This is a genomic window from Alkalibacter mobilis (assembly GCF_015594845.1).
Classification (GTDB): domain Bacteria; phylum Bacillota; class Clostridia; order Eubacteriales; family Alkalibacteraceae; genus Alkalibacter; species Alkalibacter mobilis.
Genome location: NZ_JADNRK010000004.1, coordinates 57,672 through 173,014, shown reverse-complemented (window position 1 = coordinate 173,014; position 115,343 = coordinate 57,672). Strand labels below are relative to the sequence as shown.

The 115,343-nt window shown below is 40.7% G+C and carries 124 protein-coding genes and 1 pseudogene (2 of these 125 cut by a window edge); 98 read left to right on the top strand and 27 right to left on the bottom strand.

The window, feature by feature from the left end; genetic code table 11:
* Together IWB18_RS04005 and IWB18_RS04000 are read left to right on the top strand one after the other, a co-directional pair.
* Nucleotides 1-402, top strand: partial view of a 3-methyl-2-oxobutanoate hydroxymethyltransferase gene (locus IWB18_RS04005; protein ID WP_195682309.1) — the 3' portion only. Its footprint begins 507 nt before the window's first position; only the last 402 of its 909 coding nucleotides appear in the window; its start codon lies beyond the left edge, outside the window; the stop codon is at nt 400-402.
* A 289-nt stretch (nt 403-691) separates the two neighbouring features.
* Nucleotides 692-1,165 carry an HAD family hydrolase gene (locus IWB18_RS04000; RefSeq protein ID WP_195682308.1) on the top strand — a complete coding sequence of 158 codons (474 nt, stop codon included), beginning with the start codon at nt 692-694 and terminating at the stop codon, nt 1,163-1,165.
* A gap of 66 nt (nt 1,166-1,231) precedes the next feature.
* Here IWB18_RS04000 and IWB18_RS03995 read toward each other — a convergent pair whose 3' ends face one another.
* Nucleotides 1,232-2,131, bottom strand: coding sequence for a selenium metabolism-associated LysR family transcriptional regulator (locus IWB18_RS03995; protein ID WP_195682307.1), 900 nt, complete (start codon nt 2,129-2,131; stop codon nt 1,232-1,234).
* Between the two features lie 176 nt (nt 2,132-2,307).
* Here IWB18_RS03995 and yedE point away from each other — a divergent pair, with 176 nt between their 5' ends.
* The 7 genes from yedE to IWB18_RS03960 all read left to right on the top strand — a co-directional run bounded on the left by yedE (nt 2,308) and on the right by IWB18_RS03960 (nt 8,397).
* Nucleotides 2,308-3,390, top strand: coding sequence for a YedE family putative selenium transporter (yedE, locus tag IWB18_RS03990; RefSeq protein WP_195682306.1), 1,083 nt, complete (start codon nt 2,308-2,310; stop codon nt 3,388-3,390).
* An 11-nt stretch (nt 3,391-3,401) separates the two neighbouring features.
* Complete coding sequence (locus IWB18_RS12560) at nt 3,402-3,620, top strand: sulfurtransferase TusA family protein (protein WP_195682305.1); 219 nt, start codon at nt 3,402-3,404, stop codon at nt 3,618-3,620.
* A gap of 3 nt (nt 3,621-3,623) precedes the next feature.
* Nucleotides 3,624-4,160 (top strand): DUF3343 domain-containing protein, encoded by a 537-nt coding sequence (locus tag IWB18_RS03980; protein ID WP_195682304.1) that lies wholly within the window; start codon nt 3,624-3,626, stop codon nt 4,158-4,160.
* Nucleotides 4,154-5,011 (top strand): NAD(P)H-hydrate dehydratase, encoded by an 858-nt coding sequence (locus IWB18_RS03975; protein WP_195682303.1) that lies wholly within the window; start codon nt 4,154-4,156, stop codon nt 5,009-5,011. Before IWB18_RS03980 ends, IWB18_RS03975 begins: the two co-directional genes overlap by 7 nt.
* A gap of 17 nt (nt 5,012-5,028) precedes the next feature.
* Entirely contained in the window at nt 5,029-6,063 is a 1,035-nt protein-coding gene (selD, locus tag IWB18_RS03970; RefSeq protein WP_195682302.1) for a selenide, water dikinase SelD, read from the top strand.
* Nucleotides 6,064-6,257: 194 nt separating this feature from the next.
* Nucleotides 6,258-7,811, top strand: a complete 1,554-nt coding sequence (locus IWB18_RS03965) for an ABC-F family ATP-binding cassette domain-containing protein (protein WP_195682301.1) — start codon at nt 6,258-6,260, stop codon at nt 7,809-7,811.
* Between the two features lie 286 nt (nt 7,812-8,097).
* Nucleotides 8,098-8,397, top strand: coding sequence for a hypothetical protein (locus tag IWB18_RS03960; RefSeq protein WP_195682300.1), 300 nt, complete (start codon nt 8,098-8,100; stop codon nt 8,395-8,397).
* A 128-nt stretch (nt 8,398-8,525) separates the two neighbouring features.
* Here the strand turns inward: IWB18_RS03960 and IWB18_RS03955 are convergent, their stop codons facing one another.
* Nucleotides 8,526-9,320, bottom strand: a complete 795-nt coding sequence (locus IWB18_RS03955) for a PhzF family phenazine biosynthesis protein (RefSeq protein WP_195682322.1) — start codon at nt 9,318-9,320, stop codon at nt 8,526-8,528.
* A 20-nt stretch (nt 9,321-9,340) separates the two neighbouring features.
* Entirely contained in the window at nt 9,341-9,718 is a 378-nt protein-coding gene (locus tag IWB18_RS03950; RefSeq protein WP_195682299.1) for a Rid family detoxifying hydrolase, read from the bottom strand.
* 205 nt (nt 9,719-9,923) lie between these two features.
* Here IWB18_RS03950 and IWB18_RS03945 point away from each other — a divergent pair, with 205 nt between their 5' ends.
* The 13 genes and pseudogenes from IWB18_RS03945 (at nt 9,924) to IWB18_RS03885 (ending at nt 19,649) form a co-directional block, all read left to right on the top strand.
* Nucleotides 9,924-10,277 carry a winged helix-turn-helix transcriptional regulator gene (locus tag IWB18_RS03945; protein ID WP_225877752.1) on the top strand — a complete coding sequence of 118 codons (354 nt, stop codon included), beginning with the start codon at nt 9,924-9,926 and terminating at the stop codon, nt 10,275-10,277.
* Between the two features lie 80 nt (nt 10,278-10,357).
* Nucleotides 10,358-10,714, top strand: coding sequence for a DsrE family protein (locus IWB18_RS03940; protein WP_195682297.1), 357 nt, complete (start codon nt 10,358-10,360; stop codon nt 10,712-10,714).
* Between the two features lie 72 nt (nt 10,715-10,786).
* Entirely contained in the window at nt 10,787-11,557 is a 771-nt protein-coding gene (locus IWB18_RS03935) for a transposase (protein WP_195682296.1), read from the top strand.
* 85 nt (nt 11,558-11,642) lie between these two features.
* Entirely contained in the window at nt 11,643-12,314 is a 672-nt protein-coding gene (locus tag IWB18_RS03930) for a ZIP family metal transporter (RefSeq protein WP_207740738.1), read from the top strand.
* Between the two features lie 116 nt (nt 12,315-12,430).
* The gene (locus IWB18_RS03925) at nt 12,431-13,141 is read left to right on the top strand and encodes an SDR family NAD(P)-dependent oxidoreductase (protein WP_195682294.1); all 711 of its coding nucleotides are present in this window, start codon (nt 12,431-12,433) and stop codon (nt 13,139-13,141) included.
* A gap of 18 nt (nt 13,142-13,159) precedes the next feature.
* Complete coding sequence (locus tag IWB18_RS03920; protein ID WP_195682293.1) at nt 13,160-13,489, top strand: tRNA-binding protein; 330 nt, start codon at nt 13,160-13,162, stop codon at nt 13,487-13,489.
* A 39-nt stretch (nt 13,490-13,528) separates the two neighbouring features.
* Entirely contained in the window at nt 13,529-14,653 is a 1,125-nt protein-coding gene (locus tag IWB18_RS03915) for a radical SAM protein (RefSeq protein ID WP_195682292.1), read from the top strand.
* Nucleotides 14,654-14,715: 62 nt separating this feature from the next.
* Nucleotides 14,716-15,060, top strand: a complete 345-nt coding sequence (locus tag IWB18_RS03910; RefSeq protein WP_195682291.1) for an iron chaperone — start codon at nt 14,716-14,718, stop codon at nt 15,058-15,060.
* Between the two features lie 88 nt (nt 15,061-15,148).
* Nucleotides 15,149-15,988 (top strand): prenyltransferase/squalene oxidase repeat-containing protein, encoded by an 840-nt coding sequence (locus tag IWB18_RS03905; protein WP_195682290.1) that lies wholly within the window; start codon nt 15,149-15,151, stop codon nt 15,986-15,988.
* A gap of 56 nt (nt 15,989-16,044) precedes the next feature.
* Nucleotides 16,045-17,269: pseudogene (gene dpaL / locus IWB18_RS03900) on the top strand (diaminopropionate ammonia-lyase).
* 22 nt (nt 17,270-17,291) lie between these two features.
* On the top strand, nt 17,292-18,464 hold the full coding sequence (locus IWB18_RS03895; protein ID WP_195682289.1) for a YgeY family selenium metabolism-linked hydrolase: 1,173 nt from the start codon (nt 17,292-17,294) through the stop codon (nt 18,462-18,464).
* Nucleotides 18,465-18,599: 135 nt separating this feature from the next.
* Nucleotides 18,600-19,304, top strand: coding sequence for a B3/B4 domain-containing protein (locus IWB18_RS03890; protein WP_195682288.1), 705 nt, complete (start codon nt 18,600-18,602; stop codon nt 19,302-19,304).
* Nucleotides 19,305-19,445: 141 nt separating this feature from the next.
* Nucleotides 19,446-19,649: a dodecin family protein gene (locus tag IWB18_RS03885; protein WP_195682287.1), complete on the top strand. Its 204-nt coding sequence runs from the start codon at nt 19,446-19,448 to the stop codon at nt 19,647-19,649.
* Between the two features lie 81 nt (nt 19,650-19,730).
* Here IWB18_RS03885 and IWB18_RS03880 read toward each other — a convergent pair whose 3' ends face one another.
* Both IWB18_RS03880 and IWB18_RS03875 read right to left on the bottom strand, forming a co-directional pair.
* Nucleotides 19,731-20,399, bottom strand: coding sequence for a ferritin-like domain-containing protein (locus IWB18_RS03880; RefSeq protein ID WP_195682286.1), 669 nt, complete (start codon nt 20,397-20,399; stop codon nt 19,731-19,733).
* A gap of 114 nt (nt 20,400-20,513) precedes the next feature.
* On the bottom strand, nt 20,514-21,731 hold the full coding sequence (locus IWB18_RS03875) for a 6-phosphofructokinase (RefSeq protein ID WP_195682285.1): 1,218 nt from the start codon (nt 21,729-21,731) through the stop codon (nt 20,514-20,516).
* Nucleotides 21,732-21,911: 180 nt separating this feature from the next.
* On the opposite strand from IWB18_RS03875, the gene IWB18_RS03870 reads away from it, so the two are divergent.
* The 6 genes from IWB18_RS03870 (at nt 21,912) to IWB18_RS03845 (ending at nt 29,321) form a co-directional block, all read left to right on the top strand.
* A complete protein-coding gene (locus IWB18_RS03870) occupies nt 21,912-23,297 on the top strand; it encodes an alkaline phosphatase (protein WP_225877751.1) in 1,386 nt (461 codons plus the stop codon).
* Nucleotides 23,298-23,525: 228 nt separating this feature from the next.
* Nucleotides 23,526-25,427 (top strand): acetate--CoA ligase, encoded by a 1,902-nt coding sequence (acs, locus tag IWB18_RS03865; protein WP_195682284.1) that lies wholly within the window; start codon nt 23,526-23,528, stop codon nt 25,425-25,427.
* Nucleotides 25,424-26,083: a 3'-5' exonuclease gene (locus IWB18_RS03860; protein ID WP_195682283.1), complete on the top strand. Its 660-nt coding sequence runs from the start codon at nt 25,424-25,426 to the stop codon at nt 26,081-26,083. Before acs ends, IWB18_RS03860 begins: the two co-directional genes overlap by 4 nt.
* A gap of 189 nt (nt 26,084-26,272) precedes the next feature.
* A complete protein-coding gene (locus tag IWB18_RS03855) occupies nt 26,273-26,530 on the top strand; it encodes a DUF4212 domain-containing protein (protein WP_195682282.1) in 258 nt (85 codons plus the stop codon).
* Between the two features lie 30 nt (nt 26,531-26,560).
* The gene (locus tag IWB18_RS03850) at nt 26,561-28,255 is read left to right on the top strand and encodes a sodium:solute symporter family protein (RefSeq protein ID WP_195682281.1); all 1,695 of its coding nucleotides are present in this window, start codon (nt 26,561-26,563) and stop codon (nt 28,253-28,255) included.
* Between the two features lie 97 nt (nt 28,256-28,352).
* Nucleotides 28,353-29,321, top strand: a complete 969-nt coding sequence (locus IWB18_RS03845; RefSeq protein WP_195682280.1) for a DUF294 nucleotidyltransferase-like domain-containing protein — start codon at nt 28,353-28,355, stop codon at nt 29,319-29,321.
* Here the strand turns inward: IWB18_RS03845 and IWB18_RS03840 are convergent.
* Entirely contained in the window at nt 29,318-30,058 is a 741-nt protein-coding gene (locus tag IWB18_RS03840) for a LytR/AlgR family response regulator transcription factor (protein WP_195682279.1), read from the bottom strand. The genes IWB18_RS03845 and IWB18_RS03840 overlap by 4 nt on opposite strands.
* A complete protein-coding gene (locus IWB18_RS03835) occupies nt 30,055-31,344 on the bottom strand; it encodes a sensor histidine kinase (RefSeq protein ID WP_195682278.1) in 1,290 nt (429 codons plus the stop codon). Before IWB18_RS03835 ends, IWB18_RS03840 begins: the two co-directional genes overlap by 4 nt.
* Before the next feature lie 167 nt (nt 31,345-31,511).
* Here IWB18_RS03835 and IWB18_RS03830 point away from each other — a divergent pair, with 167 nt between their 5' ends.
* Nucleotides 31,512-32,633, top strand: coding sequence for an AI-2E family transporter (locus tag IWB18_RS03830; RefSeq protein WP_195682277.1), 1,122 nt, complete (start codon nt 31,512-31,514; stop codon nt 32,631-32,633).
* 84 nt (nt 32,634-32,717) lie between these two features.
* Here the strand turns inward: IWB18_RS03830 and IWB18_RS03825 are convergent, their stop codons facing one another.
* Together IWB18_RS03825 and IWB18_RS03820 are read right to left on the bottom strand one after the other, a co-directional pair.
* Complete coding sequence (locus tag IWB18_RS03825; RefSeq protein ID WP_195682276.1) at nt 32,718-32,987, bottom strand: hypothetical protein; 270 nt, start codon at nt 32,985-32,987, stop codon at nt 32,718-32,720.
* A gap of 19 nt (nt 32,988-33,006) precedes the next feature.
* Entirely contained in the window at nt 33,007-33,330 is a 324-nt protein-coding gene (locus IWB18_RS03820) for a hypothetical protein (RefSeq protein WP_195682275.1), read from the bottom strand.
* A gap of 277 nt (nt 33,331-33,607) precedes the next feature.
* Here IWB18_RS03820 and IWB18_RS03815 point away from each other — a divergent pair, with 277 nt between their 5' ends.
* Genes IWB18_RS03815 through IWB18_RS03790 form a run of 6 tightly spaced genes read left to right on the top strand, consistent with a single transcriptional unit; the run spans nt 33,608 to nt 39,616 of the window.
* Nucleotides 33,608-34,930, top strand: coding sequence for a leucine-rich repeat domain-containing protein (locus tag IWB18_RS03815; protein ID WP_195682274.1), 1,323 nt, complete (start codon nt 33,608-33,610; stop codon nt 34,928-34,930).
* A 31-nt stretch (nt 34,931-34,961) separates the two neighbouring features.
* Entirely contained in the window at nt 34,962-36,290 is a 1,329-nt protein-coding gene (locus IWB18_RS03810; RefSeq protein ID WP_195682273.1) for a vWA domain-containing protein, read from the top strand.
* A complete protein-coding gene (locus IWB18_RS03805) occupies nt 36,287-37,801 on the top strand; it encodes an ATP-binding protein (RefSeq protein WP_195682272.1) in 1,515 nt (504 codons plus the stop codon). The genes IWB18_RS03810 and IWB18_RS03805 overlap by 4 nt, the downstream gene beginning before the upstream one ends.
* Before the next feature lie 60 nt (nt 37,802-37,861).
* Nucleotides 37,862-38,350 (top strand): GNAT family N-acetyltransferase, encoded by a 489-nt coding sequence (locus IWB18_RS03800; protein ID WP_195682271.1) that lies wholly within the window; start codon nt 37,862-37,864, stop codon nt 38,348-38,350.
* Nucleotides 38,351-38,360: 10 nt separating this feature from the next.
* The gene (locus tag IWB18_RS03795; RefSeq protein WP_195682270.1) at nt 38,361-39,149 is read left to right on the top strand and encodes a threonine/serine exporter family protein; all 789 of its coding nucleotides are present in this window, start codon (nt 38,361-38,363) and stop codon (nt 39,147-39,149) included.
* Nucleotides 39,146-39,616, top strand: coding sequence for a threonine/serine exporter family protein (locus IWB18_RS03790; protein WP_195682269.1), 471 nt, complete (start codon nt 39,146-39,148; stop codon nt 39,614-39,616). Before IWB18_RS03795 ends, IWB18_RS03790 begins: the two co-directional genes overlap by 4 nt.
* A 39-nt stretch (nt 39,617-39,655) precedes the next feature.
* Here the strand turns inward: IWB18_RS03790 and IWB18_RS03785 are convergent, their stop codons facing one another.
* On the bottom strand, nt 39,656-40,180 hold the full coding sequence (locus IWB18_RS03785) for a YeeE/YedE thiosulfate transporter family protein (protein WP_195682268.1): 525 nt from the start codon (nt 40,178-40,180) through the stop codon (nt 39,656-39,658).
* 1 nt (nt 40,181) lies between these two features.
* A complete protein-coding gene (locus tag IWB18_RS03780; RefSeq protein WP_195682267.1) occupies nt 40,182-40,700 on the bottom strand; it encodes a YeeE/YedE thiosulfate transporter family protein in 519 nt (172 codons plus the stop codon).
* A gap of 208 nt (nt 40,701-40,908) precedes the next feature.
* Between IWB18_RS03780 and IWB18_RS03775 the strand changes: the two genes are divergently transcribed.
* The gene (locus IWB18_RS03775) at nt 40,909-41,709 is read left to right on the top strand and encodes an arylamine N-acetyltransferase family protein (protein WP_195682266.1); all 801 of its coding nucleotides are present in this window, start codon (nt 40,909-40,911) and stop codon (nt 41,707-41,709) included.
* A gap of 49 nt (nt 41,710-41,758) precedes the next feature.
* On the opposite strand, the gene IWB18_RS03770 is transcribed toward IWB18_RS03775, so the two are convergent.
* The gene (locus IWB18_RS03770; RefSeq protein WP_195682265.1) at nt 41,759-42,337 is read right to left on the bottom strand and encodes a DNA-3-methyladenine glycosylase I; all 579 of its coding nucleotides are present in this window, start codon (nt 42,335-42,337) and stop codon (nt 41,759-41,761) included.
* A gap of 304 nt (nt 42,338-42,641) precedes the next feature.
* On the opposite strand from IWB18_RS03770, the gene IWB18_RS03765 reads away from it, so the two are divergent.
* From IWB18_RS03765 to IWB18_RS03720, 10 genes are all read left to right on the top strand, one after another.
* Entirely contained in the window at nt 42,642-43,418 is a 777-nt protein-coding gene (locus IWB18_RS03765; RefSeq protein WP_195682264.1) for a class I SAM-dependent methyltransferase, read from the top strand.
* A gap of 23 nt (nt 43,419-43,441) precedes the next feature.
* Complete coding sequence (gene nikB, locus IWB18_RS03760; protein WP_332310658.1) at nt 43,442-44,356, top strand: nickel ABC transporter permease; 915 nt, start codon at nt 43,442-43,444, stop codon at nt 44,354-44,356.
* Nucleotides 44,357-45,187 carry a nickel transporter permease gene (nikC, locus tag IWB18_RS03755; RefSeq protein WP_225877750.1) on the top strand — a complete coding sequence of 277 codons (831 nt, stop codon included), beginning with the start codon at nt 44,357-44,359 and terminating at the stop codon, nt 45,185-45,187. It begins immediately after the preceding gene.
* Nucleotides 45,188-45,205: 18 nt separating this feature from the next.
* A complete protein-coding gene (locus IWB18_RS03750; protein ID WP_195682262.1) occupies nt 45,206-46,750 on the top strand; it encodes an ABC transporter substrate-binding protein in 1,545 nt (514 codons plus the stop codon).
* A complete protein-coding gene (locus IWB18_RS03745; RefSeq protein ID WP_195682261.1) occupies nt 46,747-47,715 on the top strand; it encodes an ABC transporter ATP-binding protein in 969 nt (322 codons plus the stop codon). Before IWB18_RS03750 ends, IWB18_RS03745 begins: the two co-directional genes overlap by 4 nt.
* Nucleotides 47,702-48,484, top strand: a complete 783-nt coding sequence (locus IWB18_RS03740) for an ABC transporter ATP-binding protein (RefSeq protein WP_225877749.1) — start codon at nt 47,702-47,704, stop codon at nt 48,482-48,484. The genes IWB18_RS03745 and IWB18_RS03740 overlap by 14 nt, the downstream gene beginning before the upstream one ends.
* A gap of 264 nt (nt 48,485-48,748) precedes the next feature.
* Entirely contained in the window at nt 48,749-49,147 is a 399-nt protein-coding gene (locus IWB18_RS03735) for an arsenate reductase ArsC (RefSeq protein WP_195682260.1), read from the top strand.
* Nucleotides 49,148-49,290: 143 nt separating this feature from the next.
* Complete coding sequence (locus tag IWB18_RS03730; protein WP_195682259.1) at nt 49,291-51,681, top strand: ATP-binding protein; 2,391 nt, start codon at nt 49,291-49,293, stop codon at nt 51,679-51,681.
* Nucleotides 51,682-51,766: 85 nt separating this feature from the next.
* Nucleotides 51,767-54,022 carry an EAL domain-containing protein gene (locus IWB18_RS03725; RefSeq protein WP_195682258.1) on the top strand — a complete coding sequence of 752 codons (2,256 nt, stop codon included), beginning with the start codon at nt 51,767-51,769 and terminating at the stop codon, nt 54,020-54,022.
* A 133-nt stretch (nt 54,023-54,155) separates the two neighbouring features.
* The gene (locus tag IWB18_RS03720) at nt 54,156-55,628 is read left to right on the top strand and encodes an alanine/glycine:cation symporter family protein (protein ID WP_195682257.1); all 1,473 of its coding nucleotides are present in this window, start codon (nt 54,156-54,158) and stop codon (nt 55,626-55,628) included.
* A 68-nt stretch (nt 55,629-55,696) separates the two neighbouring features.
* Here IWB18_RS03720 and IWB18_RS12555 read toward each other — a convergent pair whose 3' ends face one another.
* Both IWB18_RS12555 and IWB18_RS12550 read right to left on the bottom strand, forming a co-directional pair.
* Nucleotides 55,697-56,230 carry a YeeE/YedE thiosulfate transporter family protein gene (locus tag IWB18_RS12555; protein WP_195682256.1) on the bottom strand — a complete coding sequence of 178 codons (534 nt, stop codon included), beginning with the start codon at nt 56,228-56,230 and terminating at the stop codon, nt 55,697-55,699.
* A 26-nt stretch (nt 56,231-56,256) separates the two neighbouring features.
* A complete protein-coding gene (locus IWB18_RS12550) occupies nt 56,257-56,919 on the bottom strand; it encodes a YeeE/YedE thiosulfate transporter family protein (protein WP_195682255.1) in 663 nt (220 codons plus the stop codon).
* Nucleotides 56,920-57,119: 200 nt separating this feature from the next.
* Here IWB18_RS12550 and IWB18_RS03705 point away from each other — a divergent pair, with 200 nt between their 5' ends.
* Entirely contained in the window at nt 57,120-58,016 is an 897-nt protein-coding gene (locus IWB18_RS03705; RefSeq protein WP_195682254.1) for a LysR family transcriptional regulator, read from the top strand.
* A 1-nt stretch (nt 58,017) separates the two neighbouring features.
* On the opposite strand, the gene IWB18_RS03700 is transcribed toward IWB18_RS03705, so the two are convergent.
* Nucleotides 58,018-58,230, bottom strand: a complete 213-nt coding sequence (locus tag IWB18_RS03700) for a sulfurtransferase TusA family protein (protein ID WP_195682253.1) — start codon at nt 58,228-58,230, stop codon at nt 58,018-58,020.
* A gap of 91 nt (nt 58,231-58,321) precedes the next feature.
* Here IWB18_RS03700 and rffA point away from each other — a divergent pair, with 91 nt between their 5' ends.
* From rffA to IWB18_RS03670, 6 genes are read left to right on the top strand one after another with little or no spacing between them, the layout of a single operon-like run.
* Nucleotides 58,322-59,470 carry a dTDP-4-amino-4,6-dideoxygalactose transaminase gene (gene rffA / locus IWB18_RS03695; RefSeq protein WP_195682252.1) on the top strand — a complete coding sequence of 383 codons (1,149 nt, stop codon included), beginning with the start codon at nt 58,322-58,324 and terminating at the stop codon, nt 59,468-59,470.
* Complete coding sequence (locus tag IWB18_RS03690) at nt 59,463-60,170, top strand: glycosyltransferase family 2 protein (RefSeq protein ID WP_195682251.1); 708 nt, start codon at nt 59,463-59,465, stop codon at nt 60,168-60,170. Before rffA ends, IWB18_RS03690 begins: the two co-directional genes overlap by 8 nt.
* Nucleotides 60,124-61,401, top strand: coding sequence for an ATP-grasp domain-containing protein (locus IWB18_RS03685; protein ID WP_225877748.1), 1,278 nt, complete (start codon nt 60,124-60,126; stop codon nt 61,399-61,401). The genes IWB18_RS03690 and IWB18_RS03685 overlap by 47 nt, the downstream gene beginning before the upstream one ends.
* A gap of 7 nt (nt 61,402-61,408) precedes the next feature.
* Nucleotides 61,409-62,371 (top strand): ABC transporter substrate-binding protein, encoded by a 963-nt coding sequence (locus tag IWB18_RS03680; protein ID WP_195682250.1) that lies wholly within the window; start codon nt 61,409-61,411, stop codon nt 62,369-62,371.
* Complete coding sequence (locus IWB18_RS03675) at nt 62,361-63,140, top strand: ABC transporter permease (RefSeq protein ID WP_195682249.1); 780 nt, start codon at nt 62,361-62,363, stop codon at nt 63,138-63,140. The genes IWB18_RS03680 and IWB18_RS03675 overlap by 11 nt, the downstream gene beginning before the upstream one ends.
* Nucleotides 63,137-63,847, top strand: coding sequence for an ABC transporter ATP-binding protein (locus IWB18_RS03670; protein ID WP_225877747.1), 711 nt, complete (start codon nt 63,137-63,139; stop codon nt 63,845-63,847). The genes IWB18_RS03675 and IWB18_RS03670 overlap by 4 nt, the downstream gene beginning before the upstream one ends.
* Here the strand turns inward: IWB18_RS03670 and IWB18_RS03665 are convergent.
* Nucleotides 63,834-65,375 carry an ArnT family glycosyltransferase gene (locus IWB18_RS03665; RefSeq protein ID WP_195682247.1) on the bottom strand — a complete coding sequence of 514 codons (1,542 nt, stop codon included), beginning with the start codon at nt 65,373-65,375 and terminating at the stop codon, nt 63,834-63,836. The genes IWB18_RS03670 and IWB18_RS03665 overlap by 14 nt on opposite strands.
* A gap of 229 nt (nt 65,376-65,604) precedes the next feature.
* Here IWB18_RS03665 and IWB18_RS03660 point away from each other — a divergent pair, with 229 nt between their 5' ends.
* The 11 genes from IWB18_RS03660 (at nt 65,605) to IWB18_RS03610 (ending at nt 80,184) form a co-directional block, all read left to right on the top strand.
* The gene (locus tag IWB18_RS03660; RefSeq protein WP_195682246.1) at nt 65,605-66,573 is read left to right on the top strand and encodes a rhodanese-like domain-containing protein; all 969 of its coding nucleotides are present in this window, start codon (nt 65,605-65,607) and stop codon (nt 66,571-66,573) included.
* A gap of 248 nt (nt 66,574-66,821) precedes the next feature.
* On the top strand, nt 66,822-68,078 hold the full coding sequence (locus IWB18_RS03655; protein ID WP_225877746.1) for a YeeE/YedE family protein: 1,257 nt from the start codon (nt 66,822-66,824) through the stop codon (nt 68,076-68,078).
* Between the two features lie 64 nt (nt 68,079-68,142).
* Nucleotides 68,143-69,867 carry an FAD-dependent oxidoreductase gene (locus IWB18_RS03650; protein ID WP_195682245.1) on the top strand — a complete coding sequence of 575 codons (1,725 nt, stop codon included), beginning with the start codon at nt 68,143-68,145 and terminating at the stop codon, nt 69,865-69,867.
* A gap of 126 nt (nt 69,868-69,993) precedes the next feature.
* The gene (locus IWB18_RS03645; protein WP_195682244.1) at nt 69,994-70,773 is read left to right on the top strand and encodes an ABC transporter permease; all 780 of its coding nucleotides are present in this window, start codon (nt 69,994-69,996) and stop codon (nt 70,771-70,773) included.
* A gap of 20 nt (nt 70,774-70,793) precedes the next feature.
* A complete protein-coding gene (locus IWB18_RS03640) occupies nt 70,794-71,831 on the top strand; it encodes a taurine ABC transporter substrate-binding protein (protein ID WP_195682243.1) in 1,038 nt (345 codons plus the stop codon).
* A 25-nt stretch (nt 71,832-71,856) separates the two neighbouring features.
* The gene (locus IWB18_RS03635; RefSeq protein WP_195682242.1) at nt 71,857-72,633 is read left to right on the top strand and encodes an ABC transporter ATP-binding protein; all 777 of its coding nucleotides are present in this window, start codon (nt 71,857-71,859) and stop codon (nt 72,631-72,633) included.
* A 175-nt stretch (nt 72,634-72,808) separates the two neighbouring features.
* Nucleotides 72,809-74,896 (top strand): glutamine synthetase III family protein, encoded by a 2,088-nt coding sequence (locus IWB18_RS03630; protein ID WP_195682241.1) that lies wholly within the window; start codon nt 72,809-72,811, stop codon nt 74,894-74,896.
* 125 nt (nt 74,897-75,021) lie between these two features.
* A complete protein-coding gene (locus IWB18_RS03625) occupies nt 75,022-75,723 on the top strand; it encodes an ABC transporter ATP-binding protein (protein WP_195682240.1) in 702 nt (233 codons plus the stop codon).
* Nucleotides 75,717-79,193 (top strand): FtsX-like permease family protein, encoded by a 3,477-nt coding sequence (locus tag IWB18_RS03620; protein WP_195682239.1) that lies wholly within the window; start codon nt 75,717-75,719, stop codon nt 79,191-79,193. The genes IWB18_RS03625 and IWB18_RS03620 overlap by 7 nt, the downstream gene beginning before the upstream one ends.
* A gap of 10 nt (nt 79,194-79,203) precedes the next feature.
* Nucleotides 79,204-79,776 carry a TetR/AcrR family transcriptional regulator gene (locus IWB18_RS03615; RefSeq protein WP_195682238.1) on the top strand — a complete coding sequence of 191 codons (573 nt, stop codon included), beginning with the start codon at nt 79,204-79,206 and terminating at the stop codon, nt 79,774-79,776.
* Nucleotides 79,777-79,845: 69 nt separating this feature from the next.
* Nucleotides 79,846-80,184 (top strand): glutaredoxin domain-containing protein, encoded by a 339-nt coding sequence (locus tag IWB18_RS03610; RefSeq protein ID WP_195682237.1) that lies wholly within the window; start codon nt 79,846-79,848, stop codon nt 80,182-80,184.
* Nucleotides 80,185-80,207: 23 nt separating this feature from the next.
* Here IWB18_RS03610 and IWB18_RS03605 read toward each other — a convergent pair whose 3' ends face one another.
* Nucleotides 80,208-80,669 (bottom strand): GyrI-like domain-containing protein, encoded by a 462-nt coding sequence (locus IWB18_RS03605; RefSeq protein WP_195682236.1) that lies wholly within the window; start codon nt 80,667-80,669, stop codon nt 80,208-80,210.
* Between the two features lie 97 nt (nt 80,670-80,766).
* On the opposite strand from IWB18_RS03605, the gene IWB18_RS03600 reads away from it, so the two are divergent.
* The 9 genes from IWB18_RS03600 to IWB18_RS03560 all read left to right on the top strand — a co-directional run bounded on the left by IWB18_RS03600 (nt 80,767) and on the right by IWB18_RS03560 (nt 88,305).
* Nucleotides 80,767-81,441, top strand: a complete 675-nt coding sequence (locus IWB18_RS03600; protein ID WP_195682235.1) for a DUF2238 domain-containing protein — start codon at nt 80,767-80,769, stop codon at nt 81,439-81,441.
* Complete coding sequence (locus tag IWB18_RS03595; protein WP_195682234.1) at nt 81,428-82,462, top strand: agmatine deiminase family protein; 1,035 nt, start codon at nt 81,428-81,430, stop codon at nt 82,460-82,462. The genes IWB18_RS03600 and IWB18_RS03595 overlap by 14 nt, the downstream gene beginning before the upstream one ends.
* On the top strand, nt 82,459-83,334 hold the full coding sequence (gene aguB, locus IWB18_RS03590; RefSeq protein WP_195682233.1) for an N-carbamoylputrescine amidase: 876 nt from the start codon (nt 82,459-82,461) through the stop codon (nt 83,332-83,334). Before IWB18_RS03595 ends, aguB begins: the two co-directional genes overlap by 4 nt.
* 21 nt (nt 83,335-83,355) lie before the next feature.
* The gene (locus tag IWB18_RS03585; protein WP_332310657.1) at nt 83,356-83,637 is read left to right on the top strand and encodes a DUF503 domain-containing protein; all 282 of its coding nucleotides are present in this window, start codon (nt 83,356-83,358) and stop codon (nt 83,635-83,637) included.
* A gap of 25 nt (nt 83,638-83,662) precedes the next feature.
* Nucleotides 83,663-84,121, top strand: a complete 459-nt coding sequence (locus tag IWB18_RS03580; RefSeq protein ID WP_207740736.1) for a DUF1801 domain-containing protein — start codon at nt 83,663-83,665, stop codon at nt 84,119-84,121.
* A gap of 124 nt (nt 84,122-84,245) precedes the next feature.
* Nucleotides 84,246-84,881: a cobalamin B12-binding domain-containing protein gene (locus IWB18_RS03575; RefSeq protein WP_195682231.1), complete on the top strand. Its 636-nt coding sequence runs from the start codon at nt 84,246-84,248 to the stop codon at nt 84,879-84,881.
* Nucleotides 84,882-85,031: 150 nt separating this feature from the next.
* Nucleotides 85,032-85,832, top strand: a complete 801-nt coding sequence (locus tag IWB18_RS03570) for a mechanosensitive ion channel family protein (protein WP_195682230.1) — start codon at nt 85,032-85,034, stop codon at nt 85,830-85,832.
* Between the two features lie 94 nt (nt 85,833-85,926).
* Nucleotides 85,927-87,066 carry a CdaR family transcriptional regulator gene (locus tag IWB18_RS03565; protein ID WP_195682229.1) on the top strand — a complete coding sequence of 380 codons (1,140 nt, stop codon included), beginning with the start codon at nt 85,927-85,929 and terminating at the stop codon, nt 87,064-87,066.
* Between the two features lie 81 nt (nt 87,067-87,147).
* Nucleotides 87,148-88,305 (top strand): AI-2E family transporter, encoded by a 1,158-nt coding sequence (locus tag IWB18_RS03560; protein WP_195682228.1) that lies wholly within the window; start codon nt 87,148-87,150, stop codon nt 88,303-88,305.
* Between the two features lie 17 nt (nt 88,306-88,322).
* Here IWB18_RS03560 and ablB read toward each other — a convergent pair whose 3' ends face one another.
* Nucleotides 88,323-89,147, bottom strand: coding sequence for a putative beta-lysine N-acetyltransferase (gene ablB, locus IWB18_RS03555; RefSeq protein WP_195682227.1), 825 nt, complete (start codon nt 89,145-89,147; stop codon nt 88,323-88,325).
* A 2-nt stretch (nt 89,148-89,149) separates the two neighbouring features.
* Nucleotides 89,150-90,475, bottom strand: a complete 1,326-nt coding sequence (gene kamA, locus IWB18_RS03550; protein ID WP_195682226.1) for a lysine 2,3-aminomutase — start codon at nt 90,473-90,475, stop codon at nt 89,150-89,152.
* A 735-nt stretch (nt 90,476-91,210) separates the two neighbouring features.
* Here kamA and IWB18_RS03545 point away from each other — a divergent pair.
* The 10 genes from IWB18_RS03545 (at nt 91,211) to IWB18_RS03500 (ending at nt 97,308) form a co-directional block, all read left to right on the top strand.
* Nucleotides 91,211-91,576, top strand: coding sequence for a PadR family transcriptional regulator (locus tag IWB18_RS03545; RefSeq protein WP_195682225.1), 366 nt, complete (start codon nt 91,211-91,213; stop codon nt 91,574-91,576).
* 24 nt (nt 91,577-91,600) lie between these two features.
* Complete coding sequence (locus tag IWB18_RS03540; RefSeq protein ID WP_195682315.1) at nt 91,601-92,086, top strand: permease; 486 nt, start codon at nt 91,601-91,603, stop codon at nt 92,084-92,086.
* Nucleotides 92,083-92,622: a permease gene (locus IWB18_RS03535; protein WP_195682224.1), complete on the top strand. Its 540-nt coding sequence runs from the start codon at nt 92,083-92,085 to the stop codon at nt 92,620-92,622. Before IWB18_RS03540 ends, IWB18_RS03535 begins: the two co-directional genes overlap by 4 nt.
* Before the next feature lie 227 nt (nt 92,623-92,849).
* Nucleotides 92,850-93,218: a DUF134 domain-containing protein gene (locus IWB18_RS03530; RefSeq protein ID WP_195682223.1), complete on the top strand. Its 369-nt coding sequence runs from the start codon at nt 92,850-92,852 to the stop codon at nt 93,216-93,218.
* 4 nt (nt 93,219-93,222) lie between these two features.
* Complete coding sequence (locus IWB18_RS03525; RefSeq protein WP_195682222.1) at nt 93,223-93,588, top strand: NifB/NifX family molybdenum-iron cluster-binding protein; 366 nt, start codon at nt 93,223-93,225, stop codon at nt 93,586-93,588.
* Entirely contained in the window at nt 93,578-94,459 is an 882-nt protein-coding gene (locus IWB18_RS03520) for a nucleotide-binding protein (RefSeq protein ID WP_195682221.1), read from the top strand. The genes IWB18_RS03525 and IWB18_RS03520 overlap by 11 nt, the downstream gene beginning before the upstream one ends.
* Nucleotides 94,431-95,315 (top strand): ATP-binding protein, encoded by an 885-nt coding sequence (locus tag IWB18_RS03515; protein WP_195682220.1) that lies wholly within the window; start codon nt 94,431-94,433, stop codon nt 95,313-95,315. Before IWB18_RS03520 ends, IWB18_RS03515 begins: the two co-directional genes overlap by 29 nt.
* A complete protein-coding gene (locus IWB18_RS03510; RefSeq protein ID WP_195682219.1) occupies nt 95,312-96,136 on the top strand; it encodes an MBL fold metallo-hydrolase in 825 nt (274 codons plus the stop codon). Before IWB18_RS03515 ends, IWB18_RS03510 begins: the two co-directional genes overlap by 4 nt.
* A gap of 21 nt (nt 96,137-96,157) precedes the next feature.
* Nucleotides 96,158-96,934, top strand: a complete 777-nt coding sequence (locus tag IWB18_RS03505; protein ID WP_195682218.1) for an Mrp/NBP35 family ATP-binding protein — start codon at nt 96,158-96,160, stop codon at nt 96,932-96,934.
* 20 nt (nt 96,935-96,954) lie between these two features.
* Complete coding sequence (locus IWB18_RS03500; protein WP_195682314.1) at nt 96,955-97,308, top strand: NifB/NifX family molybdenum-iron cluster-binding protein; 354 nt, start codon at nt 96,955-96,957, stop codon at nt 97,306-97,308.
* A gap of 68 nt (nt 97,309-97,376) precedes the next feature.
* On the opposite strand, the gene IWB18_RS03495 is transcribed toward IWB18_RS03500, so the two are convergent.
* Nucleotides 97,377-97,850, bottom strand: a complete 474-nt coding sequence (locus IWB18_RS03495) for a DUF2680 domain-containing protein (RefSeq protein WP_195682217.1) — start codon at nt 97,848-97,850, stop codon at nt 97,377-97,379.
* Between the two features lie 86 nt (nt 97,851-97,936).
* Here IWB18_RS03495 and IWB18_RS03490 point away from each other — a divergent pair, with 86 nt between their 5' ends.
* The 6 genes from IWB18_RS03490 (at nt 97,937) to IWB18_RS03465 (ending at nt 101,852) form a co-directional block, all read left to right on the top strand.
* Entirely contained in the window at nt 97,937-98,383 is a 447-nt protein-coding gene (locus tag IWB18_RS03490) for an MOSC domain-containing protein (protein WP_195682216.1), read from the top strand.
* Between the two features lie 85 nt (nt 98,384-98,468).
* Nucleotides 98,469-98,915, top strand: coding sequence for an Hsp20 family protein (locus tag IWB18_RS03485; protein WP_195682215.1), 447 nt, complete (start codon nt 98,469-98,471; stop codon nt 98,913-98,915).
* Between the two features lie 163 nt (nt 98,916-99,078).
* Entirely contained in the window at nt 99,079-100,197 is a 1,119-nt protein-coding gene (locus IWB18_RS03480) for a cysteine desulfurase family protein (protein WP_195682214.1), read from the top strand.
* A gap of 19 nt (nt 100,198-100,216) precedes the next feature.
* Nucleotides 100,217-101,044, top strand: coding sequence for a tRNA 2-thiocytidine biosynthesis TtcA family protein (locus IWB18_RS03475; RefSeq protein ID WP_195682213.1), 828 nt, complete (start codon nt 100,217-100,219; stop codon nt 101,042-101,044).
* A gap of 14 nt (nt 101,045-101,058) precedes the next feature.
* Nucleotides 101,059-101,487, top strand: coding sequence for an acyl-CoA thioesterase (locus IWB18_RS03470; protein WP_195682212.1), 429 nt, complete (start codon nt 101,059-101,061; stop codon nt 101,485-101,487).
* Nucleotides 101,484-101,852: a VOC family protein gene (locus tag IWB18_RS03465; RefSeq protein WP_195682211.1), complete on the top strand. Its 369-nt coding sequence runs from the start codon at nt 101,484-101,486 to the stop codon at nt 101,850-101,852. The genes IWB18_RS03470 and IWB18_RS03465 overlap by 4 nt, the downstream gene beginning before the upstream one ends.
* Nucleotides 101,853-102,085: 233 nt before the next feature.
* Here the strand turns inward: IWB18_RS03465 and truA are convergent, their stop codons facing one another.
* Nucleotides 102,086-102,826 (bottom strand): tRNA pseudouridine(38-40) synthase TruA, encoded by a 741-nt coding sequence (gene truA / locus IWB18_RS03460; RefSeq protein WP_195682210.1) that lies wholly within the window; start codon nt 102,824-102,826, stop codon nt 102,086-102,088.
* A gap of 122 nt (nt 102,827-102,948) precedes the next feature.
* On the opposite strand from truA, the gene IWB18_RS03455 reads away from it, so the two are divergent.
* On the top strand, nt 102,949-104,886 hold the full coding sequence (locus IWB18_RS03455; RefSeq protein ID WP_408626553.1) for a YgiQ family radical SAM protein: 1,938 nt from the start codon (nt 102,949-102,951) through the stop codon (nt 104,884-104,886).
* A gap of 311 nt (nt 104,887-105,197) precedes the next feature.
* On the top strand, nt 105,198-105,725 hold the full coding sequence (gene pgsA, locus IWB18_RS03450) for a CDP-diacylglycerol--glycerol-3-phosphate 3-phosphatidyltransferase (RefSeq protein WP_195682209.1): 528 nt from the start codon (nt 105,198-105,200) through the stop codon (nt 105,723-105,725).
* Nucleotides 105,726-105,778: 53 nt separating this feature from the next.
* Here pgsA and IWB18_RS03445 read toward each other — a convergent pair whose 3' ends face one another.
* From IWB18_RS03445 to IWB18_RS03435, 3 genes are read right to left on the bottom strand one after another with little or no spacing between them, the layout of a single operon-like run.
* Entirely contained in the window at nt 105,779-106,405 is a 627-nt protein-coding gene (locus IWB18_RS03445) for an amino acid ABC transporter ATP-binding protein (protein WP_195682208.1), read from the bottom strand.
* Nucleotides 106,406-106,421: 16 nt separating this feature from the next.
* Nucleotides 106,422-107,063 carry an amino acid ABC transporter permease gene (locus IWB18_RS03440; protein ID WP_195682207.1) on the bottom strand — a complete coding sequence of 214 codons (642 nt, stop codon included), beginning with the start codon at nt 107,061-107,063 and terminating at the stop codon, nt 106,422-106,424.
* A 12-nt stretch (nt 107,064-107,075) separates the two neighbouring features.
* On the bottom strand, nt 107,076-107,894 hold the full coding sequence (locus IWB18_RS03435; RefSeq protein WP_195682206.1) for a transporter substrate-binding domain-containing protein: 819 nt from the start codon (nt 107,892-107,894) through the stop codon (nt 107,076-107,078).
* Between the two features lie 148 nt (nt 107,895-108,042).
* Here IWB18_RS03435 and IWB18_RS03430 point away from each other — a divergent pair, with 148 nt between their 5' ends.
* From IWB18_RS03430 to IWB18_RS03405, 6 genes are all read left to right on the top strand, one after another.
* Nucleotides 108,043-108,876, top strand: a complete 834-nt coding sequence (locus IWB18_RS03430) for a CvfB family protein (RefSeq protein ID WP_195682205.1) — start codon at nt 108,043-108,045, stop codon at nt 108,874-108,876.
* Between the two features lie 172 nt (nt 108,877-109,048).
* Nucleotides 109,049-109,954, top strand: a complete 906-nt coding sequence (locus tag IWB18_RS03425) for an FUSC family protein (RefSeq protein ID WP_195682204.1) — start codon at nt 109,049-109,051, stop codon at nt 109,952-109,954.
* Nucleotides 109,955-110,080: 126 nt separating this feature from the next.
* Nucleotides 110,081-110,785: a Crp/Fnr family transcriptional regulator gene (locus IWB18_RS03420; protein WP_195682203.1), complete on the top strand. Its 705-nt coding sequence runs from the start codon at nt 110,081-110,083 to the stop codon at nt 110,783-110,785.
* 87 nt (nt 110,786-110,872) lie between these two features.
* Nucleotides 110,873-111,535, top strand: a complete 663-nt coding sequence (gene ric / locus IWB18_RS03415) for an iron-sulfur cluster repair di-iron protein (protein ID WP_195682202.1) — start codon at nt 110,873-110,875, stop codon at nt 111,533-111,535.
* Nucleotides 111,536-111,548: 13 nt separating this feature from the next.
* Complete coding sequence (locus IWB18_RS03410) at nt 111,549-111,776, top strand: DUF1858 domain-containing protein (protein ID WP_195682201.1); 228 nt, start codon at nt 111,549-111,551, stop codon at nt 111,774-111,776.
* Nucleotides 111,777-111,794: 18 nt separating this feature from the next.
* Nucleotides 111,795-113,012 carry a DUF438 domain-containing protein gene (locus IWB18_RS03405; RefSeq protein WP_195682200.1) on the top strand — a complete coding sequence of 406 codons (1,218 nt, stop codon included), beginning with the start codon at nt 111,795-111,797 and terminating at the stop codon, nt 113,010-113,012.
* Nucleotides 113,013-113,359: 347 nt separating this feature from the next.
* Here the strand turns inward: IWB18_RS03405 and IWB18_RS03400 are convergent, their stop codons facing one another.
* The 3 genes from IWB18_RS03400 to IWB18_RS03390 are packed head-to-tail and all read right to left on the bottom strand — an operon-like array spanning nt 113,360 to nt 114,741.
* Complete coding sequence (locus IWB18_RS03400) at nt 113,360-113,908, bottom strand: hemerythrin domain-containing protein (RefSeq protein WP_195682199.1); 549 nt, start codon at nt 113,906-113,908, stop codon at nt 113,360-113,362.
* 3 nt (nt 113,909-113,911) lie between these two features.
* A complete protein-coding gene (locus IWB18_RS03395; protein WP_195682198.1) occupies nt 113,912-114,547 on the bottom strand; it encodes a hypothetical protein in 636 nt (211 codons plus the stop codon).
* Between the two features lie 5 nt (nt 114,548-114,552).
* Complete coding sequence (locus tag IWB18_RS03390) at nt 114,553-114,741, bottom strand: DUF1858 domain-containing protein (protein ID WP_195682197.1); 189 nt, start codon at nt 114,739-114,741, stop codon at nt 114,553-114,555.
* 160 nt (nt 114,742-114,901) lie between these two features.
* On the opposite strand from IWB18_RS03390, the gene IWB18_RS03385 reads away from it, so the two are divergent.
* A protein-coding gene (locus IWB18_RS03385; RefSeq protein ID WP_195682196.1) for a hexokinase family protein crosses the window boundary here: on the top strand, nt 114,902-115,343 show its beginning. Its footprint extends 857 nt past the window's final position; only the first 442 of its 1,299 coding nucleotides appear in the window; its start codon is at nt 114,902-114,904; its stop codon lies off the right edge, out of view.

Below are 115,343 nucleotides of genomic sequence, written 5' to 3'. Positions count from 1 at the left end.
GGTGGTTACAAGCGTTTGGGAAAAACTGCTGATGATGCCATGAAGATATTTAGAATGGCTTACGAATACCAGGAGTCTGGGATGAAAGCGATGTCCATCGAGTTGACACCTATCGAAGTCAGTAATGCCATAGCTAAAAAATTACGTGTTCCAGTAATAAGCATTGCTGCTGGTGGAGCATGCGATGGAAGCGAGATGGTGGATGCGGATCTCTTTGGATTGATGGCAAACCCTGCTACCCATGCCAAAACTTATGGATTGTTTTTGAAATGGGCTTCAGATATTTATCGAGCTTGGGGCAACGATGTGCGTACAGGGGCGTACCCGGAAGACAAGCATGGTTTCCATATGGAAGAAAGCGAGATCGACAAGTTTTTGAATAAGTTGGAACAAAAATATTAATGCCTGAAATGTTGAAAAAGATCAGCTCATAAAACAAAAGGGACGGTTCTTTTTGTTTTCCCAGATTCAGAACACTGCAGAGGCGGTATATCTGTTGATAGGAAGAATGCAAAGGCCCTTGAAAATATTGTAAATGCAGCACTTTCAAGGGATTTTTATACTTTAAAAACCCAAAACAACTTGACTTGATCTAGAAGTAGCCCCGGATGGAGGAGCATATCACAAACCCGGGGTTTTTGAATCATAATTTCTAATTTGGTCTCGGTTTTGGGTAAAGGAGGATCTTCCCATGTTGAATATTTTCATACCAGGATTTGGAGAAATCAACCTGGATCATCTTGTTTTGGATTATAACGGAACAATAGCAAAAGACGGTTTTTTGATACAGAGAACAAAAAAATGTATCTTGGCGCTGTCTGAAAAATTGACTATCCACGTATTGACAGCAGATACTTTTGGAACGGTCGCCAAAGAATTGTATAGTTTGCCTGTGAAGATTGAGAAATTGGAAAAAATTGGAGGCGAAACCGATCAGAAACGACGTTTCGTAGATGAATTAGGAGCAGAAAGAACTGTAGCTATTGGCAATGGCTACAATGACGAAGGGATGCTTAAAACTGCGAAAATCGCTATCTGCATTGTGGGCGGGGAGGGATGTTCCAATAGAACTCTTCAAAATTCAGATTTAGTGGTAACAGATATTGTAGATGCTCTGGAGTTGTTCATATATCCAGAACGGCTTAAAGCCACTTTGCGACATTAGAAAAATTCCCATAGTTATTTAGTTGATCCTTGCATGCTGAAGGATAAGGTCCATTCAGCATTTAAACTAAATATGGTTATTATTCCATGTGGAAACAAATTCCTTAAAGCGCTCTTCAGTTGGAGATAGACATCTATTTTTGCAGTATACAAGGCTGAAACAGCGAGTGAGATCCAAGTCCGATATGTCATATTTTTGCAGAAGTCCCATTTTTACATGGCGGTCTACTGCCACTTCTGAAATAAAACTAAGGCCCATGTTCAATTCCACCATTTTTACAATGGTTTCCATGCTGTCGCTGATAGTTTTGTTTTTGAATATGCTCCAATCCAATCCTTTTTTCTTCAAAGCATTTTCCACAAGCAATCTGGTTCCGGAGCCTTCTTCCCGAAGTATAAAAGCTTCTCCTTTCAGCGAGTTAAAATCCAATTTCGGCTGACAAAATTTTTTTTCTGGAGAAGCTATCATCACCAATCGATCATGATAGAAGTCTATATACTCCAATAGAGAGCAATCATACTTTGCTCCTACGAAACCAATATTTATATTTCCAGACAGCACATGGTCTACCACTTCCCTGGAATCCTTGTGTCGAATTGAGAATTGAACATCGGGGTATCGTTTTGCGAATTGTTTTAGAATACGGGGCAAGAGATATTGCCCTGGTATGGTGCTGGAGTATAGATCAAGAAAACCTGCAATGCTGTTCTTATGTTCTTTTATAGCTTGTTCTGTCCGTTCACACATATTTAGGATCTCCATTGCATAGCGATAAAAAAGAATTCCTCCGGGAGTCATTTTTATGCCCTTGTTTGTTCGATTGAACAAAATGATTTCCAACTCCGCTTCCAACTTATGTATATTGGATGATACTGCCGGTTGGGACAAGCACAAAAGGTCGGCAGCTTTTGAAAAGCTTCCTTGTTGGGCTACCATCACAAAACATGATAAATATTTAAAATCCATTTTTCTCCCCTCTTCCAGCATAGTTCTTATCTGTATTAATAAAACGAATAATCGATGCTGCTGATATAACAATATTTGATTTTTATTGAATTATTTACAAGTGTATAATTGTTATCAAGTATATTCCCTTAACGATTATTATATTACAAAATAGAGGAAAAGGTGGAGATTAAATAATGAAGAATGTATTTGCAACAAGACGGGGGATAGTGGGAGTTGGTTTGGCAATTGGAATCCTCGCTTCTCTGCTTCAATTTTTGGGAAATCCGGCAAATATGGGCATCTGTGTTGCTTGTTTTGTCCGTGATATGGCAGGAGCTTTGGGGTTGCATCGAGCTTCGGTGGTACAGTATCTTCGTCCGGAGATCATCGGTTTTGTTTCAGGATCTTTTATAGCAGCTCATGCGTTCAAAGAATTCAGACCCAGACTTGGTTCAGCTCCCATCGTCCGCTTTATATTGGGCTTCTTTGCAATGATTGGTGCATTGATTTTTCTCGGATGTCCGTGGAGAGCAGTGCTTCGATTGTCTGGTGGTGATTTGAATGCTATTTTGGGAATTCTGGGATTGGCGACAGGCATTTTCATTGGGACAAGATTTCTGAAAGCTGGATACAGCCTTGGATCCAGTCATAAAACATATATTTCAGCAGGATGGATCATGCCCATAATCATGCTCGTGTTATTGGCTTTGTTGATTTTCAATCCTTTTGTGGCAGGAGAAAATGTCAGTGGGATGTTGTTTTATAGTTTGGAAGGCCCTGGGTCCATGAGTGCACCAATATATATCTCTCTGGTAGTAGGACTGATTATTGGATTTCTTGCACAACGGAGTCGGTTTTGCACAATGGGTGCCATTCGTGATCTGATCCTTTTTAAACAGAATCACTTATTTGTCGGTTTGTTAAGTCTGGGAATTGCTGCTTTTATTGCCAACTTGGCATTGGGACAGTTTAACCCAGGTTTTGCCGAACAACCAGTTGCCCACACAATGCATGTTTGGAACTTTGGAGGGATGGTATTGGCTGGGTTGGCATTCACCTTGGCGGGAGGATGCCCGGGGCGTCAACTGTTTTTATCGGGAGAAGGGGATGGTGATGCGGCGATTTTTGTGATAGGAATGTTGGTAGGCGCTGCTTTTGCCCATAATTTCGGTTTGGCCAGTTCCGGTGCAGGAGCAACGACTTCCGGGATAATTGCCCTATTCATAGGGTTGTCGGCTTGCTTGGCGATTGGTTATACTATGAAAGAAAAAATGTAGGAGGGATCTCAGTGAAAGAAATTATCGATGCTTCAGGACTTTCTTGTCCACAGCCAGTTATTCGGACATTGAACGCCATAAAAAAGACACAGGAAAATGAATTGACGATAATCGTGGATACAGAAACATCTAAAGAAAATATAAGCAGAGCAGCACAAGCCCAAGGGTGGAAAGTGGACGATGTCGTATTTGAAGATGATCAATACCGTATTCTGATAAGGAAGGAATAAGAAATGCTAAAAAAATTTCAAAAAAGAAGAGAAAATACAAAGAATAATGAATGCGGTCGGGGTATGTTAGTTTTTGAAAATACTACGCAAGTGATTCGAGCTGAAAGTCTTTTAAAAAAGCAAGGAATGGAAATCAAGGTTATGGGTCCACCGTCCTATATCCGAACAGGATGTGATCTGGTCATTGAATTTCCCCTGATTCAAGAGCTGGCTATTTTGCGTTTATTAAAAGACAGCAACACGGTACCCATGCAAACAGTTCCTGTCAGTAGCGAACTACTGGAACCGGTGGATCTTCTTCACGAAAAACGGTATGGGAAGTATTTGATGATTCGTGCAGCCAATATGAAGATCACGGTGGATACAGAAACTAGGATGATCGTCAATGTGTCTGGAGGCGGATGTCCAGATGTTCCTTATCTGGCAGGGGAACTGGTGGGAAAACGATTGGATGAGGCGCCCGAACCCAGGGATATAGGCCATACTTTGTGCGCCTATGCACTGCAGCTGGCATTGGATCGGGTAGTGACGTTATGTTAGGGATTGTTGGAACCGTACCAAAAGAAGATTTTCCTATGACTTGTGGCAGAGTAGAATCAAAAGGGGATCATTTGCTAATCAAAGGAAGACAAGTAGAAATCAATCGGGGGACACCCTCCATGATTGCTGCAGCTGTGGAGACACTGAAGTATATGAACCAATCTGCGCCTTACTGCTATCTTGTTGGGGATGTAGGAGATGGGAAAGGCTGCGAAAAATTGTATCGTCATCTGATCGATACACTCGATCAAACATCTTTTAATACGATTTCTTTCCATTATTTCCAGCCGGATGTCCATCGCTTTCGTGATATGATGAAGTCCATAGACAAAATTAAGAAGAGACCAACTTTGATTGCAGACGCAGGTTTTATGTATGTAGCAAAAATGGCAGGGTTGGCACCATCTTTTGACCTGTTTACTCCAGATGCAGGGGAACTGGCTTATCTGGCAGATGAAAAGGCGCCTCATCCATTTTATACCAGAGGATTCATCCTCCACGAAGAGAATCTGGTTCCGGACTTGATTCGAAGAGCCTATGAACACGGTAATGCAGCAGTCAATCTTCTTGTTAAAGGAGAAAAGGATCACATCGCAAACCAAAAGGGGATCCTGTCGGTGGTAGAGGAACCTTCTGAAGAAAACTTGGAACCAATTGGCGGAACTGGTGATACCTTGACGGGGATCGTTTCGGGATTGATTGCTTCTGGCATGGACCTGTTGAGCGCCTGCATTGTGGCAGCAAAAACAAACCGCATTGCTGGAGCCTATGCGAGACCGACGCCAGCATCTCAGATCCATCAAATTATCAAATACATACCCAGAGCGTTGGAAGAATTGATCGATCAGTGAAAGCGAGGAGAATTTCGATGAAAACAAGATTGACACAAATGACAAAAACATCTGGCTGAGCAGCGAAAATCTCGCCAGAGATCTTGGCACAAGTGTTGTGCCAATTAAAGAAACCACAACATGATAAACTGATGGTAGGCATCGAAACATCGGACGATGCAGCGGTATATTATATCAACGATGAAACGGCATTGATCCAAACATTGGATTTTTTCACTCCCGTTGTCGATGATCCTTATACTTTTGGACAAATAGCCGCTGCCAATTCGTTAAGTGATGTATATGCCATGGGTGGTGATCCCATATTGGCATTGAATATCGTTTGTTTCCCCGATTGCCTTGATCCGGCGATTTTATCGGAAATTCTAAGAGGCGGACAAGACAAGGTCATAGAAGCAGGAGCAGTTCTAGCGGGGGGACATAGCGTATCGGATGATGAACCTAAATATGGACTAAGTGTAGCAGGGTTGGTCCACCCTTTGAAAATCATGACAAACAGTCAGGCAAAACCCGGAGACTTGTTGATTTTGACGAAACCATTGGGCGTAGGGATTATCAACACGGCTATCAAGGGGGAAATGGCCAGCCCGTCCGCTGTGGAAAATGCGGTTTTTTCCATGACCTTGCTTAATCGCATAGGGAAAGAAGCAATGGAAGATTTGGAAGGGGTCCATAGCATTACCGACATCACCGGATTTGGTTTGATCGGTCATGCCGTCGAAATGGCGGAGGCAAGTAATGTGACCATACGTTTGAACAGTAGGGAGATTCCATACATCAGAGAAGCGGAGGAATATGCTCAATTGGGTTTAGTTCCAGCAGGAGCCTACAAAAATAGAGATTTTTTCAAGGAGAAAATATTTATGTCCGAAGGAGTGCCTATGTATCTTCAGGACATTCTCTACGACCCACAAACTTCTGGAGGTCTTTTGATCAGCATTGCACCAAAAGATGCACCAGAATTGATGAACAGGCTTGAAGATTCACCCGTTGCTTATGGTTGTATTGGGAAAGTGGAAGTTTTTCAAAACCGATTTGTAATTGCTGAGTGAACTCTAAATATACCGTCGTCGGAATGATGTTAAGTTGTTTCGATGACGGTATATTATGTTTTGGGATGATTTTTCAGAATGCAAGAGGAGATTTCTTTTAAAAGCTATTGATAATTGACTCTGGAACAGGTAAGATATACAGGCAAAATAGTGCATCAAGCATAAAGGAATGGAAATTTATCAGAGGTGAATGAATGAGTATATTAACAGTAAAAAACCTGAATCATGGCTATGGTGGAAGAGAAATTTTAAAAGATGTGTCTTTCAGACTTTTAAAGGGAGAGCACGTTGGATTGATAGGCGCAAACGGAGAAGGCAAATCTTCATTTATGAACATAATAACGGGCAAGTTGGAGCCAGACGAAGGTCAGATAGAGTGGTCAAAAAGAGTTAGAGTAGGATACTTGGATCAGAATGCAGTTCTTGAAAAAGGAATGAGCATTAGAGATACCCTAAGGGGTGCTTTTAAATATTTGTTCGATCTGGAACAGGAAATGCAAGATTTGTATATGAAGATGGGCGAGGTGTCGGAGGAAGAATTGGCTGACATGTTGGAAGATGTCGGGACCATACAGGATATATTGGATCACAACGACTTTTATATAGTGGATTCAAAAGTAGCTGAAACAGCCAGGGGATTGGGACTGGAAGAATTAGGATTGGACAGGGATGTTGATGACTTGAGCGGCGGACAGAGAACAAAAATCCTTTTGGCAAAGTTGCTTTTGGAAAAGCCTGATATTCTGCTGCTTGATGAGCCTACCAACTATTTGGATGAACAACATATCGTTTGGCTTAAAAGATACCTGCAGGAATATGAGAATGCTTTTTTGCTAATATCTCATGATATCCCTTTCTTGGACAGTGTGGTAAATCTCATATATCATGTAGAAGATAAAGAAGTAACACGTTATGTAGGGAATTATAGCGATTTTGAAAGGGTTTACGAAGCTAAGAAATTGCAACTGGAGGCAGCTTATAAAAGGCAACAGCAAGAGATAGCAGAACTGGAGGATTTTGTTGCCAGAAATAAGGCCAGGGTCGCAACTAGAAATATGGCCATGTCCAGACAGAAGAAGCTTGACAAGATGGATATCATAGAGTTGGCAAGGGAAAAACCGAAACCGGTATTTAATTTCAAAGAAGGAAGAACTGCAGGAAAGCTTCTGTTTGAAACCAGGGATTTGATCATTGGATATGAATCACCACTATCGAAACCATTGAATCTCAGGATGGAAAGAGGTCAAAGAATCGCCATAGTGGGAGCAAATGGAATCGGTAAGACTACCTTTGTTAAATCCATATTAGGGCAGATAAATCCTTACAAGGGTGAAGTCGAGTTGGGAGACACATTGCAAATCGGATACTTTGAGCAGGAGATCAAGGAGAAAAATCAAAGAACGTGTATAGAAGAGATTTGGCAAGAATTTCCCGGTTGGACGCAATTTGAAGCAAGGGCTGCACTGGCTAAATGCGGATTGACAACAAATCATATTGAATCAAAGATGATGGTTCTAAGTGGCGGGGAGCAAGCAAAAGTAAGGCTGTGCAAGATATTGAATAGAGAGACAAACATTTTATTTCTGGATGAACCTACCAATCATTTGGATGTGGACGCAAAAGAAGAATTGAAAAGGGCCTTAAAGGAGTATAAAGGCGGGATATTGCTGATATCCCACGAACCGGAATTCTACCAAGATGTAGCAACTGAGATTTGGGATCTTGAGCAACACTCAATAAAACTTTAAAGTAAACAAAAGGACCGCAAACACAAACAAAAGGGACGGTTCTTTTTGTTTGCACAGAAAAAATCACTACTCAAAAAATCATGCTTTATGGATTTGCACGTAATTTATTGCATCAAGATAATAGAGTTGAATTATTTAGAATGCCAAAAATCAGTGATAATGTGGTACACTAAATGAGAAAGCTACAATACCTTATTGGTCAACGTTACTTCGGGACAACTAAAATGTTTGTCAATATCACCACCAGTTGTATTTTGATATAAGTAGAAAATAAGGGAAGGGGTAGATGATAGTGAGAAAAGCATTGTTGTTTGGTTTGATAGCGCAAATTATAATATTGATCGTTGCTTTTGTTATGCAAAATTGGCATTTTATTGTATCTGGAAATTTCATAGTTATCGGTATTGGGATTGTGGCCGGCAAGGCCAGTCAGAATTCTAGCGGATGGGAATTTATTGGTACCGATAAGAAAGAAAAAGATGAGATATATACCTATAGGAGCAAAATGATATGGAAATGGTTTTTGTTCATTTTGCCCGGAATTTTTGTGGTTTTAGTTTACTATTTTAAAGTTGGAACGCTGTAAAACAAAATGGACATTTCCTTTTGTTTGTACAGATATGATCAACTAATAATTAATATTCTAATGTTTAATGATAAATATAGCTGCAAATACCCCCCGATTCAAACCATCGGTTGACCGGAGGGTTACTGCTATTTTTCATCAAAACAAATATCTCCAACGAGATATAGCGATGCTCGGCCGCTTAATTTTACTCTTTCTCCGCAAAACTCACAGTAAACAGTGCCACCACGCTTTGATACCTGCCTTGCAACCATTCTGTCAAGTCCATTTTTTGATCTCCAATAAGGAATTAGTGAACAATACATCGTACCACAAACAGGATCTTCATCGATATTGAGTTTTGGCCAAAAGGCTCTGGCAACAAAATCAAATTCTTCACTTTTGGCTGTAACGTATGCAGATAATCCTTCTGGAAATTGCTTTATTTTAGAAAAGTCTGGTGTTAAATTCTTCACTGTATCCTCTGAATCATATACAAATATCAAATCTCTTTCAGTTTTAAGAACTTCTATTGGAACCGCACCTAATGCATCGACCATAAGGTCGGTCAGGTGATGCTTTTCAGGTGTGATAGTGGGAAAATCCATTTCATATAAATCATCTTTTTTCGTGACGATTAGATGATGATTTGCTTTTTTAGTATCAAAGTGGAGCTCATGGGCGTTTGTTTCGACAAACCTGAACAAGACATAAGCAGTTGCCAGTGTCGCATGACCGCAGAGATCTATCTCACCACCGGGGGTAAACCATCTCAATCCGTAAGACTCTCCTTCCTTTACGGTAAAAGCTGTCTCTGAGAGATTATTCTCTATTGCTATTTTTTCCATTTTTTCTGTAGGTATCCATTTATCCATAACACATACACCGGCTGGATTTCCTTCGAAAATATTGTCCGCAAAAGCATCGACTACATAATATTTCAGCAAAGCTCTTCCTCCCTTAATTATTTATGAGCAATAGCATCGATTTCGACCAAAGCTCCTAATGGTATTTTTGCAACTTCTACACAAATGCGTGCTGGATATGGTTCCTTAAAATGATTGGCATAAATTGCATTAACCTTTTCAAAATCTTTCACATCTTTAAGGAATATAGTGGCTTTAATTACTTTATCCATTGAACTGCCAGCCGAAATGAGTATTTCTTTCAAACTGGTGAGAATCCTTTCTGTTTGTTCTGTAACATTGCCAGTAAGAGTTCCAGAGAGGGGATCAATTGCAATTATGCCAGAAACATATATGATGCCGTTGTACTCAATAGCTTGGGAATAAGGTCCTACAGCTTTTGGTGCGTTTTCCGTATGGATCTGATTTTTTTTCATTTCAAAATTCCTTTCGTATTGTAATTTGAGTTTTACTTTTATTTAGAGATATTAAATATTATACTTAATATAAATAATAATAAGTAATTATGCAAGCACGCACATTTTTGTGCCTGCTAATACTGATGAGAATGTTGCCCCAACTCTGATATCGGAAGTTCAAAATTTATCATGTCAATGATCTGTGCGAATGAAGGAGGATTTTATGACAAAAAAGAGAGAATCGGATCTGATTAATAAGAATAATTGTGTAATGGTACATGCAATGGATATAATTGGAGGAAAATGGAGATTACCAATAATATGGAAATTATATAAAAATAAAACTATGCGATATAATGAATTAAAAAGAAGTTTGAGCGGAATTACAAATATTATGCTTACCAGATCACTGCGTAATTTGGAAGAAAACGGGCTTGTACATAGAGTAGAATTCAGTCAAAATCCGCCAAAAGTAGAATATTCATTAACAGACAACTGCATCAAACTTGTGCCCGCGTTGGAAGTGATTTATGGTTGGGGACATGAAAGGCTTTCGAAAAAGGACAAGGACTTTTAACTGATTTTAAAGAATGCTTTATAAAAAATTTCAAAGCAATTGAAAAAGTTAACAGTATGATTTAAATGGAGGAATTGAAAATGAATAATGAAAATCAAACAAGAGAAAACCTTTTGGTGGTATGGTCGAGTGCTGACAAGGAAGTAGCTTTGAGCATGGTGTTCATGTATGTAAGAAATTCGAAAAAAAAAGATTGGTGGGAAAGGGTTAAGCTGATAATCTGGGGTCCAGCTGCAAAACTGCTTGCTGTAGATGAAGAGCTTCAAGGGCATATCGAAATTATGAAAGATTTTGGTGTTGAGATTTGTGCGTGTGTTACCTGTGCCAATATGTACGGAGTAGCTCCGGTACTGGAAAGCCTGGGTATAGAAGTGATTCCTATGGGAGAGCCGCTTACAGATATGTTGAAGGAAGGTTGGGCTTCATTGACTTTCTAAATCAGGCAAACAAAAGGGACGGTTCTTTTTGTTTGCTTAAGCAGTAATATAAAAACTTTATGGGGTGATGTAGTGCCAAGAAAAGCCAGAATCGAAAGCAAGACAGGTTATTACCATATCATGACTAGAGGTATCAACAAAGAGAAGATATTTAAAACAGATCGAGAAAAAGAAAAGATTCTACAATTTATCGATGCCAAAGACAAGGAATTGGAGAGCAGGATAATTGCCTATTGTATCATGGATAATCATCTCCACATGATCGTGGACACTGAAAAAGATGAACTAGTAAGTTTGATGAAGGGAATCAACATATCATACGCCATGTATTACAATCAAACACATGATCGTATAGGTCCACTGTTTCAAGGAAGATTCAGAAGTGAAAATATTTTGGATGAAAAATATTTGTTTGGAGCAATAAGATATGTACATAATAATCCCGTTAAGGCCCAAGTGGTCAAAAGGCCTGAAGATTACTTGTGGAGCAGCATGCATGAGTACATGAGTGATAACATGACCCTGATTAACAGAAATACAAAAGAGGATATCTTGAATAGATTTACATCCAATAAGGAATTTAAAATATTTCATGAGAAAAAAGACAAAAATTCTTATTTGGAGGTAATTGAAGAATCAAGGAAAGACAAAGAAAAAAATGCAAATGATTTAATTGAAAAATATTTAGATGAAAAAGCAATAGAGAATTTAGGCCAGTTGCATAATAAAGATGAATTGATTACGACTCTGCTTAAAGAGGATATAACTTATCGCAGAATTTCGGAACTGTTAGGAACAACCATTAGTAGGGTTCACAGCATCAACAAAAGGAATTTTCACTGACGTTCGGTTGGTTTTTGAAAGTGAGGTGCCAGTAATGGCAGAGCAAAACATTTTTTTATGGGTCGCTATTTTTGCATTAAGTTCAATGATAATAAATACAATTGGCATCTGGGTGGTTTACAAAAACAAAAATTGGGTCGAACAAAACAAAGAATACTTCATGTGCTTTGCGGCAGGGGTATTGATTTCTTCTCCATTGATAATAGCATTTCCGGAGGCAATTGCAAAAAATAATAATGCTGGATTTGCTGCTCTGGCAGGTTTTATATTTATGTTTTTTAGTAACAGATTTATACGCCACAAAACAAAACAAGAAGAATTAGCTTTCGGTATAACGGCGATCGAAGGGATAGGCATTCACTCTTTGATAGACGGAATCGTTTATTCAGTAACTTTTAGTGTAAGCATATTTACAGGTATTGTGTCGGGAATTGGATTGATTGTGCATGAGTTTGCAGAAGGCGCAATAACTTTTTCTGTGTTGGTAAAAGGCGGAGTTAAGGATAAAAGAGCTTTCGTTTATGCATTTTTGGTTGCAGGGTTAACAACTCCGATCGGAGCATTTATTGTTTATCCATTTGTCAGTAATTTTAGCAGTCGTATTTTAGGACTTGCATTGGGCTTTGTTGTGGGAGTGTTGATTTATATTTCGGCTTCCCATTTATTGCCCGAAGTTAAAACTAACGAGAAAGAGCACTCTTACATAGCGCTTTTGGCAGGCATTACCTTGTCATTATTTATAATGGCAAGTAAATGATCCAAAAATTTGTGCTTGCGGACAATTGTCGAGGGATCATAAATCATTAGGTCCAGAATAAAGAATTCATTGATTTTCCGCAATTATTAAATCATTGCTGAAAGGAAGTTGATCTCATGTTTAAAAACAAAGTGGCAGTAGTTACCGGAGGTGCAGGTGGGATTGGAAAAGTTATTGCTGAAGAGTTCAAGAAGAACGGAGCTACTGTTTGCATTATTGACAAGCAAACAAATAGTTACTTCACTGGAGACATAGCTAAAAAAGATGCACTCGATAAATTTGCAGATAAGGTCATAAGTGATTATGGTCACGTAGATTATGTGATAAACAATGCTCTACCGTTGATGAAAGGTCTTGATGATTGCACTTATGAAGAATTTAATTATGCACTTCAAGTTGGAGTGACCGCTCCATTTTATTTGGCCAAATTATTCCTTGAATATTTTTCTTTAAATTCATCTATAATCAACATATCATCAACGAGGGATAGAATGAGTCAACCTAATACGGAAAGTTATACTGCAGCAAAGGGGGGTATTTCATCTTTGACTCATGCCATGGCTGTTTCACTGGCAGGCAAAGTGCGGGTAAATTCCATATCTCCCGGGTGGATCGATACGGATTATCATAAGTACAGTGGTGCAGATTCTCTTCAACATCCGGTGCAAAGAGTAGGAAATCCATTGGATATAGCAAATATGGTACTATTTTTATGTTCGGAAAAAGCTGGTTTCATAACAGGCGAAAACATCTGCATAGACGGCGGCATGACAAAACAGATGATCTATTCAGGAGATCATGGGTGGAATTATGATCCCAATAAGTAGGACCCGGGGGGAAGCATTATGGCGACATTAGAAAGTTTTTTAGAATTGGATATAAGGGTTGGAGAAATCATGCAGGCAGAAGTCTTTGAAAATGCAAAGAAGCCGGCGTACAAATTATATATCGATCTGGGGGAAACAATAGGAACCAAGAAATCCAGCGCACAAATTACGAATTGTTACCGGCCGGACGAACTTGTCGGGATGCAGGTGCTTTGCATCGTGAACTTTCCGCCTAGGCAAATTGCAAATTTTCTATCGGAAGTACTGGTGCTTGGCATATACTCCAAACAAGGAGTGGTCTTGATACAGCCGGAACGGCCAGTGGAAAAAGGGGATAAGCTGGGATAAGGAAATTCAAAAAAATATTCGAAAGTAGGAGAAGCAAAAATGAAAATTTCCAAAAGAGACGCATTGACCTGGTTTGAATTTTTTTCCGTATTACCGGAAGATGAAGAATTGATGATCAGGCAACAAGAAATTGCCTATGCAACATTCGCACAAATAGAAGCGGTTGTAAATCATAGAAATGCTGTGTTGATGTCAGAAATAAGCGACTTGAGAACATTGGAAAGTAGAACGTTGTTTGTTGGTGATGAGAGAAAGTTTCCACCAGGATGCCAGTCATGTCTGCTTGGAACCGGATTGAGTGCTGTCCGTAAGACGAACAAGTGCAATATTGTGTGTAAATTTTGTTATAATTATGGGGAACTTGACGATCAGCCGCCTGTGGGAGAAGGCATGTGGGAAATTGGGGTAACTAAATTTTATGAGAAAGACATCGATTTGCTGCTTTCCATTCAGGAAAAGCCCACAGGGATATCATACGTTTACTTGGAACCATTTATGGAAATCGAAAAATATTACCCGGTTATACGGAAATTCCAAGATGCTGGAATACACCAACATCTTTATACAAATGGAACACTTGCCACACCTGAAAACTTGAAAGCCTTGGGAGCTGCCGGATTGGATGAGATCCGGTTCAATTTGGGAGCGACGAATGGTTCGAATAAAGTTATAGAAAACATTGGGATTGCAAAAGAATATATTAAAAACGTAGGAATTGAAACTCCCATGACGCCGGAATTTTATCAAATGTTTTTAGAGAAAAAACAAGAGATTTTGAAAACGGGCCTTGATTTCATCAATTGTGCTGAATTGCATTTGAATGCGAATAACATTCATAATTACGATGGTGAAAACATGTATATTTCCAGACACGGTTATATTTCGCCGATTTGGAGCAGAGAATTGACTTTGAAATTAATGAAAATTGCAGTTTTAGAAAGCTGGGATGTAGTCGTACATGATTGTTCAAACGATACAAAGTTTGCCAGAGGATTAAACTTGGGAAGCAAAAGCGGAATGCCCTTCGGGGGTAGCAATTATGCCTGTGAATTCGCCAAGATCCCATATGGAGTCTTTTTGCCGATTTTAAATGATGAGAATTTTAAATTTTTGTATGAAGAGGAATTGCCGGAAGGATACAAGCCGGGAGAAATGATGTTCTAAAACCGACAAACACCGGGGACGGTTCTTTTTGTTTGATTTAGTATTTGATAGGAGCATGTTAGATGAATGAGGTAGATGAATATATTAGTAATTTCCCGGATGAAGTGCAGAAACGGTTGACTGAAATTAGAAATGTAATACTTGAAACAGCTCCATATGCAACAGAGCGAATTTGCATGAAAATACCGACTTACGACCTTAATGGAAAATGGTTGGTTCATTTTGCGGGATTCAAGAAGCACATAGGTTTTTATCCACAACCCGAAGGCATAGCAGCCTTCAAAGAGAAGCTAATTGGTTATAAGACATCCAAAGGTACAGTTCAATTTCCTTTGAATAAGCCATTGCCGCTGGATTTAATTAAAGAAATAGTTAAATATAGAGTTGATGAACAATCGAATCTATAAAGAAGGTTGATTGTCAAGAATTTGTATTTATGCAAACAAAAAGAACCGTCCCTTTTGTTTCCTTTTGCTTCTGAGGAGGTTGAGAAATGTGAATGAATCTAGGGAATATAAACCGGATATCGATGCGATACTTGCAAAACGCTACGATAATGGGGCTGATTATTGGACAACACCGGACAAACGCCTCGGTAAAGGCGGTCCATTCTCAACTTTGTCCAGCGTTCTTTTGCTATTGGAGTTGGGAATGGATCCGGCTGATAATCTGCTTAAGAAAGTGGCCGACTTGATTTTTGGTTGTCAGCGCGAAGACGGTAGATTCAAGCTATCCCCAAGTGGGGCGATATATCCATGTCATACTATAAACGCAGCAAATGTTTTATCCAATTTAGGATATTCGACAGACTCGAGACTTGAAAAGACGTTTAAACACCTCCTTGAAATTCAATTCATTGATGGCGGATGGAGATGTAAAAAGTTTAGTTACGGCAGGGGACCAGAAACTGAATTTTCTAATCCGGGCCCCACTTTAACAGCATTGAATGCCTTCCGATTTACAGATCATATTAATAAAAATGTTGCCTTAGACAGAGCGGTTGAGTTTTTGTTGGACCACTGGGAAATACGAAAACCCATAGGTCCATGTCATTATGGGATGGGAACTTTATTTATGCAAGTAGAATATCCATTTTTGACCTACAATTTGTTTTACTATGTGTATGTATTGTCTTTTTACGATCGTGCAAAGAGAGATGAAAGATTTTTGGAAGCCTTACAAATGTTGGAGTCAAAAATGGTGGATGGTAAAATCGTTGTCGAGAGAACAAACAGCAAATTGGCAAAGTTTGATTTCTGTAAAAAAGGAGAAAAAAGCATCCTGGGAACGGAGCGTTATTTAGAGTTGAAAAGAAATTTAAACAATCAGAAATAAAAAACAAACAAAAAGAACCGTCCCCTTTGTTTCTTTTGTTTTTTGGAGGTCATGTGATGAGAGATGTAAGTGCTATCAAATCTGTAACAAATGAGTTTTCAAGATTAAATAAAGACAAGAAAACTTCGGTAGAGTTTTTGAATAAAAAAAACGATCCAAGAAGTAAGAAATTTCCACAAAAGTTTTAAGGAATATGAACCTACGCCCCTTGTGAACTTAAAAGCACTTGCAAAAAGGCTGGGTGTTGCAAATATATGGGTCAAAGATGAATCCCGCAGATTTGGACTTAATGCCTTTAAAGTGTTGGGAGGATCATACGCCATGGGAAAATACCTGGCAAAACGATTGAATACCGATATCTCTCATTTGTCTTTTGAAAAGTTGAAGTCGGATGAGATTATGAAGAAGGGTGAATTGATTTTTGTGACTGCTACAGACGGAAATCATGGAAGAGGTGTAGCTTGGGCTGCAAGACAACTGGGACAAAAATCTGTAGTTTTCATGCCCAAAGGATCTTCAGTGAGCAGATTGAACAATATTAGGAACGAAGGTGCAGAAGCAACCATAACGGATCTCAATTATGATGATACGGTTAAATTGGCGGCTAAGTACGCAGAAGATCACAATGGAGTCTTGATGCAGGATAGTGCCTGGGATGGATATGAGGAAATTCCAAGGTGGATAATGCAAGGGTACGCAACAATAATCGATGAGATCATAGAGCAGTTGAATGAGGACAAATCCCATATGCCCACTCACGTATTTTTACAGGCAGGGGTAGGTTCTTTTCCCGGCAGTATATTGGGGTATCTGGTAGATGTATTTGGGGATGACAAACCCAAGGTGACAATATTAGAGCCAAACGAAGCAGCATGTATATTTGAGTCCGTGAAAGCTGGCGACGGGCAACCTCGTTCGGTGACCGGATTTATGCCGACCATCATGGCAGGTTTGGCTTGTGGAATACCCAACACCATTTCCTGGGAAATAATTAGAGATCACGCTGATATGTGCATCTCTTGTCCGGATTTTGTAGCAGCGAGAGGAATGAGAATGCTTGCAAACCCTTTAAATGATGATGTTAAAGTGATTTCAGGTGAATCAGGAGCGGTAGGAATGGGAATCGTAAGTTTATTGCTCGAAGACGAAAAGTTAAAAGATATCAAAGAAAAACTTAGCTTGAACGAGGAGTCTAACATCTTGCTGATCAGCACCGAGGGGGATACCGACCCTGAAAGCTACCGGGAAATTTTGTGGGACGGCAAGTATCCGTCAATATAAGAATGAAAGCGGAGGGACGGAAATGACGATAAAAATCAAAGAAGTTCTAAATGATTACAAAGATGAGATAATAGAACTTGCCCGGGAATTGGTGAAAATTAAAAGTTATTCGGGAGGCGAAGAGAAGATAGTAAGGTTCATTTCAAAAAAGATGACTGAATTGGGTTACGATGAAGTGATCATCGACACAATGGGCAATGTAGTAGGAAGGATCGGATACGGAGATAAAAAAATAATGTTTGATTCGCATATTGACACAGTAGAAGTCTTGGATGAAAATGAATGGGATTTGCCACCTTTTGGCGGAGAAATAGTCAATGGCAGACTTTACGGCAGAGGCTCGGTCGATATGAAGTCCGGTGCGGCAGCTTCAATATACGCAGGTGTGATTGCAAAAAAAATGGGACTGGACACTGAGAAAAGTGTATATGTTTCCTGTACGGTATTTGAGGAAGATTGCGACGGAGAAAATCTCAAGCATCTGTTTAAAGAAGTGGATCTTAAACCGGAATTTTTTGTTACATGCGAACCGTCGGACAACAAAATCGTGACAGGGCACAAAGGCAAGGCTCAGATCTCAATAAAAACCCACGGCGTATCGGCTCATGGATCAGCACCGGAGAAGGGCAGAAATGCAATTTATGAAATGTCCGAAATAATTCAACGAGTCGAAAGGACAAATAATGACTTGATGAAAATGGACGGTCCCAAAAGAACTCTGGTGATGTCAAGAATATCATCTACAAGTGTCTCGCTTAATGCCGTACCTTCGGAATGTGAAGTGTATTTGGACAGGAGAATGATCGTTGGAGAAACCGAAGAAACGATAAAAGATGAGATGGACAGGATAGTAGAAGGTAAGGATGCATCATGGGAAATAGGCACGATCAATAGAAAAAGTTGGACAGGTAGGGATATTGAGTACCAACCCTTCCACTTGGCTTGGGAAATCGGTTTTGATACGGAACTGTTACAGGCATGTACAAAGGCTTATGAGAAGACATTTGATAAAAAGCCTGAATTCGACTATTGGGACTTTAGCACCAACGCTGTAACTCCTGTAAATATGGGGATCCCGTCAATAGGATTTGGACCTGGAGTGTACAAGTTGGCTCATTGTCGCAATGAAAACTGTGAGACGGAAAAAATTGTAGATGCCTGTGCATTTTATTCCACTTTGATTTACATGCTGTAAATTGTGATATGTGATTTAGTGCCGGATGATTGTATTTATTGCAATGAAGAAATATACCGGTTCTGAATCGAAACAGGTAATTGACGACTTGTCAAAACTAACTAGGAAATGTCTTTACATGAAGGGAGAGAAAGAATGAAGTACACAGTTGAACCCAAGATTTTTGAACTAAATCCCGAACTGCAATTTGGGATCATTATTGGAAGGGGATTGAATAACGGTGAGTCATCAGATTCTGATGCACAGCAGCTAAAAGAAGCAGAAAACAAAGTCAGAGAAACGATCAAAGCGGAAGAATTGAGAATGGTCCCCAATATCAAAGAATATCGAGAAGTCATGCAAAAGTCGGGTATAAATCCCAATAGATTTCCACCGTCCACCGAGGCCATGGTAAAAAGGATAATCAAAGGATCTTCTTTGCCCAATATCAACGCACTTGTGGATTTATGCAATGCCGTTTCCTTGGAGAAGCAGATCTCACTTGGAGGACACGATTTAAAGGACATTCATGAAGATTTGAGTGTTCGGTTCAGCAAAGGTTCCGAGATATTTCTGCCTTTTGGTTCTACGGAAGTTGAAACTGTAGAAGAAAATGAATTGATATTTACCAGCGGTGAAGCTGTACAAACCAGAAAATGGATCTGGCGCCAGAGTGAATTGGGGAAAATGACAGCTGATACCAAAGATGTATTTTTTCAATTGGTTGGATTTGATGGTGAGATCGAGTCATTGATGAGTGCAATGGATTCTGTTGAGAAACTTGTTGTTGATCGATTTGCCGGTTCATGTGAAAGATTTTTAGTTACAAAAAACCAGAATTCCATTGAATTTGAAATTTGATTCTTTATTAATAAGCAGATTTTAAGGATTTATAATTGAAATTATAGGGTAGGAATCAAGTAGCGTATAATTTTATGAACAACTGTTTAAAAAAAGCAGTTGCAATCCGGAAACCGAATCCCGGAGGGAAGGAGGTTTAGTATGTCTGTAGTTAAAGTGATCGAGTTGTTGGCAGAATCAAATGTGAGCTGGGAGGCTGCTGCAAAAGATGCGGTAAAAGAAGCTGCAAAAACTGTGAAAAACATCAAAAGCATTTATGTAAGCGGATTACAAGGCGTTGTAGAGGGAGACGAAATCGTTAAATATCGAGCTGATGTAAAAGTATCATTTGTTGTAAAAGAATAAAAAAGTTTTTCCAAAGAAAAGCAGGAAGGTTGCGATCAAATCGCGACTTTCCTGCTTTTATAAGCTGACGGACACTCAAAATCAATTTGATAATCGATCTACTTGCTTCTGAAAGGCCGCAAGATGGCTTTCAGATCCGTTTTTAAGTGCAGTGAAAACCTGCTCGATATTATCAGGCAGATCGAAAGTCAAGAATTTTTCGTACATGGCAATATTGTCTATTTCTGCCTGAACCCCCGTCTGAGCCGCCTCCAGAAGATCTTTGGGGATAACCAAATGTTCGCCGGACGTATCCTCTGGAAAATCCAAATTGTACGAATCGTATACTTCTTCCAAGAAAGAAAGATGTGTTTCTTCAGATCTCATGATGTTGGCATAAGGGTTTCTATTGCCAAACTCATTTATTATGGCATCGTATTCCCCATGAGCCAGATATTCATCCTGAACTGCATACATAAGCATGTCAGCTATCGATAAATCTGTATCGTTCAAAGCTCCCATCGCTCCATAACCTTCCAGAGACAATTCTGATTCAAGATCGCCAATAGGCTCAGGATCAGGGTCGATTTCGTGTTCAGGATAAATAATTTCCTCGTTTTGAGAGGGATCGGTTTGAGACTGATCTGCCGAGGAACCGTCAATGTCGTTGTTGCATCCTGCAAAGAAAAACATTGACACGATCAAGAATAGTGCCATTAAAACTATAACGAGACCTAGTCTGCTTCTTCCCTTTTGTGATTTTGAAATCATTTTATACACCTCACCAAAATTAAATTTATGTATGACTCTTAACTTGATGATAAACCCGGTGTGTGTCTTTCTTGTGGCAAAATTCAGATTTGAAATAATATTTTATATTTGATTTCAAGGCTGCAGCAGTTTTGGTACCTTGGGTGCCTTGATCCATGAAGGCTGTGGCAGACCTGAACCCAAGAGCGGCCGGGCGTAAGCCTTGAAGAGATCAGTGACATCGTTGCCTGAAGGGCTGATGAACTCTTGAGGCATATATTTTGTCTTGGCTGCGATATCTGCAAAATCGGCAAGCTGATAATTTACAGAATAATCACCGATTCGCTTTATGATCACTGAACCGTCAACATCGTTCCAAATGGACATTTGAACCGCCCTTTCACCGACTTCTCTAGCTTCCTGTTGGTCTACATCGGAGACACATCCGAAAAATGAACGTTGCAAGTAGCCGAAAGTATCGCTTCGAACCCGGGGGATCTTAAGTTTTTCCTTTATCTGTTCTGCCAACAAATCTCCTAAAAATCCACTTCCTGATAAATTTATATTTCCATGAGCGTCTTTTTCCACGTGTTTGTTCAAGGTCACTGCGATAGGTACTCCAGATAAATCTTTGATACCTTCTGATACGGCTATGATGCAGTATCCAAATTTATCATAAATCGACTTCACGTCTTTTAAAAAATTTTCCATGTCGAAGGTCACTTCAGGCAGATAAATAAGATGTGGGCCATCACCATGATATTTTCTGGCGATAACGGAAGAAGCCGTCAAGAAGCCGGAATTGCGTCCCATGATTACCCCTATATATACGCCATTCAAAGATCGAACATCCAGATTAATTCCCATAAATGCCTGAGCCACGAATCTGGCAGCAGAACCAAACCCGGGAGTATGATCGTTTAAAACCAGATCGTTGTCTATGGTCTTGGGAACATGCATGACTCTGAGTTCGTAGTCTGCTTTTGAAGCTTCTTCGTTGACGATCCTTGCAGTGTCGGCAGAATCGTTTCCACCTATATAATAAAAGTATCTGATGTCGTGAGCTCTCAAAACCTTAAAGATTTCTCTGCAGTAATCGCTGTCAGGCTTGACCCTTGTCGACATGAGAGCAGATGAAGGAGTTAGAGCAACACGCTCAAGATTATGAGTGGTTTCCTGGCTCAAATCAAGAAAATCTTCATTTACAATTCCCTCAACGCCTCTTAAGGCTCCATAGACCCTTTTGACTTGAGAGTATTTTCGTGCCTCAAGTACGATGCCTGTCAAGGTTTGGTTGATCACGGCAGTAGGTCCGCCGCTTTGTGCTATCAAAACTTTTCCGCTAAGTCCCATGTTTATTTCCTCCCTACTGAATAAGTTGGAGTATATATACCCAATTAATCATCAAAGAAGAGTAAAACGTGCAGGAATTTTAAATTTAACAAGGATACTACACAACCATAATAGGAGTTTAACACAGTAATGGTATATTCAAGGTGCAGTACATAAACCTGAAATTGAAAGGAGTTTACAATGAAAAGAAAGATGTTTAAAACAGTTGCTTCTGTTGCAATGGCAGGATTGATCCTGGCAGGTACGATGGTTCCCACGATGGCTGCTAGGAAAGATTCCACTCTGCTAACCGGAAAAGGCAAAGATGTCAAAAACGTAATTTTGCTCATATCCGACGGATGGGGTTCAAATCAGATTTTAGCGACTGATTATTTTACTGACGGAAAAGCAGGAACCCAAATCTACGAAAATTTTCCTGCCAAAGTAAATATGAGCACCTATTCTTTTGGAGAACCGGGAACTGAAGATGATCTTGATTCTGTTTATACTTCTTCTTTGTGGGATAATTTCAATCTATTAAAAAACAACCCTACCGATTCGGCTGCTGCCGGAACGGCGATGTCAACTGGCACTAAGACTTATGATGCAGCTATAGGTGTGGATCAGGAATTGGAAGATTTGAAACATATCGCTGAAGATTTTGAAGAATTGGACAAAGCTACGGGAGTGGTTTCTTCAGTGGAGTTTAGCCATGCGACACCCGCAAGTTTCGTAGACCACAATGCGAGCAGGAACAATTATAGTGATATCGCAAATGGAATGATCCAAAACAGCGCTACCGACGTTATAATGGGAGCTGGAAATCCAAATTTTGATGACAATGGACAACTTAGAAGTACGCCAAATTACAGGTATGTTGGAGGAGAAGAAACCTGGGAGGCCTTATTAGCTGGAACCTTGGGTAATGACGCTGACAATGACGGGGATATCGATTATTGGAATCTTATACAAACTAAAGATGATTTTGAAGAATTGCAGTATGGAAACGCTCCTGATCGATTGATAGGAGTTCCTGAAGTATACTCCACTCTTCAGCAATCCAGAGGCGGAGACAGGTATGCAGATGCATTTGATGTACCATTCAATGACAATGTACCGACTTTGGAGGTAATGACCAGCGGTGCATTGAATGTTCTGGACAACAATGAAAATGGATTCTTTCTTATGGTCGAAGGTGGGGCGGTAGACTGGGCCGGGCATGCCAATCAAAGTGGAAGATTGATAGAGGAGCAGGAAGATTTCAACAGGGCAGTTGAAGCCGTCTGTAACTGGGTGGAAGAAAACAGCAACTGGGGAGAGACGTTGGTCATAGTGACTGGAGACCACGAAACCGGATACCTGACTGGGACTGCAGGTGTTTATGATGAAGTAAAAAATAACGGAGCAGGCGAAATGCCTACCATGGTATGGAACAGCAGCAATCATACAAATCAATTGATACCTCTCTTTGCAAAAGGAACTGGAGCTGAGATATTCAAAAAATTGGCTGATGAAACTGACCCCGTCAAAGGAAACTACATTGATAATACCGAAATTTCTGTTGCCATGAGAGAATTGATAAACTGAACGAATACAAAAGAGAAGTAAAAGAGAAGTAAAAGAGGCTGCCGACTGATCGTGAAAGAAGTCGGCGGTCATTTTTTTTGTTTCATGACGCATGACAAATCCTGCCGAACAGAGATTGAAACCAACCGTTTGGAGGTAATATTTGCCGTTCGTCAAAAGAAGATGAATGCACTATCCCTTTGTTGTATAATCAATGGTAAGAAAGTTTAATCGATTGGAGGCCTGATCATGTCCGATAAAAAAACATTTCCACCCATTGAAGAATTTGTCCAAAGAGCAAATTATAAGAGCAGCACTGAAAATCCGGATCATCTCAGCTTTTGGGAAAAAGAAGCCCAAAGGCTCCACTGGTTTAAAAAGTGGGATAAGGTATTGGATGGAAAAGTTCCATTTGTCAGGTGGTTTACCGGAGGTAAGTTGAATGTTTCATACAATTGTATCGACCGCCATCTTGTCAGTTGGAAAAAGAACAAAGCGGCACTGATATTCGAAGGAGAACCTGGTGATGAAAGAGTCATGACATATCAGGATCTGTATCGTGAAGTGTGTAAATTTGCAAATGTATTGAAGGATCTGAACGTAAAAAAGGGTGATATCGTCACCATTTACATGCCGGTGATTCCTGAAGCCATAGTTGCCATGCTGGCATGCACAAGGATAGGTGCTGTACACAGTGTAGTTTTTGGTGGATTTGCCCCACACGCACTTGCTGAGAGAGTCAACGATTCAAAGTCTAAAATCCTGGTTACAGCTGACGGATATTGGAGAAGGGGCCAAGTTATAAGGACGAAAGACAACGTGGACAAGGCTCTGGAGGATTGTCCAACAGTAGAAAACGTGATCGTGGCAAAACGGGTATCAAATCAGATCAAAATGACCAGGGGCAGGGATCATTGGTACTCTGAGCTCATGGATTTTCAAATGGGAGACTGTGAACCCGAACAGATGGATTCTGAGGACACCCTTTTCATAAAATATACAAGCGGTGCAACGGGAAAACCAAAGGGAATAGTCCACACTACCGGGGGATATTTGACCTGCGCCAGTTCGACACACTACAATGTTTTTGATATCAAGGACGAGGACGTTTACTGGTGTGCAGGAGATATCGAGTGGATAACAGGTCACAGTTACACAGTCTACGGCCCATTGTCAAACGGTTCTACAGTTGTCATTTACGAGGGGGCTCCCGACTTTCCGGAAAAAGACAGAGTTTGGTCAATTATTGAAAAGTACAGGGTCAATATTTTTTACACATCGCCTACGGCAATCAGAATGTTCATGAAGTGGGGAGACCGTTGGATCGCCAACAAAGATATAAATTCTTTGCGACTTTTAGGTTCTGTAGGAGAGACTCTCAATCCGGAAGTTGGGGAATGGTATTACAAGAATGTGGGAAAATCCCGTTGCCCGGTAGTGGATACCTGGTGGCAGACTGAAACAGGTTGTATCATGATAAGCCCTTTGCCTGGGACAACGCCGGTTAAATTTGGATCAGTAGGATTCCCTTTGCCAGGGATCGAAGCCGATATCGTTGATGACGAAGGGAATTCGGTTCCCAACGGTCGAAACGGATATTTGGTTATCAATGATCCGTGGCCTGCAATGGCAAGAAATGTTTACAAGGATACGCAAAAGTATATCGATACGTATTGGTCTGTTTTTGAAAATAAGTTTTATACAGGTGATGGGGCATTTAAGGATGAAGATGGTTATTTTTGGATATCAGGCAGAGTAGATGATGTAATAAATGTAGGTGGTTACAGGTTGGGGAGCGCCGAGTTGGAAAGTGCTGTATTGACTCATCCATCCGTGGCGGAAGCGGCAGCCATCGGAATGAATGATGACGTTGGCGGTAGTGCGATCTGCATCTTCGTCACTTTGATAGAGGGATCAAATCCACATGAGGATCTTGAAAAGCGCATTAGCGATCTGGTAGTTGATGAGATCGGAAAATTTGCCAGACCGGAGAGGATCTACTTTACCAAAAACCTTCCAAAAACCAGAGGAGGTAAAATAATGAGAAGATTGCTCAGAGACGTAGCCGAGGGCAGAGAGCTGGGCGATACCACAACCCTTTTGGATGTGACGGTAATCGATGATCTGACATCTTCAGGAGTAAGAATGTGAATCTGTTTCATTTTTTAAGAAGTGGATCATCCCCAAAAAAAAGTGATGCAGGCGAACTACTTAAAAAGGACTTCGTTGTTTTTGATTTTGAGACTACGGGATTTTCGGCTTCAAGGGGCGACAAGGTCATTTCGGTGGGGGGAATAAAGGTTATCGATGGAAAGATCAACAGATCAAATGGCTTTTATTCTCTTGTAGATCCACAAAGGGAGATCCCAGAAGTCGTCACCAAGTTGACGGGCATACAAAAGAGTCACGTGGAAGGGAAAAAAACCTTTGAGGAAGTAATGCCGCTGTTTATGGAATGGGCCAATGACAAAACTCAAAACCCATTGATAGCAGGTCATGCCATAGACTTTGACGTAACATTTTTAGGGCAATTCAAACAGAGGGATCCCATGTTCAAGAAATATCTTGATACCAGGACTTTGATCGGCATGGTATATCCTGGGCTGGGGAACAAATCCCTGTTTCACATTTCGGAATACCTGGAATTCAAGATTCTTAAAGAACACAATGCGTTGGAAGATGCGATCCTGTCAGCACATGTATTGATTGCCGCACTTACAGAGCTGAAAGCTCAAAATATCACTACGCTGGACAGTCTGGAGAGAATGATAAAAAGCAAAAACTTGATACTGCCATCACAATATTAAAAGTCTCTTAAGGGACTTTTTTTTCATGAGCGGCAGATTATTAGGGCTGAGCGGTCACTTCGGAACGATGATACCGTTTACACCAATAAAACGACTGCACGGAACCGGAATCAACCGTATGAAGAATTATAATAGTCAGGTTGCATTTGGGAGTGTAAGATTTAATAAAAACTAAAGGGGGCAAAGCATATGGAAGAAAATAAAGATATGAAGGAATACTGGAAAAAGAATGTGGCATTGATAAGAAACTTGTTGATAATTTGGGCATCCGTTTCATACGGTGTAGTTATTATTTTTGGAGATTTTTTCAGCAAGATCGATTTTTTCGGTGTGAATGTGGGCTTTTGGTTTGCCCATCAGGGATCCATAATCACATTTGTATGTATTGTGGCCTACTATGCATGGAGGCTGGATCGACTGGACAAAGAGTACGGAGTGGAAGAATAAAACTAGAGAGAACAATAAGGGGGAGACCTAATGAGCGTTGAGATATTGACATTGATTTTTGTAATGATAACTTTCGGCATATATGCATATATCGGTTGGTGGGCAAAAGCTGTGGATACAAAGAGTTTTTATGTTGCAGGGAATGATATACCAACAATAGCCAACGGAGCAGCCATAGCGGCCGATTGGATGTCCGCAGCATCGTTTATTTCCATGGCGGGACTGATCGCATTTTTGGGATATGACGGTACTGTATATTTAATGGGGTGGACCGGAGGATATGTTCTGCTGGCGCTTTTATTGGCTCCATACCTGAGAAAGTTCGGAAGATTTACAGTTCCGGATTTTATCGGGGACAGATTCTATTCTAATAAAGCTAGAGCGGTGGCGGCAATCGCGACCATATTTGTTTCTCTTACTTATGTAGCAGGACAAATGAGAGGAGTAGGGATAGTTTTCAGCAGATATCTAGGGGTAAATATCGAGCTGGGAGTAGTAATAGGCATGGGACTTATAATGTTTTTTGCCGTGATCGGAGGAATGAAGGGCATTACATGGACTCAGGTGGCTCAATTCGTGATCCTCATAGTGGCATTCATAGTTCCGGCAGTCGCAATATCCTTGAAATTGACAGGGATACCTGTACCGCAATTTGCAATGACTTTTAGCGACATAGCAGTTAAACTGGGGGAAGCTCAAATAGAAGCGGGTCTTAAAGAATATATATTGCCATTTCAAAATATGAGCAAACTGAACGTATTTATGATGACTATGGCTCTGATGGTAGGTACAGCAGGCCTTCCTCATGTAATTACCAGGTTTTATACGGTAAAGACGGTTAAGTCTGCAAGGTGGTCGGCGGTGTGGGCCTTGTTGTTCATATCCATACTGTATACCACGGCTCCAGCTCTGGGGATGTTTTCTCAATATAACATAATAGACACTATCCACAACAGTCCTGTTGAGGAAATGGATCAAGTGGAATGGGTCGGCAAATGGGAGAGTACGGGGCTTTTGACTTTGGATGACAAAAACAGTGACGGATCGTATCAAGTTTCAGGGATCAAAGATGAAAATGAAGTGGGGATAGACAAGGACATAATAGTTCTTTCAACGCCCGAAGTTGCAGGTCTTAGTCCCGTGATCATAGCATTGGTGGCAGCTGGAGGGCTTGCGGCAGCATTATCGACGGCTGCAGGGTTACTTTTGGCCATGTCAAGTGCTGTCTCTCACGACTTGTACTATAAAATATTCAATAGGAACGCTACAGAAAAGCAAAGATTGAGAGTTGCAAGAATCATGATTTTCGTCTCCGTATTGGCTGCAGGATATTTTGGCATTAATCCTCCAGGATTCGTTGGCGAGGTAGTTGCATTGGCATTCGGAATAGCCGCTGCCAGTTTGTTTCCGGCAATATTTCTCGGTATATTCGACAAAAGACACAATAGGGAAGGCGCTACTGCAGGCATCATAACAGGATTGTCATTTACGGTCATCATGCTGGTACTGATGAAATCGGTGCCCATACTGGGAACTGAGACTCCGATAATCGAAAGCTTTTTGGGCATCGATGCCACTGGGATAGGAATTATCGGGATGATCATACATTTTGTCGTTGGATTCACAGTGTCTCGATCAACATCCGAACCGCCGGCGGAAATCCAGGAAATGATAGAAAGCATAAGGATACCCAAGGGATCACAGGCGCCACAAGGGGATCATTGATTCAATCCAATGCCGCATTAAAATGATATAATAAAGCTGACGGTTTTTCCGTCGGCTTTATTGTTTATGAATAAACACCAAATGATGGAGGTGCCTTTTGAAAAGAAGCGAGAGGATAAAATTTGCTGACATCGATTCCGATTCCAGAATAAGAGATCATGTGTTAAAAGGTTTGGACAAAGGAGAAGATTTATTTGACTTGATTGCAGATATAAATAAAGCAAATGATGAGAAGAAAGTGGAAGTCATAAGTGAAGTTATAGAAGAGATGAAAAAAGACTTTGGATATCCCCCTTCAAAATATTGCTGGATAGAGATGGGCAGTGCAGGCAGGAGAGAACAGATTTTCAGAACAGATCAGGACAATGCTCTGATTTATGAAAGCGGAGAGAATGATCAGAAGAACGAGGAAATAGATAGGTATTTCAAGGGATTTTCAAAAAGGGTCAACAAAGAATTTGAAAAGTTGGGTTTTGCACCATGTCCGGGAGATGTGATGGCAGAAAACAACTTTTGGAGAGGAAGCATGGAAGATTGGCAGTCAAAACTAAAAAAATGGACTGGAGTGCCCAAGGGAGCCAACATCAGAAATCTAACCATATTTTTGGATTTTAGACCACTGTGCGGAAGTCTCGAGCTGGGATACAAGTTAAGAAATTCATTGAATGACAATGTAAGATTCAGTCCGTTGTTTTTAACATTTTTGGCCAGAGATGCCTGCTCGGGGATTTTGGCTTCGGGCAAGGAAGAATTCAACGTAAAGACCGGACTTTTGGTACATTTGGTTGACTGCGTCAGAGTATTTGCCATCAAAGAAGGCTTGGAGCAGACAAATACCGCTGACAGGATAAAAATACTGGAAGAAATAGGAGTTTTGTCTCCAGAGTTTTCATATGAAATAACGGATGCACTGGAATTCATTATGAGGCTTAAGCTTTATTCGAAAGATAATGTTATCGATCCGGAACGCTTAAATAAAAATCACAGAAAAAATCTGGAAGATGCCTTTAAAAGCATAAAAGTACTTAGAAGGATAACCAAAGAAGAATTTATACCGGACAATTAAATTTCCAGTAGTTTTTTCAGTCCTTTAGCCTGCCTTCTGCTGACGGGTATTTCCGAATTTTTTGAATCTGCAAGTCTTATGTTGTAGGTGCCTTGAAAGAAAGGGGTTATCTCTTTGATTTTTGACAGGTTCACCAAGTAGCTTCTATGGCATCTGAAAAACAGTTTTGGGTCGAGTCTTTCTTCCAGACTGTTCAAGGTATATTTGGTGATGTATTCATTGTCGAATGTTCGAACAAACACGTAACTTCCCTCGGAATATGCGTAGAATATTTCGTTGATATCCAACAAGAGGATCCGACCGTTGAATTCAACTGAAATTCTTTCCAATTTGACCGGTGTTTGTTCAAAAACCGCTTTTGAAGCAGCCGGAACCTTGAGTTTTTTGATCTTCTCGATTGTTTTTGACAGTTTTTCTTCTTCGATGGGTTTCAGTATATAATCCACTGCATTTACTTCAAAAGCTTTTAGTGCATATTGTTCGTATGCAGTTATGTACACAATGAAAGGGGGGGCGTCCATTTCTTTGATTTTTTCTCCGACTTCGATCCCATTTGAATTGGGGAAATTTATATCCAAAAAAACCACATCGTAGTCCAATGCACCGATCAAAGCCAGTGCTTCCTTGCCTGAAGCGGCTTCTCCTACGATCTCAACATCACCGATCCTTGTCAATAAATATCTCAGTTCTTCCCTTGCAGGGTATTCATCATCTACTATTAAAGCTTTAAGAGTCATCTATCCATCACTCCTTCGTCAATGCTCAGTGGTATTTTAAATGAGGCGTTTGTGCCTTTGCCTGGAGTACTGGTTATGATCAGACCATATTCATCTCCATACAAAAGTTTGAGTCTTTCGTGGACATTCGGTATCCCCACGCCCAAACCTGACCCGGTACCCTTTTCGTAAATTTTCGGGATATTCTTTTGTTCTATGCCTATCCCATTGTCAATTACGGATATTATGATTTGATCGTATATTTGTCGCACGGTTATTTTAAGTATCCCTGAACCATCTTTAGGAAGTATTCCGTGAATGATGGCATTGTTGACCAAGGGCTGTACCGACATGACGGGTATCTTGAATTTCTTTAATTTTTCATCGATATCGATGATGACCGCAAGTCTGTCTCCAAAACGAGCTTTTTCGATAATTATGTAATCTTCGATTATCTTGAGTTCTTCGCCGATAGTGGTAAACCGGTGGTTGTTTCCCAAAGTGTAACGAAGAAAAGTGGATAATCTGCGAATCAATTCTCTGGTAAAATCAGGGTTTTTATTTACATACATGTTTATGGCATTCAGAGAGTTGAATAGAAAATGAGGGTTTATCTGTGCCTGCAGCGCATCCAGGCGAGCTTCCGTAGCCAACTGTGCTTGTCTGTCAAGTTCCGATGATTCCATTTGGAGCGATATCAATCTGGATAATTCCTGGCAGGTTTTGATGAATTTATTTGTGAGGATCCTGCGATCCAGCTGAAATAGGATGAGGGTACCGGATGTTTTGCTCTTGTAGTACAGAGGGAGGATCAAAACTCTTTCGAAACTGCAAGTGCAATCCGCCTTCGGGCAGTCTTTTAAGGATACGTTTTTTGCAATTTGTATTTTGCCGGAAATCAGAACTTCTTTAACTTCTTTTATCGACAAATTTTCAATTTCCGTACTGATGGGACAATTCGTTCCGATAAAAGCGATAACGTTTTCATTTTCGGTTATAGCAACAGCAGTGGATCCGGAAATATTTTTGACAATAGTTGCAAGCTCCGCAGAAGTGGCTGATCTGATCGGTTTCACGTGGCTCGAGGCGTTGAAATCTGATGGGACATCTTCATTTGAATTATATGCGGATGCCCTGGTTGCAAAATAATGTCCGATAAAAATCAAAACCATATGAAACGAACCTATCAGGATGACAGGCAGCAATGCATCGGGAAAGAGAATGCAGATACTTATTGTTGCGATCGTTGTTAAAATGACTATTGAAACCATTATCTTGTCTTTGAAAATTTCATTAAGGTTTTTCATAGCATATCCTTTTTGATAGTATTATATTCTGTGGACTTTCATTTGTCAAAAGTTGGATCAGAGTGATTTTTGGACATGCGGCCTAAAAAATTGTCTAAAAAAGATTCTGCTGTCAATTATGTGGTAAAATATTTTTAAATAGAAATTTAAATTGAAGGGAATCATTTATGAGAGAAGGAAAAAATCAATTCAAAAGCATGTCCGCTTTAAAACACATTCTAATTGCCGGCCTGGTGTTACTGATCGTATTGAATATAAAAACCGTGACAAACGCTGCGGGAGTGGCCTACAAAATATTTTATCCTCTGATCCTCGGAGCGATGATTGCATATGTTCTAAACCTTCTGATCATTTGGTTGAACAAGTTATACTTTCCAAACAGCGAAAATCGATTTATACAAAAATCCAGAAAGATCGTCACGTTGATATTGTCATTGGTAACAGTGGTTCTTGTGGTTTTTATATTTACAAGGCTGTTGATCCCAAAAATAAACGAATTTTTTGACTTGCTTATAAAAGGTTTCCCTGTGTTTTACGACAAACTTGTAGATTGGTTCCTTAGATACTCCGAAGAATTTCCGATTTTTAAACAGTGGGTGAATGAATTGGACATGAGCGGCGAAAGTGTATTGAGAAGAGGACTGGAAATCATAGGAGATTGGGCTGGCGGTACTGTAAGCGTGGTAGGCTCGATTTTCGGATCGATCTTCAACATCATAGTAGGATCAATTTTCTCCATCTATATATTGGCATCCAAAGACGAGTTGATAAATTTGTTTGACCGGATATTCAAGGCTTATTTAAGCAAGAACACTAGAGAAAAATTCTACTATGTGCTGGATACTGCAAACTTGTCATTTTCTCAGTATTTTATCGGACAGTTTAAAGAAGCAGTCATCTTGGGAGTGTTGTGCACCCTTGGGATGCTGGCTTTTGGGTTTCCGTACTCATCCGTGATCGGTCCGGTCATTGGTCTTACCGCTTTGATACCAATGGTAGGTGCGTATATCGGAGCCGGTGTGGGTTTCTTGCTGATAGTAATAGTAGACCCGGTAAAAGCTCTGTTTTTCATATTATTCATTGCTGTCTTGCAACAACTTGAAGGGAATGTCATATATCCGAAAGTGGTTGGTAAAAGCGTGGGTTTGCCAGGAATTTGGGTTTTTGCAGCAGTAATGGTGGGCGGCGGCTTGATGGGAATACCTGGTATATTGTTGGGAGTGCCGATATTTGCAACTGCTTATAAATTGATGGGGAAAGCTGTGAATGATAGAATTGAAGCTCAATAAGTGGCAAAAAAGGATATGATAAGTAGATATTGCCCTGAGGACCAGTTGGCGATCGTAAGATCGATAAAACTGCCTTGGGGTTTTTTACCAAGGATTCTTTTTTCTGACTTTCATTTTGATTTCATTTAGATTCAGTTTTAAAATATTTTGTCTGTCAAAAAATATTTTTTCTAAAATGACTCCCTTGCGAGTGATTTTTTCCAAAACGTAGTCTTTTTCCCGGGTTTCCATGGTCAGGTCGACCTTGTCGTAATAATTGACTTCAAGTACGTATCCATATTCCTTGCCCATGTAGATCCCGTAATGATGTGGGTCTATTTTTTTTATGATTTTTTCCAGTCTTCTATCTGACAAAAAGATCATCCTTTATTTTTTAGTGTTTTATAAAAGAAGCGACTTTTTCATGAATGGCACACGGTGTCAAGGTTTTGCTGTCAGTGTATTCAAAAGATTTGAAAATTATCATTTTATGGCACTCAAGATACTGAATAATCTCGTGAGATCTGTCAAAATATATAATGTGAGATGTATTGTCCTGAATACTGATTTTTTTATATACATATTTTTTATGAAAATATTTTGTGCAAGCAGAGGTAGGATTCAAAAAAATATAATACAGGTACATTTTGGTTGTGCCTGCAGCATATCCATTAAAATCAATCAGTTTAAGTAAAGCAGCCAATTCTTTTGTTTGCATATGGACCTCCTAGGTCGTTTTTATATAGTTTAATCTTGTGATCAAATTTAATCTAATTCCATAAATCGATAAAAGTTTTTGGAAAAATAAAAGAATTGAACAGGATCGACTTGATTTTTAACTGCAGATAAAGAAATGAACAGTTTTGAACCAAAACTGTTTCAAATTATCAAAAAATGGAAATTAACAATAAATGTGATATTCTGTCTTTTAAGAGTCAAAAAAGTAAAATAGGGTAATATTCCCATATGAAAGATACACTATGGAGGTGTTATTTTTGATCGAATTTGCAATCGTAAATAATGAAGCTGTTTTAATGGCTTGCAAAGTTAAAAAAAGTGAAGCTTTGATGATTCCGGATGAATATAAAAATCTTAAAGTAGTTAAAATATCACCTAGGGCATTTGAAAATTGCTCTGAGCTGAAAGAAGTCGAATTGCCCGAATTCTTGAAAGAAATCGGGGATTGGGCTTTTGCAGGATGTACCAAGCTAAGAAAAGTAACTTTCAAAGGCCATATCGGCAAGATTGGCGCCAATGCTTTCTACGGGTGTGAAGCACTGGAAGAAATCCATTTGCCGAGTACGATAAAAATAATTGAAAAAGCTGCTTTCAGCAGATGCATTAGTTTAAAAAAGGTCACTTTGCCCGATCAACTAGAAAGGTTGGGATGGTATGTTTTTTCGGGTTGCACGCAACTTGAGGAAGTAGTGATGAATCAAGGCATAAAGCACTTGGGCGGAGGTGCCTTTAAAGGTTGCATGGGGATGAAGGAAGTCGATATTCCGAAATCACTGACTGATATAGGGCCTCATGCTTTTGAGGGGTGTAACGACCTTGAAAGGATAAAGGTTTCGGCACATAACACCAGTTTCTCTGATTTAAATGGGATACTATTTGATAAAAACAAGAAAGTATTAAAAACATTTCCACCGGGGATTTCAGGGGGATACACAGTTCCGGACGGGGTCGAAGCCATTAAAGATGAGTCCTTTTGGGGATGTGAAAAGCTAACGGGATTAAAATTAGGCAATGATGTAAAAAAGATGGGACACCATGCACTCAACGGATGTAAACTTGTAGAGATCGATTTGCCCTGCAGTCTGACTCAAGTAGGAGAATGGGCTTTTGGTGATTGCCCAAGGTTGGAGAAAATAACTATTGAAGGAGATTGCATCCAAGATCCGAAAGTGCTAAAGGAGCTGAAAAAAGTCCTCTCCGGAAAGATGATTTTAAATTTCTCAGGTGGGAACAATGTATTTCAGTATTTATTTGACGAAGAGCAAAGGTTGAATTTGACTATGGGTTATTGCAGCGGTAAGCAGGATGTAAAAAACTTCGCAAAAATAACATATGATAATTATGCGAAAGAGCACTTTGATGAGATTTTCAATTTGGTAGTGAAAGATGATTCCGTAGAGGGAACAGCATATTTTGGAGGAAATGACTTTTATTCCCGGGACATAAGTGAAATGATAGAAAGAGCAAATAAAAGAGGAGCAGTTAACGTACTGATGTACTTGATGGAATACAAAAATAAAAACTTTGGATTGGATGACATTTTAAACAAGCTCGACGAAGAATGGGATCTTGATTTTTAAATCTGGGCGGGGTGAGAGTATGGAAGTTGAAATGAAGACAAAAAAAGGTGAAGAACTGGCGTATAAAATAGTTAACATGTCCAGAGATCATCTTATGGTATCTTTCAGGTTTCTGGATAGAGCTCTCTACAGACTGGAATTTAAGGCTGCTTCGCAAAATAACATGGGAACCAACGGAGAAATTTTTTTCTTGAATCCTGTAGAGGTTATTGAAAACTATAAGGCTGACAGACAGAGCGTCGCGAGGATATATCTGCACTCTATTTTTCACTGCATCCTTCAACATCCATTCATGAAAGATGACAAAGTCTCGAGGATTTGGAACCTGGCATCGGACTTGGCTGCGGAAAATTCGATCCTTGAATTAAATAAAGCAGTCATTAAGACGGCCAGGGACGGAGAACAAAGAAAAGAATTGTCAAAATTAAAGAAGTCGGGAATGGGAATGACAATTGAAAAGATATACAGTTTTCTCATTGAAAACAAATCTGATGAAGATGAAGTCAGAAGACTGGAAAAACTTTTTTACAGGGATGACCACGATTTTTGGGACAGAGACAACGAAAATAGAAAATTTGATACATCAAATATCAAAGATCGTCAGGAAGAATGGAAGGAAATAGGTGAACGTATAAAAACAGATTTGGAGACATTTTCAAAGGATTTTGCAGAGGGAAGAGAAGGACTTATTCAGAATATAAAAGAGGTAAACCGGGAAAGGCGCGATTACGGAGAATTTTTAAGAAAATTTGCAGTGCTGGGTGAAGAAATAGAGGTCAATGACGATGAATTCGATTATATTTTTTATACCTACGGCATGGAGTTGTACGGCAATATGCCGTTGATAGAACCATTGGAACATAGGGAAGATGTAAAGATAAAAGACTTTGTTATCGCAATTGATACATCCGGGTCCTGTGCAGGTGACGTAGTAGAGGCTTTTTTGAGCAAGACTTATTCGATTTTGAAAAATTCTGCAAGTTTCTTTAAAAAAGTGAATATACACATTATCATGTGTGATGCAAAGGTGCAACAGGATATAAAAATAACCAGTGACGAAGAATTCGAGGCTTATATGAAAAACATTGCCTTGTGCGGGTTTGGAGGGACTGATTTTAGACCCGTATTTAGTTATGTAGATCAACTGATCGAAGATGGGGAATTTGACAATTTAAGAGGTCTCATTTATTTTACCGATGGATATGGAAAATTTCCGACCAGGAAACCAGATTACGACGTAGCCTTTGTATTTGTGGAGGACGAGAAAATTTCCGGGAAGGTTCCGCCATGGGCGATCAGACTTACTTTGAGAAGTGAAGATATAAAAAATCAAGAAAAAGGACGGAGTGTGAAATCATGAATATAACCGAAGCGAAGGACCAAATAAAAAACACCATTAAAATTTATTTAAAAAAAGATGATTTTGGAGAATACAAGATCTCTTCTGTCAGACAGAGGCCAATATTTTTGCTTGGAGCTCCGGGAATAGGCAAGACCGCCATAATGGAGCAGATAGCCCAGGAAATGGGGTTGGCCCTGGTCTCGTATTCCATGACGCACCATACACGACAAAGTGCCTTGGGTCTGCCATTTATCGAACATAAGAATTACGGTGGAAAAGATCATGTGGTTTCCGAATATACGATGAGTGAAATAATAGCTTCCGTTTATGAAGTTATGGAGGACAGCGGGAAAAAAGAAGGGATATTGTTTCTGGATGAGATAAATTGCGTTTCTGAGACACTGGCTCCGGCAATGTTACAGTTCTTGCAGTACAAGGTTTTCGGCAGACACAAAGTTCCAGAGGGATGGGTGGTGGTAACTGCCGGAAATCCTCCGGAATACAACAAATCCGTACGAGAGTTCGACATCGTTACAATGGACAGGCTGAAAATATTGGAAGTCAAAGAAGATTATTCCGTGTGGAAAAAATACGCTTCTACTAAAGGGATACACGGATCTATCCTGACATACCTGGATATCAAAACAGATGATTTTTACTCAATAGAAACTTCCATAGATGGGAAATCCTACATAACCGCAAGGGGATGGGAGGACTTGTCCGAAGCCATCACTATGTATGAAGAAGAGAAATTGGATGTAAATGAAGAACTTGTAGGCCAGTATATAAGAAATAAACGGGCGGCCAAGGATTTTTCGATTTATTATGATCTGTACAATAAATACAGAAAAGACTACAAGGTGGATGAGATCCTTAACGGAAATTTTATATCAGGCGTCAAAGAAAAGGCTAAAGAAGCCGGCTTTGATGAAAGATTGTCTTTGATCGGGCTTTTAATGGAATCCGTGCTGAACGAAATGAGGAAACACGAAATGCGCGAAGCCTTCTTGAAAGAGTATGTGCTAGTGCTCAAACAGATAAAAATAGACTGTGATATTGCCGGCAAGGAGGTTTCATCCATCATGGAAAATCATGTGAACAGTCAGCACAAGATGATGCAATCCGAGGTAGCCGCAAGCAATTTATCACATGAGAAAAAGTTTATTTATCACCAAGTTATAAAAGCTTTGAATGAAGATAAAGACACCCTGAAGAACAATAATAGGATCTCGCATAAGGAGGCTTTTGATTCTTTGAGGCATGAATTTGAAAAAAGGGTAGAAGAAGTCAAGAAAAATGCCATTTCAGTGGGAGAAAAGCTTCATAACATGTTTGGTTTCGTCGAAGAAGTGTATGGTGAAGGCAGAGAAATTTTGGTCTTGGTGGCTGAACTCACTTCAAATTATTACGGTGCCAAGTTCATCAGCTCCAAAGGATCAAAAGATTACTACCGGCACAATAAAAAATTGATTTTTGATGAAAAACAAAAAGAAATTATGGCAGAGATCGAGGATTTGGATGTATTATGATAATCTGACTTAAGGATGCAGAATAAAAGATAAAAGTGATTGAAGGGAGAAATTTTTGAATTGAATATCAGAAAAGCGGTATTTGAAGATATAAGTGAAATAAAAAAGATATACGAGCATGCAGTAAGGTACATGAGGAAAAACAACAACCCTGATCAATGGAAGGATGGTTATCCCGGCATTGAAATCATCAAGGAGGATATCAAAAACGAAAAAAGCTATCTGTGTGTGGAAAACAACGAAATACTCGGGGTATTTTATTTTGCCTTAGGCGAAGAGGATCCCACATATAAAGAAATTTATCAGGGAAGCTGGATAAATGACGAGCCCTATGGTGTGATCCATAGAATAGCAACAATCAAGAATAAAAGGGGTGTTGCAGGATTTTGTGTAGACTATTGCTTTGGCAAATGCCAAAATTTAAGGATAGATACCCACAAAGACAACTTGCCCATGCGAAGGTTTCTGGCGAAAAAGGGTTTTGTTGAATGTGGAATAATACATATTGCAGACGGTTCGGAAAGAATCGCATACCAAAAATGTGAGTGAGGCTGTAAAGATGGATGTTGCGATAAACAGTACTTTGGAAGCAAATCAAAAACTTTTGACGTACATAATGGATTTGGGAGAAATATTGCTGAAATCTGGAGCTGAGGTAAACAGGGTTGAAGATACTGTTACGAGAATTGGAAAAGCTTACGGATTTTGCCGGGTGGATGTTTTTTCCATAACGTCCAGCATAGTCGTAAGCGCACACGATCCTCAGGGAGATGTTTTTACCGAGACCAGAAGAATCACCAGGTATATTACCGACCTTGACAAGATCGAAAGAGTCAACCGCCTGTCCAGAAAAATATGTGCAAAACCTTTAGACGAGACCGAACTCCTGGAAGCCATAGATCAAATTAAAAATGCAGAAGGCTATTCAGAGACAGCAATGTTTTTTACGTATGGGTTGATATCCGCAGCTTTTTCGATTTTTTTTGGTGGAACCTTTAATGATGGGATCACGGCTTTCTTATGCGGCTTGGTATTGAGAGTGGTTTTGAGGCTGGGAAGAAAGATGGATCTGCAAAATATAGTCATCAACTTTTTTACCTCCGCTGCCGTAGGGATAGGTGCCATAGTTATGATCAAAATGGGTTTGGGTCAAAATATGGACAAGATAATTATTGGCAATATCATGCTGCTGATTCCGGGCATATTGTTGACCACTTCGTTGAGGGATATGATAAACGGTGATTTGGTAACAGGAATAATGGGGTTGGGTGATGCCATACTCCGATCTTTGGCCATTTCATTTGGGTTTGCGGTGGTTATGGCTTGGTTTGGAGGTGGGATAATATGACTCATGCCATTCAGATCGCAATGGCCTTTTTAGGGTCGTTGGGTTTTGCTGTAATGTTTCATGTCAAGGGCATAAAGCTGTTCTTTTGTGGTTTGGGAGGCGCCGTTACATGGGCCATATTTTTAGGAGTAAAAATTTTTGGAGACAGCATCATTGGGGGATTTTTTATAGCTACGTTGAGTGCTTCTCTGATATCGGAAATACTTGCGAGAAAAATCAAGGCACCTGTGATCATGTTCCTTGTGCCGATGTTGGTCCCATTGATTCCGGGAAGTGACCTATACTATACTACAAGTCACCTTATAAACAACCGCATGCAGGAATTTGGAAGCGGTTTGACACTTTTGTTGCAAAAGGTCGGAGCCATGGCATTTGGAATCATCCTCATGGCAAGTTTTGTTCAAATATTTTTATACGGAAAACAAAGTTTTTTAAAAGGTTTGATGCGTTTGAAAAAGAAGACATAAAAAAGGGAGTCGTCAAAAAAGTGACGGCTCCCTGTAAAATTACAAACCAAGTTTTTCTATCAGTTTGAATAAAAGTGAAACACCTATTACCATGGGCACGATGACAAACCAATGGTTTACGCCCAGTGCTTCTGGTATGGTGGGGTTTCCCAAATCTCCCCAGGTTAAAACCGTTTTTGCAAAGAACGGGTATGCTTCGGAATAAATTATCCCTCCTGCAAATACGCCAAGTAATCCGAACAGCGCATCGACCCTGCCTTCACCCAGTGCTGCCCAACCTGTACCCGGGCAATAACCAATCAAAGCCCAGCCTGCTCCGAACAGTCCGCCGCCGATCAGTGTACCACCCAAAACGAGAGAGCGGCCACCTGCGCTTATTATTCCCAGATCCGCTAACAGGTAAATACCCACCATTCCAACCAATATGGCTGTAAACATAAATTTAACGATAGTAAGATCCTTTAAAAGCAAAGCACCTACCTGCTTGTCATATCTAATTACTCTTGCACGTTGAAGTAAAAATCCAAAAAGGATCCCTGCTATCAATCCATAAACCAGTGTCATATTATCTGGCACCTCCTCTGTAGATCAATTTGGCAACTATAATTCCAAGAATGAAAAACATTATCATTGAAACAAAACCGCTTACTGACAGAAGTATGGATGCACTCATTTGACCTGAAGGGCAGCCACCCGCCAATCTTGCACCAAGCATGGATATTGTACCGCCGATAAAAGCCACGAGATATCGCTTTGGTTTTGACGTGCCGAATTTGGATTTCCAAAGATCTGGAATCGATTGGAGCTTGAAGTCTCCAAACATTTTCGAGGCTATGAATCCGCCTAAAAGTATGCCAAGGACAAACATTACCTGCCAGCTTAATGCCGCTTTGACGATGTTGAAGTATTCGACCTGAGCAAATCTTTCAGGGATCAATGCCTTTTCCAGCATTCCAAGCAAAACTATAAAGGATGTGGAAGAACCGAAATAATTGCCGGAAACAGCTACGGAAAGAATCAGGACCAATCCGCTCAGAGCTCCTGCAACATAAGGGTTCCAACCCTTGTCATTTTTATTATTCATGTATGAATCCTCCTTTTAAAAATATACCCTTAAAGGTATTCGTTCCCATAATAACACATTTTAATCAGTTATTGAAGAACAAATTATGCAGAAATCAAGTTGGCAAATCGAATTTGGAGTGCAAATAAAAAAACGTTTACATTTTACAAGAGATGGTTTATCATTTTATATGTACACAAAAAATGAATTGTAAATCATGGAGGTTTATATGGAAAACAGCAAATTTGATCTTGGATCATATTTAAAAAGAATCAATTTTACAGGAGATTTGGATACATCGGCTGATACATTGAAAAAATTGCACGTAGGACACGTTATGAATATACCTTTTGAAAATCTGGATCAGTTGAGGGGAAAGAAAATATCATTGGATGTCGAGAAGCTTTTTGACAAAATCGTTCTTAATGAAAGAGGCGGTTACTGTTTTGAAATGAACGGTTTGTTTTATCACATACTGAAAGAGATAGGATTTAAAGTCAAAAATCTATTTGCCAGAGTATATAGGCCCGGATTCGGATTTTCACCTAAAACTCACCATGTGTTGGTTGCTGAAGCAGACGGAAAAGAATGGTTGGTGGATGTAGGATTCGGAGGAAACGGACCAGTGGCACCCGTTTTGTTAGAGGAAGATATGGAGCAGGAGCAGTTTATGAGGCACTATATGATTTCAAAGCATCCTGAATTCGGTTATCTTTTACAGTTCAAAATAGACGGGAAATATGAAAATGTGTATGCCTTCAACATGGAGGAAAATTCGCAGATGGACTATGAAATACCCAACTACTTCACTTCAACACACCCCGACTCCATATTTACACAGGTCATCATGTGCACCAAAGCGACAGAAAAGGGAAGGATCTCGATCTTTGACAATAACCTCAAGATCGTGGCAAACGGCCTAGTTACCGAAAAGGTAATGCAAAGTGATTTTGAGATCAATGAAGTACTGTACAAGCACTTTGGGTTAAGCTTGGAAGACAAGTACCTGGAAGATGCTTCATCAAGGTAGTAGAAAACCCGCCAAGGCTTATTGCTTTGGCGGGTTTTTGCGGTGGGATCTATTTCTTCAATTCTAAAATCTCCTTGTACCGGAAACAGGAGGTCACATGATCGTTGACAAATCCTGTGGCTTGCATGTGAGAATACACTATAGTAGGTCCTAGAAACTTGAAACCCCTCTTTTTTAGATCTAAGCTGATGGATTTTGACAATTCGGTGAAGGCCGGAATATCATTTTCGGTATCCCATTTGTTGACGATTTGACTATCGCCCGTAAAAGACCGCATGTAGGAATCAAAAGAGCCAAATTCATTTTGGATTTTGATAAATGATACAGCGTTGGTGACGGAAGCCTCGATTTTTCTTCTGTTTCGGATTATGCCGGGATCGTTCATAAGTTTTTCGATTTTATCCGAACCATAGCATGCTATCTTTTTATAATCAAAGTTGTCGTATGCTTTTCGATAGTTTTCGCGCTTTTTTAAGATGGTTAGCCAACTAAGGCCGGCCTGGGCCGATTCCAGCACTAAAAATTCAAAATGCGTCAAATCATCATGGACGGGAGCTCCCCACTCAAAGTCGTGATATTTTTCATACAGATCGTTGCCCAGACACCAGGAGCATTTTCGTAAAGTCATGGTAAAACCTCCAATCAAATACCAGTATATATCAGGATGCCACTTAAATACAGAAAAAAAGTGGATTTGATTTTAAAGAGGGCAAAAAGAATGTAAAAAAATTGACAAAGTCTATTCAGGATATTATAATTGACTTAATGATCAAGGAACCAGGAAGGTTTCCAAGCTAAGGCACGTGTTTAGATTTCGAGATTAAAAAATATATAATCAAAATAAAACTATGAAGGTTTGCTTACGAGGCAGGCCTTTTTTTGTTTTGTTTTTTTAATCTCGTATCAATGTAATATCAAAGGAGAGTGCGCAAATGACAAAAGCCACAAACAACAGATTAAAGATTATGGAAGATGTTAAAAAGTATTGGGAAGTCAGATCCGAAAGTTACTCAAGACAGAACATAGCAGAGCTGCATTCATTCAAAAAAGATGCATGGAAAAACATAATTATTGAAAATGCTCCCCAAAAGGAAACTCTAAAGATTTTAGATGTCGGAACGGGTCCCGGATTCTTCGCCATAAATCTTGCCATGGAAGGTCACTGTGTGACGGCGGTGGATTGCACCAAGGGCATGATCGAAAAAGCCAAAAGAAATGCGGAAGCTTATGGTGTTGAGGTGACCTTTGAAATTGCAAATGCCCAGGAATTGCCGTTTGCAGATGAAAGCTTTGACCTTGTTGTTTCCAGAAACGTATTGTGGAATTTGGAGCAACCCCAAAAGGCCCTCGAAGAGTGGGGAAGAGTTCTGACTGAGGATGGAAGACTTTTATACTATGACGCCAATTGGTATCTTCATTTGTTTGATGAAGAATTGAAGGAGCTGCATATCAAGTCTCAAATGGAAGCGGAAAAGTATTTGACTGAACCCGCACCAGAATCAAAAATTGGTCATAAAATGGAAGAATTGGCTTTCAAACTTCCCTTATCAAAGCTGAACAGGCCTGAGTGGGACATAAATGCCATTGAAAAAAGTGGATTGAAATTATTAAAAGTAGACAATGACGTGGGAAGTCGTGTCTGGGAAAAAATTGAAAGAATCAAATATTCTGCCAGCCCAATGTTCATGGTGTGTGCTGAAAAGTCATGATATCCTATATCTTAAAAAGATTCGTGCATTTGATACCCATAATGCTGGCCATAACATTGGTGACTTTTTTGTTGATGCATATTTCGCCGGGAGATCCTGCAGAGAGGTTGTTGATGGCCCAGGGAACACCCGTGTCCCAGGAAGTTCTCGAATACACCAGGGCAAAAATGGGACTCGACGATCCTTTTCACATTCAGTATTTAAACTGGTTAAAAGGCGTTTTCACAGGGGAGATGGGAACTTCATACATGACAGGTCGCCCGGTCGTTACGGAACTGGCTCTACATTTGCCCTACACTATACTATTGACCATAAGCTCGATTGCTTTAACGGTTTTGGTGTCCATACCCATGGGGGTTTTGGCGGCTGTTCGTCAAGGCAAAACCAGCGATTATATAATAAGGATCGCTGGTTTTATCGGAATGGCGGTTCCCGGATTTTTACTCTCCATAATCATGATCTACTTCTTTTCGATCAAGCTTGGATGGCTTCCCGTAATTGGCGACTATGGCTTTAAAGGACTCATAATGCCTTCATTGACGTTGGCTGGAGCAATGACAGGAAAGTATATAAGGCAAGTCAGAGCTGTTATGCTGGACGAGATGGAGAAGGATTATATCATGGGTGCCAGATCCAGGGGGGTCAAAGAAAGAACCATTTTATTGTCTAACGCTTTCAAGAATTCGATGCTTTCAATTGTTACAATGATCGGCTTGTCCATGGGATCTTTATTGGGCGGAACGGCTATTGTAGAAAATATTTTTGTATGGCCGGGTCTGGGAAAATTGGTGATAGATGCAATCGGATACAGGGATTATCCCGTGATCCAGGGTTATGTTGTTTGGATGGCTGTGATTTTTGTAATAATAAATTTGCTTACAGACATTTCTTACAGACTTATAGATCCGCGCATCAGGATCGACAAGGAGGTAGCTTGATTGGACAAAAAAAAGAATACTGCAAGGATGCGAATGTTGGTATTTTTATTTTTGACGGCAGCACTTTGCATTGCAAGTCTGGTTGCCCCGTTTTTTCTACCAAATGATCCAAGTCAGGTGGATCTGTCAAAAGCCTTGATGAGTCCAGGGGGAGAGTATCCTTTTGGAACAGATCAATTGGGGAGGTGCGTATTTTCAAGAGTCGTCAGTGGAGCATCCGCAACTATTTTTAGCGCAATTGTTTTAACCGGTATAATATTTGTATTTGGAACATTTGTTGGTGTCATCGGTGGATACATTGGTGGATCACTGGACACGCTCTTGATGAGGATTGTTGATGTGCTTCTGGCTTTTCCGGGATTGGTGCTGGCCATCGCTGTTGCCGGAGTGTTGGGTGGCGGATTAAAAAATGCAGTTTTGGCACTGGCATTGATAAGTTGGACAAAATATGCAAGGTTGTCAAGAAGCCTCGTTCTGTCCATCAAGGAACAGAATTTCATTCATGCTTCAAAACTTGGGGGAAGCAGTGATTTAAAGATCATTTTCAAGCACGTGATCCCAAATGCCATGGGTCCCATGGTAGTTATCGCTTCAATGGATATAGGTGTCATGATGATGCAGCTTGCTGGATTGAGCTTTCTGGGGCTTGGTGCTCAACCGCCGGCTCCCGAATGGGGATCCATGCTGAACGAAGGGCGAAGCATGCTTCAGAATGCTCCCTGGCTCACGCTTTACCCCGGTTTGTCGATTTTTGCATCGATCGTGATCTTCAATCTGTTCGGAGACAGCTTAAGAGACATGTTCGATCCTAAAAAAAATTATGTCAACTAAAATTGAGAGGTGCATAAAATGTTAAAAAAGTTTGCTGCAATAACAATAGTGGTTTTACTTGTTGTCTTGTCAGGTTGTGCAAAAGATACCGGTATGGGAGCAAGCGAAATTGAAAATGATTCAAACAAGCTGGTATTTACATCCACTCAAAGCAGTGCCAGCATCGACCCGGCCAATGGCTATTCAGGATGGTTCACTTTAAGGTACGGGGTAGGCGAGACACTTTTTAAACTGGATGATTCCATGAAACCGCAACCTTGGCTGGCAGATGGATATGAACTGATAGACGATAATACTTGGGAGATCGTCATAAAGGAGGGGATTTCATTTCACAATGGTGCTGAAATGACTGCAGAAAAAGTCAAAACATCTCTGGAACGCTTGATCGAAATCAACGACAGGGCACCATCGACCCTTCGAATAGAAAGCATCACAGCAGAAGGCAACATGTTGACAATTAAAACAGACGTTCCAAATCCCACGCTTATAAACGGACTTTGCGATCCTTTCGCATGCATAATCGACGTTGATGCAAAAACAGATTTTGATACTGCCGTCATAGGGACGGGACCCTACATGATCGAGAGTTTTCTGCCTAAAGGCAACAGCACGGTGGTTGCCAATAAAAGTTACTGGGATGGAGAACCAAAACTTGAAAAAGTCGAATTAAAACCCATTACAGACGGAGATACCATGACTATGGCCCTCCAGTCAGGAGAGGTGGATGCCACTCAAGGACTGCCTTATTCCAGTCATAGCCTGTTTGAACAAAATGAGGATTACAAAATGTCAAGTACCAGCACTTCAAGGGTATTTATGATTTATTATAATTTTGCCAATGATTTGCTCGAAGATCCTGTACTTAGAGAAGTGATAGATATGAGCATAGACAAGGAAAATTATGCCAAAGTTCTTTTGAATGGTTCTGCAAATCCCGCCATAGGGGCCTTTCCTTCCAGTTTGCCTTTTGGTGGGGATAAAATAACGGCATCCGATTACAATGTGGATAGAGCCGCTAAGATTTTGGATGAAGCGGGCTATAGGGATTCTAATAATGATGGCATAAGAGAAAAAGACGGAAAGGATCTGTCTTTTACCCTGGTAACATACACATCCAGGGTGGAACTGCCCATTTTGGCTCAGGCCATTCAGTCACAGCTTAAAGATATGGGAATAGAAATAAAGGTGGAAGTCAGTGAAGATGTGACCGACAGGTTGAAATCCGGAGATTTTGATTTGGCTGCATATGCCTATGTGACCTCCCCAACAGGAGATCCGCTGTCATACCTGGATTACGTATTCAAGACAGACGGTGTATCTAACTTTGGAAAATACAGTAATCAGGAAGTAGACAGTTTGATAGAGGAACTGAGAAATGAATTCGATCTCCAGAAAAGATACGATCTGGCCGTTCAAATACAGCAAAAGGCGATCGACGACAAAGCTTATACTTTCATTGCCCATCTCGACATGGCTTTTGTCATGAAAAAGGAGGTTCAGGGTCTGGAAGTGCACCCGACAGATTATTACCAAATAAATGTAAATACGGATTTGGTAAAATGAATCCGAAAAAACAGGTTTTGGCAGTAAAAGACTTAAGTGTGGAATACAGGCAAAAAGTATTAAGGCAGATCTCATTCGAAGTCTATAAAGGGGAAATATTGGGACTGGTGGGTGAGAGCGGTTCTGGTAAAAGTTCTCTTATTAGGGCTGTTACAGGACTGTTGAATGAAGGCGGAAAAGTGACTGAAGGAGAAGTTCTTTTTCATGGAACCGAGATACTTGGTTTACAAAAGGATAAACTACGGTCGATCAGAGGCAACGAGATTGCCACGGTGTTTCAAAATCCTGCAGGATTTTTAAATCCTACAAGAAAAATCCGAAAACATTTTATCGAAACTGTAAGAAGCCACGAAAAAACATCCAAAATTGATGCCTGCAGCAGAGCACTGAGCATATTTGAGAAACTGGATTTGAAAGACGGAAAGCGAATTCTGGACAGTTACCCTTTTGAGCTAAGCGGTGGAATGAACCAAAGGGTCGCCATTGCACTTTCCATGGTTTTGGAGCCGGATCTATTGCTGGCTGACGAACCTACCAGTGCATTGGATCTGACGATCCAGGATCAAGTTATAGATGAATTTTTAAGATTGAGGGATGTACTGGGGACAGCCATTGTCATAGTTACCCATAATATGGGAGTGGTTGCCAAAGCGGCAGACAGAGTCGGGGTCGTTTATGACGGAGAAATAGTTGAAATCGGAGATGCGAACAAAATATTGAAGGATCCCCTTCATCCATATACAATTGGACTTATGGATTCAGTACCTACTTATAAAAATAAAAAAATCAAATCGATACCATTAAAAAACGATGATGTGAAAAGACCGGTTGAAGGGTGCCGATTTGCTCCAAGGTGCACCTATGCAAGTGAACGATGTTTTAAAGAAAAACAGATCTTGCGCAAAAATCAGGAGGATCATTATTGTAGATGCATGAGAGTAGAGGAAATAAATGTCAACAAATGAACAAATGAAAAATCCAATTTTAACTGTAGAGAACGTTTCTAAATCCTTCACTAAAAAATACGCAAAGATTCCGGCGGTAGATGGTGTAAATCTAAGCGTGGCGGCAGGTGAAGTCCTGGGACTTGTAGGAGAGAGCGGATCAGGAAAGAGTACTTTGGCAAGGTTGATCACAGGCATGATCAAGCCAGACACCGGAAAAATCATTATGGATGGAAAAAATATCAATGACATCAAGAATAAGAAAAGCAAGGCGATGTTATCGAACATACAGATGGTTTTTCAGGATGCGTATTCATCATTTGACGGCAGAATGAAAATTGGTGATTCCATCGGAGAATTTTTGGATAATCACTACAAGATGAGCAGAGAAATGAAAAGAGAAAAGACCATAGAATTATTGGACAAGGTGGGGTTATCTCCGGAGCATGCAAATAGGATCCCCGGACAGCTTAGTGGAGGGCAGTGCCAAAGAGCGGCAATAGCAAGAGCCATATCCACCAATCCTAAAATATTGGTGTGCGATGAGGCCACCAGCGCACTTGATGTATCGGTCCAAGCTCAAATCATGGAGTTGCTCGAAAGGCTGCGCCAAGATCTGGATATTGGATTTCTATTCATCTCCCACGATTTGCCCCTTGTAAATTGTTTTGCCCACCGAATGGCGGTGATGTATGAAGGAAAGATACTCGAAACCGGGACTCCGGAGAAAATAATCAATGATCCGAAATTTGAATATACCCAAAAGTTGGTTTCTGCAGGCAGATATTGAACTTGTATAACTGAACCCCGTCGGGGTTCTTTTTTTAATTAAAAAGTTTAGGTGTGTGTTAATATTATGTTAAAACTATTCAAAAATCAGTTTGCATTATTGACAATGAGCGATACATCCTGTAATATCCCCTTTACATATCCTGCATTTTTGCATCTTATGAAATTTTGGATGAATGTCATCGAAATTACGAATTCATGGGTTCGTAAGGATGCAGACAAGAGCAGTTGCAGCTGGAATTTTAAATTAAGTGAGGCGATATAAATGAAAAAAACAGTAGCTTTTGTATGTGTGCATAATTCCTGCAGATCTCAAATGGCAGAAGGTTGGGCCAGGCATTTGGGTTCTGAGGTGATAGAGGCTTATTCTGCCGGCACAGAAAAATATCCGGAGGTTAAGCCGTTAGCAAGACAGGTTATGGAAGAAGCAGGTGTGGACATGAGCGGTCACCGACCCAAGCTTATGGATGAAATTCCGAAAGAAGTTGACTATCTCATAACCATGGGATGCAATGTAGAGTGTCCTTATCTTCCGTGTGAGCATAGGGAAGACTGGGGACTTGAGGATCCATCGGGCGGGCCGGTGGAAGATTACAGGGTAACCAGAGATTTAATAAAGGAAAAAGTGGAAGATTTGATAAAGCGGATCAAAAACGAAAATTAAACGGTCTGCGAAGCGGTGGCTTCGCAGGCTTATTTATTGTGTAGATAAAACTTTAAATAAATGTGTTAAAATAAAAATATAAAATTCAGATATAAAATTTAAAGTTATTTATAGTCAGAAATAAATGGGAATGGGGGAGCAAAATGAAAGATTTCGAAAAAATGGGCGTATTTTACTTGGGAAGGGATCACGATCTTGACTCTGGAGCATTAAAGGATGATCATGTACTTCTGAAATCTAAAGATTTGACTACTCACGCAGCCATAATAGGAATGACGGGAAGTGGAAAGACTGGACTTGGGATAGGCTTGATCGAAGAAGCTGCGATGGATCAAATACCGGTGATCGCCATCGACCCGAAAGGTGATTTGGGAAATATTGCTTTGACTTTTCCGGAATTGGATCCCAAGGATTTCAGACCCTGGATCAACTTGCAGGAAGCTGCCAACAAATCCATGAGCCCAGAAGAATATGCTGAAGCACAAGCAAAGATGTGGAAAGAAGGATTGGCTCAGTGGGATCAGGACGGACAGAGGATAAGACAAATGAGAGACAAGGTGGAGATCAATGTCTACACTCCTGGAGGTTCTTATGGGAAAGGAGTTTCAGCAATAAAATCTTTCGACTCTCCGCCACTGGCATTAAAAAATGACCTTGATGCGTACAGAGACAAAGTCCAGGGCACGGTTATCGGACTTCTTACCCTGTTGGGCATTGATTCGGATCAGTTGATAGGCCGGGAGAATATTCTTTTGTCAAATATTTTGGAAAATGCATGGAACGATGACAGGAACCTGTCCATAGCCGATTTAATAGGAGAGATTCAAAAACCGCCTATGGATACCATAGGTGTAATGGATCTTGAAAGCTTTTATCCGGCAAAGGAAAGATTTGAACTTGCCATGAAGATCAACAATATTTTGGCCTCTCCCGGATTTAAGGCATGGATCGAGGGGGAGCCTCTGAACATAGAGAATTTTTTGTACAACAAATCGGGAAAGCCTAAAGTTTCCATATTTTCCATTGCACATTTGACAGATAGTGAGAGAATGTTTTTTGTGACCATGCTTCTAAACGAAATCCTTGCCTGGGTAAGGACCCAATCTGGTACAGGCAGTCTAAGAGCGATTTTATACATGGACGAGCTCTTTGGTTTTTTACCTCCCACTGCAAATCCTCCTTCAAAAACTCCACTTCTGACCTTGTTGAAGCAGGCAAGGGCATTCGGACTTGGTTTGGTTTTGTCCACACAAAATCCTGTAGATTTGGATTATAAGGCTTTATCAAACATCGGAACCTGGTTTATAGGCAGATTGCAGACAGAAAGAGACAAGGCGAGAGTTCTGGACGGCTTGGAAGGAGCAGCGGTCGGTGGAAGTTTTGACAAGAAAAGAACTGAACAGATTTTGGCGGGACTGGGCAAAAGGATCTTTTATCTTCACTCAGTTCACGAAGATGAGCCGCGAATTTTCCAGACTAGATGGGTAATGTCGTATTTGGCGGGTCCACTGACAGGAGAACAGATAAGAAATCTGCCTGTAGATTTTTCTGAAGAAATTGATAAAATAGAAGCTGGGAAAATTGTGACCGAAAATATAAAATCAACCTTGGATCCGTCAGAAAGCCAACCTGCGCTGGATCCGGTCATAAAACAATTTTTTTACAGCAGAAACAACACCGGTGGAGACTTGTATTATGAGCCTTGGATATTGGGAATTGCCGATATTGCGTACGCCAGTGCAAAGTATTCCGTCTCCGCATCGAAAAAAATCATAATGGCTGCACCATTGACGGATGGTCCTATCCCGTTGGATTGGAACAAAGGGAAAAAGTTGGATTTGGATTTGTCCGACTTGTCTTCCGATGGAGAAAAAGGAGCATCATTCGGCAAGCTGCCGGGGGTGGGCGCAGATCCAAAGAGTTACGAAAAATGGAAAAAGTTATTTGTAACACATGTAAGAAATAATGAGAGCTTGAAGCTTATGTCAAATCCTATATTAAAAGTGGTGTCGGAACCATTTGAAGATGAACGGGACTTTTCCATCAGGATCCAACACATGGTTCACGAAAAAAGGGACGAGGAAATGGAAACTCTTAGAAAAAAATACGCTTCAAAATTCAATACATTGCAAACCAGGTTGTTAAGAGCCGAGCAAGCCTTGGAAAAAAAGACTCAACAGGCAAGCCAGAAAAAAATGGATGCTGCTGTTACAGCTGGATCTGCGATACTGGGGGCATTGTTTGGAAAAAGATCCATAAGCGCCACATCTCTGTCAAAAGTGGGAAGTGCGATGAAAAGTACTGGCCGAGCCTTCAAAAGCGGCGAGGACATTGACAGGGCAAGAGAGACTTTGGAATCGGTAAAAAATCAAATCGAAGACCTTGAGAGAGAGCTCGAAAATGAATTGGATTCCATAACTCAAATGTATGATGATGCAATTAATGAATTTGAAGAAATCGAGGTGAAAGCGACCTCGAACAACGTAACGGTCCACGCTTTGGCCTTAGGTTGGATCGAAAGAAACAGTTTTTGATGCACTTAAAAGTTTATGGGAATTGCCGATATGATTAATGAAAAATGCAGTGAACGAAAAATTGATAGTTTAGGGAGAGAAACTGTTGAGCAGAAAAAAATACAAGAAAAAGGCCATTGATTTTAAAATATTTCTCATAGCTTTTCTGGTTATGGCTGTGATATTTTCTATCATCTCTTACGGATCCGTCCGAGTCCAGATAAGAGAGAATGAGGAACGGCTCAAAGAAAATACGATCATGATCGCCACAAGTTATACTCATACCCTGTCCAAGGCTGACAAGGCCAGGGTCATAATAAATGAATTGATGAATGAAAGGCTTAAGGCGGCAGGAGATTATGCCGCACTATTTGAAGGAAATCACGACAACCAGACATTGAACAACTTGACGAAGGTCCTTGGAGTGGATGTCATATATTCTTATAATGATCAAGGGGAAGTAATTCACTCAAGCTCTGGAGAATTCATCGGCTGGACAGCCTACGAGGGACATCCGGTGAACAGGTTTTTGACCGGTGACCAGGAAAGCATCGTAGAAGACATAAGAAAAGATTCGGAGACGGGCATATTTTACAAGTACGCTTACTTCAGAGCTGAGGACAATACATTTGTTCAGGTGGGGATCTACGCCAACAAGATTCAAGATTTTCTCAAAAGCTTCGAGATTCAGAAGTTGATAGATGAAATAAATATGGATGGACTGATAGTCGAGGCCTGTTTCATTGACAATGAAAATACTGTTATCGCCAGTAGCGACAATGATATCATCGGGCAAAAGGTGGTAGATGAAAAAATAATAAAAGCCATTGAGACCGATAGGGAATATGGCGCAAAAATTGACTTTAAAGGCGAGGAAATGTATCAGGTGTTTTTACCGGTATATATGGAATCTGCAAAGATCGGAACGCTTTCAGTCGGTCAGTCTACAGAAAGAAACAAGGAGATAATATCCGAAATCATAATTGAGGGGATTTTGTCATTTCTGGGATTTATTTTGGTTTTGGGTTTCATACTGTTTTTCACCTATGCAAAAAACAGCAAACAGTTGAAACTTGCTTACTACGATTCCCTCACGGGTCTTCCAAACAGGGAGTACCTGAAAGATTTTTTGATCCACAAGATACACGGGGACAAAAACGTAAAAAAAGCGATTCTGATGATAAATTGCAGCGACTTTAAAAATGTAAATCTTACTTACGGATACGCTCATGGAGACAGTATCTTAAGAGAAATAACGAGAAGGCTGGAGCAAATTTTAAAGCCTACGGACATGCTCTTCAGGTTTTCGGCCGATCGATTTATCCTGTATGTTGAAAAATATCAGAATAGAAAAAACATTGAAACGCTGATAGCAAAAATCAATGACAAATTCAAAAAGCCTTTCAATGTAACCGAAAAATCGCAACATATAAATATTCGGATAGGTGTACTGGAAATTGAAGACGGGATTTCAAGTGTGGATGAGATTTTGAAAGAAGTGTCCATTACCCTGGATTATACCGATGAAAACAATGAGCGAAACCATGCCTACTTTGACTACTACATGGAGGACAACGTTAACAGGGAAGACTTGATCGAAAGAGAAATGAGAAGGATACTTGCTGAAGGATCCGATGAGGTGTATCTTGAATTCCAGCCGCAGATATCAGCCATTGATAACAGCATCGTTGGATTTGAAGCACTGGCAAGACTAAAGACTGATAGACTTGGAAGGATATCTCCGGAAGAGTTTATTATTGTAGCCGAGAGAAAATTCATAATAGTTGAATTGGGAAATCACATATTCAAAAAAGCCTGCATCTTCTTGAAAAAGTTAAATGAGCGGGGTTTTGAAAAAATCAAGTTATCTGTTAATATTTCAGGGATCCAACTACTCAGACATGATTTTATTGATACGATCATTGATATTACTGAAAGAACGGGTGTTAAAACTTCATCCATAGTCTTGGAAATAACCGAGACCATAATACTTGAAAACTACGAAATCATCAACGAAAAGCTTAAAATGTTGGTGGATCACGGATTCAATATTTCACTGGATGATTTTGGGACTGGATACTCAAACTTTTCAAGATTGAGCGAGCTGAGCATTCAAGAAGTAAAAATAGATCGTTACTTTGTATCAAGGATCACCACATTATCCAAGGAAAAACTCATCACGGGAGATATAATTTCCATGGCTCACAAACTGGACCTTAGAGTGGTGGCCGAAGGGGTCGAAGACAGCATACAACTTGACTATTTAAGAGAACACGAATGCGATGTCCTTCAAGGATATTATTTTGGGAAACCGGTCGACTCGCAAAAGGCTCTCGAAATAATCGAAAAAAGCAGGCGCTAAATCAAACATTACAAGGCAACTCTCAAAAGAGAGTTGTTTTTTTACCGCGAACAAGTGTATTTGAAATGGATTTGTGTTATAATATGAAAATATTTTCTGAATTCTCAGATAAAATTGAAATAGGGGGTTTGAAATGGAAGGATTTTTAGGTAGTGTGTCTTCAATAAATGACACGATCAATGGAATCGTATGGGGCGTTCCCATGCTGGTCTTAATAATAAGCACCGGCGTTTACATGACTTTCCGCACTAAATTTTTTCAGGTGCGAAGGGCAAAACATGTTAATCAAGAAACATTTATGGCAATATTTACAAAAAGATCGGTTACAAAAACAAAAGAGGAAAAGTCCATATCTCAGTTTCAGGCATTGTCGACTGCATTGGCGGCGACAATAGGAACTGGAAACATAGCCGGTGTGGCCACCGCCATAACAGTGGGAGGACCCGGGGCTGTATTTTGGATGTGGATTTCAGCGTTTTTCGGAATGATGACAAATTATTCTGAAAACGTACTGGGAATCTATTTTAGAAAGAAAAACAAGAAGGGTGAGTGGTCCGGTGGCCCTATGTATTATCTTGAAAACGGCTTGAAGGACAAACCGGGAATAGGCCCTTTGGGCAAACCTTTGGCTGTAATATTTGCCTTGTTCTGCATGTTGGCATCTTTCGGAATAGGAAACATGACCCAGGTCAACTCGATAGCAAGTGCGTTGAATGGTTCCTTTGGAATACCAAACATAGCCACCGGAATTGGTGTCGCACTAATAGCAAGCCTGGTAATTGTCGGCGGCATAAAGAGGATCGGGCAGGTCACAGAAAGGATAGTTCCTTTTATGGCACTTGCATATATTTTGGGATGCCTGTACATCATGGTAGTCAACTTCAGCATGGTTCCTGAAGTATTCGGTTATATCTTCAAAGGCGCCTTCGGAATTGGAGCTGTTGCAGGCGGAATAAGTGGAACTATGGTAAAGCAGGCGGTGACCATGGGCTTCAAGAGAGGGGTTTTCTCCAATGAGGCGGGTCTGGGATCGTCAGTAATGGTCCATTCATCTTCAGATGTAAAGGAACCGGTAATTCAGGGCATGTGGGGAATATTTGAAGTGTTTTTCGATACTTTGATAGTCTGCACTCTGACGGCTTTTGTAATATTGTCTACAGGTGTCCTTGAAACCGGCGCTACAGGCGTTCCGCTTGTAAGTGAAGCTTTTGCCCACGGATTGGGTGGATTTGCCGGGGAATTCGTTTCTTTGGCTATTCTGTTGTTTGCATTTTCAACCGTATTGGGATGGTCTTTCTACGGCACAAAGGCTGCAGAATATCTATTTGGAACAGGATTTACGATAGTATACAAGGTGCTGTTCATACTGTTCATAGTAGTGGGTGCCACCATGAGTTTGGATCTGGCATGGAACATTTCGGACACTCTTAACGGTTTGATGGCTATACCAAACTTGATCGGAGTATTGCTTTTGTCAGGCACGGTCATAAAAATCACCAGAGATTATGTGGATAGAATAATCGAAAAGAAAAAGACCGGGAAAGAACCGATGCTTTCAGCTTATGCGGAAATCAACGAACAGCATTCTCAAGAAATAGCAATGTAAATAAAAAAATAGAAAAAAGCTCTACAACTGTCTTATGGTCTCTACGGCCATTTTGGTTGTGGAGCTTTTTATATGAAAAATTTCAACAGTAATTTTGAACCTATGTAGGCGCCTATAAATAATGACAGTCCAAATATCCAGCCTGACACGGACATTGAAGATATTGAACTGTAGAAGGCTCCTATGTTGCATCCAGAGGCGATGCCGGCTCCGTAGCCCATCAACAATCCTCCTGTGACAGCTCCGGCTATTTGCTTCATGGATTTAATTTTTTTTATTCTGAACTGGGAAGACAAAAGTGCGGAGATGAGCGCCCCTGCAATGATACCAAGGTTTCTGAATGATGCAGGATCTTTCAGGAAACCGGCTTCGATGGTTGCGCGAACTTGAGGTCTTGAAAAATATTCCAACGAAGAAAGATCACCGCCTAAAGAATCAAATATCCAGCCGCTCCAGTTGATGAAAGACGTGGATACTCCCCACGGATTACCGGTGATCAGCAAGGTTAATATCTGCATTATTGAAATCAGGATCGCACCCTTAAAATATGACCAGGGATCGTTGAACCATTTTTTGTTGGATTTGTTATTATCGTTTAGCAATTGACCACGCTCCTTTTCCAGTGATGTCAACTGTCAAGATTTTTTGATTCCCATTTCAAAGAGAGAAAATAAAGTAGTGCTATCAGAGAAATTTGAATAAAAAGGGCCAGGGGCCAACCGACCAGGTCTGGAATAAAAATGCCTTCTTTACGGATTGAAAAATTATCCTGCCACCAGGTCGAATGATTTGCGCCTAAAAAAGAACCCAGGATAAAAAAGATCAAAGCAACAGCCTGCATCTGAAAACCGTCGCCCACACGCATCAAAACACCGGATGCGCAACCTCCTGCGATGACCATGCCTGTGCCGAATATGATGCCGCCTGCAATAGTAGAAAGTCCGATGGGGTTTATATAAGACTGCCCTGGTATGGGGTTGCCCACAGAAAATGCCTGGAATTTTATTATAAAAAAACCCAAAGTGGTTATGCCAACGGCAATGAGAACAGCTCGAGCGGTTAGTGTACTCCCGGTCATATGAAGATCTCTGAATGCGGATGTGAAACAAAATCTGGATTTTTGTAGAATAAAACCAAATCCGATCCCGCTTATCCAGTAAAAGGCAAAAAGCTTTGAAATCGTAAAAAAATAAAGACCGGCAACAAGACAAAAGAACAAGATCATATAAGCGTACGGTCTCTGATTTTTAAGTTCATTTGCTTTCGATTTTTTAATATTGTTGTCAGTCATGGATAGTCTCCTTCTTAAAGAAATGATCAATTACATTATAACATATTTGAGCCTTTGTCGACCTGACCAACGCAAGAATAATGATTGGATGATCAACTTAAAATCATATAAAAGCTTGATCAAAGGTACTATAATTTATATGTGCTTGTGGTATAATTAACATTGAGCCAATTATCGGATAAGAGAAGGATGAATTGTTTATGCATATAGAATGTCTTGAATATTTTTACAAAGTTGCGGAAGCCAAAAGCATATCAAAGGTAGCTGCGAGTGCACATATTTCACAATCTGCCCTCAGCCAGCAAATCTCGAAGCTTGAGGACAGTCTTGGCTGCGTTCTTCTGAAAAGAAGCAACAAGGGTGTGGAATTGACGGAGAAGGGTGCAATCGTATTTAAATACGCCGACAATATCGTAAGGACCTACGAAGCCATGGTGGAGCACCTCGAAGAAAATGATCAGAATATAAACAATATAAAGATCGAGGCCAACTGGTCAATAGCCAATTACTCTTTGCCTTGCGTCATGTACAAGATGAAAAATAAATTTCCAAAACACAATTACGTGCTCAACTCAAACGAGGCGGGAAAAATCGAAGAGAATTTGATCAACGGTATTTCGGATTTTGGAGTAATATACGGCAAACCCAGAAGCAAGGAACTATCCAACTATAAAATCGGCATAGACAGGCTTGTACTTGTCTCTTCGCCTCAATACGACATACCGGAAGAGATAAGATTCAAGGATCTGGTCGAATACCCATTCATAATGCTTAATGACAAGATGTACGTGAAAGAAGCAATAAACGAGAAGATGAAAGAAACGGGCCGGACCATAGACGACCTTAAGATCATATACAACAGCGATTCAATGGAGTCGGTAAAAGAATCTGTTCTAAACGAATTTGGCATAGGCTTTCTTCCTTACGTATCCATAAAGAAAGACCTTTACCGAAAAGAATTGAAATTAATAAACATATCCGATTTCAGCATAGAGTACGACATGTTTTTAATATACAATAAAAAAATCAATGAGAACCCAGTATTAAAAGAGTTCAACAAGTATTTTCAGACCATAGCACAGAAGAGTCTGTGTTGATTCAGGATTTGGTAATAAAAATTTCCCAGACTCCGTTCATGACTTCAACATGACGGATTTGGTGTTTTTTGAATTGATTTTCTATGGACTCCAGGACGCAGCTGTGATCGGTGATGACTTTCAGGGTCTCGCCGGTGTCTAAATTCTTCAGTTCTTTTTTTGTCTTTACGGCGGGGATGGGACACATGTCCCCTAAACAGTCCAAAGTTTTCATATTATCATCCTTATCAAAATATTATAAAGACATTGTAAGAGATTAGGCAGGAAATTACAAGGAGGAAGCCGAGATCCGGCTTATAATTATTATGAAGATACCATTCAACAAGGTGTACCTCACCGGAGATGAAATTGAATATATATCCCAGTCCCTAAATACCGGCAACATTGCAGGAGACGGAATGTTTGATGAAAAAGTATGCAGGCTTCTTGAAGACAGGCTGGATATCAATGAAGTCATGACAACTACATCAGGCACCCACGCTTTGGAGCTTGCGATCATGGCCTTGGAGATCGGGCCTGGAGATCAGGTCGTAATGCCATCCTTCACTTTTCCATCGTCAGCCAATGCAGTGATGTTAAGAGGCGGTATCCCGGTTTTTGCAGAAATCGAAAAGGAAACTCTGGGTTTGGATCCAGAAGATGTCAAAAGGAAGCTTACCAAAAACACAAAAGCCATAATGCCCGTCCACTACGGCGGCATAGGCTGTAAAATGGATCAAATAATGGAGATTGCAAGAGATAATGAGATCTATGTCGTCGAAGATGCCGCACAGGCGGTAGGGTCGAAGTATAAGGATAAATTTCTTGGCACATGGGGCGACATTGGGTGTTACAGTTTTCACGGGACAAAGAACTTTGTTTCCGGTGAAGGTGGGGCCATGGCGATAAATAATGGCCATGAGTTGACTGTAAAGGCTGAGATTTTGAGACAGAAAGGCACCAACAGGATGCAATTTCTTAAGGGAGAAGTCGATAAATACACCTGGGTCGATGTAGGTTCCAGTTATGCCCCCTCCGATTTATTGATGGCTTTATTGTATTCCCAATTGACTCATATGAAAGAGATAACCCGAAAGAGAAGAATCATATCAGAACGATATATGGAAAAAATGACACCATATCTCCACAGGGGCCATCTGTTTTCAATGAGCTCGGTCCCCGAAAATTTTGAATCAAATTATCACAATTTTTACGTCGTATTCAATGATGAAGAAAAGAGAGAAAGTGTTCGTAAAAGATTGAACCATAGAGGAATCGGTGCAGTCATACATTTTGTCCCGCTCCACGCATCGCCGGTCGGCGCAAAACTTGGGTATGCAAGCCAAGATCTGGATTTTACCGACAAAATTGGGAGAACGCTGCTCAGATTGCCTCTATATACGGATATGACCATGGAGGAACAGGAGTACGTACTGAGAGAATTTAGTCTCGCCATGGAGGGAATCCATGGATAACTTGGAAATCAGCTTGGTAATACCGGTTTACAATAGTGAAAAAACTATTGCAGAGGTCGTGGAAAGGTCCAAGGCCACTCTGGGAGAATTTGAATTTGAGATAATACTGGTAAATGACCATTCATCGGATAAAAGCATTGAAATAATCAAAGAGCTGGAAAAAAAAGATCCCAGGGTGATGGTTGTTGATTTAAGGAAAAATATCGGACAGCAGGGTGCCATCAAAAGAGGCATTGAATTGGCAAAAGGAAATTATGTGATAACTATGGATGACGATTTGGAGCAAAAACCTGAGGAAATGACTTTGCTCATTCAAAAGATTCAGGAAGGGTTTGATGTAGTCTATGGAAGACCCTGTCGAAAAGGGTACCCCTCGTATAGAGAGTTTGGGTCCAAACTTGTAGACGGATTTTTTACTTTATTTATGGGAAAACCTCCCAAAGTCAAAGTCGGCAGTTTCAGGATAATGAACAGAAGGATCGCCGAGACGATAGCCAAGGACAATACTCAGTTTGTCTATATAACGGCGATCATCCTGGGTGCCACAAAAGACATGGCAAATGTCCCCGTATCGTACAAGGAAAGGCCATACGGTAAATCCAACTACAGTTTAAAAAAGCTTGGGATGCTTTTTGTCAAACTTTTTTTCAATTATGGAATCAAAAAAAAGCTCGGTTCAAACAGTAGCAGAAAGAGGTAGGATCTTGAGGTTGCAAATTTTGGGTGGAGGAAATAATCAGCTTAATGGAATAATCCAGGCCAAAAAAAAGGGTCATGAGGTGATTCTTGTGGATTATTTTGACGATCCTCCGGGAAAGAAATACGCTGATCATCATGAGAAGACAAGCACATTTGATATTGAAGGCAATTTGAGAGTGGCTCGTAAATACAAAGTCCAGGGAATAATGACCCTTGGGACAGATCAACCGGTGTACACAGTGGCTCAAGTGGCAAAAGAGCTTGATTTGCCGAGTTTTTTGGATGTTGATACGGCGTATTCCGTCACAAACAAGGAAAAAATGAAGGAGATCCTCGTTAAGAACAATATTCCGACCATACCCTACAGGATAGTAAAAGAAGGATTTTCAAAAGAAGATCTTGAGGGACTTAAATTTCCCGCCGTAATGAAGCCCCTTGACAGCCAGGGACAAAGAGGAGTTTTCAAGGTTGATGGATTTGAAGATCTGGTCTATAACTTTAAAGAATCCTTGAGTTATTCGAGGGAGGACAGGATAATAGTCGAAGAATTTTACGAAAGCGACGAGATAACTGTCAGCGCCTGGGTTCGGAATGGAAAGTTAAGGATATTGTCAGTAACGGACAGACTTACTTTTCAGGAGGGAAAGCATATCGGGATCTGCTATGCTCATCGCTATCCGTCTATTTACCTAAAGGAAAAAGGCCCTGAAATGGCACTGCTTGCAGAAAAGATAGTAGATGCATTCAAGATAAACAACGGACCTTTGTACATTCAATTTCTCACGGGTAACAGAGGAGTGATCGTCAATGAGTTGGCATGCCGGATTGGAGGAGCGTACGAAGATATATTTATACCAAGGGTCACCGGATTCGATATACTGGGAAATGTTATAGACGGGTCTCTGGGGATCAAAAACTGTGACGTTGAAACAAAAGCGGAAAAAGACCTGAACATTTCAGTTCAATTGTTTTTTGCACGCCCTGGAAAGATTTGTGAAATGACACCGGTGGAAATAATGATGGAACTACCCGGAATGGTGACCATGGGATACAACCTGTCTGAGGGGCAAGTGATAGAAAATATCGAAAACGCCACGGCCAGGGCCGGATTCATGGTATTGGAAGGTAAGGATGAAACTCAAGTACGTGAAAGGGTGAAGATGGCCTTCAATAAATTGAAAATACTCGACCCAGATGGGAACGATCTGGTAATAAATATGGAAAGCGAGTGACGATCTTATGAGGAAGAAATTTATTTTGATATTTTTATTGATTTCATTGTTGTTTTCAGGCTGTGGAGCACAAGAGGATGCAAAAGAAAACAAGACGGTAAGGATTGCAGAACAGTTTGGCATAGCATATGCGCCGATTCAGATCATGAAACATCAGAAGTTGATCGAAAACAATCTGTACGGTGCAACTGTGGTTTGGGAGCAAATGGCCAACACTACAGCAATAAGAGAAGCCATGGTAGCTGACAAGCTGGACGTTGGGTTTATGGCCATACCACCTTTCTTGATAGGCTGGGACAAAGGAATGGAATGGAAAATAGCCACAGGATTGTCATATGTTCCAGTAGGTTTGGTAACGAAAAATACTATCGGATCCCTGGCAGACTTTGGGACAGACGACAGGATAGCTTTACCTCAACCAGGCAGCGTACAGCATATTCTCCTTTCCATGGCGTGCAAGGATGAATTGGGCGATGCAGGGATTTTGGACAATAATCTGGTGACTCTTTCTCATCCCGACGGTCTCAATGCTCTTATGGCCGGCAACGAGGTGACCGCACACTTTACAGCTACGCCATATCTCGAAACAGAACTCGAATCTTCTGAGTATGATCTTTTACTTGACGGGAGAGAGGTGTTTGGCCAAGACTTCAGTTTTATCGTTGGTGTAACGACGGATGCTTTTTACCAAGGATCTCCTGAGCTTTACGATGCATTTGTTCTATCAGTGCAGGAAGCGGTGGACTTTATCAATCAAAATCCCCAGGAAGCTGCTGCTATTCTGAGCGAATATTACGACATGACCGAAGAAGAAATTTTAAAGCATATTTCATCAGAAAAGGCCGATTACAACACCACAGCCGTCGGAACAAGAAAATTCTCGGATTTTATGGTTGAAGCAGGTTACCTTTCAAAGGGCTATGAAGATCCGGGGGATATCATTTGGGAAGATGTAAAGTATGAAGAGTAAGATCAAGAAAGAGCATTTGAAGTTTATCTGGATATTTGTATTGCTTGCAGTATGGGAATTGACAGCAAGGTTCGGACCCGTAAATCCCATATCATTTCCGTCGCTTGCAGTGATCGCATCCGCCTTGTGGGAGTCGGTGATAACAGGCGACATAATAAGCCAGATTTGGTTTTCCATGGGATTTATACTGACGGGCCTTCTTACGGCAATAATTTTGTCGCTGGTCCTTGCATCCATATCCACGTTCAGTGAACTTATGGATTCTTTTACAGATACGCTTGTTTCAGTATTCCATCCTTTGCCGGGCATAGCAATGCTACCGCTGATCATACTGTGGTTTGGGACTGGAAGCAAGGCTATATTCATAATCATAATACATTCAGTGATTTGGCCCATGCTGCTTAACTTGAAATCGGGTTTCAAATCCGTTCCTGAGATTTATAGAAAAATCGGACAAAATTATGAGCACTCAATGGCAGGGATACTTTTTAAGATATTCATTCCCGCTTCCTTGCCTTTTGGATTGGCGGGAATAAAAATCGGTTGGGCGAGAGCGTGGAGAGCTGTCATCAGTGCCGAGATGGTCTTTGGAGCTACTGGAGGAAAAGGCGGGATCGGTTGGTATATTTTCAACAAGAGGGTATTTATGGATACGCCCGGATTGTTTGCAGGATTGATCGTAATAATTGGCATCGGAATACTTGTGGAAGACTTGGTGATTGGCAAGATCGAAAATTCCACTGTCAAGAAATGGGGAACATCCCAATGACTTATATGGTTGAAATAGAAAATTTAGTAAAAAGCTATGGCGGACTGGCTGCAGTAGATGACGTGAGCCTTAAAGTAATGAAAGGTGAATTCATATGTATCGTGGGACCCTCAGGCTGTGGAAAAACAACTCTATTGAATTTGATAGGCGGATTCATAACCAGAGATAGTGGTGAAGTCAAAATCAATGGAAAAAGCGTAGAAAAACCTCGAAAAGAAGCTATTATGGTATTTCAGGATTTCGAGCAGCTTTTTTCGTGGAAAACCTTGGAATCCAACGTGATTTTTCCACTGGTAGATCTGAAGATATCAAAAGAGGAAAAGAAAAAGAGGGCATCTACGTACATAAGCATGATGAAACTCGATGGATTTGAAAATTATTATCCCAAAGAACTTTCGGGAGGAATGAAGCAGAGGGGAGCAATAGCCAGGGCCTTAGTCACAAATCCCGAGATCCTTCTCATGGACGAGCCTTTTGGAAGCCTGGATGCCCAGACTAAGCAGGAATTGCAAAATTCCTTTAGGGAAGTGTGGCAAAAGACCGGCACAACCGTGATTTTTGTAACTCATGATGTCAGGGAAGCATTGCTTTTGGCCGATCGAATAGTGGTCATGAACAAGGGGAAAATCAGTCGTATATTTGAAAATCCTGATAAAATGCCCACGGACATCAGAGTCCGTGAGGTCACCGATGCTATTTTACTTTAAATATTCTTATTTTCCAAGGAACGTTATCTGTCAAATTTGCCACATGGGTCCCATACGTAGGATTTACAAATGAATAAATTTCGGTTGCATGATTATCCAAAAAATCTTTAAGCTCCAAATAATAATAATCAGGATTCCCGTATACAAGATCGTATGCGGGTTTTTTTTCGTATATAAAATCCATTTCCTCCGAGTAGATTATAAATTCGATGTTTCTTGAATCGGCATATTCTTCAAATGTCAGGCCGGAAGCCTGCAGATATCGTAAATTCCGGTAATCCAAAAGAGCACCTTCATCAAAGTAGAATCCCAAATTTAGATTGGCAAGAGTCTTCGAATCCGACGGGACTACTTGAGCTATTTCAGCTTCGTATTGGGGATAAGTGCTTTTGTAGTTGGTGAAATTACTCAAAGTGTTGGCAAAAATCAGGCAGATGAGAAGCAGAGGCAGAAGCTTGTTTTTAAAGTTTTTCAACAATCCCGAGTAAATTACATAGACGAAGGGGATCAAAAAAATTACGCTTGTAGGATTGTACCTTCCAATAATGATCATCCCCAAAATTATCCCTAGAGAAGCAAGTGCAAGCGGGAAGACTTTTTTGATGGAATCAGGGCATCTGTTTTTCAGGCCAAGAATCACAAAAGGCATTCCTGAAAGCAGAGCCAGTTGCAGCCTTATGTCAGGAACGAAATACGTCAATCCATCCTGTTTGAAAATATCAGCGAAGAAATTCGCACCTGCCGAGATTTTACTGAACAGGTCTTTGTTGACTCCGAATTTTTCACCATTTTTGAAATAATTGGTCAAAAAATCCGGATCCATGGACTTGCTTGCAATGACGAAAATCAGAGCGAAAAATGAAACTGTGCCCATCAACGCGATCAAGTTTTTCAAAGAGAAGTTTTTCTTGTAAATTAAGTACAGATACACCATGCCCAGGCTTGCGGCAATGATAAAGCTGTTGGGATGGAATCCGATCCCAAGACCCAGTAATATTCCCAGGAGGATATCTTTTTTAATTCCGCATCGATCCCTGTATGTAAAAACCATCCAAAGAGAACCGGTCAAAAGAGCAAGGAGGATCATTTCCTGCCTGGCAAAATGTGAAGCATAAATAAATTGTATGTCAAGTGACAGAAGAATTGCAGTTATCAAAGCCAAGGTCCTGGAGCCGAAAATCTTAAAAACAAGACTGTAAAAAGAAGTCAATGCAGCCACTGCAAAAACAAGTGAAATCATCCTGACTGTGATAAGTTCGTATCCGAAGACATTTATGAATAGTGCCTGAATCATATGGAACAGTACCCTGATGGCGTGGGGATCCCTGGAATAGACATCGAAGAACGGCTCGGTCACAGAAAAATCGTTGTTAAGTAACATGGATCTGGACAAACCTGCCAGCCAAGGCTCGTCGGAGTGCAAGTAAGGAAATATTGTGATGAAAGCTGAACTGACGCAAAAATAAAAAGTCAAGTAGGCGATGAATATATAATTTTTTCTTATTGATGTTTTAATTTTATCTGGCATAAGCGCTCCTGTTGGTAGTTCGGTTTTCTTCAATTGTAAATATAATGATGATATTTATCAATACAAAATAAAATTGACAAAACGTATAGGAATAATATAGTATAAACGTCAACGGTTCATTATCAGTATTGCTTATAGTACATCAGTTTTTCTAAGTACAAAAATTGTGAAATCTTTGTTATAATGTAATCGTTAAAGAAATAACAGAAAACAAGGGGGAAACACCGAAATGAAGAAAAGAAAGTTTTTAGTTCTTCTGTTGGCAGCGCTTATGGTATTCGCATTTGCAGCTTGCGGAACAACAGATGACAATGGCGACAACGGAGACAATGGAGACAACGGCGATAATGGCAACAACGATCCTGTAGTTGAAGAAAATGTTTTGGAAGATGCGGTCAATGCTTACTTCGCAGAAATGCCTGAAGATGTTTATAAGATCGGTCAAGCTGATTTCATTGAAAAAGTGAAAGCTGGCGAAGAAATAGTCGTTTTGGATATCAGACAGCCTGATGTATATGCTGAAGGCCACGTAAAAGGCGCTATCAATGTTCCTTGGGGAACTGCAATCAGCGACAGCCTTGAAATGATTCCTTCAGACAAGACAGTTTATGTATACTGCTATACAGGACAAACTGCCGGTCAAGCGGTAGCGACTCTTAATGTCGCAGGATTTGACGCAAAGTCTGTAAACCTTGGATACAACTTGGGAATATCTAAAGTTGAAGGCGTAGACGAAGTTATCGAAACTGAAGAAAACCTTTTGGGTACTGAAGCTGTAACTGAAATCGATGCTGAGATCAAAGAAGCATTGGTAGACTACTATGCAGGACTTGCAGAAAAAGCTGGTACAACATATGCTAACTACAAAATTTCTGAAGCTGATGCTAAAGCATTGCTTGATGCTAAAGATGAGTCAGTAGTATTCCTGTCAGTCAGAAAAGCTGAAGACTTTGCAGCGGGACACATTGAAACTGCGACAAATATTCCTTTTGGAAAAGGTATGGAGCAAAGCTTCAATACACTTCCTACAGACAAGACTATAATAGTATACTGTTATACAGGACAAACAGCAGGACAAACTGTTGCAGGTCTTAGATTATTAGGATTCGACGCCGTATCATTGAATGGCGGTATGGGAATGGAAGCCAACGCTCCTGCAGGTTGGGCAAACAACGGATTCCCGGTAGTTACAGAATAATATACCAGGACATAAACAAAGGCATGGTTTTCGGGAATAGCCGGGCCATGCCTTTAATTTTGAGTTTATTTACACATGTAGAATCTTCGGAAGAGAACATATAATAAAAAAGCGAGAATTATAAAATATTTGTACGAATATATAACAAAGTTTTATACTGCATTAGAAATAGTTATCGAAAAAACTTATAGTAAGAGTATATAATTTACATATGGGTGTTAGTTATTACACAAACAAGGAGGATTAAGATGTCGACAAAAGAGAAAATCAGCATGAAACAACCCATTATAGCTTTCATCGTATTGGCTATATTGGGAGCTTATGCGGTTTATGCAGGATCCATAGATGTCAACTTGGCAGTGTTCTTGTTGACTGGATTGGCTGCAGGATATATTTTGACCAGATCCAGATACGGGTTTGCAGGATGTACCAAACGATTGTATATATTGGGAGAAGGCAGTTTGAACAAGGCCTTGTTGATAATGTTTGCTTTGATTTTGATCGTAAACACGGGACTTCATTTTGGGGCTGACTTCACTGGAGCAAAAATACCTGGTATCAGCTCGGTGCATTTTTTCCATATTGGAACCATATTGGGTGGATTTATATTTGGTATAGGAATGACAATGGCTGGGGGATGTGCATCGGGAACTTTGGCAGATCTTGGTGAAGGAGCCGGCAGAGCGGCGATCGCATTGATATTTTTTATTTTTGGATCCATTCCAGGTGCAATGGCAAGATACGCAATAGACAAGTCTGCCATCGGAAAAATTGGCGCCAAGATATACTTGCCCGACTACCTGGGTTATCCGGGGACACTGGCGCTGTCACTTATCGCTTTGGTCCTTCTTTACAGAGTGGTTAGAAAGTACGAAGACATGAGAAAGAAAGAGGGAACATATACGCCGACAGTTTATGAGCCCGATGAGTTGCCACTTTCTGAAGACAAGCCTTTCAAGCTTTTCAGCTACGAGACTTATCACAAATTTTTCATGGAAAGATGGAGTTTTGTCACTGGCGGAATTTTGCTTGCTTTTCTGTTTATTTTCATTCTGATCACAACAGGACACAGCTGGGGCGTTACAGGTGGATTTACAAACTGGGGCGTTGCATTCCTTCAAATGCTGGGAGTTGAATTTACATCACCTGCACTGGCAGGATCTGTAGCGACTGCCAACAAAGGAGTATTAAACGACCCGCTGGGTCTGAGAAACTTTGGCATCATAGTTGGAGCTGCAATTGCGATGTTGCTTGCAGGACGATTCAAGTTTGATTTGGATTTCAAATTGAAAGACATAATCATTTATGCCATAGGCGGAACCTTCATGGGTTTTGGTGCCAGACTGGCCGGCGGATGTAACATTGGAGCAATGCTTTCAGGAATAGGAAACTTTTCATTGTCCGGCTGGATATTTACAGCAGCTTTGATGTGCGGCGGAATAACAGGTTTAAAGCTTTTCGAAGGAAGGGTAAATATAATACCGCCCAACAGATACAAGAGATAGAAAACAGTTTTTATGTGAATCATGGCAAATGCCATAAATATATTTAGAAATGGGAGGAAAAGATATGGGTAATAGAGTGCTTATAGTAGGAGGAGTTGCCGGTGGAGCATCGGTAGCTGCCAGAGTTAGAAGGATAGACGAATCAGCAGAGATCGTCATGTTTGAGAGAGGTCCAAATGTCAGCTTTTCAAACTGCTCGCTTCCTTATCACCTAAGCGGCATCGTTGAAAACAGTGAAGATCTTGTATTGATGGATCCTGTAGTATTTAAAAAGCAGTACAACATTGAAGCAAGGGTAATGTCTGAAGTCATGAAAATCAACAGGGAAGATAAAACCGTTGTTGTAAAGGAATTGGAAACAGGAAAGGAATACACAGAGAAATATGACAAACTGTTCCTGTCACCGGGTGCAAATCCGATACTTCCAAGAAGCATTGAAGGAATAGACAGCCCACACGTATTTGTTGTAAGAAATGTCGTGGATATAGACAAACTTAACAAATACGTTAAGAGCAGAACAAAAATGACCAACGTGGAAATGAGCGAAGTCAACAATGTTTCTGTAATCGGTGGAGGCTTCATAGGAGTTGAAACAGCTGAAAACCTTAGAGAAGCAGGATTCAATGTGACTTTGGTAGAGGCCATGGACCAAATAATGGCTCCGTTTGACTACGACATGGCTCAAATTCTTCACAAAGAGATGATAGACAAGGGAATAAATTTGATTTTAGGTGATGGACTTAAAAAAGTAGGGCCTGAAAGCATCGAATTGAATTCCGGCAAAAAAATACAAGCTGAAGCAGTTGTAATGGCTATAGGTGTAAGGCCTGAAGTTTCCCTGGCTGTAGATGCAGGACTTGAACTTGGAGAAACAGGCGGGATTTTGGTAGATCACAACTACTTGACTAACGATAAAGACATTTATGCAGTTGGTGATGCCATTGAAACTTATCACCAAATAACTAAGCAAAAGACAAGATTGCCTTTGGCAGGACCGGCGCAGAGACAAGCAAGAGCGGCAGCTGACCACATGTATGGAAAGCCTCACAGATACACGGGAGTAATTGGATCTTCTTGCATAAAAATCTTTGACATGAATGCAGCTTCAACAGGTTTGACTGACAAGGCGGCTACAAAAGCTGGTATACAGCACGATTTCGTTTACATCATTCCAGGCGACAAAGTAGGCTTGATGCCCGACTGCAATAATATGCACTTCAAGCTTGTCTACGAAGTTCCTACAGGAAAGATCCTTGGAGCTCAAGCTATCGGAAAAGGTAATGTAGATAAGAGAATAGACGTTATTGCAACCATGATCACAATGGGCGGAACATTGGAAGATTTGAAAGAATTGGAGCTTTGCTACGCACCTCCATTTGGAACGGCAAAAGACGTTGTAAACTTTGCTGCTCTTGTAGGACTTAATCTGTTGCATGGAGATTTCGAGCAAGTGAAGGTTACAGAAGTAAGAGATCTTGTTGAGAGCAACGCTTTCATAGTAGACGTTAGAGAGAAGAGGGAATTTGAAGCCGGACACCTTGTAAATTCAGTAAACATCCCACTTAGCGAACTTAGAGACAGAATCAACGAAATACCAAAGGATGTTCCTGTATACATGCACTGCAGATCTGCTCAGAGAAGCTACAATGCTGTAATGGCGATGAACAACAGTGGATACAGAAACGTGAAGAACATTTCTGGATCATTCCTGGGAATATGTAGTTACGAGTATTTTAACGATCAAGTTACAGGCAGAGACAAAATAGTTACGGCATATAACTTTAAATAAGAAGCAATCGGTAAAAAAACATACAGTAACCTTGTCTGACAAACGGCAAGGTTATTGTTTTAGGTAAAAAATGGTTAAATATGACTGAAATGTGGTAATATAAAGTGAAGGAGGAGGTGGTGTCTTATGAAGAAAAGAGGATTTACAACCGAAAAGATCATCACCGCAGTGACGTGGCTCTTGATTTTATTGGGCTGGTACCTGATAACAAATCTAAAAATGGTATCATCCACATTGGTGCCTTCACCTCAAAAGGTAGTAACGACGTTTTTAGCCATACTTCAAAACGGGTACAACAAGATCAGCATATGGAGTCATCTGTGGGCAAGTTTTGAAAGATTGTTCCTGGCTTTGGGGCTTGCAGTAGCCACCGGCATACCACTTGGTCTGTTGAGCGGGTATTTCAGCAAGGTCAAGGCTGTCATTGATTCTATAGTGGAATTCTACAGACCATTGCCCCCTTTGGCTTATTATACGCTATTGGTATTATGGCTGGGTATCGACAATACTTCAAAAGTTACACTTCTTTATCTTGCAGGATTTGCGCCTATTTACATCGCCTGCGTATCTGCAGTAAACAATATAAAACAGGATTACATCCTGAGCGCCAAGTCGCTGGGTGCAAACCAAAAGCAGATTTTTTTCAAGATAGTATTGCCGGCATGTCTGCCGGAAATCTTTATCGGATTGAGGACTGCGGTAGGTATCTCGTATACGACCCTGGTTGCTGCAGAGATGGTGGCGGCAACTTCGGGGATAGGATGGATGGTGCTTGATGCGTCAAATTTTTTAAAAAGTGATGTGATTTTCGTAGGGATCTTGTTGATGGGGGCAAGCGGTATCCTTATCGATGCAATATTGAGATTCATCGAAAAAAGAGTAGTGTTCTGGAAAGGTTTTGTATAATTTTGAAACGGAGGATAGACATGAAAAGCAAATCGAAAATATTATTGATTGGAATAGGATTGGTTTTTCTTTTGACCTTGTTTGCAGGTTGCGGCTCTTCGGATGAAGGAGATCTGCCAAAAGAGATCAATTTTGGTGTACTGAGAGTCCCAAATGACGAGACCATAGCCATTGCAGAGGGGATTTTTGATAAATATTTTACCGACAAGGGGATCGAGTGCAATTACATAACCTTTGATTCAGGTGTGGAAGCCAACAAGGCTCTTGCCTCCGGCAGCATAGATTTTGCTACCATGGGAAATACCAACGGCATAATTGCCGCAGCGATGGATTTGGACGTAGAGATGGTATGGATCCATGAGATATTGGGAGAAATAGAAGGTCTGGCGGTAAAAAATGGATCTGGGATCGAAAAGATAGAAGACCTGGCCGGTGAAAAAATTGCTACTCCTTTTGCATCAACTGCTCACTATAGTCTGCTGAATGCATTGAAAAATGCGGGAATTGAAGATCAGGTGCAACTGCTCGACATGCAGACCGCCGAGATCGTTGCCGCATGGGAAAGAGGAGACGTTGTTGCAGCTTATACATGGCAGCCGTCATTGGCAGAGTTGCTTAAAAATGGGAAAATGATAGTTTCAAGCCAGGACATGGCCGATCAAGGGTATATAACGGCAAATGTGGAGCTGGTCAGAAAAGGATTTTCTCAAAAATATCCTGAATTGGTCGCAGAGTTTATATTGGCGCTTTCAGAAGCGGGAGACATCTATAGAAACGACAATCAGAAAGGCGCGCAGATCGTAGCGGAAGATCTGGAGATCACTGTGGATGATGCGCTGATGCAGATGTCCGGATCCCTCTGGAAAACACCCCAGGAATTGCTTGGGGACGAGTATTTCGGAACTACGGGAAATCCAGGAAATTTTGCAGTGATAATGAAAGATACAGCTGATTTTCTACAAGATCAAGAGTCTATAGATCAAGCACCGACCCAGGAGTTTTTTAACGAATACGTCAATCCCAAGTACATTGAGATGGCAGTCGACATGATGGACTGAAAAAACAAAGATTTGAGGTAATTGCATGGAAGATGTTCTTATAGATATCGAAAACCTAAATTTTGAATACGGAACAAAGGCAAACAAGATCGCAGCCCTGGAAAACATCAACATCAAGATCGAAAAAGGCGAGTTTGTGTGCCTTTTAGGTCCTTCAGGATGCGGTAAGAGTACGTTGCTAAAAATCATTGCAGGGTATCTTCAACCGACAACAGGTACCTGCAAGATGAAAGGCGAAAGCATTCAGGGACCAGATTGGAACAGAGGCGTTGTTTTTCAGTCGCCCACGTTGTATCCTTGGATGAATTTGAAAGACAACGTAGAGTTTGGGCCCAAAATGCGGGGAGTGTCGGAAGATGAGATCCATGAGATAAGTGCACATTACCTTGAAGAAGTTAAATTAACTGGTTTTGAGGACAAATGGATATTTGAACTTTCCGGAGGAATGAAGCAAAGAGCTGAAATAGCCCGGGCATTGGCAAACCATCCCGAGGTAATTCTCATGGACGAGCCCTTCGGCGCTTTAGATGCTCTTACCCGAGTGGACATGCAAGGGTTGATACGCGAAATATGGCAAAAAAATGATACAACCATATTTATGATCACTCACGACATCGATGAGGCATTGTCTCTGGGAACTAAGGTGCTGGTTATGAGCGACAGGCCCGGAAAAATCTTGAAGGAGTTCAAGGTCGACTTTACCCACAAGATATTCAGAGACGATTCCAGGCATAGAAAGTATGACCAGCAGTATTTCGATATAAAGGATGAAATAATCGATTTGATCCACAGTCAGGATTGAATAAAAAATATTTTCTAGTTGAAATAACCAAGTAGATGTGGTATAATCCGAGAATAAAGTAATTGATTCAATAAAACAAAATAACCAAGAACGACGGCGTTCTCAAAATTTTAATTTTGAGTGCGCTTTTTTTGTTGAAATCAAGAAAAATTCTGTTGGGAGGCAGGGATAAGATATGAATAACACGTCAAAAATTTTTGGAGTAAATGTGTTCAGTGAAGTGGTAATGAAAGAAAGATTGCCAAAGGACTCATTTAAAAAACTGAAAAAGACTTTAGACTTGGGCGAAGAGCTGACCCCGGAGTTGGCAGAAGTAGTGGCAAATGCCATGAAAGACTGGGCTGTGGAAAAGGGTGCGACCCATTATACACACTGGTTCCAACCAATGACCGGAAAGACGGCTGAGAAGCACGATTCATTTATAGAACCTACTGGAGACGGCAGGGTAATAATGGAGTTTTCCGGAAAACAACTTATCCAGGGAGAACCGGATGCCTCGTCATTTCCCAACGGTGGGCTTAGAGCTACATTTGAAGCCAGAGGATATACAGCATGGGATGCCACATCACCGGCTTTCGTAAAAGACGGCACTCTATATATTCCGACAGCTTTCTGTTCTTATTCAGGAGAGGCGTTGGACAAAAAGACTCCATTGCTCAGATCCATGGAAGCAGTTTCCAAGCAGGCAGTAAGGATTTTAAGACTGTTTGGAGATGATCAGACACAAAAGGTCACTTCTACCGTAGGCCCCGAGCAGGAATATTTTATTATAGATAAAACGCTTTATCAGGAAAGAAAAGATCTTATCTACACCGGAAGGACATTGTTTGGAGCATTGCCTCCAAAAGGACAGGAACTGGATGACCATTACTTTGGATCCATAAAAGAAAGAATATCCGCATTTATGAAGGAACTTGATGAGGAGCTTTGGAAACTCGGTATATCATCCAAGACAAAACACAACGAAGTGGCGCCTGCACAGCATGAAATGGCTCCAATCTTTACCACGACAAATATAGCAACTGATCACAATCAACTGGTAATGGATACTCTGATAAAAGTGGCAAACAGACACGAATTGGCTTGTTTGCTTCATGAAAAGCCCTTTGCCGGAGTGAATGGATCTGGAAAGCACAATAACTGGTCTCTTGGAACAGACAAGGCAAACTTGCTGGAACCCGGCATCACTCCTCATCAAAATGCGCGGTTCCTCACATTTTTGGTAGCTACTATCGCTGCTGTAGGCAGATATGCTCCATTGTTGAGATTGTCCGCCGCATCTCCCGGAAACGACCACAGGCTTGGAGCAAATGAAGCTCCACCTGCAATTATATCCATATTCCTGGGTGAGCAGTTGACTGATATAATCAACCAGATTAAAGACGGGGCCCTTACATCCTGTACGGGACAAACCAAGATGGATCTTGGAGTGAAAACCCTGCCTAAATTTGCCAAGGACGTTACCGACAGAAACAGGACATCGCCCTTTGCATTTACCGGCAATAAATTTGAGTTTAGAATGGTTGGTTCGACTATGTCCATCTCTGGACCAAACATAGTATTGAACACTATAGTAGCCGAGCTTCTTTCTGAGATTGCTGACGAACTGGAAAAAGCTGACGACTTTAACTCAACACTTAGTGAAATAATAGAAAAACTGGTCAAGGAAAACTTCAATGTAATATTTGACGGAGACGGATACGATCCGAGTTGGATAGACGAAGCTGAAAAAAGAGGTCTGCCAAACATCAAGACCTCGGTGGAAGCGATCGAAGTATTCAGCAGACCAGAGTATGTGGAAGTTTTTGAAAAGCATGGAGTTTTCACCAAGCTGGAAGTACTGGCCAGACAGGAAATCATGTTTGAAGAATACGAGAAGACCATCAATATCGAAGCTTTGACAATGTTGCAGATAGCCAAGCGTGAGATATTGCCTGCAGTAGTCAGATATTCCGGAGCTTTGGCAAAAGACATGTCGGCCATAGCATCAGTATTGCCCGAAGCCGATTTGACAACTCAAAAGGACCATCTGTTGAAGGTTACAGAGTTATATGCAAAGTCTGTAAAAGCTGTGGAAAATCTCGAAAAAGTCCTGGCTGAAGTCAAATCCATCGAAGCGGTTGCCGAGCAGGCAAAAGCCTTTAAATTCAAAGTATGCGATGCAATGCAAACTTTAAGAGTACCCTGTGATGAACTTGAAACATTGGTCGACGAGGAATTTTGGCCTTTCCCGTCTTATGGGGACCTTCTATTCAGAGTCTAATAAAACTTTTGAGCATCTCCCGATTTGGGGGATGCTTTTTTGATCTTTTCTTGTTGACTTGTCTATTGACTATCGGTCAGTCAGTGATAGAATGAAAGTATAAAACAATGCAGGGTGGGTTTAAAATGTCATTTATCAAACTAACTGATGTAGTTAAAAAATATACCATGGGAGAAGTAGTCATAACAGCAGTGGACGGTGTAAGCTTCGAAATCGAAAAAGGAGAGTTTGCTGTTGTTGTGGGCGCATCGGGTGCGGGAAAGACCACGGTACTTAATTTGCTGGGTGGAATGGATAAATTCGAAGACGGAAGCATAACCGTGGATGGAGCCGATCTGTCCATGTACAATGAAAAAATGCTCACGGAATACAGAAGATACGACATCGGATTCGTTTTTCAATTCTATAACCTGATACAAAATTTGACGGCAAAGGAAAATGTCGAACTTGCCACACAGATCTCCAAAGATCCATTGAACGTGGATTATGTATTGAAAATGGTGGGACTCGAGGACAGAAGAGACAATTTCCCATCGCAAATGTCCGGCGGGGAGCAACAAAGAGTGGCGATCGCAAGGGCTCTTGCAAAAAATCCCAAGATGCTTTTGTGCGATGAGCCTACAGGGGCGCTGGATTATCAAACAGGCAAGTCAATACTTAAACTACTGCAGGAAACCAGCAAAAGTCAGGGAATGACTGTCGTAGTGATCACTCATAATGCTGCTTTGACTCAAATGGCTGACAAGGTGATCAAGATGAAAAACGGGAAAGTCGTTGATGTCAAAGAGAATTTTGATCCAATGCCGGTGGAAAGGATCGAATGGTAATGAAAAGAAAGGCCTTCTTTAAAAACCTTTTCAAATCCATAATAAATACCAGAGGACGATTTTTTTCATTGATGGCTATAATATTTTTAGGCGTCAGTTTTTTTGCGGGCATAAATGCTACGGAACCCGATATGATCCTGTCTGCGGACAAATATTATAAAGAGCAAAACCTGTCGGATTACAGATTGATATCGCCCTTGGGTTTTAAATATGAAGATAGAAAAAATATAGAAGAAGTAAGTGACGTGGAAAAAGTTCAGTACGGATTTTATAAGGATTTGTTTTTATCGATACCTTCGGGGGAAACGTCAGTTGCAAAAATTCTAAGCTACGATCCAAATGACTACAAAAACGGAAATGGTATCAACATACCTTATCTGATGGAAGGCAGGATGCCAACAGATCATGGAGAAATCGCATTAGAGAGATCCATGTACGGTTTTGGATCCGACAATCTGTCACTGGGGGATGAAGTTGCCTTGACCCTTCCGGAAGGTGAGGTTATTGGTGAATATTTGGAATCCGCCAAATATGAAATAGTAGGGTTTATAAGTACTCCCCTTTACATAACATTTGAAAGAGGTCAGACAAATATAGGGGACGGATCAATAGACTTCATAGGGTACGTTTTGAAGAATGAATTTCAGATGAAAGACTATAATGAGGCATATATCAAAATCAAAAATTCTGAAAATTATATCGCCTACACTCCTGAATATGAGGATCTGGTGGAAAGACCTATTGAAACATTTGAAAAGCTGGGAGTTACTGCAATGGCCAGGGAGACACAGATCTACAGGGATGAGCTCGAGGAAAGCAGGAATCTCTTTCTGGAAGAGAAATCCGAAGCGGAGTCAAAACTGGTAGATGCCGAGAATCAATTGCAGGAAGCTGAAAGAAAGATAATAGACGGCGAAGAAGAACTGAAAAGAACAGAAGAGAGGTACAAACTGGAAATCGAGGCAGGGGAGAGCCAACTTGATGTAGCCGGATTGCAGTTGGAAGCTGCAAAGATAAAATATTTCGACGGATACCTTCAGTGGCTTGAAGGATACAACGAATACCAGGACGGCAGGATGGACCTGATAGAAGCCAAGTATCGGTTGGACGATGGAAAAATAAGGATAGACGATGCCCAATCAGATTTGGACCAGGCCAGAGTACAATTGGAGGCCACCAAGACAACAATAGATGCGTTAAAAGGAATCAGGGATGGATTGCCCGCTGAAGATGAATTGCCGACACAGGAAGAATACGAACAAATGCTGATCGATATTGAAAATACTTCTCCTGAACTGGCCGAAACTTTGAGACCCGCTCTGGAATCCTCCAATCCGGAAAACATTAACACTATTCGAAAATCTCTTGATGAAGGGATTGCCGCAATGGAAGAAGATTACCAAGAAGGCGTAAAGCAGTTGGAAGAAGGTGAAAAGCAGCTTGCAGAAAGCAAGATCCAGTATGAAGAAGGAATGAGGCAATATGAACTGGGAATGGCTGAACTCGAAATTGCCAAGTCAAAAATAGATTCTTCCAAGGCAGAGTTGGTTCAGGGACGGTTGCAGTTGGAACAAGGTGAACAAGACCTGGCACAAGGGAGAAAAGAACTGGAAGAAGCAAGAGAAAAATTAAACACCTCCCTTAATGATGGATATGCTGATTTGGAAGAAGCAAGAAGAAAATTGGAAGAAGGACGAATAGAATTTGAAATTGAAAAAAAATCGGCTCTGGATAAGATTGCGGATGCCGAGATCAAAATAAAGGATGCTGAGAGAAAACTGTTGGAACTTCCAAAAGAATGGTTTGTTTACACTAGAAATGGAAATCCTGGTTACTCCGGCTATGGCAACGATGCAGAGCGGATCGGAGCTGTTGCCAAGGTATTTCCCCTGTTCTTCTTTTTGGTCGCCGCATTGGTATGTCTTACGACCATGACAAGAATGGTCGACGAAGAAAGAGTTCAAATCGGAACATTGAAGGCTTTGGGATACGGCACATTGATAATAACCTCAAAGTATTTGGTTTATTCGATACTGGCCAGTGTTACAGGAGCGGCAATAGGATTCTTACTGGGATTTCAGCTGTTTCCGAGGTTGATTATGACGGTTTACCGGGGGATGTACGACATCCCCTACATGCTTAGTCCCTTTCATGTTGATTATGCATTGATATCCTTAATAATTGCAGTAGCCACAACTACTGTAGCAGCCTTGGGGGCAAGTCTCTCAACGCTCAAATCAACACCTGCAACACTTATGCAACCAAAAGCGCCCAAACCCGGGAAAAGAATTTTCATGGAACGCATCGGATTTTTGTGGAATCGGATGAATTTTATTCAAAAAGTCACGGCCAGAAACATATTCAGATATAAAAGAAGATTTTTGATGACAGTTATTGGAATCGCAGGATGCAGTGCCCTGCTCCTTACTGGTTACGGTATAAGAGATTCTGTAAATGCCATTAGCGATCTTCAGTTTGAAGAAGTATTCCTGTACGACGGAGTAGTGGTGAAAGATGTAGAAAATACGGAAGGTGCATCCTTGCAAGATGTTTTAGGAGACAACCCCGATATCGAGGGTTACTCGGAGATATATTTAGAAACAATTTCAGTATACAGCGAAAAAGGTGGAAGAGAATTTGAGACCAGCCTTTATGTTCCATCCGAAACAAATGAGTTTGCAAGGTTCTTCGATCTGCATGACAGGCGCACAAAAGAAAAGTTTGATTTGAATACTCAAGGGGCAATCATAACAGAGAAACTTGCCGGATTGCTGGGTGTAGAACCAGGAGATACTATACAATATCGGGATACTGACAACGTGACCTACAGTTTTACGATAGCTGCAATAGCTGAAAATTATTTGGGTCACAATCTTTTCATGTCAAAGGAATATTTTGATGCTGTAACGCTTAAGAGTCCAAATTATAACGGAGGGATCTTCAATTTGAAAGATAGTACAGCTTTCAACGAAGAGTCTTTCAAGGAAGAAATCCTTGAACAAGAAGGAGTACTGGCAGTGTCATTGACTGAAAGTTTTAGAAATGAATTTTATGACACTATGAAAAGCCTTGATTACGTAGTTTTGATATTGATCCTGTCAGCAGGTGCGCTTGCTTTTGTCGTGCTTTACAATTTGACAAATATAAACATAACTGAAAGGATCAGAGAGATAGCCACCATAAAAGTATTGGGATTTCGAGCCAGGGAAGTGTCGGCTTATGTTTACAGGGAAAATCTAATATTGTCATTCATCGGAACCATAGCGGGATTGGGATTGGGATTCGTGTTGCATAAATTTGTAATGGACACTATGGAAGTGGACAACATGATGTTTGGTAAAGAAATTGGGGCATTGAGTTTTTTGTATTCCATAGTACTGACAATGGTCTTTGCCGTTTTAGTAAACGTTTTGATGTATTACAAGCTTAAGAACGTAAATATGGTGGAATCACTAAAATCAGTGGAATAGGAGCATCGAAATGAGAGTAGTCAAAGAACCTGAAATCAGAAAAAAAGAGATCCTCAAAGCTGCCATGGAGATGTTTGGTATAAAGGGTGTGCAAAAATCGACAATGAGCGATATCGCCAACAGCGCAGATGTGACCAAAGGTCTGGTTTATTATTACTTCGAGTCAAAGGAAAAGCTCATTGAAGAAGTGATTAACATGTTCGTAATGGATACAGAAAGGCATCTCAAAGAAATAGTCCAATGTGCAGATTTGGATTTTTTAGACAAATTGTCCGAAATATTGAAACTTTATTTCAGTACCATAGGAAATAATCTAAGCCTTATGAACATATCAAAAACCAACCCCGGGTTGTTCGAGCTGATAAAAAACAGGTTGTCGGAATCGGCTTTTGATCACACCAGGGGATTGGTAGATCAGGCTATTGAAAAAAAAGTGATAAACATCAGGTATCCTGAATTTGTTTTGAAGATACTGATCCGCGGGATCGCCGATCTTTATATCGAGGGGGTCAAAGATCCAAGTGTGTTTGCAGTTATCATAGAACAGACTCTTTCTCTGCCGGAAGGATCATTGAAAATATAATTTTTAAAATTTCAGCTGTTTTCAGAGTTTCTTTTTGGCTATATATAAAATCAAGGAGGGATTTCAGGTATGAAAAAAGTTACTATGTATACGACTGATACATGTCCGTACTGCAGATCAGCAAAAGAATTTCTAAAAGCCAATGACATCCACTTCACTGAAAAAAATGCAAGCAGGGATATGGAAGCCCAAAGAGAGATGGCACAAAAAAATTTGCGGGGAGTGCCCTCGTTTGTAATAGGGGATGAAGTGGTAGTCGGACTGAACAAGGACAAGATACTGGCTGCGGTGGATCACAGGCTGGTAACTTGCGGCAATTGTGGTTCAAAAATGAGAGTCCCCGTAAATAAGGGGACTGTAAAGGTGACTTGTCCTAAGTGCGGACATGTTTTCGACTGGAGTCCATAGATCGGATTTGTTTTGATTGCAGATTACTTTATAGAGAATACAGGCAGCAGTATTTCGGTTATCAGGTCATCATCGGAGACTTCCCTATGGGAATTGTAGTAGATTTCATAATTGATGTCACCGGCCCTCATATCATTTTCTTCGATCCAGGTGTACATATTCTGATATACTGGTCTAAGTTTGTTGTAAGGCCCTTTAAATAGAGTCTTTAGGTATGTGCCGCCGGGGATCGTATCTGAAATGACATTTCCCAATCCCGGATAATACTTGTCTGTCGGATAACCAACTTCAAGGTCGAATGTCTTTTTTTCGAAGTTTGAGTAAGCCGTATATAAAGGGCCGACAGGTTTCAGATGATTGTCATTAAAGTGCTCCATCAATTTGTCAGACAACCTGTCAATGGTTTCAATCAAAACGCTTACTTCGCACTTTGTACGGATACAAAAAATCGGCTGTTCTGTTTTTTCGATCAATTCAAAATCCATGATTAGATCCTCCATTTCGTTTATTCTTAATACAATTATACAACTTTAACAAAGAATGTGCACATTTGATGCTGATGATTGAACGGTGGTGCTTTGATTGGAACCTTTAAAAGATGTAAAGAGATTGCACAAAATTTTTTTAGGAATCTTTGGCATTGTTTTGGTATGGTCGGCTATAGACTATAAATCGCTTATAACCTGGTTTTTAGAGGCATTTCCCGCCATTGTATTTGTATTGGTGTTGGTTATCATTTATAATAGAGTTCGGTTCAGCGATTTCGTTTACGCCATGATTTTACTTCACGTCATAGTTTTACTGTGGGGGGCAAAACACACATATGAGGAGAATCCCCTGTTCGATTTTTTAATGAACAGGTATGATTTGGCCAGAAATTACTATGACAGGGTGGGTCATTTCTTTCAAGGACTTGTACCGGCCCTCATGGCGAAGGAGATATTGTTGTCCAGAGGTTATATGAAGCGCAACAAAATGTTCTACTTTACTGTAATAGCAATGATTTTGGGGATAAGTGCCTTTTACGAATTGTTGGAATTTGCGGTTTCAAGGATATCCGGTGTTCCGGGATATATGGTGCTTTCATATCAAGGAGACGAATGGGACACTCAGTGGGATATGACCACGGCCATGATAGGAGCATTGATTTCTTTGGGCTTGTTAAGAAAATTTCATGACAGGCAGATGGAAAAACATTTTATGGAAATCAAAAACATAATACCAAAAGCAAGGAGCAACAATAATGACAGTAAATAAAAGAATGCCGGCAGAATGGGAACGGCACGAGAGAACAATAATACAGTGGCCGGTTAAAAAATCCATGATCCACCCCGATAATTATTTGGAGTTTTGCATCGGGTACAAAGAGATTATAGAAAGCATATTGAAGTTCGAAGATGTTACGCTGGCGGTAAACCAGAGTGATTTGGAAAGCGCCGAGAGACACTTGGGAAACAAAGTGGACTATGCAGTCATCGAGCACAACGATGCCTGGGCAAGAGACAGTGTACCGACTGTCATATATGAAGAAAGCAAAAAACGACAAGGTATAAATTGGAAATTCAATGCCTGGGGTGGAAAATACGCACCTTGGGATCTGGATGATGCATTGGGTTCCAAAATTTTGGAACACCTGAAAATAGATGAAATCAGAAGTTTCTTGGTATTGGAAGGGGGATCCATACACTCTGACGGGATTGGGACTTTGATGACTACGGAAGAATGTCTTTTGAATAAAAACAGAAATCCTGGAAAGACAAAAGAAGAAATAGAAAATGCTTTGTCCGATCAACTTGGAGCAACCAAATTCATATGGCTTGAAAAAGGTTTGTTCGGAGACGAAACGGACGGGCATATAGATAACATAGCCTGTTTTTCAAAACCGGGTGTGGTTTTGATACAAACATGTGATGACCCCAACGACCCAAACTATGATATCAGCAGAAAAAGTCTGGAAGTTTTGGAAAACAGTACGGATGCTTCGGGAAACAAAATCAAGGTCATACAGATACCGCAGCCGCCATACAGGGAGTACAGAGGCAAACGGTTGACGTTGAGTTATATAAATTTTTATCTGGTAAACGGGGGTCTTATCCTTCCGATATTTGGAGAAGATGCTTCAGACTTCGATATAAGGGCACAAAATATTTTACAAGAGGCATTCCCTGACAGAAAAATAGTGACAGTCGACGGAATACCTTTGGTCAGGGAAGGTGGGAATGTTCATTGCATTACCCAGCAGATTCCCTCAAAGATCCTGCAAGGAGGGAAAGAATGAGAAAAGTCAAAGTTGCAGCCACACAGATGAGCTGCGGATCAAATATTGAGGAAAACATATCTAAGGCAGAGAAGCTTATCAGGGATGCAGCTGGAAAAGGTGCAAATATAATACTGATCCAAGAGCTTTTCGAAACTTTGTATTTCTGTCAAAAGGAAAAACCTGAGTTTTATGCATTGGCTTCAAAAGTGGATGACAATAGAGGTATAAAACACTTTTCTAAGCTTGCAAAAGAGCTGAACGTTGTTTTGCCTGTAAGTTTTTATGAAAAGAGAAACAACGCCTTGTTCAATTCCATAGCCATTATAGATGCAGACGGCACAAATTTGGGCATTTACCGCAAAAGCCACATTCCCGACGGACCGGGGTATGAAGAAAAGTATTATTTCAGTCCGGGAGACACAGGATTTAAAGTTTGGGAAACAAAATTCGGAAAGATCGGTGTGGGGATCTGCTGGGATCAATGGTTTCCGGAAGCAGCCAGATCTATGGCATTGATGGGAGCGGAGCTGATATTCTATCCAACGGCCATTGGGTCAGAACCTGAAAATCCTCAAGTAGACTCCAAAGACCATTGGCAAAGGTGCATGACGGGGCACGCTGCCTGCAATTTGGTTCCCGTGATAGCATCAAACAGGATAGGAGAGGAAGCCATAGACGGATCAAAAATAACGTTTTACGGTTCATCTTTTATTGCCGGGCCTACGGGTGAGATCATTTTACAGGCTGACAGGAAAAGTGAAACCGTTATGGTGGCCGAATTCGACTTGGATGCGCTGGAGGAACAGAGGTTGGAATGGGGCCTGTTCAGGGATAGAAGGCCGGATCTATACGGCAGGATCATTTCTTTGGACGGAAGCGAAAATAAGTGATCGGAGGTGTCTTAATTGCACGTGATCGCAGGTAAATGTGATATTATTATTCGAGAGGCCAATTCCCTTAAGGACAAGCGCAGAGTGGTAAAGAGTTTAATGGAGAAACTAAGGTCGAGATTTCAAATTTCCATAATTGAAAGCGGAAATAATGAGTTGTGGCAAAGGTGTGAACTTGGATTTGCCATGTGCTCGATCAACAAGTCCGCTAATCTTGACAAGCTGCAGAAAATCGAAACATTTATAGACTTGGATCCCAGGGTCGATTTAATTGGGATCGAGATGGACGAATTGGTTTTATGAATTTCAACAATCGAAAGGGGTGGCAATGATCAAAATAGAAGCGAAAAGTGTTCAGGAGTACATGGAAAAAATACCTGAAGAACGCAGAGAAGTAATGAGCAAATTGAGAGACTTTTTTAACAGGACTATGCCGAAAGAGATAGTTGAAGTGATGTCTTACGGGATGATAGCTTATTGTGTTGACAAGAAAGTCGATCCCAGGGGATACCACGTAAATCCTCATGAGCCCCTACCGGTTGTAAGCATTGCTTCTCAAAAAAATCACATCGCAATATATCATATGCCACTATACATGTTTCCGGAACTTATGGATTGGTTTCAGACTCAATATAAAGACAGGTATGGTCGCAAACTTGATGCAGGAAAAAGTTGTCTGAGATTTAAGAGACCAGAGTTGATACCCTTTGACATGTTGGAAGAATTGGCAGACATGTGGGATTTGGGAAGCTACATAGCCAGATATGAAGAAAAATCCGTTAATTAAACAAGGAATCTTGAAAAAACTTTAAAAAACATTAAAAATGGTTTAAAATTGAAGGATGAAATTGACTTCTTAAATTTGTTGTGATTAAATTTAAGCAGACTTAAAAAATCGAGGAGTGGAAGTTATGGAAATGAAATTATTGGTGCAGTACGTAGGAGATTTGGAAGAAGACAAAGTACTGAACCTTCTGAAAGATTTTGTGGCAATGAACCCGACACAGGATGAAGCGGATAAGGTCATAAGTGCATGTCAGGAAGGAATGGCCATAGTCGGAGATAGATTCGAGCGTGGAGAGTATTTTGTAGGAGATTTGATTTTTGCCGGAGAGCTCATGACTGAGTCGATGGATATTTTAAAACCTGTCATTGCAGGATCTAAAAATGGCAATCTTGGGAAAATGGTTATTGGAACGGTTGCCGGGGACTTGCACGATATCGGAAAAAATATATACAGGGGAATGGTGGAAGCCCTTGGTTTGGAAGTCTTTGACATTGGGATCGATCAACCTGCCAGTGCTTTTGTTGAAAAAGTCAGGGAAGTGAAACCGGATGTTCTGGGCATGAGCGGGGTATTGACCTTGGCCATCGAAGCCATGAAGCAGACGGTGGACGCACTTAAGGAAGCGGGACTAAGAGATGACCTTAAAATCATCGTCGGAGGAAACCCCATGACCAAAGATGCATGTGAATATATCGGTGCCGACGCATTTACCACAAATGCCACAGAGGGTGTCAGGATAGTGGAGCAATGGTTGAAATAATTTCATTTCATCAAAATATTAAGGGAAAGGCGTAAAAACCTTTCTTTTTTGATTTAAACTTTAAAGATATTTGGGGAAAGTGTATAATGAATACAATAAGGTTACAGCTAATAACATTAGCAATACTTTTATAATATTAGGAGGAGAAATATGGATTTAAACGCTTTGTATGAGCAACTTGTTGCTTATGGAGGAAAGATCGTCCTTGCATTAGTCGTTTTGCTGGCGGGAATGATCGCCATTAAATATTTTTTAAAATTTTTGAGAATAAGTTTTGAAAAGAAGAATTTGGACGTTTCATTAAGACCTTTTTTGTTGTCTTTGACTAAGGTGACTTTGATGATTTTGCTTTTTATAACCGTGGCATCCATGCTTGGAGCTCAGATGACCTCGTTTATAGCAGTTTTGGGTTCTGCAGGCCTGGCAATAGGCTTGGCTCTTCAGGGGAGCTTGTCAAATTTTGCAGGCGGAGTATTGATTTTGATTCTCAAGCCTTTCAAAGTAGGTGATTACATTGAAGCGGCCGGATATTCCGGAACGGTCGAAGAGATACAGATGTTTTACACTATCCTTGTCACACCGGACAATAAAAAAATAATCGTTCCCAATTCAAACATGTCAAATAGTGGTACTGTAAATTACTCTTCCAAGCCCACTAGAAGAGTTGACTTTGTATTTGGAGTGGGATATGAGGCGGATATATTTAAGGTCAAAAATATTTTAAAAGAAATTGCTGCAAATGACCCTTTGGTTCTTAATGATCCCGAACCTCAGATCGTTCTCGGAGAACACGATGCCAGCTCGATCAATTTTTATTACAGGGTGTGGTGTGAGTCCAAGGATTACTGGACAATATATTTTGAAACCATGGAAAAGGTAAAAATCGCTTTCGATGAAGAAGGCATAAGCATACCGTTCCCACAGATGGATGTTCATGTTGTGAACCAGTAAGTGCCTTATGAAAAATCAGTTTTGTTGATTGTTTATTTTAGAAATAGTATAATCAGGGTATGTCACTTCAATAATAATTGAAGAGGAGGGTGTTATGACTATACTAAGCGCTTCAATGGCTCAACGGTTTATCGACAAGATGGCTCAATATATGGAATACAATATCAACATAATGAATGAGAACGGCACTATTATTGCAAGCCGTGACGAGTCCAGAATAGGCAATTTTCATGAGGTCGCATATGAAATGCTTCATGGCGAGTCAGAACAGAGAGAAGTTGAAGAGGAAAAAAAGTTTATAGGTACAAAACCGGGAGTTAACCTTGTCATTGAATACAAGAACAAGCCTGTAGGCGTGGTAGGCGTCACTGGAGATCCTGGTAGCGTCAAGGCTTTTGCCGGTCTGGTCAAAGTGTCCCTGGAAGCGATGATCGAATACGAAGTCTATATGGAAAAAAAGAGAACACGAAGAAACAAGACGGAACAATTCATGTATACTCTTCTATTTGAAGAAAATCCTGATATTTCATTGCTTGAAAATCTGGCTGCCGAGATCGAATTGAAGAAGAATTTGCTTGCTGTGGCAATCATAATAAAGGTAAATAAAAGCTATGACAGGTTGAGCATGATCAGTGCCATACGGGCTTCGAAAAACTGTGTTAATTCCGACCTGATAACGGTGGCATCCAATGACAACATTGTAATTTTAAAGGCTGTAGAAGCTAAAGGCAACAACGATATGTTTGATTATAAATACGAAATCAGGGAATTTATAGAAGATTTCATGTCCAGAATGTCCGATAATTTTGGTGAAAGCGACTTCGGATTTTTCATAGGTAGCCTTCAAAACAAAATTGGAATGTACAGGCACTCGTACTTTCATGCCAACGAGATGCTTTTGCACGTCAAGGAAAAGGAAGGCATACATTTCTTTGACTGCAATATAATCGATCATTTTAGAAGTATTGTTACAATGAAGGAATACAGTGAGATATTCAATACCTACAACGATGTATTTTCCACTGACGATCAGCAGATGATAGCTGAAACTGTTGAAGTCCTGGGCAGGAACAACTACAACATGGTCAACAGCGCAAAAGATCTTTTCATGCACAGAAATACACTGGTATTCAGGTTGAATAAAATAAAGAATACCTTGAATATCGATCCTATTTCGAATTCCGCAGACAGAGAGTTCTTAAACGAGTTGGCATACTATTTCAGAAACAAGTAGGATTATGAACACCGATCGACCTTGCCTTGAGGCAGGGTTTTTTATTCAGGCACCAATACTATGAATTTAAAGAGGGATTTTATGGACAAGGTAAAGTTCAAACAGATGATTTTGATCATAACATATGGTATAGTGCTATTTATTTCGTTGACGAATTTCAGCACGATAATCGGTATATTGGATAAAGTGCATAAGATCGCTTTGCCTGTAATATACGGATTTGTGTTGGCATATTTACTCAACATACCTTATAAAGGTTTTAGAAAAAGAGTGTTTTACGGAATTGAAAATAAGGGAGTAACAGGCAAAAAAGCGGCTTCGGCATTATCGATAATTTCCACTTATCTATTGGCCATCCTAACCGGTGCAATACTTATCCGGTATATTCTTCCCCAATTGATAGACAGCATAGGGCAATTGATTGAAAATGTACCGATTTATGTAACCACAGTAGAGACATGGGTGCTAAAACTGGACGAGGCCATAGGTCTGCAGGAAATGATCGATTGGTATGACAGCGACTTTTTAAGAAATCTCCCTGACAGAATAAACGGGTTGATATCAAAATGGCTTCCGTATGTTGGAAACTACTTGCTGGGACTCACATCGGGCCTGTACAACTGGATCATTGGCTTGATCATCTCGGTTTACTTTCTTTACGGCAAAGACGTCCTGATGGGGCAAATGTCCAGGTTCAGCGAAGCTTTGTGTCCGGACAGGCATTACAGTAGATTTATGGAAATCACCAACAGGGCCAATGGGATCTTCAACAAATTCATAACCGGAAATGTTATCGATTCCCTGATAATCGGAATAATTTGCTTTCTTGGAATGACAATAATGGACATGCCTTACGTGTTGCTGATAAGTTTGATTATCGGTGTTACCAATCTTATACCAATTTTTGGCCCATTCATCGGGGCTGTACCCGGAATATTTTTGATTTTGATAGTAGATCCAATCAAAGCCTTGACATTTCTGATTTTTATAATTGCCCTTCAGCAGTTTGACGGAAATATCCTAAAGCCCAAAATCTTGGGGAATACAGTAGGTTTGCCGGGAATGTGGGTTCTGATTTCGATCATCGTCGGTGCCGGTATGTTCGGATTGCCGGGAATGCTCCTTGGAGTGCCTACATTTGCTCTGGGTTACTCACTTGTAAGGGAATGGGTGGATCAGAGGCTCAAATCCAAAAAAAGCACAAACAGATTGAGTGAAAATGAAAGCAGCACCCTTTAAAGGGTGCTGTTCTTATATCATATATTCTTGTACCAAACATTCATGCTCTCGATGTTTCCTGCAATGTTTGTGTTGTTGATCAACGTTCCACTGTATTTATAACCGGCCTTTGCAAATACCAGGTTCATACCGAATGACTGGCTTCTTGCTATAGTGTAAAGGGCATTGTAATTTGAATTTTTCATATGTATTTCCATCTCTGTCAACAGATTGGAAGCCAGAGATTTTCCCCGATATTCCGGCAGAGTCGCAAAATCGGTCATTTCGCTGTTCTTGTTTTCAGGGTCGGTCTCACATGATCCCAGAGCTGCTATCCGGCCTTCATGTATGGCCCCGAAGTAGATTAAGTTTTCTGACATGGTCTGCCTAATGTATTTTGGATCATGGATGGGAAAAGGATAGGTTTTAAAAACCTTGCCGTATAAAAGGGCCATTTCCTCCGCATCCGAAGGTTTAAGAACCTTGATTTGAAAACTATCATCAAGCTTTGGTTCCTTTTTCTGAGTATTGGCCGCCAGACTCAATACATTGTCTGTTTTTTCTTGATTTCTATCTACTGACCTTCTAGAACTATAATATTTTCCCATAAAGACGCAAGTTTCACCGTCGGAGAAAAACCCCGGAACCTTGGCTTCGATGACGAAACCAGACTCCATAAAGACCCCCATGTACTTTTCGGGAACTTTAATGAAAATTTTTGAATAGGCATTTTGCAGAGCCATAGCCTCCAAATCGCCGATTATATTATCCGTATCTTCGGGAGCTAATTTCATCAAATAGATCCGATCATTATCTTTGCCGTGTTGTACGGTTGAATTTCTGATTTTTTCCATTAAGTCCATATTCAGGATACGTCCTCTCTGTTTCTTGCATCTCTGTCAAGATTTTCAGGGGTCAAGGTTATCTCGTCCTCGTAATCGCTAAGGAGCTTGGAGATTCCTATTGTCTTATAATCGCTCTCCTGATTTTCGGTATTAAGTTGCAAGTTGCAGTCGTCACATTCAAGGTCGCACTCGTAATGGTTGTAATCATCAGGCATTTTGTATGTGGTAATCACGCCTTCGTAGTTTCTGAGCACCACTTTGTTGGTGGACCAGGATATAAGATAATTGGGCATTACAGGTATTTTACCTCCACCACCGGGGGCATCAATAACATATGTGGGTACGGCAAATCCACTGGTATGGCCACGAAGGTTTTCCATTATTTCTATGCCTTTTCCCACGTTGGTCCTAAAGTGCTCCAGCCCTTCTGAAAGATCGCACTGATAGAGGTAATAGGGGCGAACTTTATTTGCAGTGAGCTTATGGACCAGTCTCTTCATGATCCTCGGGCAGTCGTTCACGTCTCTCAACAGGACCGATTGGTTCCCAAGGGGTATCCCTGCATTGTTTAGTTTTTTCAAAGCTTTTTTTGAAGAACCTGTCATTTCTCTGGGATGGTTAAAATGTGTATTCAACCAAATGTTGTCATATTTGCTTAGTACTTCAATAAGTCCGTCAGTTATCCTGTAGGGAAGTACCACAGGCATTCTCGATCCGATCCTTATGATTTCCACATGTGGGATTTCAGAAAGCCTTTCCAAGATCCAGTCCAGATAATCATCGGAAAGCATCAGGGGATCTCCACCTGAAAGAAGAACATCTCTGACCTGCGGAGTGTTTTTTACATATTCGATGCCTTTTAAAATCTGATCTTTTGAGGGGATCGAATCCTGATCTCCCACTTTTCTTTTTCGTGTACAGTGTCTGCAATACATTGCACACACATTGCTTATATGAAACAATATCCTGTCCGGATATCTGTGAGTGATCCCTTCAACAGGGCTGTCGCCGTCCTCGTGAAGGGGATCGGACATGTCACAATTGGATAAGCTAAGCTCGCGTACGTCCGGAAAACATTGTTTGAATACCGGATCACTTTCAGGATCTTCGGTATCTATCAGCGACAGGTAGTAAGGCGTCACAGATAATGGAAATTTCTCTATGGTATTTTGTATGGCTTGTTTTTTCTTCTCGGAAAAAGTAATGTCCAGGATCTTCTCAACAGTATCAACAGTTGTAATACTATTTTTCAATTGCCATCTCCAGTCTCGCCATTTTTCCAGCAGTTTGTCGGAAATGTCCTCCTTGTTTATTCTGTCTTGGGTCATACTAATTGTTTCTTGCATAAAATCTCCTTTCTATATTAACGGCCTGTAGCCGATTTAGGTAAAATAAAAGACACTCCACCCTATCATTGTTATTGATAGAGTTAGAGTGCCTTGGCATTTATGATTTAGATAAACATATGATGTTTTATCCCGCACCATCCAAAATGTAGTTCCCATCAGCATGAACCTGTCAGGGAAGCATCTTGTACGTTTGACCGTCAGTCTGAGCCTGTCAAAGGATCAGCTAATACATCTGACCGTCAGTCTGAGTCTGTCAAAGGATCAGCTAATACATTTGATCGTCAGTCTGAGTCTGTCAAAGGATCAGCCAATACGTTTGAGCGTCAGTCTAAGTCTGTCAAAAGGATCAGCCAATACGTTTGACCGTCATCCTGAACGGACGTGAAGGATCTACTCATATATCTGAATTTACATAATATGCTGGTTCCGAATCAATCGGAAATGCATGACCATATGATCCTGCATAAGCCCCAGTTCTAATAAATATATTTTTCACTTGGAATTTCACATCAAAGAATACTTTGTTTTGTGGTACTCAACCAAGTTACTTCACTTTTTAAAATTCAGTTAATTTTATCACATACTGCTGATTTTGTCAAAAAATACATAAGAAAATACTAATATATCTTGACAATATGTCTATTAGCGTTTAAACTATATTCATGCCAGCTATATGCAATAAGGATATAGTGTGCGGTATGAGTTTATCTGAAAACAATCGGGGTGATGATAATGAAAAATGGAAAAGAGTGTTTTTGCCACGGGAAAACAAACAAGACAGGTAAATTTTTGGAAGCCAGTTTGCTCTTGTTGCTAAAAAAAGAATGCGTGCATGGTTACGGTTTGATGGAACAGCTGGAAAAACTCGGTTTGACGGAAGAAGAGATGAATGTAAGCACTCTCTACAGAACTCTTAGAAAAATGGAGAATCATGGATTCGTTTCTTCCGACTGGAAGGAAAGCGAAGAGGGACCGAAAAAAAGAGTATACAAGATAACTGACGAAGGATTGGCAGAATTGGAAGACTGGATACAAGTTTTCGAGGAAAGAAAAAAAAGGATAGAAAAATTCATAAGTGTCTATGAGACGGAATGTTGACAATAAAAGGAGGAATTTTATATGATGCAGACTATAATATTTTATGCGTTGGCAATAGGGCTTCTGACTTTGTCATTTTTTAAGGACAAGCAGAAGACCAAAAAAAGTTTAAAGAAAGCGGTCAAGGCTTTAGAGAATATGATGCCGCAATTTTTGGGGATCATAATCCTGGTTGGTGTAATGCTGGCGGTAATAGATCCTGACATGATAAGCAAATTGATTGGTAGCTCTTCAGGGTGGTACGGAACGATCGTGGCGGCCTTGGTCGGCGGTGTAACTCTTATTCCAGGTTTTATAGCATTTCCCACTGCAGCCTTGTTGCTCCAAGGGGGAGCTGGATACATGCAGGTGGGAGCATTTGTTTCATCATTGATGATGGTTGGAGTGGTAACTGTTCCACTAGAGACAAAATATTTTGGGAAAAAGGTTACTATGGCAAGAAATATACTGGCATTTTTATACGCTTTTGTCGTTGCATTGATTATAGGAAAGGTGATGGGTGAGTTATGAAAAAATTCGTTAATAGATATAAGTTTTTTTTAGTGATGGTACTTGTAACTATAGGTCTATATATTATCGATCCGATCGCCGGTGACAAAGCAGTGGATACCATCGGTTTTAGTTTTAAAGAATTGTTGTCCGTTCTTCCGCCCATCTTTGTGCTGCTTGGACTGTTGGATGTCTGGGTTCCAAGAGAGACAATGGTAAAATACATGGGAGAAGGATCCGGTATAAAAGGAATACTGATATCCATTTTTCTTGGTTCAGCTGCTGCAGGGCCATTATATGGAGCTTTTCCACTTGCTGGAGTTTTTATGAAAAAAGGAGTAAAATTCAGCAATGTCTTGATCTTTATAGGAGCCTGGTCTACGACAAAAATACCAATGTTCCTGTTTGAACTTTCAGCTCTCGGAACCAAGTTTGCACTGACCAGACTTATTGCGAGCATGATTGGAATATTCGTCATCGGACACCTGGTTGATAAAGCCATAAAAAAAGATGATGTGGATGAAATATACGCAAATGCTGCGCAGATGAATGTTTGAGTCCCTAATTTTATATGTAGAATAAGCCCGCCTAACGGTGGGTTTTTTATTGTCAAAATTGTGCAGATATGTGTTTTAAGTTATTGACATATGCCCATTAAAGAGTATAATGAAAATTGTTAAGGGCATATGTTCATAACTGTCGGTTATGGAAAAATGCATTTTAAGTGTTTAACAAGATCCATTGGATCTAGAGGCAATAAAATAAAACTTAAGGAGGTTATTGGATGTCCAGGCCGAGAAAGTGGAGAAGAGTTTGTTGTCTTCCCGGCAGCAATCTGTTTGGGCCCCTGAATGCCAAATTTGACGAAGACGATTTGGTGATCATGACAGTTGACGAGTACGAAACGATTCGCTTGATCGACCTTGAAGGAATGATGCAGGAAGAATGCGCCGAACAGATGAACGTGGCAAGAACTACCGTGCAAAGAATTTACAATGAAGCAAAAACCAAGCTTGCGCAATCTTTGGTCCACGGTAAATTGCTGAAAATCGAAGGCGGAGACTACAAACTCTGTACTGAAGAAAAAGTCAGACCTGGCTGTGGTATGTGCAGGAGAAGAGCAGAACTAGATAAAATAAATTTGGAAGGGTGATATTATGAAAATAGGAATACCTGTAAATGATAATAATAAGGAGTCTGGAGTTTGCATTTCTTTCGGGCGGGCACCTTGGTTCATGGTTTATGATACAGAAAAGAAATCGGAAGAATTTATAAAAAATACTGCAGCGGACAGTCCAGGTGGTGCAGGGATAAAAGCCGCTCAGATTTTGGTGGACAGTAAAATAAACGCATTGATCACACCCAGATGCGGTGAAAATGCTGCGGAAGTCATCAAAGGAGCAGGAATTGAAATATTTAAAAGCCAAGGCGAAAATATTGGCGAAAACATAGATCAATTTGAAAAAAATTCTTTGGATCTATTGGACGATATCCATCCGGGGTTTCACGGACATGAAAGCTGAAAAAGGCTTCAGACTAGCCGTTCTTAGTGGCAAGGGAGGAACCGGAAAAACTCTATTGTCAGTAAATCTGGCTGCAGTGATCAAAAATTCCGCTTATATCGATTGCGATGTAGAGGAACCTAACGGACATCTGTTTTTTAAGCCTGAAATCGAAAGCAGCAAAGAGGTGACAGTTAAAATTCCCCAAATAGACAATGAGCTTTGCGATGGGTGCAGAAAATGCGTTGAATTTTGCAGATTTAACGCACTGGCTTTTATCAAGGATCGAGTTAAGGTGTTCGATGAAATATGTCACTCCTGTGGTGGGTGTGAAATACTTTGCCCAAGAGACGCTATAAGCAACAGGGACGTATCAGTGGGCATAGTCCAAAAGGGAATGTCTCAAGGAGTAAAAACTCTGACAGGTACGCTCGAAGTGGGAAAGGCATCGGGTGTGCCCGTTATAAAAAATTTGTTGGATGAAGATTTAAGTGACAGGGAAACGATAGTTATCGATTGCCCTCCAGGAAGTGCCTGTGTAGTGATGGAAAGCATAAGGGACGCAGACTATTGCGTTTTAGTCGCTGAACCGACTATTTTCGGCACGCACAATTTGGCGATGGTCCACGAGCTGGTAACGTTATTTGAGATACCTTATGGTGTGTTATTGAATAAATGCACAGAAGGCGATAATCCATCAGAAAAGTTTTGTATTGAAAACAACATACCCATATTGGGAAGGATCGATTTTGACCCTGAACTTGGAAGGATAAACTCCGAGGGGGAAATATTGGCAAGACAAAGTGAGAAATATAAAAAAATGTTTGAAAGTATTTATTCGGACATTCTGAGGGAGGTCGCTCATGAAACAGTTGCTGATACTAAGCGGTAAAGGTGGTACCGGCAAAACCACCTTGGCAAGTGCATTTATTGAATTGTCCGAAGCCAAAGCGTATGCGGACTGTGACGTGGATGCCCCCAACCTTCATTTGATAATGAACATTAAAAGTCAACCGGAATCAAAGGACTATTTTGGACTTGGAAAAGCGGTGATAAATCAGGATCTATGCATCAGTTGCGGATTGTGTTACGAACACTGCAAATTTGACACCATAAATGAGACTGATGGAGTCTATGAAGTGTTTTCATACGCTTGCGAGGGTTGTGGAGTTTGCGAATACATTTGTCCCGTAGAAGCCGTAAAATTATACCCGGATGTGGCAGGGGAGCTTTACTTGTATAAGGAAAAAGGCAAAGTTTTCTCTACTGCCAAGTTAAAAATGGGAAGTGGGACTTCAGGGAAACTTGTAACCGAAGTAAAGAAACAAATGCGGTTGGCCGCACCAGATGAAAAATTTGCAATAATAGACGGTTCGCCTGGGATAGGATGCCCTGTAATTGCAAGCATCAGCGGAGTCAGCATGGTGCTGATCGTTACAGAGCCTTCCGTTTCAGGGATAAGCGATATGGAAAGGATTTTGCAGACGGCGGCAGCATTTCAGACAAAAACTGCGGTATGTATAAACAAGTCTGATACAAACACGGGGAAAACAAAAGAAATTGAGGAATACTGCAGGAAAAACAATATTGAAATGGTTGGAAAGATACCTTTTGACCCTGTTGCCGTAGAAACAATAAATGCAGGGAAAACCCTTGCCAACGTGGATTGTCCTTCGTCAAGAGCGATTGGTGCAACGTATCAAAATACCATGAAGTTGTTTCTGGGAAACGGAGAGTCGTCAAAATGATGGTCAGCATTTTATCAGAAAATGTTTCATTGGATGAAAAATTTGGTTGTGAACACGGACTCAGCATCCACGTAAACTTAAATGACAAGGAAATTCTTTTCGATACGGGAGCAAGTGATGTTTTTGCTAAAAATGCGAAAGTGCTGGATTTGGACTTGTCGAAGGTGGATCATCTGATTTTGAGTCATGGGCACTACGATCATGGCGGTGGATTGAAGCATTTTTTGGAATTGAACAATAAAGCAAAGATTTATGCCAGACCCGGTGTGTTTGATGATTTTGTATCTGTGGATGAGGATGGAAACACTCGTTCAATAGGGTTGAACAAAAACCTGAACTATGGTGACAGAATCGTATACACGGATAAAGAATTTCAATTGGATTTCGATATTGAACTTTTTACGGTAGAATCTAGAAAAGACTGCATGCCTCTAGGAAACAAGAGGCTGTTTGTCAATAAGGAAGGCCGACTGATACTGGATGATTTCAAACATGAACAAAATATGGTCATAAGAGAAGGCGGCAAAGCTGTTTTATTTTGCGGATGTGCACACAATGGGATCATGCATATAGTTAAAACATACCGGGATAAATTCGGATCCTATCCCGATGCCATAGTGGGAGGATTTCACTTTGGATCGAGATCTCAGGGAAGCACACTGGATGAAAAATTCATAGATCAAACAGCAGAATTTTTGATTGAAACCAAGGCGGAGTGTTATACGGGCCACTGTACGGGTGTTAAAGGCTATAAAATATTAAAATCTAAAATGGGTGACAAAGTCAGGTACATGTTTTCGGGGCTACAATTTAAAGTTTAATATAGACAAGGAGATTTAATAATGAATCAAGACAAAAAAAATGAATTTGCAGCGAATCTACACGAAAAGAGCAATGTTAAAAAAGTGATCGGAGTGGTCAGCGGAAAAGGAGGAGTAGGGAAATCCCTGGTAACTTCGCTTTTGGCGGTGACAATGAGGAGAAGGGACAAGAAAGTTGGGATTTTAGATGCGGACATCACCGGTCCATCCATCCCAAAGGCATTCGGTTTGGATGTGAAAGCGGGAGCTACTGAAGAAGGTTTGTATCCCGTTAAAACAAAATCGGGGATCGACGTCATGTCCATCAACTTGATCTTGGATAATAGCACCGACCCTGTAATATGGAGAGGCCCTATAATAGCGGGCACCGTAAAACAATTTTGGAGCGATGTCATATGGGAAGACATAGATTACATGTTTGTGGATCTGCCTCCTGGAACAGGAGACGTTCCGTTGACGGTATTCCAATCATTGCCCCTTGACGGCATAATAGTAGTGGCGTCTCCACAGGAACTGGTATCAATGATAGTGGCCAAAGCGGTAAAGATGGCTCAAATGATGAAAGTTCCTATCTTGGGACTGGTTGAAAACATGTCCTATTTTAAATGCCCGAGCTGCGGTGAAAAACACCAAATATTCGGGGAAAGCAAAATCGATGAGATCGCAAAAAAAGAAGGTCTTAAGGTAATTGCCAAGATTCCTATAGATCCAAATATCGCAAATCTATGCGACAAGGGAATTATAGAAATGTACAACGAACATTGGTTTGATGATTTTGTAGAAAGTATGGACAAATAATTTAACTATTAGGAGGAAGAATCATGAAAGTAGCAGTAGCAAGTGAAAACAAGCAGGTGACACAGCATTTTGGACATTGTGAAACCTTTGAAATTTTTGATGTGGTAGATGGATTGATCGTCAGCAACGAATCAGTTCCCAATCCGGGGCACAGACCAGGATTTTTGCCGAATTATTTGAATGATATTGGTGTAAACGTAATAATCTCCGGCGGAATGGGTGGAGGAGCAGTCGATATTTTCAATGAAAAAGGTATTACTGTAGTTACAGGCGCAAGAGGCGATTCAAAAGAAGTTGCCGAGGGTTATGTATGCGGTAATTTGAAATCAACAGGTTCTATTTGCAACGATCATGCCCATAGCGGAAATTGCTAAAATGGCAGTGCAACAAAATAAAGGACTCATCACCAGCTGGTGATGAGTCCTTTATTTTAAATTTCAGATTATTTGTTGCCGTTCTTTGCGCCATAACCGTTACCGGATCCGCCGCCTTCACTGTTGCCGTTTCTTTGTCCGTTACCGTCTCCGTTGCCATTGCCCTGTCCAAATCCCAGGCCATTTTCCTGACCCAATCTCATGTTGCTGCCTGTGCCGTCACAGTCTTCGCTGTTTTCCACCATATTTGCATAAATTTCGTCAGCTTCTTCTTGTGTGATTCTGCCTTCTTCAACTCTTTCTTGCAAGACGGTTTTTCTGTTTTCAAGCATTGAAGTTTTAAATGCCTCGAAATTTTCTGTTTCTGCAGCCATGGCTCCGAAAGTTTCGCCTTCTTCTCTTTCTTGATAAACCGCTTCTACAGTTTTGCCGGTAAGATCAGCCAGGATCTCGGCAGGGGTTTGAGCGCTTGCTGCAAATGCTGCTCCACCTCCAAGAACTGTAAGAACCAATGCGCCTGTAATAATTTTTTTAATATTCATTTTTTTATCCTCCTTGTGATATATTGTTTCTATGAGATGAGTATAAAACATCAATGTGTCACCAATGTGGCAAGAAAGGAGAAAAAATGGGTTTTGTAGAAAAAATAAAAATAAAAACGGTAAACAATAGAAGTCAGGAAGAAGTAGACGTAATTATGTTAAAAGAAGGTACGGGGATCTCAGGGTCTGCTTTTGAAGGTGGAGATGAAAAACTGCAGATCACTTTGATGGAATCAGAAGCACGAATTTCAGCGATTCCTGAAAAGAAAGATGGTTTTTGCATATCCAGGTTTAAAGAAAATATCTCTACTGCGGGATTTGACATAAAAGGGTTAAAGGAAGGCGATAGACTTGAAATAGGCAGTGCAGTGATTGAAATAACGATCCCAGGTAAAAAATGCTATGAAGAATGCCCTGTTTTTAAAAGACAAGGCAATTGCGGGCTTTGGAAAAGTGCCGCTTTTGCAAAAACTGTTAGAAACGGCGAAATCAGAGTCCATGATCGGATAAAAAAGATTTCTCAAAATGTTTAAAATATTTTAGGTAGGATATATTATTAGTAGAGTTGGCACTCTGTGTAAGCGAGTGCTAAAAATTAAGTGAAGGGAGTTGTTGATCATGACAGGATTGGTACCATTCAACAGAAAAGATGTAGATTTATTCGATACCGGATTCGGTAATGTCTACAACATGCTTGACGACTTTTTTGGAGGCCGCAGCTTACCAGGCAGGAGCTTGGCTTTTGACACATTTAAAGTAGACGTACAGGAAGACGAAAAGAATTACATCGTTGAGGCGGATATGCCCGGAATCAAGAAGGAAGAAGTGGAGATTTCTTTCGATCGAGGCAGACTTTCGATTTCTGTGAAAAGAGAAGAAAAGGTAGAGGAAGAAAAGAAAAACTACATTCACAAGGAAAGAAAGGTAAGCTCTATGTGCAGAAGCCTTTATCTTGAAAATGCATCAGGGGATGACATCAAGGCCAAATTGGATGATGGGGTCCTGAAGATCGAGGTTGCCAAAAAAGAAAAGTCGGAAGCTGAGAAACGAATTGAAATCGAGTAGTATGTCACAAGACTTTGAAACAAAAATTTAATACATATTTAGTTATGGTCCGGGAATCGTTGCCCGGATCTTCTTTTGCATGTCAAAGTCGACATTTTGCTGTTATTGTGGAGTTTTCCATTTTATGATATATTCAATTATTGAAAATAATCGAGGTGTAATTATGATATATTTGGATTACGGTGCTACAACCCCCGTAGATGAACTGGTTTTGGAAGAATTTGTAGATCTGACCAGAAAGTATCCTGCCAATCCCAACTCAGGGCATGATTTAGGCAGAGAATCTTTGAAAAGGATCGAGGAAGCTAAAGAAACCATACTTAAATCAACGGGTCTTGAAAAAAGGGAAATAGTTTTTACTTCCGGGGCCAGTGAAGCAAACAACTTGGCCATTTTGGGATATGCAGCTAAAAACAGCTACAGGGGCAAACACATAATAACTACTTATATGGAACATTCATCTGTGATAGGGCCTTTAATGAGCCTTAAAAATAGAGGCTTCGAAGTGGATTTTGTAGAAATAGGACGAGATGGAAGGGTCGATTTGGAAAATCTGGAAGAACTGATGGATAAGAATACGATAATGGTTTCCATCGGAGCAGTCGAAAGTGAAACCGGAGTGTTGCAGGATATCGACAAGATCAGTGAAATAATAAAAAGAAACCCAGATTGCATGTTCCATGTGGATGCAACCCAGGCCATGGGAAAGGTTGGCATAAGTCTTGACAAAGCGGACATGATAACCTTTTCCGCACATAAATTCTATGGAATAAACGGTTGTGGTGCTCTTGTAAAAAAAGATGAGATCATATTGGAACCCATGATATACGGGGGACTGAGCCTAAGTCCATATCGGAGCGGCACCCCTTCAACGGCTCTTATAGCCACAATGGCAAAAGCCTTGGAATTAAGCTGTGGTGGCATGGGTAAAAGGTTGGCTTATATCCGCTTACTTAATGAAGATTTAAGAAAATTTTTCAAGGGATACAAAGGTGTTTTAATAAATTCTACCGAAAATTCATTGCCCCATTTTCTGAATTTCAGCGTTGAAAATGTCAAAGGTGAGGACATGGTGGATCATTTCGGCAAAAGAGAGATATACTTTTCGGCAAAATCGGCTTGTTCAGCTCCCAATACACCATCCAAGTCTGTCTATGCTGTCTGGAAGGACAAAAAACGGGCGTTGTCGTCTGTCAGAATATGTTTGAGCCACCTAACCACAGAAAAAGAATTAAAAATATTCAAGAATAACTTTGACCTATGGTACAAAGATTTGAGATAATCGATGTAGAGGAGAAAATATGGAAAAACATCAGCTTGTAGAAAGAAGCATCATAAAAAAATATAGAAAAGAAATTTGGAACAGATTCATAAAAGGAGTCATTAGATACGACTTGATTTCTGAAGGAGACAAGATAGCCGTATGCATCTCCGGCGGGAAAGATTCCATGTTGATGGCCAAGGCCATGCAGATATTACAAAAACACGGGAAATACGATTTTGAATTGGTGTTTTTGGTAATGGATCCGGGATACAACAGTATAAACCGTCAGGTTATAGAGAATAACGCAAAAATCTTGGAAGTTCCTCTGACCATTTTCGAGTCTCAAATATATGACATCGTGGCAGACATGAATCAGTCCCCTTGTTATCTTTGCGCCAAAATGCGCAGAGGCCATCTCTACGCCAAAGCCAAGGAATTAGGGTGCAACAAGATAGCTTTAGGTCACCATTTTGATGATGTCATCGAGACTACCCTCATGAGCATGCTCTACAGTGCGGAAATCAAGACAATGATGCCAAAACTAAAAAGCAGTAATTTTGAAGGTATGGAACTTATAAGACCTTTGTATATGGTCAGAGAAGACGACATCATTGCATGGAGAAGGTACAACGAGCTTGAATTTATCAGATGTGCATGCAGGCTCACGGAAAAATGTGTCTTGGGCGACGATGGGATCGGGTCTAAAAGGCAGGAAATGAAAGCCCTTATTAAAAAGCTGAATAAAAATCACCCTGGAATTGATATGAATATATTTACCAGCATGCATAACGTAAATTTGGATACGGTGATCGAATATAGAAAACACGGAGAAAAACACAGTTTTTTGGAAGAATACGATATTTGACGGGAGGAGCGGACATGCCTTACATGGGATATTCGAGAAAGGTTAATTACTACGAGACGGATGCAATGGGGATAGTCCATCACTCAAATTATATTCGGTGGTTCGAGGAGGCCAGAATAGATTATTTGGAACATCTGGGTCTGCCCTATCATAAACTTGAAGAATTGGGGATAACGCTACCGGTTTTGCATGTAGATTGCACTTACAAGTCTCCAGCAAGGTTTGGGGATGAATTTGTCATAAAGCTTGGGGTTGAAGATTTTACAGGGCTGCGCATAAGCATGACTTATGTGGTGGAGGATCCAGACTCAAAAGAGATATTTGCCATGGGGAAAAGCAAGCACGCATTCCTGGATGAAAATCTTAAACCTTTAAGACTGAAACAGAACTTTCCGGAAGTATACAAAATTTTTTTCAACATAAAAAAGGAGGATGAAAAATGAGTTTTTTATGGTACACATTCAAGGTAGTGGATTTGGAAAAATCCTTGAAATTCTATACTGAAGTGGTAGGATTGAAGGTCCAGAGAAAATTTTCAGCTTCTCCCACAACGGAAATAGTATTTCTGGGGGATGAAGACGGTACTCACGTAGAATTGATATTCGACAGGGAGAACAAGGCCAAATTGGAATATCCCGACCATATGTCCATGGGATTTGCCGTAGATGACATCCAGGAGAAAATGGCCGAGGTCAGCCAAAAGGGTTTCGCCGTCCACAGTGGTCCATTCAAGCCAAATCCACATGTTGAATTCTTTTTTGTGCTTGATCCAAACGGCATGAAGGTCCAGTTTGTAAAACAAGGATGACAGCATACAATGCTGTCATCCTGAAGGAACGCGAAAGATCTGCATAAACTACGTCATCCTGAACGAACGGGAAGAATCTGCGCGAACTACGTCATCCTGAAGGAACGCGAAGGATTTACACAAACTTCGGCATTCTGAAGGAACGGGAAGGATCTACACAAACTTCGGCATTCTGAAGGAATGCGAAGAATCTGCGCGAACTTCGTCATCCTGAACGAATGTGAAGGATCTACTCAATAATCGACTTCTTCTAAAAACAGTCCGTGAGGCGGAACGGTAAACCCGGCGTCTTCACGGATTTTTTTCTCAAAAATGCGATTTATTGTAGAGGTTTTCCTTTTTCCCATGCCGATTTCCAAGATGGTTCCCATAATTATTCTTATGGAATTGTATAGGAATCCATCACCTTTAAAAATAAATTTAAGGTAAGGCCCGTTTTTTTCAAGAGTAATGGCATTTATAGTCCTGACGGTAGATTTCTTGCTCTTTCCAAGTGATGAAAATCCCAGAAAATCATGAGTACCCTCAAATTCGGCCATGGCTTGTTTCATAGCTTCCAGGTTTAGAGGATCTGGAACGTGGAAACTGTATTTCCTGTCGAAAACAGAATGGATCCTGTTGTTGTAAATGGTGTATGAATACGTCTTTTCCTTGGCGTTGTGTCTGCTGTGAAATCTTTCATCTACAAAATCCACACTCTTTACAGCTATGTCGCTTGGCAGGTACGAGTTGATGTATGTCAATATGTCGTAGGCGCTCATGTCGTTTTCAATAAAGAAATTTGCGACCTGTCCTCTGGCGTGCACGCCTGAATCGGTTCTCCCGGAACCGGTCACCGGTGTCCTTTTGCCGGTCATCTTCTCAAGGATGTCCTCAAGCTTTCCTTGGATGGTATTGGAACTGTCGCCTAATTTTTGCCACCCTTTGTATCTGGCACCGTCATATTCCAGTGTTATCTTTACATTTTTTTTCATGTTTTGATCCTTTCTAAAAACATTTTTGAGTAAACTTATCTAAATAGAATACTATCTCACTCCATTATACTTCTTTTAAGAAAAATATGATATAATCGGTATCTGTAAAATAAACCGCTGATATGATCGAAGCGGATGAAGAGGAAGATATAATGAATGAATTTTTGCCCGTATCACGGGAAGATATGAAAAAACGAGGATGGGATCAGCTTGATTTCATCATAATTTCAGGGGATGCATATGTTGACCACCCTTCTTTCGGAACGGCTGTAATAGGCAGGGTCCTTGAGAGCAGGGGTTATAAAGTTGGCATAATAGCTCAACCTGATTGGGAAAAGAAGGAATCCTTCAAAATTTTGGGTAGACCAAAACTGGGTTTTCTGATAACTTCAGGAAATATAGATTCCATGGTCAATCACTATACCACTGCAAAAAAGAAACGAAAAGACGATCTGTATTCGCCCGGTGGAAGATCCGGTCACAGACCGGACCGAGCTGTGATGGTCTACTCTCATAAAATAAAAGAATTGTACAGCGACGTACCTATAATTTTGGGAGGGATCGAGGCCAGTTTAAGAAGGTTTTCCCATTTTGATTATTGGTCCAATAAAGTCAGACGTTCCATTCTTTTAGACGCAAAGGCTGATCTGATCGTATATGGAATGGGAGAAAAACAGATTGTTGCCATCGCAGAAGCATTGGAAAGCGGACTTCCTGTTGGGGAGATAACATTTGTTCCCGGCACGGTTTACAAGACAAAAGACAAAACCAGACCTTACAAGCCTTTGTGGCTGCCACATTACGATGAGGTATTGAAAAGTAAAAAGACATATGCTGAAAGTTTTATGATCCAGTACAAAAATATGGATTCCATAGTTGGAAAGATACTAGTTGAACCTTATAGAGATTATTATGTGGTGCAGAATCCGCCGGCTGAAGCCATTTCAGGCATAGAGCTCGATGACATCTACAGCCTGCCTTACGTCAGGGACTATCATCCCATGTACCAGAAGGCTGGAGGGATTCCTGCCATCAAAGAAGTGAAACACAGTATAATAAGCAATCGTGGATGTTTTGGAAGCTGTAATTTTTGCGCATTGACTTTTCATCAAGGAAGAAAGGTGCAATCAAGAAGTCACGACTCAATAATAAACGAGGCAAAAAAAATCACCCAAGATTCGGAATTTAAAGGTTATATAAATGACGTGGGAGGCCCTACAGCCAATTTCAGGATAAGCGCATGCAAGAAACAGGAAAAACATGGAGTGTGTCCCGACAAGCAGTGTCTGTTTCCAAAGCCTTGCAATCAGTTGATCGTAGATCACAGCGATTATTTGGGTTTGCTGAAAAAATTGAGGGAACTTCCAGGTATAAAAAAAGTGTTTATACGTTCCGGATTGAGGTATGATTATCTTATATACGACAAGGACGATTCCTTTTTCAGGGAGCTTTGCGAGCATCACATAAGCGGTCAGTTGAAAATCGCACCGGAACATGTTTCGCCGAAAGTCTTGGAAAAAATGGGAAAGCCCGGAAGAAACGTATACGACAGATTTGTTGACAAGTATAAAAAAATAAATGAAGATTTGGGAAAGAATCAATTTTTGGTCCCGTATTTAATGTCGAGCCACCCCGGTTCCACTCTCAAGGAAGCTATAGAGCTGGCGGAATACATCCGCGACACTGGTTATATGCCGGAACAGGTCCAGGATTTCTATCCTACTCCGGGAACCATGTCAACCTGCATGTTTTACACCGGTTTGGATCCCAGGACGATGGAACAGGTTTATGTGCCTGTCGATCCCCACGAGAAGGCCATGCAGAGAGCGTTGATCCAGTACAGGAAACCTCAAAACCGCAAATTGGTGCTGGAAGCTCTTAGAAAAGAAGGCAGAACAGATTTGATAGGTTTTTCAAACAAAGCTCTGATCAGACCCGGATCTGATGAAGGATCCAGATCAAAAGAGGAAAAGGGAAAAAGAAATCCAAAATCCCAAAGTTGGAAGAAGAAATCAGAAAAGACTGGAAAGTCCGGTAAAAGCGGAAAAAGAAGAAAGTAACAAATAATTATATGGTACTGTTATCATGAGAGAAACTTAATGACGGTCTATATGATTAGATTCTTCACGATGTTCAGAATGACGGACCATGTTCATAATTGATTAGATTCTTCACGATGTTCAGAATGACGGACCATATTCATGATTGATTAGATTCTTCACGATGTTCAGAATGACGAACCATGTTCATGATCGATTGGATTCTTCACGATGTTCAGAATGACGATCCATAATTTGAGTCATCCTGAGCCTGTCGAAGGATCTCATCAAAAAACAAATGGTATACGATACCCCTTCAAGGAGGATGCTATATGAAAAATGTACCCAACATACTTACCATAATCAGAATGATCCTGCTGCCAGTATTTGTCTTGGTATTTTTTTCAGACATGGAAAACTCCAGGTACTGGGCTCTTGGAGTGTATGCGTTGGCTTCATTCACCGATTTGATAGACGGGCAGATCGCCCGAAAGTTCAATGTGGTGACTGAGCTTGGCAAGGTTTTGGACCCTCTGGCAGACAAATTGATGCTGATGACGGTTTTGATATGCTTCTATTTGGCGGGCTTCATACCTCCGCTCATACTTGGTGTAGTAATAGTCAAGGAACTTTTTATGATAGGTTCGGCCATGATATTGTACAACAGGGAAGACAGGATAGTTATTCCAGCCAATTACTTTGGTAAAAGCGCCACCGTTCTCTTTACCCTATCCATTATCTTGATGTTTTTCATGCCTGGAAATCCATGGGTCTTGTATCTGATGTATTTTTCCATAGCAGTAAAGATAAGTGCGTTGATCTCTTATTTCTTTACCTACAAAAAATTAAAAGGACAATGAAATTACATATAAAAATGACCTTCGATGATTTTCGAAGGTCATTTTGCTTTTAGTCAGTTGATTCGAACCAAGTCGCTGCCCAGTTCATAAAGTTTGGTGGAATATTTTTCAGCAAACTCCCTGTCGTGGGTGATTACTATTACTCCGGTATCTTTCTTTGCAATATCCACCAGTATTTGTCCCACGCTGTCCCGCAATTTTGAATCAAGTGCGGATGTGGGTTCGTCAAAACATAGGTATTCCGGATCCATGGCAAGTGCCCGGGCTATTGCCACCCGTTGCTGCTGTCCGCCGGATAACTGATAGGGATAGCTTTTTTCCAAGCCGGAAAGCCCCAATGAATCCAGGATCTCCTTGGCCTTGGTTTCCGCCTCTGACTTGCTCATGCCTTTTACCTTCATCAGTGGAAATGTGATATTGCCCATTGCGCTTAAATGAGGGTAAAGGTTGAAGTTTTGAAAAACCAATCCCACCGGATGCTCGTCAGTACTTCTTTCGGTGATTTCTATCGATCCGGAATCGTATGTCTCCAGTGAGGAAAGACATCTGATAAGTGTGGTTTTTCCTACACCTGAAGGCCCGGTTATTATAGCGATATCTCCCTTGGATACCTCAAAACTGATTTGATCCAAGACTTTTTTTGATCCGAAGCTTTTGGAGAGTTTTTCTACTTTTAACATTTTTTCACCTGCTTGCTTACCTATAGTAATCGAATTTTGTTTCGGCTCTTTTAAGACCGTATGTCACTATGCCCACCAGTACAAGATATATGAGTCCGGCCAGGAATAGCGGGACAAGTGAAGCCTGCTTGTTGGTAAGTGTCCTCGAAGCTCTCAGTACATCGCCCAAGCCAAGTATGTAGGCCAAAGAAGTGTCTTTCACCAACGTGATGAGTTCGTTGCCGCCAGGAGGTAAAACCCTTTTGACTACCTGGGGAAGTATGACACCAAAGAATGTTTGAGTTTTTGACAACCCCAACACCGTACTGGCTTCGTACTGACCTTGACTTATCGAAAGGATACCGCCCCTAAATATTTCGGCAAAGTAAGCGGCATAATTCAATATGAAGGCGAGCAAAGCTGCTGATTCCCGGTTAATGACTATCCCGATCACGGGCAAGCCGAAAAAAATAAAAATCAATTGAAGCAGCAGGGGCGTTCCCCTCATAAACAAAATATATAGTTGCATAGCCTTTTGCAGGGGCTTGTATCTGGAAAGTCTGAGTATGCAGACCACCATGCCCAAAGGGATGGAACCCAGTGCAGTAAAGACAAAAAGCCATAAAGTGGTTTTAAGTCCTTGGAGCATCAAGGGTGCCATGTCCATAAGATAATCCATATCTACACCCGTTTATTTAACGATGTTTTCGCTGAACCATTCTTCGGAAATTTCAGCTGCCGTACCGTCTGCTTTCATATCATCCAATGCATCATTCAACTTGCTTAACAAGGTTTCATCGCTCTTTCTGACGCCGATACCGTACTCTTCGTCGCCAAAATCATCTGCAAGAACAGCGTATTTATCTTCTCCTCTTTCAGATATGTAATATCTGGCAAGGATCTCGTCTGCAACTACTGCATGAACACGGCCGGCTTCAAGATCCATGAATGCATCGTTGTATGTGTCGAACAGGATAGGTTCACCGCCGTCAAAAGTTTCTCCTGCGCCTTCTGATTCGATAGCATCAAGAGCACTTGATGCATTTTGTGCCGCAACTACACGACCTTCAAGATCAGCCTTTGTCTCTATGTCAGAACCGCTTAAAACCACGATAACCTGTCTGTTGTCCAAGTAAGGATTTGTGAAATTGACCTTTTCTTTTCGTGCGTCGGTAATCGTGTATCCGTTCCATATAAGATCGATGTTTCCGGAGTTGAGTTCCGTTTCCTTAAGATTCCAGTCTATCGGCTGAAATTCCGCCTCAAGGCCCATTCTCGATATAGCTTCTTTTGCCAGATCAACGTCAAACCCAACGATTTCACCATTGCCGTCTTTAAAACCCATGGGCACGAAAGTATCGTCTAAACCTACTATGACCGTACCTCTTTCTTCAATGGCAGCCCACTTGTCTTCCGCCTTGTCTTCCCCGTCTCCGTTTGAAGAGCTGCATCCGAACATAAATGAACTGATAAATAAAACTGTTAATAATGCAATAATTGTTTTTTTCATCCCTTTTCCTCCTCGTGTCATATAACTGAATTTTAATTATTATGAGGTTTAATGTCAATACTTTATTCAGATAAAGTGTTTTGTTGACTGTATTTATTTCGCAAAATAGAGTAGAATATAGTTAAAATAGGATTTAAGGAGAATTTAAATGGAATTAGGTAAAATACAGGAACTGGAGATATTGAGAGAAACGTCCATAGGTGTGTATCTCAACGAACCTGAAGGTGGATTGGACGAAGACGTTCTCCTCCCAAAGAGTCAGGTTCCGGAGGATGCAAAGATCGGAGACAAGTTAGAAGTATTTTTGTACAGGGATTCTAAAGACAGGATCATTGCCACTGTCAGGAGACCAAAGATACTGTTGGGTGAAATGAAAATGCTTAGAGTGATCGAAGCTGGAAATATCGGTGCATTTTTGGATTGGGGCTTGGAAAAGGATCTGTTGTTGCCTTTCAAGGAGCAGATAGGTAAAGTCAAGAGCGGCGATGAATGTCTTGTAAGCCTTTATGTGGATAAGAGCGACAGGCTTTGTGCCACCATGAAGATACACAACACTTTGACCGATAATTCGCCATACAAGGAAAAAGATGTAGTCAAAGGGACAGTCTATGCCATAAATAGAGACATGGGCGTTTTTGTAGCAGTGGATGACAAGTATCACGGGATGATCCCTTTAAACGAGATGTATGGGATATTCGACGTCGGTGACCAGATCGAGGCAAGGGTCTTAAAGGTGAGACCCGACGGTAAACTCAATCTAAGCATAAGAAAGGAAGCACACGATGAAATCGAGGGAGATGCCGAATTGATCATGGCTCGCCTGGTAAAGAACAAAGGATTTCTGCCTTTCAATGACAAGAGTCAGGCCAGTGCCATAAAGTCGGAATTTGGAATGAGCAAAAGTGCATTCAAGAGGGCGGTAGGAAGACTTTTAAAGTTCAGCAAGATCGAGATCACAGACAAAGGGATAAAGAAGTTATAAATGACGACACATATTGATCCGTCATCCTGAGCTTGTCGAGGGATCTACTCAATTACTGAGATTCTGCAATTTTGTTCAGAATGACGATTCATATTGATTCGTCATCCTGAGCTTGTCGAAGGATCTACTCAAATATCCAAAGTTTGGGGAACTACCTTTATGGAGGAAATAAATGAATTATAAAAGCTTCAAAAACTACAGGTTGGGAATGCGAAACATCAAGACCGGTGTCGCAGTTTTGATCTCCCTGTTGTTGGGAAAATACCTTAGAATGGACAACTCATTTTTTATAGTCGTTGCGGCAATGCTTTCCATGGAGAGTTCTGTAATGAATTCCGTTGAAATAGGCAAAAACAGGATAATGGGCACGATTTTGGGCGCCACCCTCGGAATGGGACTGGCATATCTGAGTCCGGGGAGCCTGGTGCTGACCAGTTTGGGGATAATAGTCATCATCTATGTGAGCAATCTCTTGAAATGGAACAAGGCCATAATCATCGCTGCCTTTGTATTTCTGGGGATAATGCTGGATATGTCTGGAGAAGAGGTCTTTTGGTACTCCGTAAATAGGACCATAGATACATTGATCGGTATCGGCGTAGGGTTAGCAGTCAATTTCTTCATATTTCCCTACGACTTTCAGAAGACTCTCGACACCCGAACAAATAATCTTGTGGAGCTGATAAACGAAAACGTAGAGAAAGTATTCTGCTATGGAGAGAAAGCCGACTTGGAGAAACTTAAGGAAGAAATAGACGCTTTCAGCGATGAGATCTCAGACTACAGGACCGAAGTTGGCATGAGAAAGAAACACGAAAAGGATATCGAAAAAAGAAAAGCGGTCTTGGATAATTTTGACTCGATTTTTACTCACCTAAAGGTATTGACTAAAATTTCTGATAATCCCTTAGTCAACGAGGACAATGCCAAAAGATTTGCAGAGCTGGATTTCAACTTGAAAAAAGAGCGGATAATGACTGAAAAGGCAACGGACAGCGTGTACGATTATCATACAAGGGCCATGCTAAAGAAAATGGAAGAGATCGAAAGTTTTCATGCTGAATGCAAATCAAAGTGAATATGTAACATGCAATTGGGCTTCCCAAAAATATGGAGGCTCAATTTTTTATGCTTTTTATGACTAAACATAGGGGAATAGGGTATAAAAACAAAGTATAAGACTAAAAGAAAAGAAGGAAAATACATGAGCGAGACTTGTATAAACTGTGGTCACAGCCTGTGTGCCAGGAGAGTTCCCATATTTTCCAAGCTTGACGGCAAGGAAATAGAAAGTGTAGTGACCCTCATCAGAAGAAAACATTTTGACAAAGGGGAGAACCTGTTTTTTGAGGGGGGAGAATTACAAGGTCTGATAATTATCAACAGGGGAAGGGCAAAGGCCTATATCAACACTCCCGAAGGGAAGGAACAGATTTTGCATATTTTCTTTCCGGGAGATTTCTTCGGGGAAAAAAGTCTCTTTGTGGATAAAAAGACCGAGTACAACGTTAAGGCAGTTGAACCCGTGGATATCTGCATGATCAGCAAAAAAGACTTTCAGGAACTGATCAAAAAATATCCCGGCATCACTTCAAAAATACTTCAGGAACTGGTCAACAGGATAGACAGGCTGGAGTCCATGATCGAAAACATTGGCGCCAAAAGCGTGGATTCCAGAATAAATGCGGTTCTACTGGAGTTTGCACAAAAGTCTTTGGATGAAAACCAGATAGATTCCGCCGCCCAATTCGAGTTGCCCCTTAACAGGGAGGGAATAGCAAATTATATCGGAGTAACCAGGGAAACGGTAAGCAGAAAACTCAATCTTTTGCAGGAAGAGGGAGTGATCCAAATGATAGGTAATAAAAAAATCAAAATTTTGGATAAAAATCGATTAAAAAGCGAATGATTTTTAGAAATCATGATTTGAATCACAGTTTTATATTCACAATTCCCTTAAAATCAAGTCATAACAAAGGGAAGGAATGATATAAAAATGAGTAATATAACAATAAACAAGACAGACGCACTGGGAGATATAGTGGCAAAGTTTCCAAAAGCCGCAGAGGTTCTAAAAAGTTACAGGATCGATTTTTGCTGTGGAGGACACAGAAGCCTGGAAGAAGCGGCTCTTGAAAAATCCGTTGATGCAGATAAAGTAGTGGGGGCTATAAGGGCACTGGCTCAGGAATTGACGGAAAATCAGGAAGATTTTACTAAAATGAGTGATGAGAGACTGATCGATCACATCATAAACACTCATCACAGTTATTTAAATACAAACTTGCCGGAGATATCAAGATTGGCTTCCGCCGTATTGAGAGCCCACGGAGATGTTCATCCGGAGTTGTTTGAGATCTACAAGGATTTCCACGCACTGAAGGCTGATTTGGAGCAACACTTGATAAAAGAGGAAGTAACATTGTTTCCCGGGATCCTAAATTCCAGGGATGAAGGCAAAGTCTTGGAGGAAATCGAAGACGAGCACGAAGGTGCCGGAGAAATACTCAGAAATTTAAGAGATCTAAGCCAGGACTACACCGTGCCTGCTGACGGGTGTCCAAGTTATGAGAAGCTTTATCACAAGCTGGAAGAGTTGGAAGGAGACATATTCCAGCACGTACATTTAGAAAACAACATCCTGTTTAAAAGACTTTAAGGAGAATGGCAAAATGAATAAAATACTCGATATGAAGATGACAGTACATGAATTAAGCAAGCTATACCCCGAGTTCCCTCAGATAATGAGGGAGCTTGGGTTTGATAACATTGCGGATCCAAAGATGATAACTACAGTAGGACGATTTATGACAGTTGAAAAGGGAGCCGCCATGAAAAAAATCGATTTGCAGAAGATCAAGGAAACTTTTGAGAAACACGGTTTTAAAATCAAAGAATAAATAACGGAGGGATGGACTATGAGCGAACACATAAATAACAGGGAGTACAGGCAAAAACTTTTGAAAGAACTTATCATGCAGCTGCACGACGGAGCTGACTTTGACGAGGTAAAAAAGAAATTTGAGGAAAATTTTGAAGGCGTGTCCGCCACGGAAATAACCCAGATGGAAACTCAGTTGGTGGTAGAAGGCATGCCGGTAGAGGAGATCCAGCGACTTTGCGACGTACATGCATCGGTTTTCAAGGGAACCATCGAAGACATACATAAGATGACAGTTGACGAGAATACACCCGGTCATCCCGTTCATACATTCAGGGAAGAAAACAAGCTGATAGAAAAGCTTTTGGAAGAAAGGATCAAGCCCCATATTAAGGCGATGGAAGAAGACAACGACAAGGTGGTGGTGGATCTCGCAGATGACTTTGCAGATTTGTGGGAAATAGACAAGCACTATGGAAGAAAAGAAAATCTTCTGTTTCCTTACATGGAAAAATACGATATAACAGCTCCACCCAAAGTTATGTGGGGAGTCGATGATGACAACAGAAAGCTTATAAAAGACGTAAGGACCATATTAAAACATTATCAATACGATCATCCCAAAGAAGAACTCATAGAGAAGGCCAAGGCGGCCGTTACAGGTGTGGAAGAAATGATATTCAAGGAAGAAAACATCCTGTTTCCCATGGTAATAGACACTTTGAAAGACAGCGAATGGCAGAAAATACTTGAAGAAAGCGATGAATACGGATATTTCTTTTTCAAGCCGGACATTAAGTGGGAGCCCAAAGTTGATGAGGCTGAACAAGCTGATCCTGTAAGTGGGGTAGAGGGATATGTCAAATTCGATGCAGGTTTCATGCTTCCTGAAGAAGTGAATGCGATGCTCAACACTTTGCCAATAGATATAACTTTTGTAGACAAAGACGGCAGGGTCAAGTTTTTCTCTCAGGGAAAAGAGAGGATATTTGCCAGACCAAAGACCATTATCGGCAGAGAGGTCAGTAATTGCCATCCACCTGCAAGCGTTCATATTGTGGAACAGATCGTAGAGGATCTTAAGACTGGTAAGAAGGACCATGAAGATTTCTGGATCAACCTGGGAGAAAAATTCGTTCATATAAGATACTTTGCAGTAAGAAACGAACACGGACAATACCTTGGCGTGGTTGAAGTCAGCCAGGATATCAAACCGCTGAAAGCCCTTGAAGGGGAAAAAAGATTGGCAGATTAAAAGGAGGCTCAGGCCTCTTTTTTTATGCTGCAATTCCCCGTCATACCGAGTTGTCTTATCAAAAATTTAAAGCTAAGTAGATTCTTCTCTTCGCAATGCTCCGATCAGAATGACGATCCATAGTGGGTGTAATCCTGATCGAATTTAAAGGAACTCATCAAGTATCATAAACCGTCATCCTGAGCCTGCCGAAGTATATTATAAATCCCGTCAGAATGACGATCCATAGTGGTTGTCATCCTGAACGAATGTGAAGGATCTCCACAACAATAGAAAAAAGTCCCCGCTTCATGCGAGGACTCTTCTCCGTTTTGGTATATTTTAAATTAGAAATTTGAAAGGGCGTCTTATCTTGCTTCCAGTTCTTCCAGAAGCTTTATATATTTTTCCTGAGTTCCTTTTTCTTGTGCTTCTTTTTCAAAAATTTCGCATTCGGCATTTATCTGTGCCATGATCTCATCAGATAATCCGTTTTCGGCAAACTTGTACACTACCGCGTCTTCCTTGTCTATATGCCTGTGCAGAAGGTGAGTGTAGGATACTGCGTTAGCGATGATATCGAGTTTGGACTCATCGTCACCGTTTTTAACTCTTTCGATGGCAGCTTCCAGTTCCTGCATGTGCAGTCTTCCAAGATCGTGTTCTACAAGCATTCCATTTTTGACCAGCTTTTCTGCAGCCGGACCAAGATGTTCCACCATTCTGTTGAAAAGCATGTCTTCTTCTTTTCCATGGTGGTGCTTGTCAACGAAATTTCTTACAAAATCTATCATCTTGTGAAAATCGTCTAAATCGACGTTTTCGCCTTTTAACAATCTATAGCTGTACTTTCTTATAACGGCCAACATTCGTTTTGCATAAACATGTTCGTCTACCATAAGTTGAATACTGTTCATATTTTACTCTCCCTTCCGCTGAATAGCCTGGGTTTCTTCCGAGAGTCTGTTGTAGGTCATGTTGCTGCTCAAATTCTCTACAAAAGCTTTTGTCCATTCATCTCTTAATATATAGAAATTTTTAACGTCTCCGCCTGCATTGTTCCAGTGATCGTTGTGAAGACATACTGTCCTGACCCACTTTATTTCATTGTCTTCGGACACAGTTACTTCGTTTACTCTGTCGCAGGGCATTCCTTCAAGAAGAAAATCGTTAAGTGCGTTGAAAAGCGCTTCCGGATCATCGGTTTGTCCGTCGTATCTTGAAGCTGCTAGAGCGCCTTGCTTCTGGAATACATCTTTCAAACCTTCAAGGTTCTCGGCATTCTTTTCCAGAAGTCTGGTTATCAACGCCGCATGTCTGCCTTCAGCCCTGTGGATCTTGTCTTGAAGCCATCCGTGAATGTTGTTTGTGTCTATAACTTCTTCAAGAGGCTTGTTGCCTGCAGGATATCCGTAAGTTTCATAAAGCTCTTTAGCCCATTCATCTCCCGGAAGTCCTTTCTCATTGGCGAATTTTATCAATTCGACTTCCAATGCTTCAAACCAGTTGATTTTATCGTAAAGCCAGTAATGGATTTTTCCTAAAAATAAGCTCATATCGATTACTCCGCACTGTTCAATGCATCAACTAAAACATCTGCGTTGACACCGTGAACACTAGCAGCTTCCGCCAGGGTCTCAGCTTGAGCCGAAGGGCAACCTACACAACCCATTCCAAATTCCATCAACTTTGCTGCCAAAGTTCTGTCTACTTTCAATACTTCACCTATAGTCATATCTTTATTTATCATTTTACAATCCTCCAAAATAATTTTATTTTATCTTATGGTCTAATGATAATACTTATCAATAGAAATTTCCGTATCCCAGGATACAAAATTCAAAATAATATAAAAAACAGTTGTTTACTATGTTAAAATAAATTTAGGCAAAATAATGGCGGAGGGCCTTATGAAGAACGAAGATCCTGCCCGTGGGGCAAATAAGTTTTTAAGAAAAAATAACATGCATTGGGGAACTTCGGATTTTCAGGAGGAAAGCATAAAGTTTCTCAAAGAAATAGCCGCAGGTCTGAAAAGTGATGAAGGCTCGTCTTTAAAAATGATCCCTTCTTATCTGGATCCCGGGAAAATCCCGGTTTCTAGAAAACAAGTAATTGCAGCAGATGCAGGGGGGACAAATTTTAGAAAAGCCGTTGTAACTTTTGATGATGAAGCTATAACGATCGAGGAGCTTACCAGGCACAAAATGCCGGGAAGTAACGGAGCGGAGATCGAAAGGGACGAATTTTTCGGGATCATCGCAGGGTTTCTTGAACCTGTGATCTTAAAAAGCGACAGGATCGGTTTTTGTTTTTCATACCCGGCAAGGATCCTTCCTGATAAAGAAGCGG

Excerpts from the sequence above, each read along its gene's own strand:
- IWB18_RS04000 (WP_195682308.1), top strand. The coding sequence starts at position 692 with ATGTTGAATATTTTCATACCAGGATTTGGAGAAATCAACCTGGATCAT.
- IWB18_RS03995 (WP_195682307.1), bottom strand. The coding sequence starts at position 2,131 with ATGGATTTTAAATATTTATCATGTTTTGTGATGGTAGCCCAACAAGGA.
- yedE (WP_195682306.1), top strand. The coding sequence starts at position 2,308 with ATGAAGAATGTATTTGCAACAAGACGGGGGATAGTGGGAGTTGGTTTG.
- IWB18_RS03980 (WP_195682304.1), top strand. The coding sequence starts at position 3,624 with ATGCTAAAAAAATTTCAAAAAAGAAGAGAAAATACAAAGAATAATGAA.
- IWB18_RS03975 (WP_195682303.1), top strand. The coding sequence starts at position 4,154 with ATGTTAGGGATTGTTGGAACCGTACCAAAAGAAGATTTTCCTATGACT.
- IWB18_RS03965 (WP_195682301.1), top strand. The coding sequence starts at position 6,258 with ATGAGTATATTAACAGTAAAAAACCTGAATCATGGCTATGGTGGAAGA.
- IWB18_RS03960 (WP_195682300.1), top strand. The coding sequence starts at position 8,098 with ATGATAGTGAGAAAAGCATTGTTGTTTGGTTTGATAGCGCAAATTATA.
- IWB18_RS03950 (WP_195682299.1), bottom strand. The coding sequence starts at position 9,718 with ATGAAAAAAAATCAGATCCATACGGAAAACGCACCAAAAGCTGTAGGA.
- IWB18_RS03945 (WP_225877752.1), top strand. The coding sequence starts at position 9,924 with ATGACAAAAAAGAGAGAATCGGATCTGATTAATAAGAATAATTGTGTA.
- IWB18_RS03940 (WP_195682297.1), top strand. The coding sequence starts at position 10,358 with ATGAATAATGAAAATCAAACAAGAGAAAACCTTTTGGTGGTATGGTCG.
- IWB18_RS03930 (WP_207740738.1), top strand. The coding sequence starts at position 11,643 with ATGATAATAAATACAATTGGCATCTGGGTGGTTTACAAAAACAAAAAT.
- IWB18_RS03925 (WP_195682294.1), top strand. The coding sequence starts at position 12,431 with ATGTTTAAAAACAAAGTGGCAGTAGTTACCGGAGGTGCAGGTGGGATT.
- IWB18_RS03920 (WP_195682293.1), top strand. The coding sequence starts at position 13,160 with ATGGCGACATTAGAAAGTTTTTTAGAATTGGATATAAGGGTTGGAGAA.
- IWB18_RS03915 (WP_195682292.1), top strand. The coding sequence starts at position 13,529 with ATGAAAATTTCCAAAAGAGACGCATTGACCTGGTTTGAATTTTTTTCC.
- IWB18_RS03910 (WP_195682291.1), top strand. The coding sequence starts at position 14,716 with ATGAATGAGGTAGATGAATATATTAGTAATTTCCCGGATGAAGTGCAG.
- IWB18_RS03895 (WP_195682289.1), top strand. The coding sequence starts at position 17,292 with ATGACGATAAAAATCAAAGAAGTTCTAAATGATTACAAAGATGAGATA.
- IWB18_RS03890 (WP_195682288.1), top strand. The coding sequence starts at position 18,600 with ATGAAGTACACAGTTGAACCCAAGATTTTTGAACTAAATCCCGAACTG.
- IWB18_RS03885 (WP_195682287.1), top strand. The coding sequence starts at position 19,446 with ATGTCTGTAGTTAAAGTGATCGAGTTGTTGGCAGAATCAAATGTGAGC.
- IWB18_RS03880 (WP_195682286.1), bottom strand. The coding sequence starts at position 20,399 with ATGATTTCAAAATCACAAAAGGGAAGAAGCAGACTAGGTCTCGTTATA.
- IWB18_RS03875 (WP_195682285.1), bottom strand. The coding sequence starts at position 21,731 with ATGGGACTTAGCGGAAAAGTTTTGATAGCACAAAGCGGCGGACCTACT.
- IWB18_RS03870 (WP_225877751.1), top strand. The coding sequence starts at position 21,912 with ATGAAAAGAAAGATGTTTAAAACAGTTGCTTCTGTTGCAATGGCAGGA.
- acs (WP_195682284.1), top strand. The coding sequence starts at position 23,526 with ATGTCCGATAAAAAAACATTTCCACCCATTGAAGAATTTGTCCAAAGA.
- IWB18_RS03855 (WP_195682282.1), top strand. The coding sequence starts at position 26,273 with ATGGAAGAAAATAAAGATATGAAGGAATACTGGAAAAAGAATGTGGCA.
- IWB18_RS03850 (WP_195682281.1), top strand. The coding sequence starts at position 26,561 with ATGAGCGTTGAGATATTGACATTGATTTTTGTAATGATAACTTTCGGC.
- IWB18_RS03840 (WP_195682279.1), bottom strand. The coding sequence starts at position 30,058 with ATGACTCTTAAAGCTTTAATAGTAGATGATGAATACCCTGCAAGGGAA.
- IWB18_RS03835 (WP_195682278.1), bottom strand. The coding sequence starts at position 31,344 with ATGAAAAACCTTAATGAAATTTTCAAAGACAAGATAATGGTTTCAATA.
- IWB18_RS03830 (WP_195682277.1), top strand. The coding sequence starts at position 31,512 with ATGAGAGAAGGAAAAAATCAATTCAAAAGCATGTCCGCTTTAAAACAC.
- IWB18_RS03820 (WP_195682275.1), bottom strand. The coding sequence starts at position 33,330 with ATGCAAACAAAAGAATTGGCTGCTTTACTTAAACTGATTGATTTTAAT.
- IWB18_RS03810 (WP_195682273.1), top strand. The coding sequence starts at position 34,962 with ATGAAGACAAAAAAAGGTGAAGAACTGGCGTATAAAATAGTTAACATG.
- IWB18_RS03805 (WP_195682272.1), top strand. The coding sequence starts at position 36,287 with ATGAATATAACCGAAGCGAAGGACCAAATAAAAAACACCATTAAAATT.
- IWB18_RS03795 (WP_195682270.1), top strand. The coding sequence starts at position 38,361 with ATGGATGTTGCGATAAACAGTACTTTGGAAGCAAATCAAAAACTTTTG.
- IWB18_RS03790 (WP_195682269.1), top strand. The coding sequence starts at position 39,146 with ATGACTCATGCCATTCAGATCGCAATGGCCTTTTTAGGGTCGTTGGGT.
- IWB18_RS03785 (WP_195682268.1), bottom strand. The coding sequence starts at position 40,180 with ATGACACTGGTTTATGGATTGATAGCAGGGATCCTTTTTGGATTTTTA.
- IWB18_RS03780 (WP_195682267.1), bottom strand. The coding sequence starts at position 40,700 with ATGAATAATAAAAATGACAAGGGTTGGAACCCTTATGTTGCAGGAGCT.
- IWB18_RS03775 (WP_195682266.1), top strand. The coding sequence starts at position 40,909 with ATGGAAAACAGCAAATTTGATCTTGGATCATATTTAAAAAGAATCAAT.
- IWB18_RS03770 (WP_195682265.1), bottom strand. The coding sequence starts at position 42,337 with ATGACTTTACGAAAATGCTCCTGGTGTCTGGGCAACGATCTGTATGAA.
- IWB18_RS03765 (WP_195682264.1), top strand. The coding sequence starts at position 42,642 with ATGACAAAAGCCACAAACAACAGATTAAAGATTATGGAAGATGTTAAA.
- IWB18_RS03750 (WP_195682262.1), top strand. The coding sequence starts at position 45,206 with ATGTTAAAAAAGTTTGCTGCAATAACAATAGTGGTTTTACTTGTTGTC.
- IWB18_RS03745 (WP_195682261.1), top strand. The coding sequence starts at position 46,747 with ATGAATCCGAAAAAACAGGTTTTGGCAGTAAAAGACTTAAGTGTGGAA.
- IWB18_RS03740 (WP_225877749.1), top strand. The coding sequence starts at position 47,702 with ATGTCAACAAATGAACAAATGAAAAATCCAATTTTAACTGTAGAGAAC.
- IWB18_RS03735 (WP_195682260.1), top strand. The coding sequence starts at position 48,749 with ATGAAAAAAACAGTAGCTTTTGTATGTGTGCATAATTCCTGCAGATCT.
- IWB18_RS03730 (WP_195682259.1), top strand. The coding sequence starts at position 49,291 with ATGAAAGATTTCGAAAAAATGGGCGTATTTTACTTGGGAAGGGATCAC.
- IWB18_RS03720 (WP_195682257.1), top strand. The coding sequence starts at position 54,156 with ATGGAAGGATTTTTAGGTAGTGTGTCTTCAATAAATGACACGATCAAT.
- IWB18_RS12550 (WP_195682255.1), bottom strand. The coding sequence starts at position 56,919 with ATGACTGACAACAATATTAAAAAATCGAAAGCAAATGAACTTAAAAAT.
- IWB18_RS03705 (WP_195682254.1), top strand. The coding sequence starts at position 57,120 with ATGCATATAGAATGTCTTGAATATTTTTACAAAGTTGCGGAAGCCAAA.
- IWB18_RS03700 (WP_195682253.1), bottom strand. The coding sequence starts at position 58,230 with ATGAAAACTTTGGACTGTTTAGGGGACATGTGTCCCATCCCCGCCGTA.
- rffA (WP_195682252.1), top strand. The coding sequence starts at position 58,322 with ATGAAGATACCATTCAACAAGGTGTACCTCACCGGAGATGAAATTGAA.
- IWB18_RS03690 (WP_195682251.1), top strand. The coding sequence starts at position 59,463 with ATGGATAACTTGGAAATCAGCTTGGTAATACCGGTTTACAATAGTGAA.
- IWB18_RS03685 (WP_225877748.1), top strand. The coding sequence starts at position 60,124 with ATGGAATCAAAAAAAAGCTCGGTTCAAACAGTAGCAGAAAGAGGTAGG.
- IWB18_RS03680 (WP_195682250.1), top strand. The coding sequence starts at position 61,409 with ATGAGGAAGAAATTTATTTTGATATTTTTATTGATTTCATTGTTGTTT.
- IWB18_RS03675 (WP_195682249.1), top strand. The coding sequence starts at position 62,361 with ATGAAGAGTAAGATCAAGAAAGAGCATTTGAAGTTTATCTGGATATTT.
- IWB18_RS03670 (WP_225877747.1), top strand. The coding sequence starts at position 63,137 with ATGACTTATATGGTTGAAATAGAAAATTTAGTAAAAAGCTATGGCGGA.
- IWB18_RS03665 (WP_195682247.1), bottom strand. The coding sequence starts at position 65,375 with ATGCCAGATAAAATTAAAACATCAATAAGAAAAAATTATATATTCATC.
- IWB18_RS03660 (WP_195682246.1), top strand. The coding sequence starts at position 65,605 with ATGAAGAAAAGAAAGTTTTTAGTTCTTCTGTTGGCAGCGCTTATGGTA.
- IWB18_RS03655 (WP_225877746.1), top strand. The coding sequence starts at position 66,822 with ATGTCGACAAAAGAGAAAATCAGCATGAAACAACCCATTATAGCTTTC.
- IWB18_RS03650 (WP_195682245.1), top strand. The coding sequence starts at position 68,143 with ATGGGTAATAGAGTGCTTATAGTAGGAGGAGTTGCCGGTGGAGCATCG.
- IWB18_RS03645 (WP_195682244.1), top strand. The coding sequence starts at position 69,994 with ATGAAGAAAAGAGGATTTACAACCGAAAAGATCATCACCGCAGTGACG.
- IWB18_RS03640 (WP_195682243.1), top strand. The coding sequence starts at position 70,794 with ATGAAAAGCAAATCGAAAATATTATTGATTGGAATAGGATTGGTTTTT.
- IWB18_RS03635 (WP_195682242.1), top strand. The coding sequence starts at position 71,857 with ATGGAAGATGTTCTTATAGATATCGAAAACCTAAATTTTGAATACGGA.
- IWB18_RS03630 (WP_195682241.1), top strand. The coding sequence starts at position 72,809 with ATGAATAACACGTCAAAAATTTTTGGAGTAAATGTGTTCAGTGAAGTG.
- IWB18_RS03625 (WP_195682240.1), top strand. The coding sequence starts at position 75,022 with ATGTCATTTATCAAACTAACTGATGTAGTTAAAAAATATACCATGGGA.
- IWB18_RS03620 (WP_195682239.1), top strand. The coding sequence starts at position 75,717 with ATGGTAATGAAAAGAAAGGCCTTCTTTAAAAACCTTTTCAAATCCATA.
- IWB18_RS03615 (WP_195682238.1), top strand. The coding sequence starts at position 79,204 with ATGAGAGTAGTCAAAGAACCTGAAATCAGAAAAAAAGAGATCCTCAAA.
- IWB18_RS03610 (WP_195682237.1), top strand. The coding sequence starts at position 79,846 with ATGAAAAAAGTTACTATGTATACGACTGATACATGTCCGTACTGCAGA.
- IWB18_RS03605 (WP_195682236.1), bottom strand. The coding sequence starts at position 80,669 with ATGGATTTTGAATTGATCGAAAAAACAGAACAGCCGATTTTTTGTATC.
- IWB18_RS03595 (WP_195682234.1), top strand. The coding sequence starts at position 81,428 with ATGACAGTAAATAAAAGAATGCCGGCAGAATGGGAACGGCACGAGAGA.
- aguB (WP_195682233.1), top strand. The coding sequence starts at position 82,459 with ATGAGAAAAGTCAAAGTTGCAGCCACACAGATGAGCTGCGGATCAAAT.
- IWB18_RS03580 (WP_207740736.1), top strand. The coding sequence starts at position 83,663 with ATGATCAAAATAGAAGCGAAAAGTGTTCAGGAGTACATGGAAAAAATA.
- IWB18_RS03575 (WP_195682231.1), top strand. The coding sequence starts at position 84,246 with ATGGAAATGAAATTATTGGTGCAGTACGTAGGAGATTTGGAAGAAGAC.
- IWB18_RS03570 (WP_195682230.1), top strand. The coding sequence starts at position 85,032 with ATGGATTTAAACGCTTTGTATGAGCAACTTGTTGCTTATGGAGGAAAG.
- IWB18_RS03565 (WP_195682229.1), top strand. The coding sequence starts at position 85,927 with ATGACTATACTAAGCGCTTCAATGGCTCAACGGTTTATCGACAAGATG.
- IWB18_RS03560 (WP_195682228.1), top strand. The coding sequence starts at position 87,148 with ATGGACAAGGTAAAGTTCAAACAGATGATTTTGATCATAACATATGGT.
- ablB (WP_195682227.1), bottom strand. The coding sequence starts at position 89,147 with ATGGACTTAATGGAAAAAATCAGAAATTCAACCGTACAACACGGCAAA.
- kamA (WP_195682226.1), bottom strand. The coding sequence starts at position 90,475 with ATGCAAGAAACAATTAGTATGACCCAAGACAGAATAAACAAGGAGGAC.
- IWB18_RS03545 (WP_195682225.1), top strand. The coding sequence starts at position 91,211 with ATGAAAAATGGAAAAGAGTGTTTTTGCCACGGGAAAACAAACAAGACA.
- IWB18_RS03540 (WP_195682315.1), top strand. The coding sequence starts at position 91,601 with ATGCAGACTATAATATTTTATGCGTTGGCAATAGGGCTTCTGACTTTG.
- IWB18_RS03535 (WP_195682224.1), top strand. The coding sequence starts at position 92,083 with ATGAAAAAATTCGTTAATAGATATAAGTTTTTTTTAGTGATGGTACTT.
- IWB18_RS03530 (WP_195682223.1), top strand. The coding sequence starts at position 92,850 with ATGTCCAGGCCGAGAAAGTGGAGAAGAGTTTGTTGTCTTCCCGGCAGC.
- IWB18_RS03525 (WP_195682222.1), top strand. The coding sequence starts at position 93,223 with ATGAAAATAGGAATACCTGTAAATGATAATAATAAGGAGTCTGGAGTT.
- IWB18_RS03520 (WP_195682221.1), top strand. The coding sequence starts at position 93,578 with ATGAAAGCTGAAAAAGGCTTCAGACTAGCCGTTCTTAGTGGCAAGGGA.
- IWB18_RS03515 (WP_195682220.1), top strand. The coding sequence starts at position 94,431 with ATGAAACAGTTGCTGATACTAAGCGGTAAAGGTGGTACCGGCAAAACC.
- IWB18_RS03510 (WP_195682219.1), top strand. The coding sequence starts at position 95,312 with ATGATGGTCAGCATTTTATCAGAAAATGTTTCATTGGATGAAAAATTT.
- IWB18_RS03505 (WP_195682218.1), top strand. The coding sequence starts at position 96,158 with ATGAATCAAGACAAAAAAAATGAATTTGCAGCGAATCTACACGAAAAG.
- IWB18_RS03495 (WP_195682217.1), bottom strand. The coding sequence starts at position 97,850 with ATGAATATTAAAAAAATTATTACAGGCGCATTGGTTCTTACAGTTCTT.
- IWB18_RS03490 (WP_195682216.1), top strand. The coding sequence starts at position 97,937 with ATGGGTTTTGTAGAAAAAATAAAAATAAAAACGGTAAACAATAGAAGT.
- IWB18_RS03485 (WP_195682215.1), top strand. The coding sequence starts at position 98,469 with ATGACAGGATTGGTACCATTCAACAGAAAAGATGTAGATTTATTCGAT.
- IWB18_RS03480 (WP_195682214.1), top strand. The coding sequence starts at position 99,079 with ATGATATATTTGGATTACGGTGCTACAACCCCCGTAGATGAACTGGTT.
- IWB18_RS03475 (WP_195682213.1), top strand. The coding sequence starts at position 100,217 with ATGGAAAAACATCAGCTTGTAGAAAGAAGCATCATAAAAAAATATAGA.
- IWB18_RS03470 (WP_195682212.1), top strand. The coding sequence starts at position 101,059 with ATGCCTTACATGGGATATTCGAGAAAGGTTAATTACTACGAGACGGAT.
- IWB18_RS03465 (WP_195682211.1), top strand. The coding sequence starts at position 101,484 with ATGAGTTTTTTATGGTACACATTCAAGGTAGTGGATTTGGAAAAATCC.
- truA (WP_195682210.1), bottom strand. The coding sequence starts at position 102,826 with ATGAAAAAAAATGTAAAGATAACACTGGAATATGACGGTGCCAGATAC.
- IWB18_RS03455 (WP_408626553.1), top strand. The coding sequence starts at position 102,949 with ATGATCGAAGCGGATGAAGAGGAAGATATAATGAATGAATTTTTGCCC.
- pgsA (WP_195682209.1), top strand. The coding sequence starts at position 105,198 with ATGAAAAATGTACCCAACATACTTACCATAATCAGAATGATCCTGCTG.
- IWB18_RS03445 (WP_195682208.1), bottom strand. The coding sequence starts at position 106,405 with ATGTTAAAAGTAGAAAAACTCTCCAAAAGCTTCGGATCAAAAAAAGTC.
- IWB18_RS03440 (WP_195682207.1), bottom strand. The coding sequence starts at position 107,063 with ATGGATTATCTTATGGACATGGCACCCTTGATGCTCCAAGGACTTAAA.
- IWB18_RS03435 (WP_195682206.1), bottom strand. The coding sequence starts at position 107,894 with ATGAAAAAAACAATTATTGCATTATTAACAGTTTTATTTATCAGTTCA.
- IWB18_RS03430 (WP_195682205.1), top strand. The coding sequence starts at position 108,043 with ATGGAATTAGGTAAAATACAGGAACTGGAGATATTGAGAGAAACGTCC.
- IWB18_RS03425 (WP_195682204.1), top strand. The coding sequence starts at position 109,049 with ATGAATTATAAAAGCTTCAAAAACTACAGGTTGGGAATGCGAAACATC.
- IWB18_RS03420 (WP_195682203.1), top strand. The coding sequence starts at position 110,081 with ATGAGCGAGACTTGTATAAACTGTGGTCACAGCCTGTGTGCCAGGAGA.
- ric (WP_195682202.1), top strand. The coding sequence starts at position 110,873 with ATGAGTAATATAACAATAAACAAGACAGACGCACTGGGAGATATAGTG.
- IWB18_RS03410 (WP_195682201.1), top strand. The coding sequence starts at position 111,549 with ATGAATAAAATACTCGATATGAAGATGACAGTACATGAATTAAGCAAG.
- IWB18_RS03405 (WP_195682200.1), top strand. The coding sequence starts at position 111,795 with ATGAGCGAACACATAAATAACAGGGAGTACAGGCAAAAACTTTTGAAA.
- IWB18_RS03400 (WP_195682199.1), bottom strand. The coding sequence starts at position 113,908 with ATGAACAGTATTCAACTTATGGTAGACGAACATGTTTATGCAAAACGA.
- IWB18_RS03395 (WP_195682198.1), bottom strand. The coding sequence starts at position 114,547 with ATGAGCTTATTTTTAGGAAAAATCCATTACTGGCTTTACGATAAAATC.
- IWB18_RS03390 (WP_195682197.1), bottom strand. The coding sequence starts at position 114,741 with ATGATAAATAAAGATATGACTATAGGTGAAGTATTGAAAGTAGACAGA.